General features: G+C 41.0%; 67 protein-coding genes (1 of these 67 running past the window's edge). 51 read left to right on the forward strand and 16 right to left on the reverse strand.

Features of this window, described 5'->3' with window-relative positions; all coding sequences use genetic code 11:
- On the reverse strand, positions 1-200 hold a 200-nt coding region (locus EZ456_RS25250), incomplete at its 3' end, for a hypothetical protein (protein ID WP_205945016.1).
- A gap of 315 nt (positions 201-515) precedes the next feature.
- On the opposite strand from EZ456_RS25250, the gene EZ456_RS03705 reads away from it, so the two are divergent.
- The 5 genes from EZ456_RS03705 (at position 516) to EZ456_RS03725 (ending at position 7,419) form a co-directional block, all read left to right on the forward strand.
- Positions 516-1,451, forward strand: coding sequence for an alpha/beta fold hydrolase (locus EZ456_RS03705; RefSeq protein ID WP_131527434.1), 936 nt, complete (start codon positions 516-518; stop codon positions 1,449-1,451).
- Positions 1,452-1,517: 66 nt separating this feature from the next.
- Complete coding sequence (locus tag EZ456_RS03710; RefSeq protein ID WP_131527436.1) at positions 1,518-2,690, forward strand: MFS transporter; 1,173 nt, start codon at positions 1,518-1,520, stop codon at positions 2,688-2,690.
- A gap of 356 nt (positions 2,691-3,046) precedes the next feature.
- Complete coding sequence (locus EZ456_RS03715) at positions 3,047-4,735, forward strand: sigma-54 interaction domain-containing protein (RefSeq protein WP_205945017.1); 1,689 nt, start codon at positions 3,047-3,049, stop codon at positions 4,733-4,735.
- A 346-nt stretch (positions 4,736-5,081) separates the two neighbouring features.
- Positions 5,082-5,183 carry a hypothetical protein gene (locus EZ456_RS25770; RefSeq protein ID WP_394343138.1) on the forward strand — a complete coding sequence of 34 codons (102 nt, stop codon included), beginning with the start codon at positions 5,082-5,084 and terminating at the stop codon, positions 5,181-5,183.
- Between the two features lie 37 nt (positions 5,184-5,220).
- Positions 5,221-7,419 carry a response regulator gene (locus tag EZ456_RS03725; protein WP_131527438.1) on the forward strand — a complete coding sequence of 733 codons (2,199 nt, stop codon included), beginning with the start codon at positions 5,221-5,223 and terminating at the stop codon, positions 7,417-7,419.
- Between the two features lie 93 nt (positions 7,420-7,512).
- On the opposite strand, the gene EZ456_RS03730 is transcribed toward EZ456_RS03725, so the two are convergent.
- The gene (locus EZ456_RS03730; protein ID WP_057933887.1) at positions 7,513-7,692 is read right to left on the reverse strand and encodes a hypothetical protein; all 180 of its coding nucleotides are present in this window, start codon (positions 7,690-7,692) and stop codon (positions 7,513-7,515) included.
- Between the two features lie 237 nt (positions 7,693-7,929).
- On the opposite strand from EZ456_RS03730, the gene EZ456_RS03735 reads away from it, so the two are divergent.
- The 10 genes from EZ456_RS03735 (at position 7,930) to EZ456_RS03780 (ending at position 23,082) form a co-directional block, all read left to right on the forward strand.
- Positions 7,930-8,262 (forward strand): phosphoribosylpyrophosphate synthetase, encoded by a 333-nt coding sequence (locus EZ456_RS03735; protein ID WP_225876456.1) that lies wholly within the window; start codon positions 7,930-7,932, stop codon positions 8,260-8,262.
- 10 nt (positions 8,263-8,272) lie between these two features.
- Positions 8,273-9,517: an NAD(P)/FAD-dependent oxidoreductase gene (locus EZ456_RS03740; protein ID WP_131527440.1), complete on the forward strand. Its 1,245-nt coding sequence runs from the start codon at positions 8,273-8,275 to the stop codon at positions 9,515-9,517.
- 2 nt (positions 9,518-9,519) lie between these two features.
- Positions 9,520-9,792 (forward strand): UBP-type zinc finger domain-containing protein, encoded by a 273-nt coding sequence (locus EZ456_RS03745; RefSeq protein ID WP_131527442.1) that lies wholly within the window; start codon positions 9,520-9,522, stop codon positions 9,790-9,792.
- A gap of 108 nt (positions 9,793-9,900) precedes the next feature.
- Positions 9,901-10,488: an RNA polymerase sigma factor gene (locus EZ456_RS03750; protein ID WP_131527444.1), complete on the forward strand. Its 588-nt coding sequence runs from the start codon at positions 9,901-9,903 to the stop codon at positions 10,486-10,488.
- A 67-nt stretch (positions 10,489-10,555) separates the two neighbouring features.
- The gene (locus tag EZ456_RS03755; RefSeq protein WP_394343136.1) at positions 10,556-11,518 is read left to right on the forward strand and encodes an ABC transporter ATP-binding protein; all 963 of its coding nucleotides are present in this window, start codon (positions 10,556-10,558) and stop codon (positions 11,516-11,518) included.
- A 1-nt stretch (position 11,519) separates the two neighbouring features.
- Complete coding sequence (locus EZ456_RS03760) at positions 11,520-13,772, forward strand: Gldg family protein (protein ID WP_131527446.1); 2,253 nt, start codon at positions 11,520-11,522, stop codon at positions 13,770-13,772.
- Between the two features lie 55 nt (positions 13,773-13,827).
- Entirely contained in the window at positions 13,828-14,958 is a 1,131-nt protein-coding gene (locus tag EZ456_RS03765; protein ID WP_131527448.1) for a FecR family protein, read from the forward strand.
- A gap of 116 nt (positions 14,959-15,074) precedes the next feature.
- The gene (locus EZ456_RS03770; protein WP_131527450.1) at positions 15,075-18,776 is read left to right on the forward strand and encodes a SusC/RagA family TonB-linked outer membrane protein; all 3,702 of its coding nucleotides are present in this window, start codon (positions 15,075-15,077) and stop codon (positions 18,774-18,776) included.
- A gap of 11 nt (positions 18,777-18,787) precedes the next feature.
- Entirely contained in the window at positions 18,788-20,185 is a 1,398-nt protein-coding gene (locus EZ456_RS03775; protein ID WP_131527452.1) for a RagB/SusD family nutrient uptake outer membrane protein, read from the forward strand.
- A 68-nt stretch (positions 20,186-20,253) separates the two neighbouring features.
- Positions 20,254-23,082, forward strand: coding sequence for a M16 family metallopeptidase (locus tag EZ456_RS03780; protein ID WP_131527454.1), 2,829 nt, complete (start codon positions 20,254-20,256; stop codon positions 23,080-23,082).
- A gap of 242 nt (positions 23,083-23,324) precedes the next feature.
- On the opposite strand, the gene EZ456_RS03785 is transcribed toward EZ456_RS03780, so the two are convergent.
- The 3 genes from EZ456_RS03785 to EZ456_RS03795 are packed head-to-tail and all read right to left on the reverse strand — an operon-like array spanning position 23,325 to position 26,530.
- Entirely contained in the window at positions 23,325-25,001 is a 1,677-nt protein-coding gene (locus tag EZ456_RS03785) for a protein-disulfide reductase DsbD family protein (RefSeq protein WP_131527456.1), read from the reverse strand.
- A 13-nt stretch (positions 25,002-25,014) separates the two neighbouring features.
- Complete coding sequence (locus EZ456_RS03790; protein ID WP_131527458.1) at positions 25,015-25,464, reverse strand: protein-disulfide reductase DsbD domain-containing protein; 450 nt, start codon at positions 25,462-25,464, stop codon at positions 25,015-25,017.
- Positions 25,465-25,483: 19 nt separating this feature from the next.
- Positions 25,484-26,530 (reverse strand): PLP-dependent cysteine synthase family protein, encoded by a 1,047-nt coding sequence (locus tag EZ456_RS03795; RefSeq protein WP_131527460.1) that lies wholly within the window; start codon positions 26,528-26,530, stop codon positions 25,484-25,486.
- A 199-nt stretch (positions 26,531-26,729) separates the two neighbouring features.
- On the opposite strand from EZ456_RS03795, the gene EZ456_RS03800 reads away from it, so the two are divergent.
- On the forward strand, positions 26,730-27,197 hold the full coding sequence (locus EZ456_RS03800) for an Lrp/AsnC family transcriptional regulator (protein ID WP_131527990.1): 468 nt from the start codon (positions 26,730-26,732) through the stop codon (positions 27,195-27,197).
- A 350-nt stretch (positions 27,198-27,547) separates the two neighbouring features.
- On the opposite strand, the gene EZ456_RS03805 is transcribed toward EZ456_RS03800, so the two are convergent.
- Positions 27,548-28,138, reverse strand: a complete 591-nt coding sequence (locus tag EZ456_RS03805) for an RNA polymerase sigma factor (RefSeq protein WP_131527462.1) — start codon at positions 28,136-28,138, stop codon at positions 27,548-27,550.
- Between the two features lie 146 nt (positions 28,139-28,284).
- Between EZ456_RS03805 and EZ456_RS03810 the strand changes: the two genes are divergently transcribed.
- From EZ456_RS03810 to EZ456_RS03825, 4 genes are all read left to right on the forward strand, one after another.
- On the forward strand, positions 28,285-29,445 hold the full coding sequence (locus EZ456_RS03810) for a FecR family protein (protein ID WP_165501230.1): 1,161 nt from the start codon (positions 28,285-28,287) through the stop codon (positions 29,443-29,445).
- Between the two features lie 438 nt (positions 29,446-29,883).
- Positions 29,884-33,093, forward strand: a complete 3,210-nt coding sequence (locus EZ456_RS03815) for a SusC/RagA family TonB-linked outer membrane protein (RefSeq protein ID WP_394343139.1) — start codon at positions 29,884-29,886, stop codon at positions 33,091-33,093.
- A 20-nt stretch (positions 33,094-33,113) separates the two neighbouring features.
- Positions 33,114-34,547: a RagB/SusD family nutrient uptake outer membrane protein gene (locus EZ456_RS03820; protein ID WP_165501232.1), complete on the forward strand. Its 1,434-nt coding sequence runs from the start codon at positions 33,114-33,116 to the stop codon at positions 34,545-34,547.
- 141 nt (positions 34,548-34,688) lie between these two features.
- Entirely contained in the window at positions 34,689-35,549 is an 861-nt protein-coding gene (locus EZ456_RS03825) for an ROK family protein (protein WP_131527470.1), read from the forward strand.
- 377 nt (positions 35,550-35,926) lie between these two features.
- On the opposite strand, the gene EZ456_RS03830 is transcribed toward EZ456_RS03825, so the two are convergent.
- From EZ456_RS03830 to EZ456_RS25025, 7 genes are all read right to left on the reverse strand, one after another.
- Positions 35,927-37,321: a serine/threonine protein kinase gene (locus tag EZ456_RS03830; RefSeq protein ID WP_131527472.1), complete on the reverse strand. Its 1,395-nt coding sequence runs from the start codon at positions 37,319-37,321 to the stop codon at positions 35,927-35,929.
- Positions 37,318-38,112, reverse strand: coding sequence for an FHA domain-containing protein (locus tag EZ456_RS03835; RefSeq protein ID WP_225876457.1), 795 nt, complete (start codon positions 38,110-38,112; stop codon positions 37,318-37,320). Before EZ456_RS03835 ends, EZ456_RS03830 begins: the two co-directional genes overlap by 4 nt.
- 159 nt (positions 38,113-38,271) lie before the next feature.
- Complete coding sequence (locus EZ456_RS03840; protein WP_131527474.1) at positions 38,272-42,354, reverse strand: FtsW/RodA/SpoVE family cell cycle protein; 4,083 nt, start codon at positions 42,352-42,354, stop codon at positions 38,272-38,274.
- Positions 42,341-43,786 (reverse strand): PP2C family protein-serine/threonine phosphatase, encoded by a 1,446-nt coding sequence (locus EZ456_RS03845; RefSeq protein ID WP_131527476.1) that lies wholly within the window; start codon positions 43,784-43,786, stop codon positions 42,341-42,343. Before EZ456_RS03845 ends, EZ456_RS03840 begins: the two co-directional genes overlap by 14 nt.
- 94 nt (positions 43,787-43,880) lie before the next feature.
- Complete coding sequence (locus EZ456_RS03850) at positions 43,881-44,834, reverse strand: hypothetical protein (protein ID WP_131527478.1); 954 nt, start codon at positions 44,832-44,834, stop codon at positions 43,881-43,883.
- Positions 44,835-44,878: 44 nt separating this feature from the next.
- Entirely contained in the window at positions 44,879-46,222 is a 1,344-nt protein-coding gene (locus EZ456_RS03855) for a serine/threonine protein kinase (RefSeq protein ID WP_131527480.1), read from the reverse strand.
- Between the two features lie 242 nt (positions 46,223-46,464).
- Positions 46,465-46,635, reverse strand: coding sequence for a hypothetical protein (locus tag EZ456_RS25025; protein ID WP_165501233.1), 171 nt, complete (start codon positions 46,633-46,635; stop codon positions 46,465-46,467).
- A gap of 126 nt (positions 46,636-46,761) precedes the next feature.
- Here EZ456_RS25025 and EZ456_RS03860 point away from each other — a divergent pair, with 126 nt between their 5' ends.
- Both EZ456_RS03860 and EZ456_RS03865 read left to right on the forward strand, forming a co-directional pair.
- Positions 46,762-47,004, forward strand: coding sequence for a DUF3253 domain-containing protein (locus tag EZ456_RS03860; RefSeq protein WP_131527482.1), 243 nt, complete (start codon positions 46,762-46,764; stop codon positions 47,002-47,004).
- 467 nt (positions 47,005-47,471) lie between these two features.
- The gene (locus EZ456_RS03865; protein WP_131527484.1) at positions 47,472-48,227 is read left to right on the forward strand and encodes a GH12 family glycosyl hydrolase domain-containing protein; all 756 of its coding nucleotides are present in this window, start codon (positions 47,472-47,474) and stop codon (positions 48,225-48,227) included.
- 30 nt (positions 48,228-48,257) lie between these two features.
- Here EZ456_RS03865 and EZ456_RS03870 read toward each other — a convergent pair whose 3' ends face one another.
- Positions 48,258-48,779 carry a CAP domain-containing protein gene (locus tag EZ456_RS03870; RefSeq protein ID WP_131527486.1) on the reverse strand — a complete coding sequence of 174 codons (522 nt, stop codon included), beginning with the start codon at positions 48,777-48,779 and terminating at the stop codon, positions 48,258-48,260.
- Positions 48,780-49,148: 369 nt separating this feature from the next.
- Between EZ456_RS03870 and EZ456_RS03875 the strand changes: the two genes are divergently transcribed.
- The 29 genes from EZ456_RS03875 to EZ456_RS04010 all read left to right on the forward strand — a co-directional run bounded on the left by EZ456_RS03875 (position 49,149) and on the right by EZ456_RS04010 (position 112,265).
- The gene (locus EZ456_RS03875) at positions 49,149-51,908 is read left to right on the forward strand and encodes an alpha-L-rhamnosidase (RefSeq protein WP_225876458.1); all 2,760 of its coding nucleotides are present in this window, start codon (positions 49,149-49,151) and stop codon (positions 51,906-51,908) included.
- Positions 51,909-52,263: 355 nt separating this feature from the next.
- Positions 52,264-56,391 (forward strand): hybrid sensor histidine kinase/response regulator transcription factor, encoded by a 4,128-nt coding sequence (locus EZ456_RS03880; RefSeq protein ID WP_131527488.1) that lies wholly within the window; start codon positions 52,264-52,266, stop codon positions 56,389-56,391.
- A gap of 177 nt (positions 56,392-56,568) precedes the next feature.
- The gene (locus tag EZ456_RS03885) at positions 56,569-59,409 is read left to right on the forward strand and encodes a TIM-barrel domain-containing protein (RefSeq protein ID WP_131527490.1); all 2,841 of its coding nucleotides are present in this window, start codon (positions 56,569-56,571) and stop codon (positions 59,407-59,409) included.
- A gap of 41 nt (positions 59,410-59,450) precedes the next feature.
- The gene (locus EZ456_RS03890) at positions 59,451-62,615 is read left to right on the forward strand and encodes a SusC/RagA family TonB-linked outer membrane protein (RefSeq protein WP_131527492.1); all 3,165 of its coding nucleotides are present in this window, start codon (positions 59,451-59,453) and stop codon (positions 62,613-62,615) included.
- Between the two features lie 17 nt (positions 62,616-62,632).
- Positions 62,633-64,216, forward strand: a complete 1,584-nt coding sequence (locus EZ456_RS03895; RefSeq protein WP_131527494.1) for a RagB/SusD family nutrient uptake outer membrane protein — start codon at positions 62,633-62,635, stop codon at positions 64,214-64,216.
- Positions 64,217-64,248: 32 nt separating this feature from the next.
- On the forward strand, positions 64,249-65,463 hold the full coding sequence (locus tag EZ456_RS03900; RefSeq protein ID WP_131527496.1) for a glycan-binding surface protein: 1,215 nt from the start codon (positions 64,249-64,251) through the stop codon (positions 65,461-65,463).
- A gap of 68 nt (positions 65,464-65,531) precedes the next feature.
- The gene (locus EZ456_RS03905) at positions 65,532-67,298 is read left to right on the forward strand and encodes an alpha-L-arabinofuranosidase (protein WP_131527498.1); all 1,767 of its coding nucleotides are present in this window, start codon (positions 65,532-65,534) and stop codon (positions 67,296-67,298) included.
- Positions 67,299-67,304: 6 nt separating this feature from the next.
- On the forward strand, positions 67,305-68,969 hold the full coding sequence (locus EZ456_RS03910) for an alpha-L-arabinofuranosidase (protein WP_131527500.1): 1,665 nt from the start codon (positions 67,305-67,307) through the stop codon (positions 68,967-68,969).
- Between the two features lie 16 nt (positions 68,970-68,985).
- On the forward strand, positions 68,986-71,835 hold the full coding sequence (gene galA / locus EZ456_RS03915; protein ID WP_131527502.1) for a beta-galactosidase GalA: 2,850 nt from the start codon (positions 68,986-68,988) through the stop codon (positions 71,833-71,835).
- A gap of 52 nt (positions 71,836-71,887) precedes the next feature.
- A complete protein-coding gene (locus EZ456_RS03920; RefSeq protein ID WP_131527504.1) occupies positions 71,888-74,641 on the forward strand; it encodes a glycoside hydrolase family 2 protein in 2,754 nt (917 codons plus the stop codon).
- A gap of 18 nt (positions 74,642-74,659) precedes the next feature.
- Positions 74,660-76,825: a glycoside hydrolase family 3 C-terminal domain-containing protein gene (locus EZ456_RS03925; protein WP_131527506.1), complete on the forward strand. Its 2,166-nt coding sequence runs from the start codon at positions 74,660-74,662 to the stop codon at positions 76,823-76,825.
- A gap of 18 nt (positions 76,826-76,843) precedes the next feature.
- The gene (locus EZ456_RS25030) at positions 76,844-77,002 is read left to right on the forward strand and encodes a hypothetical protein (protein ID WP_165501234.1); all 159 of its coding nucleotides are present in this window, start codon (positions 76,844-76,846) and stop codon (positions 77,000-77,002) included.
- Positions 77,003-77,338: 336 nt separating this feature from the next.
- On the forward strand, positions 77,339-77,923 hold the full coding sequence (locus EZ456_RS03930) for an RNA polymerase sigma factor (protein WP_131527508.1): 585 nt from the start codon (positions 77,339-77,341) through the stop codon (positions 77,921-77,923).
- A 201-nt stretch (positions 77,924-78,124) separates the two neighbouring features.
- Positions 78,125-79,132 carry a FecR family protein gene (locus tag EZ456_RS03935; RefSeq protein ID WP_131527510.1) on the forward strand — a complete coding sequence of 336 codons (1,008 nt, stop codon included), beginning with the start codon at positions 78,125-78,127 and terminating at the stop codon, positions 79,130-79,132.
- Between the two features lie 275 nt (positions 79,133-79,407).
- Positions 79,408-82,803, forward strand: coding sequence for a TonB-dependent receptor (locus EZ456_RS03940; protein WP_225876459.1), 3,396 nt, complete (start codon positions 79,408-79,410; stop codon positions 82,801-82,803).
- A gap of 11 nt (positions 82,804-82,814) precedes the next feature.
- Positions 82,815-84,707 (forward strand): RagB/SusD family nutrient uptake outer membrane protein, encoded by a 1,893-nt coding sequence (locus tag EZ456_RS03945; RefSeq protein ID WP_131527512.1) that lies wholly within the window; start codon positions 82,815-82,817, stop codon positions 84,705-84,707.
- A gap of 17 nt (positions 84,708-84,724) precedes the next feature.
- Positions 84,725-85,903 (forward strand): DUF5000 domain-containing lipoprotein, encoded by a 1,179-nt coding sequence (locus EZ456_RS03950; RefSeq protein ID WP_131527514.1) that lies wholly within the window; start codon positions 84,725-84,727, stop codon positions 85,901-85,903.
- Positions 85,904-85,945: 42 nt separating this feature from the next.
- A complete protein-coding gene (locus EZ456_RS03955; protein WP_131527516.1) occupies positions 85,946-87,157 on the forward strand; it encodes a DUF4998 domain-containing protein in 1,212 nt (403 codons plus the stop codon).
- Positions 87,158-87,214: 57 nt separating this feature from the next.
- Positions 87,215-89,704, forward strand: a complete 2,490-nt coding sequence (locus tag EZ456_RS03960; protein ID WP_131527518.1) for a glycosyl hydrolase — start codon at positions 87,215-87,217, stop codon at positions 89,702-89,704.
- A 29-nt stretch (positions 89,705-89,733) separates the two neighbouring features.
- Positions 89,734-91,878, forward strand: a complete 2,145-nt coding sequence (locus EZ456_RS03965; protein ID WP_131527520.1) for a glycoside hydrolase family 31 protein — start codon at positions 89,734-89,736, stop codon at positions 91,876-91,878.
- A gap of 214 nt (positions 91,879-92,092) precedes the next feature.
- Positions 92,093-95,179, forward strand: coding sequence for a SusC/RagA family TonB-linked outer membrane protein (locus tag EZ456_RS03970; RefSeq protein ID WP_165501235.1), 3,087 nt, complete (start codon positions 92,093-92,095; stop codon positions 95,177-95,179).
- Between the two features lie 29 nt (positions 95,180-95,208).
- On the forward strand, positions 95,209-96,915 hold the full coding sequence (locus tag EZ456_RS03975; RefSeq protein ID WP_205945019.1) for a RagB/SusD family nutrient uptake outer membrane protein: 1,707 nt from the start codon (positions 95,209-95,211) through the stop codon (positions 96,913-96,915).
- A gap of 82 nt (positions 96,916-96,997) precedes the next feature.
- Positions 96,998-99,457, forward strand: a complete 2,460-nt coding sequence (locus EZ456_RS03980) for a glycoside hydrolase family 95 protein (protein WP_131527526.1) — start codon at positions 96,998-97,000, stop codon at positions 99,455-99,457.
- 152 nt (positions 99,458-99,609) lie between these two features.
- On the forward strand, positions 99,610-101,298 hold the full coding sequence (locus EZ456_RS03985) for an alpha-L-fucosidase (protein ID WP_165501236.1): 1,689 nt from the start codon (positions 99,610-99,612) through the stop codon (positions 101,296-101,298).
- Between the two features lie 83 nt (positions 101,299-101,381).
- On the forward strand, positions 101,382-102,395 hold the full coding sequence (locus tag EZ456_RS03990) for a winged helix-turn-helix domain-containing protein (RefSeq protein WP_165501237.1): 1,014 nt from the start codon (positions 101,382-101,384) through the stop codon (positions 102,393-102,395).
- Between the two features lie 10 nt (positions 102,396-102,405).
- On the forward strand, positions 102,406-104,007 hold the full coding sequence (locus EZ456_RS03995) for a glycoside hydrolase family 43 protein (RefSeq protein WP_131527530.1): 1,602 nt from the start codon (positions 102,406-102,408) through the stop codon (positions 104,005-104,007).
- A 330-nt stretch (positions 104,008-104,337) separates the two neighbouring features.
- Positions 104,338-107,454 (forward strand): SusC/RagA family TonB-linked outer membrane protein, encoded by a 3,117-nt coding sequence (locus tag EZ456_RS04000; RefSeq protein WP_131527532.1) that lies wholly within the window; start codon positions 104,338-104,340, stop codon positions 107,452-107,454.
- 26 nt (positions 107,455-107,480) lie between these two features.
- Positions 107,481-108,953 carry a RagB/SusD family nutrient uptake outer membrane protein gene (locus tag EZ456_RS04005; RefSeq protein WP_131527534.1) on the forward strand — a complete coding sequence of 491 codons (1,473 nt, stop codon included), beginning with the start codon at positions 107,481-107,483 and terminating at the stop codon, positions 108,951-108,953.
- 60 nt (positions 108,954-109,013) lie between these two features.
- On the forward strand, positions 109,014-112,265 hold the full coding sequence (locus EZ456_RS04010) for a family 78 glycoside hydrolase catalytic domain (protein WP_131527536.1): 3,252 nt from the start codon (positions 109,014-109,016) through the stop codon (positions 112,263-112,265).
- A gap of 452 nt (positions 112,266-112,717) precedes the next feature.
- Here the strand turns inward: EZ456_RS04010 and EZ456_RS04015 are convergent, their stop codons facing one another.
- Positions 112,718-114,235, reverse strand: coding sequence for a glycoside hydrolase family 28 protein (locus tag EZ456_RS04015; protein WP_131527538.1), 1,518 nt, complete (start codon positions 114,233-114,235; stop codon positions 112,718-112,720).
- Between the two features lie 137 nt (positions 114,236-114,372).
- On the reverse strand, positions 114,373-115,343 hold the final stretch of the coding sequence (locus EZ456_RS04020) for a glycoside hydrolase family 3 C-terminal domain-containing protein (RefSeq protein ID WP_131527540.1). 1,615 nt of this gene lie beyond the right edge of the window; the window shows 971 of its 2,586 coding nt (coding positions 1,616-2,586); its start codon lies off the right edge, out of view — the gene reads right to left on this strand; its stop codon occupies positions 114,373-114,375.

Genomic DNA, 115,343 nt, shown 5'->3' on the forward strand with positions numbered 1-115,343 from the left:
AGAATATCATCATGTTCCAATCGCTTGTTCGATAGCATACGATAGAAGGCAGCTTTTAAGGAATGGGTTGGAGCTAACCGATTGATGACTGCTGTTCCCGAAGATAATAAATCTGACAAACAATTTTCTAATCTAACTGCAATACGACTATCTGATAAAAAACCTTTATAAACACCTGAATAACAATGATCTAACATCATTAAAGATACAAAAAATAAACCACAAATAATTGATAATCAGATCGTTATAATATGTTTTCTATAAATAAATGTGTGTAAAGATTAGCTCTTTCAGAGGGGTGTCCGTAGGACGGGGTGTTTTTTGTACTAGCTTTTCTTTAACCACTAACAACACTGTAGTATCATAAATTAACGAAATAAGGTTAGCTTAAAATATGTTTTTTTGTTTAACTATTTGTTAATCAATTTATTGTGTGTTGGCTTTTGTTTTGAAATATAAAAGATGATCACTTAAAGTAGTGGTATTAATCATTTTTAAAACACAAACAATTTATTATGAAGTACAATAAATTCATCGCAGGCACTTTGCTGATTTCAGCATTTGGTTTAAGCTCATGTAAAGAGCAGCCTAAAGAAAACAAGGAAGAAAAACAAACAAACACAACTACCGAAGGAAGAAAAGAATACTATGAGGTTGCACCAAATGTAAAGTTACATGTAACTGATTTGGGCAACGGCCCGGCAGTTGTGCTGATTCATGGTTATCCATTAAGCGATGCATCCTGGGAATACCAATACCATGCTTTAGTTAAGGCCGGTTACAGGGCGATTGGAATTACTTTAAGAGGTTTTGGTCAGTCTGATAAACCTTTCGGGAAGTATGATTATGATCAGTTTGCGGACGATATCAAAAGCGTTTTAGATCAAATGGATATTAAAGACGCTGTAATCAGCGGACATTCAATGGGTGGTGCAATTGTGTTACATTATGTAGCCAAATACAATGGCGCACATATTAAAAAACTTGGTTTGTTTTCGGCAGCTGCCCCACGTCATACTAAAACTGCCGATTATCCTTACCCATTATTCACAAAAGAGGATATCAGCGGTTGGGTTGCGCTTAACGATTCAGATCGCCCTGCGCTATTGGCCGCGGTAGGCTCTAAATTTGCGCTAACACCAAGCTCACTTTCTTCAGGTATCGGACAGTGGTTATATTCAATAGAACTTCAATCATCAGCTTATGCCATGGAGCAAGCCCTTATTTCCTTAAGAGATGAAGATTTAAGAGCCGACTTGGCAAAAATTAAAGTCCCAACTTTAATTATGCATGCAAAAGAAGATCACATTGTGGCCTATGCTTTGGCACAACAAATGAATAAAGGAATTGCAGGTTCTAAACTGGTAACATTTGATAAAAGCGGTCATGCCTCATTCCTTGAAGAAAAAGATAAGTTCAATGAAGAACTGATCAAATTCATAAAAGAATAATTAATCATTTGGTAGCCGTTATACTTTTTGCAAGGCTTGATGGCTACCATTTTTAACTTAAATATCATGTCAGAAAAACAAAGCCTCAGCACCACTCAAATACTTATTATGTCGGTAACGGCAGGAATATGTGTGGCCAACGTTTATTACAGTCAGCCCATTCTTGGCGCCATAGCAACATCATTAAATGTTGATGAAAAATCGGCAGGACTCATTTCAGTTTTATCTCAGGCGGGGTACGGTTTAGGCTTGTTTTTTTTAACGCCCCTGGGCGATAAAATGGACCGCAAGAAATTAATCCTTTGGCTACAGCTGGCACTGGTTGCCGCTTTGGTTGCAATGGCCTTATCTCCAAATCTAGCCATAATCTATTCTTCAAGTTTAGCTGTAGGTTTATTTGCTGTTTCGGCTCAGGTAATTTTACCTATGGCGGCAAGTCTGGTTTCCGAGAACAGGGGGAAAATAGTTGGTATCATTTTTACCGGTATTTTAGTTGGCGTTTTAGCGGCCAGGGTATTCAGTGGATTCATTACCGAATGGCTTAGCTGGCGTTATGTTTTCGGAATTTCTGCAATAATGGTCGCATTATCGGCGGTATTAATGCAAACCGATTTTCCATCCAGTAAAGATCGTTTTAATGGCAGTTATGCTCAATTGCTTCAATCAACTTTTACACAATTTAAACGATTCGGAACCTTGAGAAGAACAGCCTTAATAGGTGCGCTAACTTTTGGCACGCTGAGTTCATTTTGGATTGCCTTAACTTTTCACCTGAGTGGAACACCATTTAATTATCAAACCGATACGATAGGTTTATTTGGCCTTTTAGCTGTTGCCGGTGCTTTACTGGTTCCGCTTTTTGGAAAACTTTCTGATGCAGGCGGGAAACCAAAGCGTTCACTCGTCCTCACCCTATCTTTGGTTATCGCAAGCATTCTGATTTTAAAGATTTTCCCTTTTTCGGTTATTGCACTTTCAGTTGCCGTGGTATTGTTGGATATTGGCGTTCAGGCCACTCAGGTAACTAACATCGCTTTAATTTATAGCCTGGATGCGAAAGCCAATAGCCGGATTAACACGGTGTACATGACCTGTTATTTTATCGGAGGAGCCACAGGTGCTTTTGTTGGTTTAATTTGCTGGAAAATGGGTGGTTGGGAAATGGTTACCTGGCAAATGATTATTTTTGCAGTGCTTGCATTTTTGGTCGTTATTGCAGGGAAAGATAAGAAAATATGATATTAAAGTAGTGGCATCCGATCATTCTTTAAATTCACTCACTCACTCAATCATTCTCTCATTAAACCATTCAACCCCTACTTTATTTCGTTATCAAAATCGCCTTTTGGCGAAATATCGTGAGCTGTTTTTTGATGCAAAGTTGATATTACAACACTAGCGCCATATTCTTGCATTTGGCATGTTCTTTGAATTCGCGGGTTAGAACAATAGCAAAAATCAATCTCTATCGAATCAATCTTCAACCGCTCAGTAACGATTAATAATCATTTCAGCGTAGATCGTTTTCGCGGTTGCTGTAAAGTTCAATCACCCCAGTTCCCGGATAAATATTCGTGGACGATCAATTATAAAGAATGACAAAGCAGGAACCAGATTTTAGCTCCAATACTAATGTTGATCGCAATGATGTTAGCCCTCATGCTAATTTTTATTTCGAAACGCGGGCCGAAACATTGGCTGAACAAGAAAAGAATTTTACGCTAAAAGATCTGTTTCAAGGTGTTTTTACTAAGTTAAATCCTTTGTTTTCTATTGATTGTGCTGCATTAATTCTTTATAACGATGAAATGGATCACATTACAAGGGCCTATCTTACCGAAATCCTTTCAGGCCAAATATCCTGTGTCGAAACCATTTCCGATCCGGTGAGCCTTTCGCTTATTACCAAAGAAATTTCGGGTTTTGATTTTCCTGTGCTCAAATCGCGGCAAGATTGGATAGCTGATTTTGGTGAGAACCATTGCCTCACCAATCATCCTACAGAATATCATTTTCATTGTTATATCCCTTTAGAGAATAATGGTCGCATACTTGGTACTTTCGAACTTCATAATCACAACCATGAATTAAATGCAGAAGGTTTGACTTTTTGCTGTAACATTGCCGATTTTATTGCCGGACTGCTAGCTGTAATGGAGGAAAGAAATGTATATGAGCCTAATCTTGCAACGCCCATTAAGTCTGAAATTATAAACGAGCCCAAAATATCCGCGTTTGCTGATGAGAAAATTAAGCAGTTAGAACAGGAAATTGAAAAACTACGTGTACAGCTTGCAGAATACCTCATTTTTAAACCGGAAGAATCATCTGAAATTCTTACACACCCTGAAATTGTTGGCAGTAGTCCGGAAATGCAGGAGGTTTACAGACTGCTCAATCTGATTTCCTCCACAGAAACTACGGTTTTAATTTTGGGCGAAACAGGGACGGGTAAAGAACTGATCGCCAAAGCGGTTCACGACGGGTCTACCAGAAGCCAGAAAACAATGGTTAAGGTTAACTGTGCTGCTATTCCACCTAATTTAATCGAATCTGAACTTTTTGGACATGAAAAAGGGAGCTTTACAGGTGCCACCGAAAGACGGATCGGCAAGTTTGAACAAGCACATAAGGGTACAATCTTCCTGGATGAAATAGGTGAGTTACCGATCGATCTACAAGTAAGGTTACTCCGTGTTTTACAGGAAAAGGAAATAGAGCGTATTGGTGGCAAAACTACTATTCCAACTGATGTGCGCATTATCTCGGCTACAAATAGAAATCTTTTAGAAGAAGTGGAGGCTGGAAGGTTCAGACGTGATTTATTTTACAGGCTGAATGTTTTTCCTCTTTCATTGCCACCACTTCGAAATAGAAAATCAGATATCGCCGTGCTTGCAACTTTTTTCCTGGAAAAATTCGCCAGGAAGTCAAAAAGAACTTTAGAAGGATTTTCGAAAAAAGCACTTTCACAAATGATGGCCTATAGTTGGCCTGGGAATGTAAGGGAATTGGAGCACCTAATTGAAAGGCAGGTTGTGATGGCACAGGGACCTGTGATCAGGAACGTCGAAATTCCGGGTAGCCCTGAAAAATCTCTATCAACTCTTGCGCCTGTTAAAACCATTTTTGAGAACGAAAGAGACCACATTTTCGCTGTTTTAGCATTATGTAATGGGAAAATTTCTGGTCAGAATGGTGCAGCGAAATTATTGGGTGTTCCCGCTACAACGCTTAATTCGAAAATTAAAAGGCTCGGCCTGTCTAAAAAGCATATCTTTTAATTAAAGCGATATCAAAGCGTTTTCGGACGTAAATTTACGAAATGGCGTAATTAAATTTTATTGTTATAGATGCAACATGTTGTTTTTTAGTGTTTTGCATTTGGGTATCGTTCTTGATAATCTGAATGATCACATCGTAACCAATCAAATTTACTACAACCTCAATGATACCAAACGGGCAGAAAAGAACATGTATCATTGTTGATGACAATCCAATTACAAGGGAAAGCCTAATTATGCTTGTTCAGCAGATTGATGACCTGAAAGTGGTGAACGATTGTGAAAATACCCTTCCAAAAATAAATTTATCAGGATTTATCGATCGTATATCGTATCACTTCAGCATATCGATAACCTACAAGAGGGTGGAATGGTTATCCATGGGAATTTCCTGCCAATTGCCGTTAGTTATAGGAAAAACCTACATCGGATGATGAACATTATTTAATAAAACAAAGAGATATCCAACCGTCAAGATTTTATTTATGGAAAAAAATAAGTCCTTAATGCCCGATAGCAGTTTCAATTATCTCATTTTTTCCGCCTTTGTGATTGGAATGGGACTGCTTATTCTGGTTCAATATAGCTCCTCCACAAATATGAATACCTTAATTGAGGGAAATAAGGAGCTTTTGGATGAATTGCGAACCAGTAACCATTTAAGGGAGATTGATCGTGATATCCTTGGCGTAGAGAGTAGGATTCGGGCAGCAATTGCTACGGATGATACGACGCACCTAGAAGGTGTAGAAAGTAAAATACAGGCAGTAAGTTTGTACCTCGATTCATTGGATGATGGGAGTGAGGAGCCGGCAATTAAAAAATACCTGGAGCGATTGAACTTTCTTGCTCAGGAAAAGGTTAATACCAAACATCACCTGATGGATCTTTACCACCAGACGAGAAGAATGAACGATACAACCTCGATCGGAAATCCTCAGGCCCGGATTACCTCAGATGAGATTACAGGAACTACACATAAGATTTACAACAGCAGGCAACGGCGTATGCAGGCCCTTACCAGAAAAATCAATGATAGCGGACAAAAGGCAAAAGCCTATGGCAATGCGTTAATTGCACTTTTGCTTTTAAGCGGAGGATCGCTTTGCTGGTTCATTACCCGTCAGTTTAGAAACCGGACATTGCTGATCAATCAACTTGACGATTCAGAAAGAAAATCAAGAGCGGCATTAGGAATTAAAGAGAATTTTTTGGCTAATATGAGCCATGAAATCAGAACACCACTTAATTCTATTCTTGGCTTTACCACGCTTTTGCAAAAACAAAATGTCGATCGCCAATCACAGCATTATATTACCTCTATTGAGCAGGCGGGGGAGAATCTGTTAGTCATTATCAATGATATTTTAGATATTTCGAAAATAGAGGCGGGCATGATGCGGATCGTAAACAAACCTTTTAGTATCCGTGGCTTATTGCATTCGGTCGAGGTGCTTTTTTCAGAAAGAGTGCGCTCAAAAAATCTCAGCTATATTACCGAAATCGAAGATAATGTGCCAGACACTTTAATTGGAGATGCAACGCGCTTAACGCAGATTATGGTTAATCTTTTGGGGAATGCGCTTAAATTTAGTGAGAAAGGTTCGCTAAAAATCGGTCTCTCAATGGCCTCAGTTAGCAATAACTTGGTGAGGTTAAAATTTAGGGTTTCCGATCAGGGGATTGGGATTAAAGATGAACAACTGGAGCGGATTTTCGAACGGTTCAATCAGGCCGATGATTCCATTACCCGAAATTACGGGGGCACTGGTTTAGGATTATCTATTGTAAAAGATTTATTGGAGATTCAAAAAGGAACAATTCATGTGGAGAGCAAAGCTGGTGTGGGGACGACCTTTACCTTCGAGGTTCCTTATCTCATTTCTGATGATCAAACGGATGGTGAGGCGGTGGGTTACAAATTAATAGCGCCAAAACGGATCAATCGTTCTGTCCATATTCTCATTGTTGATGACAATATCATGAACCAGGATTTAATGGCGAATATTTTAGGTTACTGGGGCTTTTCATTCGCCATTGCCTCAAATGGAAAAGAGGCGATTAGACAAGTTAGAATAGGACATTTTGATTTGGTATTGATGGATATTCAAATGCCAGAGATGGATGGCTACTCTGCAACGGTCCAAATCCGTACAGAATTAAAATCTGATATTCCAATTATTGCCATGACTGCTCATGCCATGTCTGGTGAACGTGAAAAATGTATTACTTTGGGCATGAACGATTATATTTCTAAACCTGTAAACGAACAGGAACTCCTACAATTGATCGAGAAAGTAACTGTTGCAAATCCTGTGGTTGGGAATGTGCCCTCATCATTTGTTTACCTCGATTTGGATTACCTTAAAGATATGGGGAAGGGAAATATAGCTTATGAGAAGAAAGTTACAGCTCACTTCGTGAAACGTATTCCTAATGATATGTGTACGCTGCACATTGCTTTGAAAAGTGAAGATTATGGACAAATTAGACAAACAGCCCATAGCTTGAGGACAACACTAGCCATTATGGGTGTTTTACAAAGAGCGGTTCAGATCTTGGATCAATTGGAGTTTCCTCAAAATGATAAGCGGAATTTTGAACAATTGATTTCTGCTTTGGAAATGATCTGCAGCGGAGCAGTCAAAGAAGCAGAAAGCTATTTAAAGGGGCTGAAGGATTAACACGCCCAGGCTTATTCTTTTCGCTTATTAGAATGGAGATATCTTATGGACTAGCCGAAAGATATCTCCATTTTTCTTGGAATAACGATTTGCCTAAATATCCAGTTCAAAAGATGATCTGGAGGCTCTGTCTGCCTGGTCTAATAAATCAGCATCGTGTTCGGCAGCGCTTTCATCACTAATGATTGTACTTTGATTTAGTGCATCTTCTTCACTCGTTAATGCGTCTTCCTTGTCGTCAGAAAGTTCTTCTTTATTCGGGTCTATAATCATGGACTTTTTTATTTAAAGATAATCATTTAAATACGTTAATGGCTTCTTTTTTTGCACTAAATTTAACGATTCAATTTTTAGTTCAAGACAGATTTTTTATAAAGATTTCATCATGAATTTACTTTATATCGTTAATGATTTATCGTTGATTTGTGTTTAATCTTTTGTAAATCAGTGTTTTGTTGATTGGTTTGTTTTTTGTTGCCTTAATGTATCATCTTATAATCAAAAAATATAATGGCTAATGATAATTTAAAACACATCGGAGAAATGACTTCACTCTCTGAAGTGATTAATGCCCTTGTTAAGCAAGGTTATACTTTAGATTTCAATCTGAAAAGTAGCCAGTTGAGTGACGGAGAAAATCCGATACAAGAATTTCCAGAGCAATTTTTGATTGACAGACATTACCGTTTTGAAGGCGAATCCGATCCGGATGATGAAGCCATTGTTTACGCTATATCTTCCATTGATGGAAAAATTAAAGGAGTTTTTGTAAATGGTTATGCAACCTCATCCGAAAACTGTGGCGAAGAAATAATTAAAAAATTAAAAACCAGAACCGATTAAGGCACTAACTATGAATAAGCTGAAACTATATGGTAAACCAGATTCGCCCGAGATTTATCCGATAAGGGATTTTTTGAAAAGAAGTGTTGTCGATTTTGATTGGTTTGATATTACGCATGATGATTTACGTTGGGGCCAGGGCATTACCTCATTCAATAATCCTGATAAGCAACCTGTAATAGAATTCCCTGATGGCAAAGTGATCGTAAATCCAAGCTTAGAACAGATTGCCTGTAATCTGGGCTGGATTACCGAACCTAAATATGCAGAATATGATCTTTCTATTTATGGAGCTGGCCCTGCAGGATTAAGTGCTGCGGTTTATGCCGCATCAGAAGGACTGAAGACCATTCTGATTGAACGTGAGGCCATTGGCGGACAGGCTGGTACAAGTTCGCTGATCGAAAATTATCTGGGTTTTCCCGAAGGGATTTCGGGTGCAAACCTTGCTGAAAGAGCAAGGCAACAGGCTTTAAAATTTGGTGTCGAAATCTTGCTTTTGAAAGAGGGAATTAAAGGTACATTTTATGACAATAGAATACATGTTGATTTTGCAAGTGGCGAAAAGTTAGTTGCCAAAACAAATATCTGTGCAACAGGGGTAGAGTATGCCAGGTTAAACCTTCCTGATGAAACGCGTTTTTTTCATAAAGGTGTTTATTACGGTGCCGGCGCAAGCGAGGCATTTTTCTGTCAGGATAAAGACCTGTACATTGTTGGGGGAGGAAACTCTGCTGGACAGGCCGCAACCTATTTTTCTGGCTTTGCAAAACGCGTTTTCATGGTAATCAGGAAGGGGAATCTTGCTGATACCCTATCAGAATACCTGATCCGGAGGATAGCTACCATTAAGAATATTCATGTGTTGTACCATTCGCAGGTAACAGCATTAGAGGGCGACGATTATCTGCAAAGGATCAAGATTGTAAACAGCGAGGTTGCAACAGAAACCTGGCACGATACATCAAAATTATTTATCTGTATCGGCGGAAAACCAAATACGGAATGGGCTGCCGAAACTGCCATCTGTAGAGACTCGAACGGCTACCTTTATACGGGCAATGATTTGCTTAGTCTCGATCAATATAAAATGTGCTGGACGGCAGAGAGACCACCTTATCACTTAGAGACCAGTGTTCCAGGTTCATTTGCTGCCGGCGACGTGCGGTTCAATTCAGTAAAGAGAGTAGCCTCGGCTGTGGGCGAAGGAGCCATGGCCGTTACTCAAGTTCATCAGTACTTATCAAAGCTATAATTATGGACAGTAATCAAAGTTGTAGCCATATCGGAGCCATAAAAGAGCTAAAACTGGCAAAAGAAAAGGTATGCGAACTATGCATAAAACAAGGTACAGATTGGGTGCATCTCCGTACCTGCCAGACCTGTGGAGTTACTTTGTGCTGTGATTCGTCGCCAATGCAACACATGTCGCACCATTGTCGGAAAGAAAAACATCAGGTTATCATCTCATCCGAACCAGGTGAAAGATGGATGTATTGTTTTGTTGATGATGAAATAGCGGAATATTAAAAGCGTTTTGATGGAGTGGCCTAAACCAGTAGCGTTAAAAGAAGTTTGGCCTTTGTATGCCCATAATTTATTATTATTGTATTCTTAATCTGCGGCAACAAGTATTTTATGAATGATTATGGCAGCTATAGCGATGTTGATTTAACCGAACTACTCAGGGCAGGGGATCGGAACGCATTTGTCGAAATCTACAACCGCTATAAATTTATCCTTCACAACCATGCATGGAACAAGCTCCGGAGCAAGGAAGAAGCGCAGGATGTGATTCACGAGGTATTTTCAATGGTATGGGACAAAAGAGAGCACCTGCCGGTAAACAGAAATCTTTCAGGTTATCTTTATAGCTGCGTGCACAATCAATTCCTTAACATGGTTGTGCATAAAAAAGTAAAAGACAGGTATATATCCTCTATTGCTGAGTTTGCCGCGAGTGGAACAGTACAAACGGATCATTTAGTCCGCGAACGGATGCTCAAGGACATCATCGACCGGGAGATTGATGAACTGCCTCCGAGGATGAGGGAGGTTTTCTTGCTCAGTAGAAGACAGCACCTTAGCCATAGGGAAATTGCCGAGATGATGGGCATTACCGAGCAGACGGTGAAAAAGCAGATGGTATATGCACTTAAAATCCTTAAAAAGAAACTTGGAATAGTCCTGTTCCTGGTGATGTACCTATTTTACCCCAATCTGTAGTTTTTATATTTTTTTATACCTCTTTACCGATACTTGCTTGTCTTACCAATATCCCCAGAGAACGGGGATGTTAAAAGAAGAAAATTCCGGTAATTTGAAAAGAAGCATAGTAAGTATAGAAAATCTTTCCCACCGTTACAGTAAGGACTGGGCGATCAGGGATATTAGTTTTGAGATTCTGGAAGTTGGCGTTCTGGGGCTTTTGGGCTCCAACGGTGCCGGTAAGTCGACCACCATGAATATTCTCTGTGGGGTATTGAGCCAGACCGCCGGAAAGGTGACTATTGATGGTGCAGATCTCCGCCTTGAACCGGAACTGGCCAAACGGAAACTTGGATTCCTCCCGCAGAATGCACCCCTACACTTAGATCTGACTGTTGATGAGTACCTGATCTATTGCGCTTATCTCCGCGACATACCCAAAGGGAAAATTAGCTACGCGGTTGATCAGGCAAAGGAAAAGTGCGGCATTAGCCATTTTGGGAAGAGACTAATCAACAATCTCTCAGGCGGATACCGCCAGCGTGTAGGCATTGCCCAGGCAATAATACATCATCCCAAGCTGGTCGTTCTCGATGAGCCGACCAATGGGCTTGACCCCAATCAGATTTTAGAAGTCAGAAAATTAATAAAGGAAATCGCAGAAGAAAGATCCGTTATTTTTTCTACCCATATGCTTTCCGAAGTACAGGCTACCTGCAGGGATATTAAAATGATCGAAAACGGGCGGCTGGTTTTTGCAGATACCATGGAAGCTTTCAACAACTATATTCTTCCGGATTCAATGCTCATCACCATGAACAATCCCCCTGAAGTATCCAGTTTTCTTGAGATCGGGGGGATCACAGATGCCCAGGTGATAAGTGATAAAACCTTTAGGTTACGCTTCAGTGCATCCGATGCCATTTCTCAAAAGATCATTGAGATCAGCGTCGCCAGGGGCTGGGAACTTAGCGAGATAGCTCTTGAAAGAAGTTCGCTGGATGAAATTTTTGCTCAACTTTCCAACAGACCACAACCCCGAAGATAATATGACCAAGATATTCAAAATTGCAAAGCTCGAACTGAGCATACTTTTCTATTCGCCGGTTGCCTGGATTGCCATAGCCATATTCATGATCCAGAGCGGTATCGGTTTTTTTGGCCTTTTGGGCAGCTACCAGGAGGCCATATCAATGGGCATTCCCGTTGATAACCTGACCTTTTCACTTTTTACAGACCTGAACAGTTTATTCGATACGGTAATACAGAACCTTTATCTATATATTCCACTGATCACCATGGGACTGATGAGCAGGGAACTGCAGAGTGGCTCGATCAAGCTGCTGTTGAGTGCCCCGGTGAAGATACGCGAGATTATCCTGGGCAAGTACCTCTCAATGGTCGGTTATGCCCTTATCCTGATTCTCATTCTGGTCATATATGCTATTACCGGTGCCTCCATTATCAAGAACCCGGAAATAAAGCTCATCTGCTCAGGTTTGATAGGTATTTTCCTTTTAACCTGTACCTACGCTGCAATTGGTCTTTTCATGTCGAGTTTAACCCCTTATCAGGTGGTAGCGGCAATAAGTACGCTGGCTGTTTTCGCCGCACTGAAGTTTATCGGCTCGGTTGGACAGGGAATTGATTTTGTAAGAGACCTGACCTACTTTCTTTCCATTTCCGGCAGGGCAGATGATATGTTAAAGGGACTTATTACCACCAGGGATGTCTTATATTTTCTGATCATTATTTCCCTTTTTCTATCGCTCTGCATCATCAGGCTCAAAAACCAGCGGGAATCCAGCGCTTTATGGATTGGTTATTCCAGATATGCAGCCATTTTTATCTGTGCATTGATGCTGGGTTTTTTAAGTTCCAGGCCGGGGCTGATAGGTTATCTGGATATGACCAGGGCCAAGAGCCGTACCCTGACCAAAAACAGTCAAAAAATTGTACTGCAGATTGATGGCCCTCTTGAAATTACCACATACGTTAATCTTTTGGATCAGAACGTTTACTTCGGTCTACCACAGTCCAGAAATACCGATCTTGCACAATTTGAGAAATTCCAGCGTTTCCTGCCAGACCTGCAAATGAAATATGTTTATTATTATGATGTTGCTGATCTGAAGAACAACAAGAACATGTCCTATCAGGGAGATATTACGGGCCTCTCTACTCAACAGCTGGCTGAAAAGGTTGCCGACAATATGGGGCTGGACCTGGATTTGTTTATGCCGCCAAAAGAAATCAGAAAGATCATAGACCTTAGCGCTGAAAACAACAGCGTAGTACGTGTGCTTAAGTATAAGGGGCAGAGCAGTTTTCTTCGGTTTTATGATGGGGTAGATCAATTCCCTTCCGAGGCAGAGATAGCTGCTGCAATTAAAAGGTTGATTGTTAAGGTACCCAAGATTGCATTTGTTACCGGACATCATGAGCGAAGCATTGACAAGACGGGCGACCGGAATTATCAGATGATGAGCACCATGCGGCGCAATAGAAAAGCGCTGATTAACCAGGGATTTGATGTGGTTCAACTTGATCTTAGTAAAGAAAATATTCCAGATAATCTTGCTGCCCTGGTTATCGCTGACCCATCAATCCCTGTAGGGGATACTGAAAAAATGAAAATCAATCATTTCCTGGCTGGTGGAGGAAACATGCTCCTGACAACCGAGCCTGGACGTCAGTCTATTGTTAATCCCTTATTAAAGCCATTGGGTTTAGAGGTAATAGAGGGGATGCTGGTCCATCCTGGTAAAAATGATTCACCAGATCTTATAACTTCCGAAATCTGGAATGGAAAGAGTGAGCTCCCGCTTTCGGGCGTATCGGCTTTGCGTTACAAGGCAGTTTTACCATTTAAAGCTGAAGCAATGGCAATAAGCACCGCAGGTGGCTGGAACCGGACTACTCCGGTAGATCTTACTGCAGGTGGACTCATTTTCGATCCTTTGAAGAATGATCTCAAAGGGGCATTCCCGGTAATTATTTCACTCAATAGAAAAATAGGTGAAAAAGACCAACGGATAGTGGTTTCTGGTGATGCCGATTTTTTGAACAACATAGAGCTATCGCACCCAAGGGGAGATAATGAACGTTTCATAAAAATGCTCTTCAGCTGGTTCTCTTACGGTGATTTTCCCATAGATACTTCCAGGCAGCGTGCATTGGATAATAATATTCTCTTGGGAAGAAAGGATATTTCGGTACTGAGGACCATTCTTTTAGGCGCTGTTCCAGCACTGATTCTGATCATTGGCGCGGCGGTTCTGATCAGAAGAAAAAGAAATTAAAATTTATCTACCTCCAATATAGGCCTTATCTTGTCTTACTAAAAGAATAACAGCAATGAACGAGAAAGAAATAGCAGAAATGCTGGAACGATATAAAAATGGTGAGGCAACAGCGCAGGAAGAAGCGCTGCTGCTGAGCTGGTCGTTAACTTATCGTGAGGAAGGAAAAGAAGTGCTTTCAATGGAAGAACGGGAGCATGAAGTAGACCAGATCTGGAACAAACTGGATAAGGACATCTTCAGGACTAAGCGAATTAGGATCTGGCCAAGGATTGCAGCAGCTGCTGTACTGTTGATCAGTATATCCATCGGGCTCTATCTCTACACCAATAATAAATCCGGCATTCAGCTTTCTTCAAACGACATACAACCAGGCCAAAATTCTGCTACCCTGACGCTGTCAAACGGAAAAAAAATAAAACTCAATAGCGCTGCAAACGGACAGCTCATGGGAGATTCGGGGATATCCATCAGCAAAACTGCAGACGGGCAATTGGTTTATACGGTTACCGAAGCTGATGAGAGAAATGCCTCAAGCCAGCAGAATATGCTGGAAACCTATAAGGGGGAGCAGTATCAGGTAATTCTGCCGGATGGCAGCCATGTGTGGCTTAACGCTGCCTCAACACTTAAGTATCCATTGGTGTTTTCGGCAAAGGAAAGGCTTGTTGAACTCTCTGGAGAGGCTTATTTTGAGGTCGCCCATAATCCGGGCAAACCATTTAGGGTAAAGACAACAAGTCAGCAGGTAGAGGTTCTGGGTACCCATTTCAATATTAACGCTTACCCGGATGATCTCTTGTCGAGAACAACCCTGTTAAGTGGTAGCATACGGGTAAGCACACCATCTCTGGGCAGAAAAGAAAACGGTGAAATTGTCCTCAGCCCAGGGGAACAGACAGTTTTGGTGGGAAACAAGATCAGTGTCGTTCAGGCTGACCCGGAAGAGGCAATAGCCTGGAAGAACGGATATTTCATGTTTAAAAGCGAAAATATAAGATCGGTTATGAAAAAGGTTTCGCGCTGGTATGATGTAGAAATTGTTTACAAGGGAGAGGTGCCGGATGATAAGTTCGGTGGCGTTGTAAGCCGCTTTTCCAACGTTACCCAGGTGCTTAGAAAACTGGAACTGACCGAAAAGGTTCACTTTGAAATTGAAGGAAGGAGGATTATCGTTACGAAATAATACCCAAAATATTTGAACCTAAAAAAAGCCAGGAGTGCTTGCAACACCACTGGCCAATGATTGGTTCAAGAGCTTAAAAATTTACGATTCGTTCAACACCTAAACCAACCAAACAAATGTATAAAAATTATACTAAGGAAAATGCTATGCCCATGCGGCATAGCACTAAACTTCTGCTCATTATGCGATTCACCACCGTAATCTTAATAGCAACCATCATGCAGGTAAGCGCAGCCAGTTTTGCCCAGAAAGTAACTATTTCTGAAAGCAATGCCAGTCTGGTTAACGTACTTCAGCAGTTGCGCAAGCAGGCTGGCTACAACTTTGTCTATACCGACGGGCTGCTAAGCTCAGCCAATCCGGTAAGTGTTAAAGCAAAAGGCATGGAATTAAAAGACGTGCTTGATCTCATCTTCAAGGACCAACCGCTTACCTATACCATTGATGAAAAAACAATTGTCATCAAGAAACAGGAAAAATCCATATTAGATAAAATTACAGATTATTTTAACCTGATCGATGTAAGGGGACAGGTACTCAATGAAAAGGGGCTGCCGTTGTTGGGCGCTTATGTAAGGTTAGAGGGAACTTCAAAAAAGACGCTTTCGGATATCGACGGTATGTTCATCTTTAGAGACGTAGCAGAGAAAGGCCGGTTGATCATCTCCTATGTTGGATATAAGACAGATACCATAGTGCTGAGCGGAAAGTCCAGCTATCTCATCAAGCTCGATCCACAGGCATTGGCCATGGAGGACGTGCAGATTGTATCTACCGGTTATCAGCAATTGCCGAAAGAGCGTGCTACAGGTTCATTCGAGGTAATCTCGAAGGAGCAGCTTCAGCACAGTACCGATCCAAACCTGATCAGAAGATTAGAAGGAATAACCACATCGATAGATTTCAGGAATGATCTGCGGCCTACCATTTCAAGCAATATCAATGCACAGCGTTCGCCTTTGGCCAATCTAACGATCAGAGGAAAAAATACGCTCAATGAATCCAGCAATGCCGATGCCAATGGGAATTTCAGCGGTCAGGTTCTTGTGGTTATTGACGGGATTGCCAGCCCATATTCCATAGATAAGGTCAATCCGAACGATGTGGAAAGTATCACTGTTTTAAAAGATGCTGCATCAGCATCCATCTGGGGTTCAAGGGCCGCCAATGGGGTCATCGTGGTGAATACAAAAAAAGGGGCATACAATAGACCCGCCAGGGTTTCTTTCAACAGCAATGTCAATATTTCAGAAAAAGTCGATCTCTTCTATAATAAAACGATGAGTGTTTCCGATTTGATAGATGCACAGAAATTACAGTTCATTACCAATAACCGCCCACTTCCACCGGTGAGCATCACCGGACTTTATGGTCAGGAACCGGTATCTCCGGTAGCGGAGATCATGGATGCCTACTTAAACCAGGGAACATTGACCCGGGCCCAGGCCGATGCTCAGATCGATGCACTCCGTGGAAACGACATCCGTAGAGACTACACCAACTATTTCCTCAGGAATAGTGTTACCCAGAGCTATTCACTGGCAGTGGACGGTGGCAGCGAAAAATTCAATTATAGATTGTCTGGGGGCTATGATAACTCCATCAACAATACCAGGAATTCTGGCTTCAACAGATTAGCGATCGGTTATAACGCTTCCTTCAAGCCGATCAAAAATCTCGAAATACAGGGAAACATCAGCTACAACATTCAGAAGAACAGTGAACAGGCTGCAGAAAATAGGATAACAGGTGCAACAGATGCCAGCTTTCAGCCCTATACCCGATTGGCAGATGACAATGGCAATCCCCTGCAGATTACCAAAATGTACCGTCCGGGGTTTGTAGACCTGTTCGAAAGTACCTATCCAACCCAGTTTTTAAGTTATCGGTATTTTCCGCTCAATGATATCCATGAAGGATATAATGATGTAAAAAGCCAGAACCTCAACCTGAACTTCAATGCCCGGTACACCATTTTTTCTGGTCTATCTGCGCAGGTAATCTACAACTATAACACAGGAAGGAACGAGGATAATAGCCTTTACCGTGAGCATTCTTTCTACATGCGCAACATGCTCAACTATTTCACCACGTCGAATTCTTCGGTAAACCCCATGACAGGCGATCAGGTTGCTCCATTTGTAAATCAATTGCCGCTTGGTGGTCAATATACCACCGCACTAACCAAATCAAGCAACCAGACCATGCGCGGTCAGTTGAATTATGATAAAACTTTTGGTGAAAAGCACCAGCTTTCGGCCATTGCAGGGGTTGATGTTTCTCAGGTCTACAGCATCGTTAAAAATGATGGTTATTACGGTTATAATGAAAATACGCTGAGATCGGTAAACCAGCTGGATTATAAAACAATGATCCCGATTGCTTTTTCAGAGGATTTTAGCGGTTACAACGGTAATTATATCCGAAATCTCTCAACCGGATTTATAGATAACAGGGTGAGGACGTTCAGTTATTATACCAATGCGGCCTATACCTACAACAGAAAATATACACTTTCAGGGAGTTTCAGGAAAGATATTTCAAGTGAGTTCGGCCAGGGGACCAACCAGTCTGGTGCCCCATATTATTCGGTAGGCGGGGCCTGGAATATCAGCAGCGAATCCTTTTACCATTCATCACTATTTCCAACTTTGACATTTAGAACAACATTCGGATACAACGGTAACGTAAATCCATCGGTTCTGGCCAGGCCATTGATTACCTATTCTGATTTTAACGGAGATAATAATCTTCCTTATGCATATACCGGCCTTTCTACCGGTATTTCTAACAATCAGCTGAGGCCCGAAAAAACCGGAATCTTCAATATCGGACTTGACTTTACCTTAAGAGGGAACCGCCTGTCGGGAAGTGTACAGTATTACAACAAAAAAACAACCGATTTGCTTACCGACGGTCCGCTTGACCCAAGCACAGGTTATACCCACATTATTTATAATACAGGGAACCTCCGTGGCCAGGGCTGGGACCTGACCCTTAATTCCCTAAATATCACTTCGGATAAATTCAAATGGAACACCAACTTTCTCTTCAGCTACAATAAGGTTAAGGTAACCAAACTCTATGCGGGCGAGGCAGGGACGGCAGGGCAGGTAGTGTCCAATAGTTCGGGAACCTTTAATGAGGGATACGATCTCTCGCGTGTTTTTGGATATGACTGGGCAGGGCTTGATCCGGCAACAGGAGATCCAAGGGGATTTGTCAACGGACAGCCTGTTGCTGTTTCCAACTCTACCGATGGAACGGTAAATTATAATGCCATCCAAAATCAATCTATTAGCTCGCTGAAATATTTTGGTTCAGGCGTTCCGGTATTCTATGGTTCACTTAGGAACACCTTTAGCTACGGAAGTTTTTCACTTTCTGCAAATATCCTTTATAAACTGGGGTATTATTTCCGCAGACCAAAAAATAATGTAGTCAATTATTCTGATCTCTACAGTCGCACTTCTGTTATTCAAGGGATTGAGTATGAAAACAGATGGCAAAAGCCGGGTGATGAGCTCAGTACCAATGTGCCTTCAGCTGTGATCACCGCTACGAACCTGAACCGGGATAATTTCTATTATTACTCCAGCATTAATGTGCTCAAAGGAGATCACATCCGTTTGCAGGAAATTAACCTTTCTTATTCTATAAAGGTAAAGCCAAATATGTTTATCAAAAATCCGAGGGTTTATGCCAATATAAATAACCTTGGCGTGATCTGGCGCGCCAACGATCTGGGGATTGATCCCGATGTATTCGACTATCCAATTTCAAGGAGCTACAGCCTTGGTTTCTCAGCTAACTTTTAATCCGGACGACCATGAAATCAATTAAAAATATAACCCTTTTACTCTTTGTGAGCTTAGTATGCCTATCCTGCAAAAAGTTTATAGATATTAAAAAGAACAGCGATCAGTCATTTTTGGAAACGGCAAAAGATTGCCAGTTATTACTGGATAATTATGAACTTTTCAATACCGGATATCCTATTGACGGGGAAATTTCGGCAGACGATTATTACCTGGATAATGCCAGGTACAGTTCCGATCCGATAACGCTGGAAGACAGGGCCATTTATACCTGGCAAGCTACAGCCATCAGGAATTCAGCTGATCTCTGGAAAGGACCATATAACAAAATTTACCATGCCAACCTGATCATGGAAACGGTAAATAAACTTAATGGACAGGAAGCGGCAGTAGTATTGTCAAACCTCAGGGGAAGTGCGCTGTTTTTTAGGGCCTATTCACTTTGGAACCTGGCACAGCTTTACGCATCGCCCTATGGATCGACTTCCGGGCAGGAGCAAGGGCTACCCATCAGGCTCATGTCAGATATCAATGATATCCAGGCAAGAGCGAGTGTAGGGGATACCTATGCCCGGATTGTTCAAGACCTGAAAGAAGCCGCAGTATTGCTGAATACGACCTCAACCATTTCATCGAGGCCCAATAAGGCCGCTGCATACGCTATGCTGGCCCGGGTTTACCTCTCAATGGGCGATTATCCAAATGCGTTGACAAGCTCATCTTCCGCGCTGGCGCTCAAAAGTAATCTGATTGATTTTAATACCTTAAACCCGGTAAGTTTTGCGCCATTCGTCCGTTTCAATACCGAGGTCATTTTTCACAGCACGGTATTCAGTCAGAATGCAGTATTAGCGGTTGGTTATGGAGATGAAGATCAGGCTATTATCGACCCTTCAGTAATCAGCTCATTTGAAAACAATGACTTGAGGAAAAGAATTCTTTTCAAAGAAAATACCGATGTATCGGTACCAAGTGGCACTTACCGCTTTACCGGCAATCATGAATCTGCCGTAGGCTCATCAAAGCTGTTCAATGGATTGGCGGTAGATGAACTTTATCTCACCAGGGCAGAGTGTTATGCCAGGGCAGGAAACACAGCCAGTGCAATGGCGGATCTTAATTCACTTTTGGCCACCCGGTGGGAAACAGGAACCTATGTAAATAAAACAGCATCAACAGCATCGGATGCATTGGCGATTGTTCTTGCAGAACGTCGTAAGGGCCTTATCATGAGGGGAACCCGTTGGATGGATCTGCGTAGGCTTAATCTGGAAACCAGGTTTGCAAAAACACTATCCAGAACGGTAAATGGTAAGACTTACACGCTGCCTGCCAACGATTCCCGTTATACTATCCTTATTCCTCAGGAAGCGATTACCAATTCTAGTCTGCCACAGAACAGGCGGTAACAGATACTCTTTTTAATAAACCCAATAGTATTACCAGATTAACATCTGGTAATACTTTAGCTATTGTTATGTTCAGAATTTCAGAAAATAAAATCTTAAGACCGCTCTTTTTGACCCTTATCCATGCCGCTTTCGGACTTTCCCTGTTTGCCCAACAAAAAGGACAGCATCAGGAAAAGCCCCTGCCATTGGATCCAAATGTGCGTACAGGTACCCTGCCGAACGGATTTACATACTTTATCAGGCATAACGAAACGCCAAAGAACCGTGCGGTGCTAAACCTTGTAGTAAAAGCGGGTTCTATCCTGGAGGAAGATGATCAGCGTGGTCTTGCCCATTTTATGGAGCATATGAGCTTCAATGGTACCAAAAACTTCCCCAAAAATGAACTGGTCAACTACCTGCAGAAAAACGGAGTGAGGTTTGGCGCAGACATCAATGCATATACCGGTTTTGATGAAACTGTTTACCAGCTTCCGATCCCGGCAGATGAGGAAATCCTTAACAACGGTATCAGGATACTGCGGGATTGGGCAGATGCGGCTACCCTGGATATCGGTGCGATTAATAAGGAACGCGGTGTTATACTGGAAGAAAAACGCCTTCAGACCGGTGTAGAAAACAGGATGCAAGGGCGTTATTCCCCATCGCTGTTTAACCATTCCCGCTATGCGTTCCGGGAGCCCATAGGAACTGATAGTATCCTGAGGTCATTTCCAAGGGAAGCACTGGAGCGGTTTTACAAAGATTGGTATAGACCAGATCTCCAGGCAGTGGTATTGGTAGGAGACTTTGATGTGGATAAAATTGAGAAACTCGTTAAGAACAGTTTCAACGGCCTCAAGAATCCATTGCTAAAGAAACAACGGATCCAGTATCATGTTGGCCTAACCGGCAAGAACCAGTTTTTGGCTTTGACAGATCCTGAAATGTCTTCTACCGTGGCACAGATCATCATCAAACATAAAGCAGAAGCATTGAGCACAGCCAGCCAATATAAAAACGCTATTGTCCGCAGGCTCTTCAATGGGATGCTGGCCAAGCGGTTCAGGGACCTTTCCAGAGGCGGAAACCAGGATTTTCTTCAGGCTGGTGCCAGCATAGGAAAGCTTTTGGCCGACGTGGATAATTTTAGTTTCAGCGTCGTGGCAAGGCCAGGTCAGCTTGATAAGGGCGTCTCAGCCGCCTGGAAAGAAGTTAGCTATCTAAAGCGATCCGGCTTCAAACAACAGGAGCTGGATATGGAGAAGGAAATCTATTCTAATGCTATGGAAAATGCCATTAAGGAGAAAAACAATATCTCTTCGGACAGTTATGCAAAGGAATATATCGCATACTTTTTAAACCATGACCTTGCACCGGGTATCGAGACCGAATACGCGTTTGTTAAAAAATTCCTGGCAGAGATAAACCTTAAAGATTTAAACCAGCTTATAGTAGATTATATCCGAAACGACAATACAGACATCATCATACTGGCACCCGAAAATACAGTTCTCCCCAATCAGGAGAAATTCAGGTCCTGGATGGATTTAAAACCGGACAAATCTTCTGTATCTGAGAACATTGCCCCATTTACACCTAAAGACCTGCTGGGTAAAGATCCTGTTGCGGGAAAGTCCATCTCCTCAACGGTAGACCAGGAAAGCGGAACAACAACTATCATTTTGAGTAACGGGATCAGGGTTATTCTTAAACCGACAGGCTTTAAAAAGGATGAGATCCTTTTCTCGGGTTTTTCAGCTGGGGGTACATCACTATATCCAGAGAAGGACTATCAATCTGCAAAGCATGCGGCTGCGGTCGTATCCTCATCAGGTGCGGGGAATTATGGGATTATGGAAATGGACAGTTTTATGGCCAATAGGCAGATGGCTGTTAGGCCATTTATCAGTGAGCTTAGCCAGGGAATCTCGGGTGGAAGTACAAAAGGAAATATAGAACAGGCCCTGAGGCTCGCTTATGCCTATATCACCGAACCTAGGGTAGATACCATGGTTTTTAAAAATCTGATCGATAAAGGCAGATTGTCCATTGAAGGTAGAAGTAAGGCTGCCGAGGCAGTATTCCAGGATTCAATAAATACCATACTCGGCGGACAAAGTTTTAGAAGGACCGCACCGAGCCTGGCGAAGCTTAATCAGATTAGTATGCAGCGCTGCCTTGAAATTTTCAGGGAAAGATTCTCAAACAATGCAGGCATGGTCTTTACTTTCGTAGGAAGCTTTGAAATTGACAGTATTAAGCCTTTGATAGAAAAATATATCGGCTCACTTCCTGTTACGAGCAATAAAAACCGTTTCAGGGATAATGGGATAAAGCTGTCGGAAAATGCCGTTAAGCTTACGCTAAGAAAGGGTATGGAGCAAAAGGCCAAAGTTGAGCTGGTGTTTTCAGGTAATTTCGATTACACTCCGGAGAACAGGATCAAGATGGATGCAATCAGGGGAATTCTACAGATCAGGATGATCGAAAGACTTAGGGAGCAGGAGAGCGGTGTGTATAGTCCATCTGTAAATTTGAGCCTTGATAAAAATCCTACCTCTACCTTTAAACTATCGATTGTTTTTGATTGTGATCCCAAACAGTATGCAAAATTGATCGCTTCAGCACTTGATGAGGTAAGAAAACTGAAGGACCAGGGGCCCGAAGAGGTGAATGTCCAAAAATACATTGCTGAAAGTATCCGGTCGCGGGAAACTTCAGTAAGCTCCAATCAGTGGTGGCTGGGCTACATAGCTGGGCAGCTGGAAGATTCTGAGTCCCTAAGCCAATATTCAACTTATGGAGATGGCCTCAAAAAGCTGACTGTAAAGTCAATTAAGGAAGCTGCAGCAGCTTATCTGGATGAAAATAGGTTAATTGAAGCAGTTTTATTGCCTGAGGAAAGAAAATAGAATATCTACCAGGGGTGCTATTTTAACGATAATTTGATCAGCTCCACTATTTCTGTGATGATGTGGAGATCTTTAGGATTTGAAGTTTGCAGTGGGCTGTTCAATCAGATAGGATAACATGGATGAACTGCAGTCTATGGATTTACCCTTTGCTGAGTTGAATCCTAGCTCTTACAGACGAAAGGGCATACCATCCGGTAATGCCCTTTCCCATCTATAACTAATTAAATGCTACAGGACTTCTACAAACCTGCAGTTTCTTTTTTCTCGTTTCCATAAGTGCTTAAGCCACTTATCAAGAATTCTTTATAATTGGCTACTTCGTAATCTGCACCCTGTGGTTGTGCCAGTAGCGCTTCTGTTTTAGGATCGAGCAGTACATAAAAAGGTTGTGAGTTAGACTGGAATTTCCTGGCCTGCAGATCACTCCATTTTTTACCGATGGTATTGAGTTTCCTTCCTTCAGGCGTAATCACTACATCTGCGGGGGCCAGTTCCGATTTATCATCCACATATAACTGGATCAGTACATAATCATTGCTGATCATTTTATATACATCTTTGTCGGGCCAAACATTCGCTTCCATTTTTCTGCAGTTTACACAGGCGTGGCCGGTAAAATCAATCAAAACAGGTTTGTTTAATTTTTTTGCTGCGGCCAAGCCCTCGTTATAATCGAAATAGGCGTTTAGCTTCAGCGGCGCGTGGAATTTATCGGCATATTTATGCGGACCATCGTTTGTTGATGTTTGTTTCCCTGCCAATAGCCCGGCGGTATACAGATCGAAATCTTGTGTTTCCTGTGGTGGAAGAAAAGCCGATACACTACGTAAAGGTGCTCCCCACATACCAGGGATGAGATAAATGGTAAAGGCCAATACTATTGTGGCCAGAAAAAGCCTCGGTACCGAGATAAAGGCCAACGGACTATCATGCGCAAACTTCAGTTTGCCCAAAAGATAAATGCCCATCATTCCGAAAATTACGATCCAAAGGCTTAAGAATATTTCCCTGTCAAACCATTCCCAGTGATAGGCGAGGTCTACATTGCTTAAAAATTTTAGTGCAAAGGCGAGCTCCAGAAAGCCCAGCACTACTTTTACGCTGTTTAACCAACCGCCAGATTTTGGCAATTTGTTCATGGCTGATGGAAATAGTGCAAATAGGGCAAAAGGAATGGCTAATGCCAAAGAGAAGCCAAACATACCTATGGCTGGGCCCAACAAAGCGCCAGTAGTAGCCGCTTGTACCAATAAGGTGCCAATAATGGGGCCAGTGCAAGAGAAAGATACCAAGGCCAATGTTCCGGCCATGAAAAATAATCCTGTAATGCCTCCCTTATCCGAATTGGCGTCCATTTTATTTACCCACGAAGAGGGAAGGGTGATTTCGAATGCTCCTAAAAATGAAGCAGCAAAAACAAACAGTAATAAAAAGAAAAAGAAATTGAATATGCCATTTGTAGATAGGCTGTTCAGTGCATCGGCACCAAAAATTATCGTTACCAAAAGGCCAAGCACCACATAAATGAGAATGATGAAAAAGCCATAGAGTGCCGCACGCCGAAAGGCCCTTCCTTTTTCTGAACCTTTAGTAAAAAAACTTACCGTTAAGGGCAGCATGGGGAAGATGCAGGGCATTAATAAGGCCGCTAAACCACCCACAAAGCCTGCAATAAAAATTCCCCATAAGGTTTTGCGTTCTTCTTTTGGTTGGGCAGTGGTTTTTTGAACAGCTGTAGGGCTACTAACCGTTATTTTTGAAGCAGAATCGACCGGTTTAACCGTGCTGTCAGCCGTTTCTGGTTTAATCTCTGTAAAAGTTAAGTCGTCGGTATTGGTGCTGTCCTGTGCATATCCATTTAAGGATATTGCACAGCAAAACAGCACCTCGAGACAGATTTTCTTTAAGGATATCATATACTCTTTACGCTTATTTTACAGGAATACTAAAATCTACCTGTTCTGGCGGCAAACATTGTTTATCATCACATACCATAAACTCTACGCTACCTTTAACGGCTGCGGTTTTGCCTTTCAGCTTTATTTTTTGCTGAAACACTACCGATTTTTCAAAGTAGCTTACATCCATTTTAAAGGTAGATTCGTACTTGGTAACCGCTTTTGGTTCGGTTGTACGCCCAACTAAGCTATAAGTACCAGATGATGGAAAGGTAAAGGTTGTTTTAACCGGACCACCATCTTTAACAAATTGCGAGTACAAGTGCCAGCCTTGATCTACAGTGGCTTTGATAAATACAGTAGCAGTTGTTGCACTTGTTTTTTTTGCAGCGTAACTCCAGGTTACCGGTTTTAAAATTTGGCTATATGCGCTAAGGTTAATCAGGCATATGGCACAGAATAAAAAGGTGATTTTTTTCATGTTGTGGTTTATTTGTTGATTAATATAATCTGCTAAAGGCCTGGTAGTCCAGAAAATCTACTTCAGGGCTAATGTATCCGGCTTTAATGGGTTCTACTTTCATCAAATCGGTACTTAAATATTTTTTGTTGCTATCAGAAAAGATGGTAACTACACAGCTTTCTGTGCCCATTTTTTGCTGCTGTTTTATGGCACCGATTACATTTGCACCAGATGATATGCCTACCGCTAAACCCAATTTTTCGGCCAGTTTTTGCGCCATCAGTATAGCATCACCATCGTGTACCTGCAATACTTTATCCAGCTCATTCAGTTTGACAATTTCGGGGATAAATTCATCAGAAATGCCCTGAATTCTATGACTGCCTACTTTATAACCTGTAGTTAAGGTTGGCGATTCTGCAGGCTCTAATGGGTGTATCTTAACGCCCGAATTTTGCTTTCTTAAGAAATTACCTACACCCATAATGGTTCCTCCTGTACCTACTCCGGCAACAAAAGCATCAGGTGAAAGGTTCTTTAGGCGTAGTTGCTCCCAGATTTCTTTGCCTGTGGTATGTTCATGTGCTTCTGGATTGGCAATATTCTCGAACTGCTTAGGCAGGAAAATATTTGTATCACTTGCTGCCATCTGTTCTGCAAGTTTAATGCTGCCGATAAAACCGCCTTCTTCTTTGCTCACCAGGATAATCTCTGCACCTAAACTTTTAATAATGTCCATACGCTCTTTACTCAACCAGTTTGGCATAATGATGGTAACCGGATGCCCTAGTGCCTTACCTATGGCAGCAAATGCAATCCCGGTGTTGCCGCTGGTAGCTTCAACAATCCGGTCCCCAGCTTTAATTTTACCTTCGGCATATGCTTTTTTCAGGGTGTAAAGCGCCATCCTGTCTTTAATGCTGCCAGTTAAGTTGTAATGCTCGCATTTAACATAAATTTTGCCTACGCTTCCCTGGTAGGCGTAGGTGAGCTCAAGCATTGGGGTATTACCAACCAGAAGCGATAAATGTTCAAATTTTCCCTCCATGGCAGAAGTCATTTTATTTGCTGTTAATGTGGTCATGGCTGTTGATTAAATCGAATAGCAATGGCTATTTTGATTGATTTTTATTTCGGTAAAATTCAGTATTATAATTTTTTATGTCAATACATGTTGTTTTTTACAGAAAATTTCTGCTTTTTTGATCATTATTTAATATTTATTTCAGTTTAAGCTGATTTTTTCAATATCCATTATATTTTTTTTCAATTTGTTAATGTCTATGACACACGGAGATTTAGATCAGGTTGATGTAGAAATATTAAAATTGCTGCAGCATGATGCCTCTTTAACCCATAAAGAAGTATCATTGAAGTTGCATAAATCTATTGCCACCATCCACGAACGCATAAGAAGATTAAAGGAGCAAGGCTACATTAAAAGAATTGTGGCCATTCTCGACCGGAAGAAAATCAACAGAAACCTGATCGCCTTTTCACATGTACTGTTGAAGGAGCATACGGCTAAAACCCTGATTGAATTTGAAACTGAAGTTTCTAAGTTTAGCGAGGTAATGGAATGTTTGCAGATGACCGGCGCACACGATTTCATTCTCCGCATCGCTACAAAAGATATGGATGACTACCACGAATTTCTGCGGAATAAACTTGCTACATTGCCAAATATTACCACTGTTCAAAGCTACTTTGTACTCTCTGAACCTAAAAGCGAAACCGCGTACCCTTTGTAGATTGTGTTCATTGTAGCCGGCTTGTAACTTGGCAGATTTTTGATATCAATTACAAATCAGATCGAAACCTGACTGGCTCAAATCCGCTGCGTGTTTTAGGTGGTTTTAATAAGCCATTGTTTGAAGTGGTAGAGGAATGGAAGGAACGAAAGCAAAATTCTCCAACGTTAACGTTTAAATATTTTGCAAAATGAGTTAAAGTATTCCTAGAGTGAAATTCATTTCCGTAAATTACCATTGCAACATAATGTCACCAGCGATTTTTTCCATTGATAAGATGAATGCATAGCAGTTGTCTGTTGTTTTTGGACCCAATATCCGTCTGTTAAGCCCCTTGTTTTTTTATTATTTTACATGAAAATCAGTAGAATTCCTGAATATTTTAAGCTCTGTCTTAGATGTTTCAGTGCTGCGGTAAGCTGGTTCTCAACAGTCCGTTTCGAAATATTGAGTTTTAGTGATATTTCAGAAATGCTCAGGTTTTGCTTCCTGCTCAATAAATAGATTTCCTGACACCTTTTCGGAAGTTCAATGAGCCTGGCCGTGATCATGGAATCAAATTCTTCCTCATTAATCTTTTCATCCCCTCCGTTGCCTGTTAAAAGGTTTCCTGTTATAAGGGATTGTTCAACCTTTCCCAAATCTTCAACGTAGTTGAAAAGTACGGCATTGATCTGCCGTTTTTTTCTGATCGAACGGTAATTGGCGCTAGTGAGCACGTAGTTTTGAAATGAAACGATATTTAATTTTTTTCTATTGGTCCAAATATTCAGGAAAATATCGTGGGTGATCTCAAGTGCATATTCTTCATCTTTAACATACCTGTAGCAGACGGCATATACTTTGGTCCAGTGGCGTTCAAAAAGCGAGTTGAACGCTTTCTCGTCATCTAGAAGTATAAGCTGTAAAAGTTCAGGATCGGAATAGTCGCTCGTTGGCATATGTTTGTTTGTAATAAAGCTATGATTTATTAATGGAAATTAAAAATTCAGGTATTTTGCATTTTTTTTTACTTTTTTATGTGTGTGCTGGTCAAAATCGGTGTCTATATATTAAAGGACCAAATTTAAACCCTATTCGCCAGGTAATGACAGAAGATCAATATCTTTCCCTTTGTGAGAAATATCTAAGAGGAGCATGTACGCCCCAAGAAGAAGCTATACTTTTGGCCTATCAGGAGGCACAGGGTCTGTCAGACCTTTCAATGACCCTGGCGGATGAGGAACGTTTGGGTAAACTGCTTCAGGCAAGGATCCAGGATAGTATCAGAAAACAATCACCGGCAAAAGGCTTTTTGAGTATCAGACGCTTGAACTGGCAGGTTGCAGCTGCATTGGTAGCATCGCTTTTGCTGGTTATCTATTTGGGAACAGACCTTTTTAAGAGACAAAAGTTTGAAACGGGCACAGTGCTTGTTAAAAAGAAGGAAATTGGCAATAGAGACATATCACCAGGTTCTGCAAATGCGGTACTGACTTTATCCAACGGAGAAAGCATCAAACTTGATGGCTCCACAAACGGGATAATCAGCAGGCATGGAAATACCGCTATTTCTAAATCAGGTAATGGGTTGGTTGTATCTGCTAATGGCATGAACCAAGAAAACGACGCCTTGAACAAGATTTCGATACCACGGGGTGGAAAATATGATATTACGCTTCCTGATGGTACCAGGGTGTGGTTGAACTCTTCTTCTTCATTAAGTTTTCCAACAGTATTTTCAGGTGGAGAGCGTAAGGTTATTCTTACCGGTGAAGCTTATTTTGAAGTGGCTAAGAACAAAAAAATGCCCTTTAAGGTTGATGTGGCCGGCAAACAGGAAGTAGAAGTGCTAGGTACGCATTTCAATATTACCGCTTTTACCGGAGATGGGGATATTATGACCACCTTACTGGAGGGGGCCGTAAAAATCAATTATAAAAAGTCTGCTACCCTGCTCAAGCCTGGCCAGATGGCAATCAATAACCTACAGAACAATATAAAGGTAATGCCTGCAGACCTTGAAGAGGTAATGGCGTGGAAAAATGATATGTTCATATTCAACAATGAAAATATCGGCTCTATCATGAAAAAAATATCAAGGTGGTATGATGTAGATGTTGAGTATAAGGGAGACATGTCGGATATCAATTTCGACGGTAACTACTCACGCGCCAAAGGTCTTAAAAGCCTGCTGAAAAATATCGAATTAACAGATAAGGTATCTTTTGTAATCAAAGAAAGGAGGATCACAGTTATAGCTAAATAAATACCTGAAAGAATCCAAAAACCGGAAGTGCTTGAGACCACTCCCGGAATTGATTAGTGTCAAACTAATTAAGGATCACAACAACTGTTTAACCAACAACTATTTAATCCTAACCAAATGTATAAAATTTTTACTGCACTTCAGTGCGGGGATATATCTTGCTATACGCAAAAAATCCTTCGAGTTATGAGACTTACAGTCATTTTAATAATGGTCGCCTTTTTACAGGTCAGTGCCGGGAGCTTTGCCCAGCAGGTAAGCATAAATGTAAAGGATACCCCTTTAAGGGAAGTCCTAAATCAACTAACTAAACAAACAGGCTATAACTTTATCTGCGATGCAAATGTCATCAGCGGTGCTGCCCCTGTTACCGTCAGATTTAAGAATACGGCACTCCAGAAAGTTCTGGAAGCCTGTTTTCCCAGCCAGACTGTCGAAATGGTATTTGGCGATAATTCAACCATCGTGATCAAAAAAAGGGCCCAGCTCGTGAAACCCTTACCACAGATTATTGTGGTTATAGGTAAGATAACAGACAACAAGGGAGTTGGTTTACCCGGGGTAAGCGTTTTGGTAAAAGGAACCAAGATTGGTGTGGTATCAGATAATACTGGAGCCTATAGCATCAAGGTGCCCGATAACAATTCAGTACTGGTATTTTCTTTTATTGGCCTGGTTAGTCAGGAAGTGCCAGTAGGTGATAAAACGGTTATCAATGTAACCATGGTCGATACACCGCAGTCACTTGGTGATGTGGTCGTGGTGGGATATGGCTCGCAGTCACGCACAACAGTTACCTCTTCTATTACCAAAGTAGAAGGAAAAAATATAGGTAACCAGCCGGTAAGTACGCCTGGAGAGGCATTGGCAGGATTAGCTGCTGGTGTGCAGGTGCAATCCGATCAGGGTGGCAAACCAGGTGCAGCCCCCACCATCAGGATACGTGGAGTAAGCTCGCTAAGCTCATCTAATGATCCTTTATACGTAGTTGATGGCTATCCACTGGAAACTGCTGCAAATTTTAATCTGATCAATCCCAGCGACATAGAATCGGTTGAAGTATTAAAAGATGCTGCTTCTGCTGCTATTTATGGATCAAGGGCAGCAAATGGAGTTGTTATTGTTACAACCAAAAGAGGTAAGGCAGGAAAAACGGTATTTTCGGTTTCGGCCTATTCTGGTATACAGGAAGTAAACAAGTATATTGATGTTTTAAGTAAAGATCAATATGTACAACAGGTAAAAGCCTTAAGCCGGATTAAAAATTTACAGTATCCGGCTATTTTGGATGGCGATATTTCAGCACTTCCTGATGTAGACTGGCAAAAAGAAATTTTCAGAACTGCGCCAATCAACAACTTCGAATTTAATGCATCAGGCGGTAGCGAAAAAGTTCGCTTTAGTGCATCAGCAGGTGTTTTTAAGCAAAAAGGTGTTTTAATTGGTACTGAATATACCAGGTACAATACGCGTTTAAATCTGGATGCAGACATTGTGAAAAATGTGAAATTTGGATTTTCAGTTTCCCCGTCATTTTCAGAACAGTACAGGCAGCCATCATCGGGCCAGGCGAGTGGTGCCGGAGCAAATCCGAACGATTTTATTATTGGTGTACCAGGATTACTTGCCGATTTAAACTTGCCAAGTCCGCTTAACCAGGCTTTAACTTTTCAGCCTATCGTGCCAGTATATAGAGCGAATGGCGATTTTGCACAACCTTACGACAGAGAATTAAACTATAATCTTTCCCCAACTGCTGTATTCTCGGCATCCAACTTTTATAATCCTGTGGGGATACTTAGCCAGTCTATTAACCGATCGAGAGCTTTCAGAACTTTAAGTAACGCATTTTTAGAATATACACCAATAGCAGGTTTAAAACTGAAAACCTACATTGGCGCAACTTTAGAGAATGAGCAGGTTCATGGTTATATTCCAGGTACTATGGCTTACAGTTCAGCACCTACAGCATCAGGAGCAAGCCCTCAGTTGGCTGGTATTTTTGCTTCAGATAATGTGCGCAATAGTTTCGATTGGGTTTGGGAAAATACAGCTACTTATGATAAGCAAATTGGCAAGCACCATTTTAATGTGCTTGGGCTATTCTCAGCTCAGAAATACGAATCGCAAATTAATTACACTGCAGGTTTGCCAGGTACGTTTATCACTACATCAGTTCAAAGCCCGTTGGCCTCGCCAAATACCGTAGGTACCGAGCGTTTTGATGCCAATACCTTTGTTTCCTATGCAGGTAGGTTTATCTACGATTACAATAAGAAATACTTGTTCACCGCCGCTGTACGTCAGGATGGTTCATCGCGTTTTGGTTCAAATAATAAATTTGCCGTTTTCCCATCTTTCTCATTGGGTTGGAGGCTTGCTGAAGAACCATTTCTAAAAGAAGCATTATTAAAAATTGGTATCAATGAGTTTAAATTAAGAGGTGGTTACGGCCGTACAGGAAATGCCAATATTGGCAGTTTTACTTATGTTAATCAGATTAATTTAAATACAAATTATGCATCAGGCAATACCAGACTTTTTGGTACACAGCAAGCAGGCTTTGCTAATCCCGATTTAACCTGGGAGAAGAACGACCAAACCAGTCTTGGAACTGACATTGGCCTGTTGCAAAATAAAATCGTTTTAACTTTCGATTATTTTATCCGTAACTCTAACGGAATGCTGCTTAATAAAGCTTTGCCCTTAGCCATTGGTTATACATCGTCATTGCAATCGAGTGTTTACAACTCAACTTACCAGGCTAACTTAGGTAAACTTCAAAATAAAGGTTTTGAGTTTACGGCCAATACCAACTTTAAACTTGGAGCCGTAACCTGGAATGCAAATGCCAATTTCTCGACTTACAAAACCAAAGTGTTGGATTTAGGAGGTCCGAGTGCATTACCAGCAGTTAGGGCAATTAACGGATGGAATAATGTATACCAGGTAAAAGTTGGCGATCCATTAGGTTATATGTATGGATATGAGATTATAGGTGTATTTAGAAATGCCAGCGATCTGGCCAATAATGCAAAAGCTACCTCAGGTAATAATATTGGAGATCCAATTATCAAAGATCAGAATGGAGATGGGAAGGTTGATGCTAACGATGTGACTAAATTAGGGCATGGATTACCGGACTTTACGTATGGGTTGACCAATAGTTTTCAGTATAAAAACTTCGACCTGAGTATTTTAGTTCAGGGTGTGCAAGGGGTGAATATTATTAATGGTAACAACAGGCAAACCATTACGGGTAATCACAACCAGAACTCATTGGCTAAATATTTTAATAATTATTATGATCCTGCATTTCCTGATAGGGACGTGCTTTATGCCAGTCCTATAGCTACAGGAGCATTGCCAGGGCCTGCATTGACCAATTTAGCTGTCGAAAACGGTTCATACTTACGTGTTAGAAACATTACCTTGGGTTACAGGCTTAGTGATAATTTACTGCGCAAACTATCTATCCAGTCTGCAAGGTTATATGTAACTGCTCAAAACCCATTTCTGATAACTAAATATTCTGGTTACAATCCCGAGGCGAACATTATGGGGGGAGATCCTACAACACCTGGAGTAGATCAAGGTACATACCCTACTGCACGCACTTTTATTTTAGGTATCAATTTTGGCTTTTAACCGCATTAATAAAAATGATCATGAAAATTAATAAAATCATCATATGCTGTATATCCTTGCTTACTTTAAGCATGGTTATTACTTCCTGCAAAAAGTCTTTTGTAGAATTAACACCAAAGGGAATTGTTCCTGTAAATACTTTTTATGCTACAGAGATAGATATAAAATCGGCGCTTACCGGTGCATATAGCAGTTTGCGTCCTATTTATAATGAGCAATATGGCTTTGGCGAACTCCCTTCAGATAATGCCCAAACTTATGGCGAAAGTGAAGTGCTTTACGGTGAGCAGGATAAGCTAACCTGGACTGCCAATTCGACCAATTTACAGAACGCATGGGCCAGATTTTACGCAACCATTGCTTATGCCAATATTGTGCTTGACCACGTTGCTACACCACCAATGACCACTGCTAACCGTAATGGCTACATTGGGCAGGCAAAGTTTCTTCGTGCTTTAATGTATTTTAATTTAGTTAGGATGTTCGGCGGGGTTCCGTTGGTATTAAATGAGATTACCTCAGAGCAACAGGCTTATTCATACAACAGGGTAAGTGCTGCTGCGGTTTATGCCCAGATAGAAAAAGACCTGGCTGAGGCCGCTGCCGTATTACCTGCAAGCTATACGGGGGCTGATATTGGCCGTGCAACGAGTATTGCAGCTAATGGCCTGCTTGGTAAAGTTTATATGTTTCAAAATAAATTTACCGAAGCCGAAACCATTTTAGCAACCGTGGTTGCAACTGCAGGTACATTATTGCCTTACGATCAGATTTTCGGATTGGGAAAAGATAACAACAGAGATATTCTTTTCTCTGTTCAATATCTTGGCGGCGGTTTTGGTGAGGGAAATACTTTTGCAAGAAGCTTTGTGCCGCAACCATCGGGCACAACAATTACTGCTGTAACCGGTAACAGTAACAACAGCGGGACAAAAGATTTATATGATACTTTTGAAGCGGGAGATAACCGTTTAAATACCGCAATTGGCATATATAGCGCCGGAACTTTGGTGTATTATTACGCCAAGAAATTTGTATATCAAAGTGTTGGTGCCAATAGCGAGGGTGATAACGACTGGCCGGTTTTGCGTTATAGTGATATTGTTTTATTGTATGCCGAAGCCTTAAACGAAAATGGTAAAACCCCTCAGGCACTTACGCAACTAAACTTGGTCCGTACACGCTCTAATCTAACTGCTAAATCTGGACTATCACAGGCTGATGCAAGAACAGCTATCCAGCATGAAAGAAGGGTAGAGCTTTGCTTTGAAGGGGAGAGATGGTTCGATTTGATCAGATGGGGGATAATGGTCAATGTAATGCAGGCCCATAAAACCAATTATGTATCGGCAAACGGCTTAATTGGAAATGTAGTGCCAACATTAGCATTATATCCTATACCCACCAGAGAAATTCAGCTCAACCCAAAATTAACCCAGAATCCGGGATATTAAATTTATGCCTTCCCAAGAGCGCTGTCCCTTGGGAAGGCATGCCTTTGTCCTGCTTGCCAGGGCATGGTTCACTATGGTTATTTAAAGAACCGATAAATAACAGGAAGTGAAAAAAGGTTTCTTTACTTAAACAGATTCAATATGAAAAATATAGTGATGGGTGTTGATATAGGTGGATCCCATATTACTGCCCTTTTGATTGATATAGACAAAAAAGAAGAAATTCAGGGTAGCTGGTCACGTGAAAACCTGGATTCAAATGCTTCTGCAGATAGGATAATCGATGCATGGGCAGCCACAATAGAGAAATCGATCAGAAGCTACCAGTTGTTTCCTGCCAGGATCAATATTGCCATGCCCGGACCGATGGACTATCAGAAAGGCATATGCAAAATTAAAGGGCAGGGAAAGTATGAAGCACTTTATGGCCTGAATATTAAGAATATGCTTGCCATCCGGCTCGGCCTGTCATCATCAGATATCAATTTTGTAAATGATGCTGCCAGTTTTCTGAAGGGAGAACTTTTTAAAGGAAGTTTGAATAATGTTAGCCAGGCCATTGGTCTAACCCTGGGCACCGGGCTTGGAACAGCACATACAGAAAACGGATGTGTAAAAGATACAGACCTTTGGAAAATGCCCTTTTTAAAAGGAGTCGCTGAAGATTATATTTCAACCCGATGGTTTATTAAGCGATTCCATGAAATGACCGGGATTAAGGTGATGGATGTGAAAGACCTGGTGGATAATCATAAGGGATCTCCGTATTTTAATGCTGTTTTTCTGGAATTCAGCGTTAATCTGGCTAAGTTCCTCTATAAGTTCATCAGGATAAAAATGCCGCTCGCTGTAGTAATTGGTGGTAATATTGCAAATGCCGAAGAATTCTTTCTGGAAAATACCAGGCGTTTCTTAGCCAGCAAAATGGGATATAGTTTTCCGGTAGAAAAATCTTTATTAGGTGAAAAAGCCACATTATTAGGGGCTGGGGCAAGCATATAATATTTAGATCGGGGTTAGAGGCTCTGGGTGAGGAAGATGCCTTAACCTCAAACTATGTCAGGTGAAAAGCCAATTCCGCTATAGTTGAAACCTTTATTGTTGAATATGAACACCATCACTTGTATAAGATAACCAAAGGCCTTTTTAACCCAATAACCTAAGTTCGATTAATAATATGCCTTTAAGGTGTATTTTATGAGTATTGTTTACTAGTGACGTCACCCTGATCCGATAGCTATCGGATCACCATGACGATCGCGTTGGTCTATAAAGAGCTAAAAAACAATTATTTTGGCTCAAGTATAATCGAACTCAGGTTAATAGCACTAAAGTAAGTTTATTCTAAAAGAACCTTCAGGTCTGCTGTAGCGTCACTTTTAAAATATCCCAAAAAACTTCTTCTTTTTCTTTTGCTTACCGTTCTGTTTTCTGGCTTTTTCGGCAGCTTTTATTTGTTGAGCCGATTGCATTTTTGCTATTCGGATGCTGTCTTCCCTAGCTGTTAGCAGCCCTTGTTTGTATTGTTGATTGGCGATTTCGAACGGTGATTTGTAAGGCGTTGTTGGCAAGGTCGCTACAACATTATTCCTGGGCGTAGCTAAATTGTAAACTAGAAAGGCGATAACCAACACGCAGGCCGCAACGCAGCCCAAAAAAGCCGTTTTTGAAGCATGAATGTAATTTTCCTGGTAGTACCCACCGGTCGATTTATTGTATTTTATTCCGGCCTTTAGGGCCAGGGGTTTCAATGTTGCCAATTCTTTTTCAAGCTTTTCGTTCTTTTCCTTTGTCTCATTATATAATGCAGCATATTGTAGGTCTTCGTTCGGTAAGGTATTTTCCGTAAGCCTAAAGTCTTGTGGTGCAGATAATATTCCAACTGTAACTGCCTGATGCAATTCCATTCCATTGGCATATCGTTCAAGGGGATTTTTTTGTAGGCACCGCCCAATCAACTCGAGTAACCAATGTGGTACCTGCATTTCCTTATCCAATACATCGGCCTGAAATGTATTTTCCAGATTGCTTTTACGAAGTAACATGGCATCTGGAATTTCCTTTTCAAGATGCCCGATCATTACCGTATTGCGGGCGGTATCGCCACCTCCTTCGAGTGGGAATGGGACCTGTCCGGCCAAGAGTTCGTATAAGATGATGCCATAACTATAAATATCTGTTTGTAACAGCATTTTTCCTTCATGCTGTTCTGGTGCCATAAATTCTATTGCTCCAGCATGGCGTATGCTTGTCCTGCGCTGCTCTTCACTCATAATGGCAAGACCAAAATCCAATAGCACATAATTGGCAGTCTGCACATTATACTTCACATTATTGCTTTTAACATCGCCATGTTTAACATCAACCTGATGGCAGTGTGCAAGTGCAGCAGCCAATTGTTCCGCTACTTTTAACGTTTCTTTAACCGTGAAAACTTTTTGATGCGGAGGCAACAGCAGTTCGCCAAGCTCCGGGCCTTCAATGTATTCCATTTCTATATAAGGGAACGATCCGCTATCGGTAATCCCTGAGCTCAATATCTTCACCACATTCGGGCTGGAATGGGTATTTACCTGCTGTAGTTTGTTAACCTCATTCAGAAAGTTCCGGTAGTTTTTGTCGCTTTCATCTTCCACGTAGATCGGTGTAGGAATGAGTTTGATTGCAGAATAAACCGGCCCCATGCGCATCCCTTTGTAAACAGAACCCTGCCCGCCAGTTTTTAATGCACCAAGATTTTGTAGCCCTTCGGCAATAGTAAAAATCTTACTCATGGTTTTGGCTGAAAACTAAACTCCAATACGACCGATTCACCTAAAATAATCTGATCTCCCTCCTCTAATTCCTGTCCAATCTGTGTGGCATGGAGTTTTACTGTCTGTTCGGTGAGCGCAGAACGCAGCTTGACTTTATTGCGTGGAGGTATACCACCTTCATCTGCGAAGATTACGAATTTGGCGAGGTTTTTATCCCATTCAATGTGAGCGTGCTGTCTGCTGATGTATTTATTCCGTTCATCATCACTTTCCGAAGGAAATGCAATGTGGTTGGTGCGGAAATAACCTTCGTCAGACTGTGCCTTTTCATCTCTGCCGATATTGTATTTTCCACCCTCAGAACTTATTTCGTAGTTTGGTTGCAAAGTCTTACCGCTAAGTGCTTTCAGGTAGGCTTTAGCCTGCTGCTTTACAAAATGGGTTTTGGTTTTGACGAAAAGTGCTACCGGCAGCTTCTGCATTTTTACTGCGTCGTCCGGAAAAGCTTCTTCAAAAGAAAGTGTAAGCGCCCAGCTTGCGGGTAAATCCAGGGAATAGTCATCGCTTATGCGTTGTATCTCATTTTTTAGTTGATCAGGATCCTCGGTAAATATGGCAGCTTCATATACATGACGCTCTGCAGAGGTACAGTTGATATAAATACCCAAACCTTTGATATTTGCTCCTTCACCGCCCTCCGCTTTTTGTAACTCCTGCTTCACAAATTGTAGTAATGCGTGTCTGATTCCCTTCACATCATCAGGATGTTCCCCACTTCCGCTTTTGAATAAGTCGAATATCATTTTCATCTGTATATATTGTTGGTACTTTGCTACTGTGTTATCTTGATTATTGAACTCACCATCTCCAGTCTGTTCTCCATTACAGTAAAGTTATAAAATTTATGATTTCACTATTTGAGTTAAAATTAAAATGTTTCATCTGTTCAATTAAGGTCTGGTAAATGGTTATTTGTTATCAGTTTTAGCTGATGGAACAATGCTTTTGGTATAGCCGCCCTCTTTTAAGAGTGGGATTACGTGTTTGCCAGCCAATCGTACTGCGTCTGATGACCCTTTGGTAGCCTCAATGCGTATACAGACTACAATATGGCCATTACCCTTTGCAGTTGGTGCAAAAAATACATACCAGCCATCATTAATTTGCTGTTTCTTCCAGATCCGCTCTGGCGTTCCTGTTTTGCCAGCAACCGCCAGGCCAAGCGTTTCCGCCTTTGGCCCGCTCTGTTTGATCATGTACTCCTGCATCAGCCTGGCATACTCCGGATTGTTTACCAATTTCGTACCAGTTTTTATCCCCTGCGGTTGATCGCTTACTTTAAGTACAAACCTGTTTGCAATCATATTTCCATTGTTTGCAATTCCGGCAGCCATTCTTGCCACTGCCGCTGGAGTTGCAATGAGTGCTCCCTGGCCCCAAGACATGCCTGAAATTCCCTTGGCCCTCGTCTTTCGGATGTTGCCAGGATCATATTTTGGTTTGGTATTGAATTCGGTCTTGCGCCAAAGCTGTTTCCATTTTTCTTCCTGTGCGCCGTTTTCGCTGGGTTTATTGTAATAGTACCCTCCGGCTCCGTGTAAGAACATGCCTGTTTTTAGGTACAGCTCGCCCATATTTTCCTGCAGCTGTTCTTGGTTTGCAAGTTTGATGAAATAGACGTTGTTAGATTTTACCACCGCCCGTTCCAGATCGATCCATCCCGTTTCATCTGGTTCGATGCCTTTGGTACGGATACGCTCCCAAGATGCCACCTGGTATTTTTTATCGGCAGCGGCCATGCCCAGTTTATTAAACGATGCCATGGCAGTGATCAGCTTAGCGGTTGAGCCTGGCTGGGTAAAATTGGTAAAGCCAAGGTCAGTGGTGGTGACCCACCCAGAAAGCTGATTCTGTTCTGCATTAGTCATGGTCAACCGTTCCCAATCATGGATGGGCGGTAGGGGATATACAGCAGAAGTAAGTACATCGCCAGTGCTTGCTTCCATGATGACTACAGAAACGCGGTTATCCGATAGTGAAGTGTCCTGGGCAATCGATTTTTGTATCTTGGTCTGCAGGCCGGCATCCATTGTTAACTGTAAATCGCGGTTCTTATTTTTAAAATCTTCCACCTCTTTACTGCTGATACCGGCAAGGAGTAATGGAGAAAGTGCGGCGTAATCTTTTTTCACGACCGTCATTTCCTTAACACCCCGTGCCAGGAAACGGTTTTCGCTATATCTGTTTGCAAGTACTGTAAAGCTCTTTACAGGGAGTTTAAAGCCGCGAAGTTCGGCTGCGTGTTCATAATCTGCAAAATAACCATTCACACTTCCGTTAAATATGCCAGAATTTGCATCTCCGGTCCAAAAAAACAGTTGTTCTTCGAAAGGGTAATATCGGTCTAATCGTTGGTGTACGGCAGAATCGAGATTGTAATTGGGGATACCTGCACCAATGAGTTTGAAGTGTTGTGCCCGCACACTATCAACGTTGCTGGTTGCCATTAGAATTCCCTTGCGGTCATGTATGGTGCCGGCTTTTAACCGGCTCATCAATATTGCAATGCGTGGATTGTAACTGAACATCCTCGCACCGCTACGGTCGGCTACCAAGGCTGGCTGCACAACCCATTTCCGGTTATTCAGCACGTAGCCTGCTACATTAGCGCCCAATAGTATGATGCCCAAACAGGCAGCAATCAAAGCTGGTACCAGGTTTTTGTCCTGCTGTTTGGCGAGGTATTGCATCTGTATTTCCGTACCTCGCACAGCAGATGCCGACATTAAAAATCCGGCAGCTAAAAAATTGAGTACAAGTGATGATCCCCCATAACTTTGAAAGGGTAGGGATACCCCAGATAGCGGTAAAGCTCCGGTAGAACCACCCGCAATGAGCAGAAACTGCACAAAGGTAGATACGCCGATTCCTGCACTTAAATAAAAGAGAAACGGTGAGCCTGTTCGCCTGCCGATAATAATTGAGCGGTGCAGGTACAATAGGAACAGCAGGAAGATGCACAACATTCCCGTTAATCCAAATTCTTCACCTATCGAAGGCAAGATCATATCGGTATGTGCTTCAGGAATGGTTTTGGCAAAGCCTTCTCCTACACCCTGGCCTGTTGCGCCACCTGTAGACATGGCCCATAAACCATTGGCCACCTGGTCGCCGCCGTAAACTTCATTGTTCCAGGCATCCTGCCAGATGGCTTTCCGATCCCCCAGGCGTTGTACTGGTCCAGGGAAGACGCGATCCAGATATGGAATTTGATCGATCGTTAAAAAGGCCGACATAATCAACAGCACCATGATAGCCGACTCACTAAGTTGCCTGCGTTGGAAAAACATCAGCGAACCCACCAAAAGCAATGTGATCCCTGTGGATATCCATATGTTTTCAAAAATCCATGACACCACTACATATAAAACTATGGCGCCTGCCATGAACATGAAATCGCCCCGGGAGAAGGAGAATAAGATAATAAAGGTGAAACAAACCACCATCGCCGGGCCAAGATCTCCCAATACCAGAAATAACATGAGGGTCAATAATATTGCCAATAAGGCAAAAGAGAAAAATGACCATCTTTTGTTCCAGCTCATATATTCACTGATCAGTTTCTCATTTACGGCAAAAAATCCTGCAAGAAAAAAAATGATCAGATACTTCACCACTTCACTGGGCTGAAATCCGAACAAATTTACCTTTACACCACTTCCTTCTGGCCCGGTTCCGAACAGGATTGTGAGTGCCAGTAATCCAATGGCGGTTAAGGCCCAGGGCCACCCGTTTGCAGCTGATCGGATGTTTTTAAATAAAAGCAGGCGATAAACCCATGTATCGGTATTGAAACGACGTAATTTAATGCATAGCATCAACAAGATACCCCCAAAACCCATTAGTAAGTATAGGAGTGAATCTTTAGCTAAAAAACGGTCGCGTAGCGGATCCTGCAAACTCAGCAGCATCAGGAAAGAAATGCCCGTAAGCAGCATCACTACTGGCAATATGACCTGATCGGCAGTGCTGAATTTCCATGACAGGAGGAAGTGAACAAGAAAAAATCCACCAATCAGGCTTCCACAGATGATGAGAAACCACTTATTGAATTCTTCGGGTGTTCTAATGATCAGTGATTTTTCTTTTTTGAGGATATTGAAATCCCTGGTAGAAAAAAGCTTTATAGTATGGGGGCGCTGCTCAAAAGTGAAAACGGTGTTATCGTTAAGGTTTTGTACCCCCTTTGAAGCGCCGAACTGAAAACCGGGCTTTAAAGGCAATATCTTAAATGCCTGGTTGTCGGGCAACTTTGCAAAAGTGAATTCCCCATTCGAACCGGTACGGGCATAGGCGGTAAGCTGGAGCAATTTCCGTTTACCAGCGGTATCCAAAGTAAAAACTTTCGTAACGCCGTTTGCTTTTTCAGTTATATTTTTGAAGGTTTCTGTTGGCTCGTCGTTGTAGATACTGTCTTGGGGCAAAATCATTTCCAAACGGATCAATACACCTGGGACTGCCTTTTCGTTTTCTACAATCTTTCCACTGATATCATGCTCACCCAGGCCGAGGCTTATTTCGGACGGATAGGGCCGAGGACTATTCTGCTCCTGGGCGAATCTGAGCGAATCATCACCCGTATAGCCAAGCAATGCCCGGGATGCCAATACCCTTGCTTTAAATGACTTACCTCCTTTTTCAAAGGCCTCATCTGCAAGTAAAAAGTACCTGCGTTTATTAACTTCGCCGATGTTGTCGATTTGTTGGGCATTTGGCGTTGCATCTGCAATGGTTTTTTCAATGAGATCAATGTCCCGCTGATCTTCAAAATAGTAACCTTTTTTAAGTAGGTTCCTGATATTTTCGGCAGGTTTTCCAGCATTCAGGTTCACCATGGTGCCAGCTTTTAAGCGCGGCACAACTTCTGCAAATCTAGGCTGAATGATCGAATATAATTGGTAGAAGAATAGTGCAAGAACGGTTCCAATTGCTAATATGAAGATTCGTTCATGAGCCCGGCTCACTTTAACGGCACCTTTATTCTGCTCCATTTTTTAAATCTCTGGTTTTAGGGGTGGTACTTTTTAATGGAGTAAGTTTCATCAGTTCGGTATTTACCAGTTGCTTGTCAGGGAAGTGGATGCTGTTTTTTATGGGAAGTAAACAATTGGTGAAAGTGACATTTTTAAGTAATAATGCCTGGTTTGAAATTGCAATCGCAGTAGCGAAGCCTTTAAATTGCAGGCTGTCTAACTTCATAAGCCTGGATTGAGATAGCATAGTTATAGCTGCACCTTTGTATCCGCTATCCGCTTGCAGCACAATGCCGTTTGCAAAAATATATAGGGTATCTTTTCGCAGGCGTAAAGTATCGCTGATTAAGACCGGACTTTTAAAAATAGAGTCGGATAGGACTAAGGTGTCCCCTACGGCATGATCAAATGCATCTTGTAGTAACTGCTCCTGGCTATTTCTAACGGTTTGTTTTGGTGATGAAATCATGGCTGAACTAGGGTCTGCTACGTGTTGGTTTTGCAGGTACATAAATACGGTAGTGCCAAGAAGGATAAGGCATAAAATAACCAACGCCGTAAACCAATAATTTCTTTTGGCCGGTGTACTGGCTGCTGGTTCTTGATTTTCAGCTGGCTGTATGGCTTCATTTTTTTTTGCTCCTGCAGGTACTTGCGTTTGTTGCGTAAAGCCTGGTCTGGTGGGTTTTACCTGTTGAGGTTCTTTATTGTTCTGCAGCAGCACAACGGTAATGTTATCACGGCCCCCGTTTTCGTTGGCAAGGGCGATGAGATTGCCTGCTTTTTTCGCGAGTGTATCCCCTTGGAGAAGCAGACTGGTGATGTCATGCTTGTTGACCATATCGGTCAGCCCATCACTACATAATACCAGCATGTCGCCCGGTAGGAAAGGAGATTGACCGGTTTCAATATAGCTGTCATCGGTAGCAATCTGATCACTAAAACCGATTGCCTTATTGATTTCATTGCGTTTTGGATGCTGCATGGCGGCGGCCTCATCCAGTCTTCCCGAATCTTCCAGAAAGCCTACAAATGAATGGTCTTTAGAGATTTTGATCAATGATCCGTCCCGTAACAGGTATAATCGGGTATCGCCCACGTGGGCATAATAAAATTGATTGTGCTCAATATCCGCAAGTACCATTGTGGCCACGCAGGCCATTTCAGAAAGGTTTGTTTCTGTTTGCTTTTTGGCAACGATGACTTCATTTGTATTTTTGAATGCGCTGATCATCTGCGATATCGGATCGGCTGGACGGTCTGAGAATTGCATCGAAATCTGTTCCCTTGCGATAGCTGCCGCTACTTCACCGCCATGATAGCCACCCACGCCATCTATCACGGCTGCCAAAATCAACTGATCGTTGTTGAGGGACTTCGTAATAAAGCTGTCCTCGTTGTTGTCTCTGGATTTGCCGGTGTCTGTGAGGCCAAAAAAGTGTTTATCCATTTTTATTACGGGAATTTTTAATGTCTTTAAAATGAACGATCATCAGCGCAACGGCCAATGATAACAATAGAATTGATAGCAGCTGCGACATAGTTTAGGATTTGAACAGATTTATGCCGATTATACCGTTGAGCAGCATCCTGGAGTTCAGCGGCAAAGAAACCCACTGCGGTGAATTAATTTCGCTGCGCTGTACCAAAACCTCATTCAAGGTAGTAAGTTCGCCAAAAGAAGCTAAATAGAAATTCCCGTCTGCTTTGTTATAGCGGATGTGCAGATGTGGTGAGTTGGTCCATTCTGAGGCGATCTTGAAAATATTGGAATCTTCGCGTTCATCCTCGTTTCCCGAAACAATAGTATCTTCTGTTTTAATCAGGAACTCGATTTTTTTGCCCGAAAACTGCTTGTCGGGTATAATGGCTTCCAACCGGGCGATAACGGCCTGGTTCGAGGATGGAACAGTATTATTATCAACATATTCCAATTGAGCATCGTAGGGGATTTCCATATAACCTTCACTGTAATAAGTGAAACCCTTCAAAATATCGTTGTTGATATCGAATGTCTGCGCAATACCGGTTTGACGGGGAATAAATGTTACACGAAGGTTTTCTGATTTTTGATTGTTGCCCGGTAGCAGTTTTCCGATAAAACCCTTGTCGCCCCTTGCGTAATCTGGATGCGATACCAGTCGGAATACCCATTTCGAGCCTGATGGTTCTACTGTTTTGCCCGCTTGCCGGTATTCTCTTAAAATCTCGTAGAATTTTTTGACTGTTTCCTGTACGATCAAGCCAAAAATCCCCTGCTTATTATCTACAAATGCCCGATAATCTTCAGCGTTAAAGGTGATAATGAATTCATGATAAAAAACGATGCGATCGGCAAATGATAATTCCCTGATAGACTCCTTAAATTTATCAATGATAAAGCTATAAATGGTTTCCGGTGTAAGTTGCGGTGCTTTCTGGTCACTGCTCTTATTTTCATCAGTTAGAAACCAATCCTGAATACCGATACGCTGCCAGAAATTTGATTTTGTTTCCATAAGTTACGGTGCCTATGTGGCGGTTAAGGGAATTGTTTTTATAATTAAAACTCTATAGGGCTCGCCGAAGTATCGAGCTTAAGGTCTTCTGTGCTATCGGCCGCTTTATCTCTCGCTTTTTTGATCTCTGCATTGATTGCGCTATCCACCATCCGCTTTGTTGCTGCTGCTTCAGCCAGCCTGCGCTGATTCGCTAATCTCTTTCTGTCAAGCATGGGTGTATCAACAGCGGTGGGTATCGAATCAATGGGCTGTAAAACTTCTTGTGCCTGTGGTTTGCTGCCAAATTGGGAATAACCCAGAAAAGCCATCAATCCGATAATTGATATGATCAAAAAGGCGAATGCAAAATGAGGCAACAATATACCTTTTTTATCTGGGCTCTGTTCTACATTTTCTAGCGCTAATACCTGTTTACGGAGAGCTTCGTTCTCAGTTTTGAGCAGATCCATAGCGGCATTGTCTATCGGTAATTTTATGCCTGATAAGCTTCCACTAACCACTGCTTCATGCAAGGCCATTCCATCGCTGTATCTGCGCATGGGATCTTTCTGCAGGCATTTATCGATAAGCTTTAAAAGCCAATCGGGAACCTGCATTTCCCTGGTTTTCTGTTCATCAGTCCAGCTCGCGGGTAAGTTTGTTTTGCGCAGGTCAACTACGTTTGGTACTTCGTTTTCCATGTGACCGATCATTACCAAATTACGTCCGGTATCGCTATTTCCAGGCAGGGGAAAGGGGACTTCACCTCCAAGTAATTCGTATAAGATTATGCCATAACTATAAACATCGGTTTGCAAGAGCATTTTGCCTTCATTTTGTTCAGGCGCCATAAACTCCACTGCACCCGCATGACGGATGCTGCTTCTCCGCTGCTCCTCACTCATTATGGCCAGTCCAAAATCGAGTAGTACATAGTTGGCTGTGTGCACATTATATTTAACGTTATTGCTCTTAACATCACCATGTTTTACACCAAGTTTATGACAGTGTTCAAGGGCGGCAGCGAGGTGTCGTGCCACTTTTATGAGTTCGTTTAGCGTGAATATCTTTTGATGCGGGGGCTGAAGCAGCTCACAAAGGTCAGGTCCTTCTATGTATTCCATCTCTATAAATGGGAAGGATCCGCTTTCTGTTATGCCGAAACTGAGCATTTTTACAACATTCGGACTGGGATTTTCATTTACCTTTAGCAGCTTTGATACCTCGTTTTCAAAATTACGGTAATTTTTATCGTCACGGTCCTCGGTGTGGATTGGAGTAGGAATTAATTTTACTGCGGAGTAAATTGCACCCATTCGCTTTCCCTTATATACCGATCCCTGTCCGCCCGTTCGCAGTGCTCCTAAATTCTCCAGCCCTTCTGTGATTGTAAATACTTTGCTCATAGTTCTCCTTAATAACAATTATAGGGATTTTTTATTGCCAAATAATAAATTAAATGTGGTTAAGGCTTACGCAAAGTTGAGCATGTCATCCTAAATTAGTTATCTGGCAGAGTGGGTGATCATGTTGAGCAGACCATTGGCAGCGATCCTAACAGCATTGCTGCAAACTAATCTGACCTTTAATAATCCGCCCTATGTAAGTGTTCAAAATCAAGACTTTGTTAAGATTTCGATTTTCTTAACTAATGCTTATTTCTTTGGCCTGGAGCAAAAGGTTTGGCAGATTTAGCGCCAGTTCCTTTTTTTGCTTGTCCGGGAGGAACTTTTCCACTATTTCCGGCAGTCCTCGAAGTATAACATGAGCTGGTTAAAAGGATAATTGATATTGCGAAAATAAAGTAGCTATGTTTCATATTTTATTCACGGAGCCATTATTGTGCCAATAATGAATATTACCTGAAATGAAATTTTTCAAAGTATAGTCGCAACAAATATTAACACATTTCCAAGCAATTATTGTGTTTGTTTGTTATTACAAGATGGAACACACAGTCATATCGGAAACTATTTTGTCTATCGCCACCCACCGTGGGACAGAGAAAAGTACCTGCCCATCCGAAATTGCTCGAATACTATTCCCTGGTGACTGGAGAAAGCATATGAAAGATGTTCTTGATGTTGCTATTGATTTGCATAATCAAGGTAAAATAGTGATAACTCAAAAAGGAACCCCAATTGATGTGAATATTATAAAAGGACCTGTACGCATAAAGGTTAGCTAAACTTTATTTAATGTCTGAAGATTAGATATGTTTCATCCCTTTTTTCGTCATTATATTTAAAGGAGATACTTTTTGTGTAAAATAAAAATGAGACAAACAGCGAAAAACTGATTTGTGGATAGAAAAAAGAAGGTGCCAAGCAGTTTATCGGAAAGGTGTAGCTGAATCAGGCCCCTTTTCCAGAAAAGAAATGCATAGACCAATAGATGGGTGAAAAAGATTAGCAGCAGCGAACTTCTTAGCCCAAACTCAAAATACATTATTCATGTTTACTTTATGAGTTAATATACGTGTAATGTTATTAAAGTTTTAATTTGATCTGGACAGTATATCAATTTCCTTTGCGTAATCTGTTTTGATTTTATTTAACAATTGATTACCTAATTGTAAACAAAGTGTACCTACGCTGGTGTCATTTTGTAAATACATTTGGATAGAAAAAATTACTAGCCAAATTCTAACCGATTATGAGAAAAATTTTAACAAGTCTTGCAGTATCCATGCTATTGTTTACTGCCTGCAAGAAAGAACAACCTAATTCAATAAATGAGCCGGGACAGGTAAAAGCTGATTGGACTTCAGATAATAGTACATCCAATTACACCAGCAAAGTTTACACGCCGTACACTGTGTTTAATAATGTATGGGGATCTAACCCGGGTTATCAGAGTATATGGGCGAACAATGGAAATACTTGGGGGATTTGGTCTAACCACCCCAATACCTCGGGTATAAAGTCTTATCCCAATTCTGAACGCAAAGTGCAGCGCGTGTTAAGCAGTCTGAATAGCCTTACCTCTCATTATGATGTCACAGTGCCTGCTGACGGATCGTGGGGTGCTGACTATGATGTTTGGACGAACAATGATAAATATGAGATTATGCTTTGGATGAACTACAGAGGTAATGTTGGTCCGATAGCCAGTTCATATCCAGGCGGAGTGGCGCAAGTAAACGTATATAACAAAACTGTTGGTGGACATACGTGGAATGTATATAAAGGCCCTATTAGTTCGAGTGGTAAACAGGTGTTTTCTTTCCTGCGTACCAGTAATTCTACCTCGGGCGATGTTAACATCAAAGATATTATGAATTACCTTAAAAATGATCTGAACTGGATCGGGAACGAAACGATAGACCGTGTACAGTTCGGTTTCGAGGTAACTAGTACAGCCGGTGGAAGAGACCACAGAGTGAACAGTTATACTGTATCCTTTAATTAATTAAATAAACTGATTTTTTAAACAGGCGCACTAATTTTTTCTACCTAAGTCCATTACCCAGTAGGTGCCAGCTTTGCCGGCACCTACTTCATTGTAGGCGGTATCCATCATGGCTTTGCAGTGGCTTTCGCTCGCTATCCACGCTGCCATTACCGTATCTGCGCTGGTAAAATTTTTGGCAATAACCTCTCCAACATCTGTTCCTGTATATCCCTGCGCTCTTGAACGCTGTATTGCAGGAATACCTTCTGGTGTAATGTGACTAAAATAGTTTCGGCTCTGCATATCTTCCGCATGTAGTACGGCGGTTTTTTCAAGTGCGGTATTCCAGGTTACCCTTGGAGCCGGAGGCATGATATCAATGCCACAGGTACAGCCTTTTTCTCTTAACTGATTTAATCTGACTAAAAGTTCGGTTCTAAGGTCAATTTTGACATCTTCTTTAGCTTCTTTTTTGCAAGAAAAAATAGTAATGGTTAGCACTAGTATATATGTATTGCTTAACCAAGTTCTGGCTATGTTCCTGTTTTTAAAGATGTAGCAGTTACTCATTTCTTTGTCTAAGATACAACAGATCTCTATTAAGTAGTAAAAAATGCAGCGATTTTAGTAATTGGTCTAATTCCTACGTTTTCAATGGACAAAAGTTAGGTAATCGTTTGCCTTTTCAATGTTTTCAAGGTGTAGTTTTACGCTATCGAAATGTTATTTACCGATCTTAATTAACTGATCACTCAGCAATGATCAAAATGTGTATTTGAATTATCAGATCATATATTTTGTGGTGCTTTTTAATTACTAAATTTATCACCGAACGGACAGCTAAATGTTCGTTAACTAACCAAACTGAAACTCAGACGGCTGGAAATAACTTAATTTCCCTAACTTGGGAAGATAAAGACACTATCCGCATTTTGTATCATGAGACAAATTTCTGCTTTTATTGCCAACATTAAAAAAATGCTGATTACGTTAGGATTAACCTGTTTACTTACCCAGCTTTATGCTCAGGTAAAGGTAACAGGATTGAAATGTGAATACCGGGAAAATCCGCTCGGTATCGAAACACTCAATCCACGCCTGAGCTGGCAGTTGCGTTCGCAGCAGCAAAATGTAATGCAAACGGCCTACCGTGTTTTGGTTGCAGATAATATCGAATTGCTTGCGAAAAATATTGGCAATATATGGGACAGTAAAAAAATGATTTCTGATGCTTCTATCCAGGTTAAATATGATGGTGCCAAATTACAACCAACCAAGGTTTATTATTGGAAGGTGATGGTTTGGGATAACCACAAAAATACCTCATCATGGTCTTTGCCGGCTAATTGGCAAATGAGTGTGTTAGGCAATTGGAAGGGCGCCAACTGGATCGCTTATGAACGCCTGGCTGATGCGCAACGTTTTCTTCCTGCACAGGGAGATAATAACCTGGTAAAGAACAAAGTTCTTCCTATACTAAGAAGGGAATTTACTGTTAAAAAAGCAATAAAAAGAGCTACAGTTTATGTTGCTGGCCTTGGTCATTTTGAACTTAGTTTAAATGGCAATAAGGTTGGTGATCACTTTCTGGATGCCGGATGGGTAGAATACGAAAAACACGCACTATATGTGACTTTTGATATTACCAAAGCTTTAAAACAGGGTACGAATGCATTTGGAATGATGTTAGGAAACGGTTTCTACTATGTTCCCAGCGAACGTTATCATAAGCTGACCTTGGCTTATGGCTACCCAAAAATGATTTTGCGCACGGTGCTCGAATTTACTGATGGCTCAACAGAGAATATCATTAGCGATAACTCATGGAAGGCTGCCCCGGGTCCGGTAACCTATTCGAGTATTTATGGTGGAGAAGATTACAATGCTTTGCTTGAACAGGCTGGTTGGAAAATGCCCGGTTTTAATGATGTATCCTGGAAGCATGCGCTAGTGGTTGATGGACCGGAACAACTCACTTCACAAACGGCAACGGCACTTAAGATTTTTGATACTTTCGCACCAAAAAAGATCAGTCAACCTAAAAAGGGTATATGGGTATATGATTTAGGGCAAAATGCTTCAGGTATCCCAAAATTGGTTGTGAAGGGAAAAGCTGGAGATAGTGTGATCATGAAACCTGCCGAATTATTGGCCAGTGATGGAACCATCACTACCCAGCCAATTGGTACCCCTGTTTTCTTTAAGTATACCCTTAAAGGTATTGGATCAGAAAGCTGGCAACCTCAATTTATGTATTACGGTTTCCGGTACATACAGATTGAGGGCGCAGTGCCCGAGGGAGAGCCAAATCCAGATCATCTGCCAGTGGTAACTGGGGTCTTTGGTCTTCACACCCGAAACTCGGCCGCAACAATTGGTTCTTTTTCATGCTCAAATGAACTTTTTAATAAAACATATAAATTAATAGATTGGGCCATCAGAAGTAATACCTCAAGTGTATTTACCGATTGCCCGCATCGCGAAAAGTTGGGCTGGTTGGAAGAAGCACATCTGGTAGGACCTTCTATCCGTTATAATTATGATATTGCAAGTCTTTGCCGAAAGGTGGTTAGGGATATGATAAACGCGCAAACTCCCGAAGGCCTGGTAACCAGTACAGCTCCGGAATATGCAAGGTTTGGTGGTCCTTTCCGCGATTCGCCAGAATGGGGAAGCAATTCGATCATTATGCCCTGGTATATGTACGAGTGGTATGGAGATAAAGATGTACTGGAAGAAGCTTATCCCATGATGAAGCGGTATTTAGCTTATCTGGAAACCAAAGCGAAGAAACACATCCTTTCTCACGGATTGGGCGATTGGTATGATATTGGGCCTAAAGAACCCGGCCCTTCGCAGCTTACCCCCAATGGTGTAACGGCCACCGCTACCTATTACTACGATTTAACACTAATGACGAAGATTGCCCTATTATTGGGTAAACCGATAGAGGCCGATGCTTATAAAGAATTGGCTGTTAAAGTTAAACAAGCCTATAATGCTGCGTTTTTTAAAGATAAAACCAAACAGTATGCAAGCGGAAGTCAAACAGCAAATGCAATATCGGTTTACATGGGGCTGGTAGAACCTGAAAATAAAACTGCGGTTGTGGAAAATATAGTAAAGGAGCTGAAGAGTAGAAAAAATACCTTAACCGCTGGCGATATTGGTTACCGTTACCTGCTCCGTGTGCTTGATGATGCTGGCCGCTCGGATGTAATTTATGATATGAACAACCGTTCTGACGTTCCTGGTTATGGTTATCAGTTGGCCAAGGGAGCCACTGCACTTACCGAATCATGGCAGGGGGCAGAAAATGCATCTAACAATCACTTTATGCTCGGACACTTGATGGAATGGTTTTATAGTGGTCTTGCCGGAATCCGCCCGGCAGCACATTCAGTGGGTTTTCGTCAGATCGATATCCGGCCAGAAGTGGTAGGTGACGTAAATGCCGCAAAGGCCGAGTATGTATCACCATATGGACTAATCAAAAGTGAGTGGAAGCATGTTAACGGAACATTTGAGTTAAGGACTTTGATACCAGCGAATGCCAGTGCTGCCATTTATCTGCCCGCAATGGCCAATTCGCAGATTACCCAAAATGGAAAAACCATCGCTTCTAATGATTTGAAAGAGGGTAGAAAGTTAATTCAGGTAGGTTCTGGTGAATATGTATTTACCGTTAAAAATAACTAAACTGTTAGAGTTTAATTACCGTGTAATATTAGTAATAAATTTGTCATTCTGAGCGCTGCGAAGAATCTGTTACCTAGTAGCACTATTTCTTTAATGAACACACAAATAGGAAACTGTTGCAATTTAATGGTTTGTGTTTCATCGGTTATAGATTCTGCATTGCATCCGATAGCTATCGGATCAGAATGACACTTAAGGGGATATAGTGCATTTTAGCGGCTTGAGTTTCATCGGTCGTAGATTCTTCATTGCCTTCAGAATAGGAGAAAGTTAGAATTAACAAACCTCTTTATGGGTTTGCGTGGTTTTATTGTTACATTGCATACACCTTACCCAAACCAAGTATTTTTTTGTAATGCGCTTTAAAATCATCCTGATCTTATTGTTTATTTGTGGATTTGCTTATGCACAGCAGACGCAATTGCAATTTTCGAGACTTGATCTATCCAACGGACTTTCCAACAATCAGGTAAACGCCATTTACAAAGATACACAAGGCTATATGTGGTTCGGTACCATGGCTGGCCTAAACCGTTATGATGGTTATCAGTTTAAGGTTTTTAAACACAATGCCAGAAATTCAAAATCGTTAAGCGATGACTTTATAAATGGCATAAGTGAACTGCCTGAGGCGAAACTCCTGATCGATACCCGGGCAGGCTTAAATATTTTTGATCTGGAAAAACAGCAGTTTACCCACGATATTGCAGCTCACTTTAAAAAACTTGGTATATCAAGCACAAAAATAACCGGCACTAAAAAAGATAAACTTGGTAATTTTTGGTTCAATGCAGGTGCTGAGGGCGTATTTGTATATCATGCTCTTAAAAAAACAACAATTCATTTAAAATGTTCAGATCTTGATCCAAATGCGCTGGGTTCAGCACCCGTTACCCATATTCAAAGCGATTCTAATGGCGATATGTATGTTTTACATACCGATAAATCTTTCGAACGTTTAAATATTAATACCATAAAGATTAAAGCACGGTATTACAGCTTTAAGTTAAAAGATAAAGCTGCTTTTAAACCCATGCGCTTTTTTATCGACAATAACGGGGCGGTTTTTATCTGGAGTTTCAATGATCAGGAAGGATTAACCTACTACCGCCCAGAAATTAATGCGGTTAAGTACCTGAGCCAAAAAGCAGGTGGTCTAAATAATAACCTGGTAACTGGGGTAATCCAGGATGAAAATGGTACGATTTGGATCAGTACCGACCACGGCGGAATCAATATTTTAAATAAAGAAACCCTTAAGATAAGTTATGTGCAAAACAGGGAGGATGATCCGAAAACCTTAAGCCAGAATAGTATTGTAAGTCTTTATAAGGATAATGAAGGGATTATCTGGGTGGGGACTTTTAAAAAAGGAATCTCTTACTATCATAAAAACATTATAAAATTTCCGCTTTTCAAACATTTGGCGTCTGATAGCCGGAGTTTGCCCTATGATGATGTAAACCGATTTGTGGAGGATGACAAGGGTAATATATGGATCGGTACCAACGGACAGGGGCTGATTTATTACAACCGAAAAACACAAACTTATAAAAGCTACAGGCATCAGGCCGATAATCCAAACAGCATCAGTAACGATATTGTGGTAAGCTTATTTATAGATGATAACAAAAAACTATGGATAGGGACTTATTTCGGTGGTTTGGATTGTTTTGATGGACAGAATTTTAAAAATTATCGCCACAATCCAGGTAATTCTAATAGTATTGGTGATGATCGGATATGGGATATTATTGAAGGAGATGATCGAAAACTATGGATCGGCACTTTAGGGGCAGGTGTTGATGTGCTCGATCGTTCAAATGGTGTTTTTTCGCATTATAAGGCCTATTCGTCTGCAAATAGTGTGGGTTCTAACTTTATTACTGCGCTATTAAAAGATAAATATGGCAATGCTTATATCGGTACTTCATCCGGCTTAGATTTTTGGGAGAAAAAAACGGGTAAATTCAAGCATTTTAATGCAGAGCCACACCTCAAAAACTCACTCAGCAATGGCAATGTGTACGATATTTTGGCCGATAGTTATGGTTATATCTGGGTAACCACCAGAGATGGATTGAACCGCTATAATCCAAAAAACAACCAGTTTGAGGTTTTTAGGGTTGATAACGGCCTCTCTGATAACAATACACTGAATATAGTTGAAGATAAAAATAAGAATCTTTGGGTAAGTACTACGGGAGGCTTAACCTTTATCAAAGTGAAAAAGACGGCTAAGGGTCTGTCTTATACTTTTAGAAATTACGATCAGCAGGATGGCCTGCAGGGTAGAGAGTTTAATGTTAACTCGGCCTATATCACCAAAAATGGCGAGCTGATATTTGGAGGTGCTAATGGCTTTAATCTCTTTAAGCCTGAAGACATCAGAACTGACCATACCCAACCTGAAATTGCCCTTTCTGATCTGCAGATTGCCAACAAGAGTGTTGCTGTTGATGAAGAAATGGATGGCGAGGTTATCTTGGAAAAAACCTTAAACAGTACGCCAAATCTAGCTTTAAACCACAAGCACAATGTAATTTCTATCGAATTTACTGCATTAAACTACTTTAATCCCGATAAAATCAAGTACCGGTATATGCTCGAGGGTTTTGATAAAACCTGGCAGGAGCCTTCGGGCAATTTAAGGCGGGCAACCTATACCAATCTCGATCCTGGATCTTATGTTTTCAGGGTTTCTTCTACCAATTCGGCCGGCGATTGGGTTCCGAACGAGAAAAGAATTTCCATCAAGATACTGCCGCCATTTTGGAAAACACCTTTAGCCTATTTGCTTTATCTGGCATTTGCTGGTGGAATACTTTTCCTGATCAGGCACCGCGGTATCCAAAAGTTAAAAAGGAAATTTGCATTGGAGCAAGAACGTCACGAGGCAAAACGCATGCACGATCTGGATTTAATGAAAATCAAGTTTTTTACCAATGTAAGTCATGAGTTTCGTACCCCGCTGTCGCTGATCATCACCCCAATGGAAAAACTGATCAAACAAACTGCCGATGAAGGGAAAAAACAGCAGATGCAGATGATCCACAGAAATGGACGACGCTTGTTGAACATGGTTAACCAGCTGCTGGATTTTAGAAGAATGGAAGTGCAGCAGTTAAAACTGGATTATAAACTCGGCGATGTTGTCGATTTCATCAGGGACTTAACTTATTCATTTACCGATATAGCAGAAAAGAAAAATATTAAATTCCATTTTGAATCAGAGCTTGCCAGTTTGATTACCGCTTTTGATTATGATAAAATAGAAAGGATACTATTCAACCTGCTTTCCAATGCGTTTAAATTTACACCAGAAAGTGGAGCCGTTACTGTTTTATTAAGCTCAACGATAAATACATCTAATCAAACCTGTCTTTTAATAAATGTCAGCGATAATGGGATTGGGATCGAGGAAGATAAGCTGAACCGGATATTCGACCGCTTTTTTCAGAGCGATATCCCAGGTTCACTTGTTAATCAGGGCAGCGGGATAGGTTTGTCCATTACCAAAGAATTTGTGCGGATGCATGGTGGAGAGGTTTGGGCCAAAAGTAAAGTGGGGGTAGGATCTACCTTTACCGTCAAAATCCCTTTTGATGAGGCAGATGTAACCATAGTAGAAAACAGCAAGCTCAGTTTTACAGTTAAGCCGCCGCTAAGAGACATAACTGAAGAAAGCAATCCTGTTGACGTTTCTGGATTAAATAAAAAGCCTGTGCTCCTGCTGGTCGAAGATAATGATGATTTTAGGTTCTATTTAAAAGATAATTTGAACGAATTTTATCAAATTTACGAAGCTGCTAACGGCAAAGAAGGGTGGCAAAAGGTTTTGTCGGTTCATCCCGATCTGGTGGTGAGCGATATCAGTATGCCCGAAATGAATGGTATCGATCTTTGTAAAAAAATTAAAGGGGATGCCCGTACAGCAGATACACCTGTAATTTTGCTGACTGCCCTAACTGGAGAAGAGGTACAGCTTTCTGGCCTGGAAACCGGAGCCAATGATTATGTGATGAAACCTTTTAATTTTGAAATTTTGCTGTTCAAAATCAAAAACCAGCTCAAACAATTGGCATCTTCAAAGATAAAATATAAAAAGCAGGTTGATATTAATCCTAAAGTAGATGAAATAGAATCTGTTGATGAAAAATTTATGCGGCAACTTTCGGCGCTGATTGAAACCAATGTTTCCAATGCCGATTACTCTGTAGATCAGCTCAGCCAGGAAATGAACATGAGCAGGGTAAGTCTTTATAAAAAAGTGTTGCTGTTAACCGGAAAATCTCCGGTAGAATATATCCGTTTTTACCGCCTCAAAAAAGCGACCCAGCTTTTAGAAAAATCGCAGTTAACCATTTCCGAAATTGCTTACGAGGTTGGTTTCAACAACCCAAAATATTTTACCAAGTATTTTAAACAGGAGTTTAACATGTTACCATCGGTATATATCGCCCAAAAATCGATTAAAAAGTAAGTTCTTTGTTTTGGTAAAATGCTGTTTTATAGGGTGTTTTATGTCGGGTTAACATTTGCATACCTATTCTTAAACATTTGCATACCACGCTTATTTCGATAGCCCTTTACCTTTAGCTTATTAAAAAAACCAAATATTCCAGGTAGCCGGTTAACAACCAAATGCCAAATAAGCTTTATGAGAAAACATTCCTTCCTAAATACAGTAGTATTTTTATTCACCTTTCCGGTATGCTGTTTTGCGCAGACTGTTCATTATCAAAAAACAGATAATGGAATCATTGTACATCCGAGCATTAATGATATGGCTATCGGTAAACAGGTAAAAATAGAAGTAATCACCGATCAGATTATCCATGCAGTAATTACACCAACCGATAAATTTTCACTCGAACCCAGTTTAATGGTTATTCCGGTAAAATCGAAACCTGAGTGGACGGTTACTGAAAATGCAGACGGAATTATACTTAAAACTAAATCATTATTGGTAAAGGTAGATATTCATTCAGGTCAGATTCGATACCAGGAATTAAACGGAAAAAATATACTCGAAGAAAAAGTACAAAGCGGAAGATCGTTCAAAGCCGTTTCTAACGATGGAGAAGCAGGCTATCAGATTACGCAGGTTTTTAATTCTCCAAATGATGAGGCACTATATGGCTTAGGACAACATCAGGACGATATGATGAATTATAAGGGCAAACAGGTTTTGCTTCTTCAAAACAATACCGATGTAGCGATTCCTTTTTTACTGAGCAGTAAAAAATATGGTATCCTTTGGGATAATTACTCCATCACCAAAGTGGGCGATGTGCGGGATTATCAACCAATATCAAGTCTGCGCCTGTTTTCTAAAGAAGGCGATCAGGGCTGGTTGACAGCTACCTATAGTGATCAGAAAAAAAATGCAGCAACAATTATAAGAGCCGAATCGGATATTGATTATTCTTTTTTAAGTGACATGAAAAAATTTCCAGACAGCTTTAAAATGGCTAATGGAAAGGTGAGCTGGGAAGGCAAAATCTCTTCGGGATATGGTGGCTTGCAACATTTCCATGTTAAATATGCCGGTTATATTAAAATCTGGATTGATGGAGAAATGCTTGTGGATAAGTGGAGACAGGCTTGGAACCCAGGCACGGCTGTTGTGGAAACAGAAATGCAAAAAGATAAAAAATACGACATTAAAATAGAATGGATTCCTGATGGTGCAGAATCTTACCTGGCGATAAAATGTTTAACACCGATCCCAGAAGGCGAAAAAGATCAATATGCTTTTTCTTCAGAGGTAGGCGACGAGATCAACTATTACTTTGTATCGGGGGGAAACGCCGATGAGGTGATTGGTGGTTACAGGACGCTTACAGGTAAAGCGGTGCTGATGCCAAAGTGGGCCATGGGTTTTTGGCAGAGCAGAGAAAGGTACAAAACCCAGGATGAGCTTTTGGGCGTGGTGAAAGAATTTAGAGACCGTAAAATCCCGATCGATAATATTGTGCTCGATTGGCAGTACTGGAGACCTGATAGCTGGGGAACGCATGAGTTTGATAAAAGCCGTTTCCCGGATGCCGATGCGATGATCAAAACCCTGCACGATACTTATAACACTCGTTTGATGATTTCGGTATGGCCCAAATTTTACACCGGCAATGCAAATTACGATCTGATGAACAAAAACGGATTTTTGTATAAACGCAATATTGCCGATGGAAGAAAAGATTGGCTGGGCTATCCATCTACTTTTTACGATGCCTTTAATCCCGAGGCCCGTGGTCTGTTCTGGGATCTGATGAACAAAACGCTTTACAAAAAAGGAATCGATGCCTGGTGGATGGATGCTACCGAACCGGATATACATTCCAACCTACCTATTGAAGAAAGAAAACAGCTGATGACGCCAACATTTTTAGGCTCTGCCGCTAAATATTTCAATGCTTTTCCACTTCAGAATTCGAAAGGTGTTTATGAAGGACAGCGGAAAGCAAATGCGAACGATAGGGTATTTATTTTGACCCGATCTGCTTACGGCGGTCTGCAACGTTATGCGGCAGCTACCTGGAGCGGTGACATTGCCTCACGCTGGGAAGATATGAAATCGCAGATTTCTGCAGGGATCAATTTTTCATTGTCTGGTCTTCCTTACTGGACCATGGACATCGGTGGTTTCTCGGTAGAACGCAGATATGAAAAACCGAATGCAGCAGATCTGGCTGAATGGAGAGAACTCAATGCCCGATGGTACCAGTTTGGTGCATTTGTTCCATTATTTAGGGGACATGGCCAATTTCCGTTGCGTGAGGTATACAATATTGCTCCAGCAGATCATCTTGCCTACAGAAGCATCTTATTTTACAACAAGCTGCGCTACCGCTTAATGCCTTATATCTATGCTTTAGCTGGAAATACCTACCAAAACGATTACACCATTATGCGTGGTCTGATCATGGATTATGGAACAGACGAACAGGTTAAAAATATTGCCGATCAGTATATGTTCGGTCCTTCACTGCTGATCAATCCTGTGTATAAATATGGGGCTACCACTAGAAAGGTGTATTTGCCAAAACTAAATGGCTGGTATGATTTATATACTGGCGCTTATGTTAAGGGGGGGCAAACTATCAACGCTAAAGCACCTTACGGCCAGATGCCGGTTTATGTAAAAGAAGGTGCAATTATCCCTTATGGACCTGAAATTCAATATACAGCCGAAAAACCTGCCGATCCAATTACACTTTATGTGTACGCAGGAAAAGATGCAGAATTTAATCTTTACGAAGATGAAGGTTTAAACTACAACTACGAAAAAGGTGCTTTTTCCACCATCAATTTTACTTACAGCGAGAGTGCCAAAACGTTAACCATCGCCGACCGTAAGGGGACATTTAAGGGAATGGTTGAAAACAGGACATTCAACATCATACTCATCACGCCTAAAAAGGCAAAAACATTAAATTTTAATCAAACACCGGATAAGACCATACGCTATACAGGCAAACAAACAATAACCAAATTTTAACTAACCAGATTTATGAGACAATTATTTACAAAACTAAAAAGATGAAGAGGACATTAAACAAAACAGGAATTGTGTTGCTGATGTTTCTTTTCACACTTATTCACATCAGTTCGGCTGTTTTTGGGCAGGCGGTTCAAAAAACAGTGCGTGGTAAAGTAACCAGCAGCGACAATATTAAAGATGCTATTCCAGGGGTAAGCATCTCTTTAAAAGGAAAAAAAACACAATTGGCCATTACCGATGGGACAGGTAATTTTGTGGTAAAAGTAGCCACAGGCGATGTACTGGTATTTAGTTACATCGGGGCAGAAGCGAAAGAAGTAACCGTAGGCAGTCAGGATGTGATTAACGTGAGCCTGGTTACCTCAATCAATAAACTTGACGAAGTTGTAGTGGTAGGTTACGGAACAGCATTACGTAAAGACCTCACCGGTTCGGTATCATCCATACGGGCAGATGATATCGCAAAATCGGCAGCAACAACCTTTGACCAGGCTTTGCAGGGGCGTGTAGCCGGAGTGGTAATCAATACCAATTCTGGTCAGCCTGGTGGTGGTATTTCGGTACAGATCAGGGGAGTTTCTACTTTAGGTGGAAACCAGGAACCTTTGTATGTAGTGGATGGGGTTTTTTACGGTGGTGATGTTAATGGAGCCATTTACACAGGTGGTAGCCCAGGCACCAATCCGCTGGCAACCATTTCACCCTCCGATATAGAAAGTATCGATATTTTAAAAGATGCTTCCGCAACGGCTATCTACGGTAGTCAGGCCAGTAATGGTGTGGTAATTGTAACCACAAAAAAGGGAAAATCAGGTCCTCCTAAAGTGAGTATAGATGCCTCTTACGGGATACAGCAGCTGCCAAAATATTTACCAGTGATGGAACTTCCGGAATATGCCGCCTTTAGAAATGTGAGGGATGTGCTGAACGGCGCAGTGCCTAATCCATTATTTGCAGATCCATCTGTGCTAGGACCTGGCACAAACTGGCAAAAAGCCATTTTCGGAACAGCACCCGTAGAAAATTATAACCTATCGGTAAATGGGGGAGATGGAAGAACAACTTACATCCTCAATGCAGGTTACCTTTCGCAGGATGGGATTGCGGTAAAATCTGATTTTAAAAGATACAATGTTAGGCTGAATGTAGAAACCAAAGCAACTACCTGGTTAAAACTTTCTGCCAATATCTCTGGAAACCGCATTAACGAAAACATCAACAACCAAGATGGTAATTTAGTGCAATTGGCCATCAGACAGTCACCTGATATTGCCGTTGTAAATCCTGATGGTTCTTATGGTGGGCCTTCAAGTCCGCTTTTTACCTTAACCAATCCATTTGCGTTAACCGAAATCAACACCAATACCAGGACGCGGAGTGAAGTTTATGGAAGTGCTTTTGCTGATATTACCTTTCTGAAAGATTTTGTATTGAGGAACGAGATTGCCGTAAACTATAATTTTGGACAGATCGAACAGTTTGAGCCAGCATATCAGTTTGGTCAGTTCCCTAAAACCAATAGTTTTGGCCGTAGGGGGACCACAGCTTATAATAACAATACCTTTCGTACCTACTTAACTTACAACCACACTTTTGCTTCAAAATATAAGCTTAACGGTACATTGGGTCACGAATCGCGTTTAAACACCAGCAGTTTTGTTGATGCTACTGCAACGGGCTATTTTCAGACCACAAATTCGGAACTGAACCTGGGCGATCCAGCAAAAGCGACTTCAACCAGTGGCAAGAGTCAACAGGCCATCGATTCTTATTATGGCAGGTTCAATTTTACCTATAATGATAAATATACCTTAACCTCTACGGTAAGGTATGATGGGTCATCAAAATTTTCGCCAGATAACAGGTGGAACTTTACCTATGCCGTAGCTTTAGCCTATCGTTTAAAGCAGGAAAATTTCCTAAAATCGGTTGATTTTATCAGTGATCTTAAGCTCCGTGTAGGTTATGGACTGGTAAACAACCAGAACATTGCCGATTATGTTTACGGAACCTCTTACCGCACTACGCAAACGGCTTTAGGCCTTGGTGTACTGTTGGATAATGTACCTAATCCAGATGCCAAATGGGAAACCACCAAATCATCAAACGTAGGTATTGATGCCAGTTTCTTTAAAGATAGATTGCAGTTTACTGTTGATGCCTATTATAAAAATACCGATAACCTCTTAAATAGCTTATCGTTACCGCTTTATTCGGGTACTACACCTCAGGATCAGTTTACGGTTGCAAAACTAAACGCACCCACTAAAAATATTGGCTCTATCGTAAACAAAGGGATCGAATTCAGTGTGAATGCTACAAATATTAAAACCAAAAATTTTAGCTGGACAACCAACATTACCTTATCTAGGAATTTAAATAAGGTAACCAGTTTAATTACCGAAAATACCAATCTGCCACAATATCTGGGCACCGACATCGTTCAGCAGGTTGCCGTAGGCAGGTCAATCGGTGAGTTTTATGGCTACATCGCCGATGGCGTATTTAAAGATGGCGCCGATTTAACTAACAGTGCAAACCAGGGTACCATTGGTGTAAACGGAGTTTGGGTTGGCGATATTAAGTTCAGGGATATAAATGGAGATAAAGTAATCGACAGTAAAGACTTGACTTATCTGGGCTCGCCATTGCCGAAATTTCAATATGGTTTCACCAATACTTTTAAATACAAAGCATTTGATCTGACGGTGTTTTTCAATGGAAACTATGGCAACAAAATCTTTAACCAGTTAAAACGTACAAACGAAGATCTTCAGAGTGGTTTTGGATTGTTGCAATCGGTTAACGATTATGCCCGTATCGGTTTAAAAGACCCTAGCGGAAGTGCTACAGACATTAATAATGTGTATATCACCAATCCAAATACTACTGTTCCACGGATTTCAACTTCAACATTGAATGGCAACAACAGGGTTTCTTCGAGGTATATCGAAAACGGATCTTACCTACGACTTAAAAATTTGGTGCTGGGTTACAGTGTGCCGTTTAAAATCGTTCAAAAGGTAAAACTTGGTTATTTGAGGGTATATGGCAATGTGACCAATCTGTTTACCATTACGGATTATACGGGTTACGATCCGGAAGTAGGCTCCAGGTTCCAGAATGCGCAATCGGCAGGGGTAGATAATGGAAGATATCCATCATCACGTACCTACACCTTTGGTATTTATGCAGGTTTTTAACATTAATATTTATAAAGATGAAAAATAAAATATATTTCACAATAGCCCTGCTAACTGGCTTAACATCATTTTTAGGGTGTAAAAAAAGCTTTTTAGACAGAACGCCACAGGATAAGGTAACGCTAGAAAGCTTTTTTAAATCAGAAAGCGATCTGCGCCTGGCTACTGGTGCCCTTTACGGAACACCCTGGTTTGATTTTAACGACAAATCGATCCTGGTTTTAGGCGATGCAATGGCCGGAAACCTGTCGCGCACCAACTTTGTTTCTTACTCTACCTTTGCAGTAAACAGTTCAGACGCAAGGATTAACGAAGCCTGGCGTTCATTATATAAAATTATAGCCTATTGCAACCTGAATATTATTTACATCACCCAAAATACTGATCCATCAGTTAGTGCAATAGCTAAAAATAATGCCATTGGCGAACTCCGTTTTTTAAGGGGAACATCCTATTTCTATCTGGTGCAGTATTTTGGCGAAGTACCCATCATTACCGACAACCGTACGCTTGCAGAACAGCCGCAGGTTAACAAACACCTGGTTAAGGATGTTTACCGCTTTATTATTGAAGACCTGAAATTTGCATCACAAAACCTGCGTACTGTTATTGATAAAGGAAGGGTAAACAAATGGTCGGCCGAAGGTATGCTGGCTAAAATTTACCTCACCCGCTCGGGCCTGAAAGATAATGGAACCGGTACAGGTACCGGACAGCGTGATGTGGCCTTGTTGGACAGCGCAAAGAAATATGCAGGCGATGTTTGTAATAACAGTGGTTTAAAACTGCTTCCCAGTTATGCCGATCTCTTTAAAATCGAAAACAACAATAACGAAGAAAGTTTATTTGCACTACAATTTATTGCCAGTCCGAATAGCTATGGCCTGGGCAACAGTACCCAGGGCTATTATGCAGCAGAAGGTAAATTAACCAATGCAGGCGACGGATATGGCGCTGCCAACACCCCAAGTATCGACATTTACAATAAATACGATGTAAAAGACCTACGCCGTAAAGCCACCTTCATGCAGAATGGTGATTTCTATCCGGAACTGCTAAAAAAGGATGGTGGTTATAGGGTTACCGATGAAAGGCCACACGTGAAAAAATACGTGGTGGGTACCAATGAAGATAACCCCGGACAGGTATATTCGCTTTCTACCAGTTCTGCAGCATATATGCTTAGGTTGGCTGATGTATACCTGATCTATGTAGAAGCCATATTGGGCAATTCGCCTACTACTAGCGATGCAGATGCTTTAAAATATTATAATCTGGTGCGTGCCAGGGCAGGTTTAGATCTCAAAACCTTACCTGTTTCTAAGGCTGATGTTTTGGTGGATAGACAGTTAGAACTGGCTATTGAAGGGCAATACTGGTTCGATCTGCTTCGAGAACATGATATTAACCCGGCGCAAACCATTTCTAAAATTGGTGCACAGAACCGTGGCCGCTTAACCTTCAATTCAGCTACGAATGTAAGGGTAAACGAAGATCAGTTTTCCACACCAACTGATGCATCTTTCAAGTTGCCTTATCCACTGGCCGATCTTACCACCAATCCATTGTTAAGTCAGCCTGCAGTACCTTATTATAAATAACAGCTATAAGTTTAATTTTAAATTAAATCAGAATGAAAAAGCTTATAAAAAGCAGATCTGGAATCATTTTTATCTTAATGATGATGGTACTTGCCATGCAGACTGCATGTAAAAAAAGTGACAACGAAAAACCACCTGTAATTACCAAAATAAGGGCAATTACAGCTGCTCCTAACGATTCGACCTTGACCAAAGTAGGCTCAGGACAGAATATTGTAATCCAGGGCGAAAATTTAAAAACAGTTTCGGCTGTATATTTTAGCGGCTTTGCGGCAACTTTTAACTCCGCACTGGTTGGAGATGATAATTTTGTGGTCACCGTTCCTTCTATTTTATTTTCCAATATCCCTAAGGGGCAGGAAAATACGATCCGCTTGGTGACCAAATATGGTGAAACAACCTTTACTTTTCCAGTTTCGCCACCACCACCGGTGGTCAACAGTGTAAGTAACGAGTATACCCCTCAGGGTCAAACCATCACTTTGTATGGTCAGTATCTTTATCTGATCAAGAGCATTACCTTTCCGGGTGGGGCAGATGGTACCGATGTGGTTTCTAAACCTGATGGAACGTCGTGTACCGTAACAATTCCCTCATCAGCCACTTCAGGCGATATTATCGTGAAAACACAGGGCGGAACCAGCAGCTACAGTTCTTACAACGATAAGGTAACAGGCATGTTATGCGATTTTGATAATGTAAATACCTATTCATTTGGTAGTTCTAGGATAAACGATCAGACACTATATCCTGGTGCACAAGGATACTATGGCAGAATGTTCACAGGACCGATTTCTGGTTTTAGTTATAATCAATCAGATAATAGGTCAATTAATCTAACTGCCGTACAATGGATACCCCAGGCAAACCTACAAGATCCTTTATCAAGCTATGCGCTTAAGTTCGAGATTTTTGTAAAAGAACCTTGGGGCGGCGGTACGATAATGATCAGAAGAGATGAAAATTCTTGGGTATATCTCGCACGCTACGAACCTTGGAAGGCTGAAGCAACTAGGGTATTCAAATCCGATAAGTGGTATACGGTAACGATATCTTTGACCCAATTTAAAAAGAAAACCAATAATGGTGAAGGTACGGGCGATTCTGCATTATCTTTAACTGATCTGGTGAACGCTACAGGAAAACGACCGATGACATTCATGTACATCAACGATACAGCGACACCGGTAACCACCAAGTTTGATGTGGGGATCGATAATATCCGTATTGTAAAATTGAAAAAATAGTTTTCCCGTTGGTACTGGATAAATATATCCGGTACCAATTTTTTACCCCATCTTCTTGACCTAATAAAATGAAAACTTCTTTAAACCATACGTATAAAGTTATCGGTGTTTGCTTGCTGTTGGGCAGTTTAGCCATTGCTTCCTGTAAAAAGAGTCGCAATGAACCGATTCAGGAAACACCTGTAATAACGCCACCCAATACAGGCACCATTATTCCGCCAAAAGAGGTAACTACCGCAACAACCGTTGGTTTTTTTCTGGACAATTGGGAAGGTAAAACCTTTGTTGCGCCATCCTTTGTTGATGCCGCCAAACCAACCGGAGCTGCTGCTATAACCATTAGTGCTGATTACAGCGAAACAGTGGGTAAAGTTTCCAAATATCTTTTCGGCAACAATAGCAACCCCTACATCGGCCAATTGGGTAACGAGGCTACTTTGATCAACCATGTAAAAAACCTTTCGCCAAATATTATCCGTTTCCCTGGTGGCAATATATCCAGCGTTTTTTTCTTTAATGCCAATACCGGGCAAAAACCTGATGATGCACCCGCTACCTTGTACAATACTTCTGGTGCTCCGGTTAATGCAGGTTACTGGTATGGTAAAAACACCGCCAGCTGGACGTTTTCTGTAGACAGTTATTATAGCTTTTTACAGCAGACGAATAGCACAGGTATAATCACTGTTAATTACAGCTATGCCCGCTACGGAACCAGTGCACATCCTGATCAGGTGGCTGCTCATTTGGCTGCCGATTGGGTGCGTTTTGATAAAGGAAAAACCAAGTACTGGGAAATTGGGAATGAAGATGCCGGACCATGGCAGGCCGGATATAAAATTAACACCGCTACCAATAAAGATGGACAGCCAGAGATTATCAATGGTGCTTTATATGGAAAACATTTTAAAGTTTTTGCAGATTCTATGCGCAAGGCAGCGGCAGAAATTGGTGCTACCATTAAAATTGGTGGTCAGTTGATCCAGTACGATGCCTCCGTAGGCAATAGCAATGTGGTAGATAAGGCCTGGAATAGCGGATTTCTATCTGCTGCAGGCAATACCGCCGATTTTTATATCGTGCATACTTATTACACCCCTTATGCCCAAAATTCTTCAGCCACGGTGATTTTAAATACAGCGGTAACAGAATCAAAAATGATCATGGATTACATGAAAAAAAACACCCAGGAAAACGGTGTTGCTTTAAAACCGATCGCCATGACCGAGTGGAATATTTTCGCCGAAGGATCTAAACAGCAGGTATCGCACATTGCTGGCATGCACGCATCGATGGTATTGGGCGAACTGATCAAAAATAATTATGGTATGGCCAGTCGGTGGGATTTAGCTAATGGTTATGCCGGAGGTAATGATCATGGCATGTTCAGTTTGGGCGATGAAGGAAACGGAACCACCAAATGGACCCCGAGACCTGCGTTTTACCATATGTACTATTTTCAGAAAATTTTTGGTGATAGAATGGTCAGTTCTAATGTTTCCGGATCAACCGATGTGGTGAGTTATGCCTCAGGTTATGCTTCTGGTGCAGCCGGGATAGTGGTGGTGAACAAAGGAACAGTAAGCCAGGTGGCTGCTATCAATATCGCAAATTTCGCACCTGGTGCACGGTATTATTACTACACCCTAACTGGAGGAGATGACAACGGTGAATTTTCCCAAAAGGTATTTATAAACGATAATGGCCCAACAGGCGTTTCCGGAGGACCTGCCAATTATCAAACCTTAACGGCAAAATCGGCATTGGTTGATGGAGGAATAAAAGTTTCTTTACCGGCACGATCTGTTGTTTTTATAGCAGTGGGTAAAAAATAATAATTCATGTTACAAAAAGTACTCTTTTTCCTGCTATTGTTCTCTTCGTTCTTTACACTGCCCGATCATGTGTTTGCACAAAACCCTCAATCGTTTTTTTTACAGGAAACTCAACGTAAAAAGGCAGATAAACCGGCCTATATTAAACATTCAATCCCCTTAAAACCTGCTTCAGTTGATATAAATATTAACTATAAAGCTGAAGCAGGAAGGGTTTCCAATTACCTGTACGGAAATAATTCAAATCCATACATGAGCAAGATTGTCGATCAGTCTGTGCTGATGGACCATATTAAAGCACTATCCCCCAACATCATCCGCTTTCCGGGAGGCAACCTCAGCAATGTTTATTTTTGGAACGCATCGAAAGAAAACAGGCCAAAAGATGTACCAGAGATTATTTTATATGGAGATCAGCGGAAGCAAAAGCCTGAGCGCTTGTGGTATGGGATAACAGATAATCCATCGTCGTTATCCCTTTCTAACTATTATCAATTAATAAAGGAAACCAATAGTACGGGTATCATCTGCGTTAATTATAGTTACGCAAGGTATGGTATTGGCAATCGCCCGGTGCAAAACGCAGCGCACCTGGCAGCCGATTGGGTGCGTTTTGATAAGGGGAAAACCAGATTCTGGGAAATTGGCAATGAAAATTACGGTACATGGCAGGCAGGCTATAAAATAGATACTGCAAAAAATAAAGATCATCAACCAGAACTGATTTCGGGCAAATTGTATGGCGAACATTTAAAGATATTTGTTGATTCGATGAAGGCTGCTGCAAAAGAAATTAATAGCGAAATTTTTATCGGTGCGGTAGTTATCGAAACAGCCAAAGAAAAATCGTGGGAAGGTGGCATTACTAAAAACTGGAATGATGGCTTACTTAAAGCCGCTGGTTATGCTATAGATTATTATGTGCTGCACAGCTATTATACGCCTTATGAACAAAATTCTTCGCCAGAAGTTATTCTGAATACAGCAAAAACAGAAACCCATAAAATGGCTGCATATATGAAAGAACTGGCCAAAATTTATCAGCTTCCAGAAAGACCTTTAGCGCTTACCGAATGGAATATTTTCGCAACAGGTTCCAAACAGTCTTGTTCTTTTATTAATGGTATACATGCCGCTATTGTTTTGGGCGAACTGGCTAATTTAAAGTTTGGTATGGCCAGCCGCTGGGACCTGGCAAATGGATATTCCCGTGGTAATGATCATGGTATGTTCAACAAAGGCGACGAACCTGGTGTTCCACTCTGGAATCCCAGACCGGTATTTTACTACATGTATTACTTTCAGCGGTTTTTTGGCGATCAACTCCTCACAACCAAGGTAAGTGATAACAAAGATATACTGGCTTATGCCGCCAAGTTTAAAAATGGAGAATTGGGAGCTGTCATTGTAAATAAAGGCAGTGTACCACAGGTTATCGATCTAGATGTCACCGGATTTAAGACCTCTAAAAAATATTACCTCTACAGTTTAACGGGTGGAGATGATAATGGTGCTTTCTCTCAAAAAGTTTTGGTTAATGGCCAAACCACAAAATTTGCAGCCGGTGGACCTGAAGACCCTAAAAAGATAAAAGCATTATCTGCAACCGTTACCGGAAAGATAAAATTCGAATCTCAACCCTTTTCAGTTCAATACTTATTAATAGAATAAACACAAACACACACAAATGAAATTATATAAAATATGCGCCTTACTGCTACTGCTAAAACTGGTTCAGCCAGTCCTATCATTCGCTCAAAAGCATAACGCGTTAAAACGCGAACATCTATTAATTGATACCGGATGGCGCTTTGCACTAGGTCATCCGTATGATGTTAAAAAGGATTTTTACAACGGAACGGGTTATTTTTCTTACCTGGCCAAAACAGGTTATGGAGATGGTGCAGCAGATCCCAGCTTTGACGACCGTACCTGGAGAAAACTCAATCTACCCCACGATTGGGCTGTAGAACAGGGATTTGATCCAAAAGCAAGTTTAAGCCATGGTTTTAAAGCGATCGGTCGTAATTTTCCAGATGCCAGCGTGGGTTGGTACCGTAAATCTTTTTTTATCCCTGCTAAAGATCTGGGCAGGAAGATCAGCATTGCTTTTGATGGGGTATTTAGAAATTCAATCGTTTGGGTAAACGGCCACTACCTGGGTACCGAACCTAGCGGTTACCATGGTTTCGAATACGATATTACCGATTACTTAAATTACGGTGGCGAAAATGTAATCGCCGTACGGGCAGATGTAACCATCGAAGAAGGATGGTTTTATGAAGGGGCGGGCATTTATCGCCATGTGTGGCTAAATAAAACTGATCCTTTACATGTTGTACCCAACGGTACTTTTGTGCGCAGTACCGTAAACAATAATCAAGCAACTGTTACCGCCAGCGTTACCTTAAAAAATGATGCCCTCGAGAACCAAAAGTTTAATATTAAACAAAGCATAATCGATGCCGAAGGCAAGGTAGTAGCCTCTGGCGAACTTCAAAACCTTGAACTAAATGTATTGACCGAAAAAGAATTTACTTTAACCATTCCGGTTCTTAAGCCACGATTATGGGATCTGGAAAATCCATATCTGTATCAATTGTTAACCACTATTAGCAAAAATGGGGATGTAATAGATGAATACAAAACCACTTTTGGGGTCAGAACGATCAGGTTCGATGCCGATAAAGGGTTCTTTTTAAATGGAAAACGGATAGAGGTTAAAGGCACAAATAACCATCAGGACCACGCCGGAGTAGGTGTTGCCTTGCCAGATGCACTGCAGTATTTCAGGATCAGCAAATTAAAAGAAATGGGCAGCAATGCCTACCGTTGCTCACACAATCCACCAACGCCAGAGTTATTGGATGCCTGCGATAAACTGGGCATGCTGGTAATTGACGAAAACCGGTTGATGGGCATTACCGATCAGAACCTGGCTTACCTTAAAAAACTGATTATCCGCGACCGTAACCACCCCAGTATCATCAGTTGGTCTATCGGTAACGAAGAATGGAATATAGAAGGCAACATTACCGGTGCACGGATTGCCAAAACCATGCAGGCCTTTGCCAAAACCATTGATACTACGCGGGCAATTACCGCTGCGGTGAGTGGGGGCATAGGAAATGGAATTTCGACCACTATTGATCTTTTAGGTTACAACTACGTGGCAACGAAAAACACAGATGAACAGCATAAAAAGTACCCTGCACAGTTTAGCTGGGGTACTGAAGAAGGCTCTACCGTGGCAAGCAGGGGTTTGTATGTTACCGATATGGATCAACATGAAATTGCGGCTTATGATACCAGACAAAACGAGAACTTTCTGAGCCTGGAAGATGGTTGGAAACATTATGCCTCACGCCCTTACCTGGCTGGCATGTTTATCTGGACAGGCTTCGATTACCGCGGAGAGCCAACACCATTTGGATGGCCATCAGTACTTTCTTATTTCGGCATGGTTGATTTATGTGGCTTTCCAAAAGATAATGCCTTGTATTTAAAATCATGGTGGGGTAATCAGCCTACTTTACACCTCTTACCACACTGGAACTGGAAAGGAAAAGAAGGTAAACCAATTGATGTTAAGGCATACAGCAACTGTGATGAAGTAGAACTCTTTCTCAATAAAAAAAGTCTGGGCAAAAAGCGCATGGAACCTAACGGCCATCTAAGCTGGACGGTAAACTATGCACCTGGCACTTTAGAGGCTGTTGGATTTAAGAATGGGAAGAAAATATTAACAGATGTGGTAAAAACCACTTCAGATCCGGTTCAGGTGGCCATTACACAAGAAACCATTCCAGTAGGAAAACCAAATATTGCCATCCTCACGGTTGATGTTCGTGATGCTTCAGGAAAAATGGTGCCTACAGCAGTAAACGATTTAAATTTCGAAATCAGTGGTCCTGGAAAAATTATAGGTGTGGGTAATGGCAATCCCACTTCTTTAGAGCCCGATCAGTTTATAGAGCAGGTTAGTGTCATCCGCGTAAACAACCTTAAAGAAAAAGCAATTTCAGCTATTGATGATCTAACAGAACTAACTACAGCAACAACAGATTGGGATTACGCTTTCAAGCAGGAAAGAACTCAGGAATTTGGTAAAAAAGTAAAAGCATTGATCTATCGTGGAGATTTCGATTTAGCGGATTGGAGCGAACAGACCAAAATCACATTTTTTTATAAAAGCCTGGGCAAAGAACAGTCCATTTACATCAACGGCAAAAAAATCGGTGGTCAACTGCCGGCCGATAAAAAAGGAAATGTTTTTGTGCTCAACCGATCTGTGTTAAAAACCGGAAAAAACAGTATTGCCATATTGGCTACACCGATTTTGAAAGTACAGAGCTGGGATAATATCAATACCGATCCTGGTGCAATTCAAGTATTAAAACCAGCAGCAGGCTGGAAAAGAAAACTATTTAGTGGTTTGGCTCAGGTGATTGTACAATCAACAGGAGGTAAAGGAGAAGTGAGCTTAACAGCTTCATCTAATGGTTTAAAGCCAGCCACAATAAAGGTTAAATTATAAATTGATAAGCCGCAAAATTTCATTCTGCCACAGGAATAGATCAAAGAAAAACATGATAAAAAAACTCTTTTTGATAGTTGCTATTACTTTTCTTACACAAAGTATCCATGCACAGGAAACACAGTACCAATATTTATCGGGAAAAGATAAGGACCATACCGTCGCCTGGGATTTCTTCATAAATACAGGGATGAAAAGTGGGCATTGGGATAAAATACAGGTGCCATCCAACTGGGAACAACAAGGTTTCGGTACCTATAACTATTATAAAGATACCCAAAACCCTGAAGAAACCGGCCAATATAAATACAAATTTAAGGTTGCTAAAAGCAATGCCGGTAAAGAGATTTTTATCGTTTTTGAAGCCGCAATGACAGAGGCAGAAGTAAAAATTAACGGAAAATCAGCCGGGCCAATCCATCAGGGCGGGTTTTATACTTTTCAATACAACATAACAACATTATTAAATTTTGAAGGCGAAAACCTGCTCGAAGTAAAGGTAAGTAAGCAGTCAGCCGATAAATCGGTAAATAATGCAGAGCGGAAAGCAGATTTCTGGCTTTTTGGAGGGATTTTTAGACCGGTGTACCTTAAAATTTTACCAAAAGCACATGTAGACAGAATTGCAATCGATGCAAAAGCAAATGGAACGTTTAACCTCGATGCTTACACCGCAAATGCACCTGTAGGTTCAGTTTTAAAAGCCCAGGTGCAAAAACTAAGCGGCGAAAAGATTGGACTGGACATATCTTCGAGGATTACAGATTTAGATAAAGCAACAACAATAAAAGGTCAGTTTAAAGATATAAACCTTTGGAATCCGGAATCTCCAAATTTATACCAGGTGATTGTTTCTTTAAGCGATGCCAATGGTAAACTAATCCACCGCATAAAACAAAAATTTGGTTTCCGGACGGCAGAACTTCGTCCACAGGATGGTTTTTATGTCAACAATAAAAAAGTAATATTTAAAGGGGTTAACAGGCACAGCGAATGGCCTGAATCGGGCAGGACTTTAAGCAAAGCGCTTAACATTGAAGATGTAAAACTGATTAAGGAGATGAATATGAACGCCGTTCGTATGTCCCATTATCCACCAGATCCCAGCTTTTTAGATGCCTGCGATTCTTTAGGGTTATTCGTGATAAATGAATTAACGGGCTGGCAGGCGAAATACGATACCGAAGTAGGCACAAAACTCGTAAAAGAACTTGTGGTTCGTGATGTTAACCACCCCTCAATTGTAATGTGGGCAAATGGAAACGAAGGCGGCTTTAACTTTGATTTAGATCACCTATATGCAAAATACGATAACCAGAGCCGTTTGGTTATCCACCCGTGGGAGCGGTTTAATGGTACCGATACCAAGCATTATCCAGATTACAATTATGTGGTAAACACAACTTTATATGGTACGGATGTGTTTTTCCCAACCGAATTTATGCATGGGCTGCATGATGGCGGGCATGGTGCCGGTTTAGATGATTTTTGGTCGATGATGATGAAACACCCTTATGCGGCAGGTGGTTTTTTATGGTCTTTTGCCGATGAAGGTGTAACCCGTTTAGATCGGAATGGCGAAATGGATATCCAGGGCAATGCAGCACCCGATGGCATTTTAGGTCCGCACCGCGAAAAGGAAGGCAGTTTTTACACCATAAAAGAAATCTGGTCGCCCGTTCAAATTACGCTAAAAGATTTACCTGTTAATTTTGATGGCAAAATAGCGGTAGAAAACCAGTATGCTTTCACAAACCTAAACCAATGCAGTTTTGAATGGCGTTTGGCAAAATTACCTGCTGCGGGAACAAACAACATGGCTAAAGTTAGCGCATCAGGCCAACTAAAAGGCATCGGTTTACTGCCCGGTGAAAAAAGCTTTTTGACTATCCCGCTTCCTGCAAACTGGACAAGTAACGATGTTTTATACCTAACCGCGTTTGACCCTTATAAAAAAGAACTTTTTACCTGGAGTTGGCCGGTTAAAATGCCGGTTGCCCCTGTAGCTACCGGTACCGCTGCAAAATCAAAAATAGAGTTTATGGAAACCAATAAAGCATTAACCTTAAAAGTTGATGGTATCATTTACCTTTTCGATAAAAAAACAGGTTACATCCAAAGCGTTACGAATAGCAAATCTGAGATTTCGCTTTCAGGTGGGCCGGCTTTGGCAGGCGTTAAATGCGAGTTGAAGGATTTTAAGCATTACACATCCGGCGAAGATTACATCCTGGAACCAGTATATAACAGCGAAGCTAAATTCAAGGTGAAATGGATTTTCTCATCGGGCAAGCAGGTAAAGCTCGATTATGAATATGCTACCCAGGGTGAGGTAGATTTTATGGGCATTACCTTCAATTACCCTGAAGCAAATATTACCGGTATGGCATGGGAAGGAAATGGTCCTTACCGGGTTTGGAAAAACAGGTTGAAGGGTACAAGTTTTGGGGTATGGGATACTGGTTTTAATAATACCATAACCGGCGAAAGCTGGAAATACCCCGAGTTTAAAGGCTATTACGCTAATATTTACTGGGTAACGATAAAAAATAAACAAGCTCCTTTTACGGTTTACACCTCGAAAAAGAATACGTTTTTTCAAATGTTAAAACCGCAGAAAGCCGCCGGGGCGACTAATAATAATACCACACCGGCATTTCCTGATGGCGATTTAGGGTTCTTAGATGCCATAAGTCCTATCGGAACTAAATTTCAATCTGCAGATAAACTTGGTCCGCAAAGTCAGAAAAATATGCAACTGAATTATAGCTGGAACAAGGGCAGCCTTTGGTTCGATTTTAAATAAACAGTACAAAATAAATACATGAATAAGAAAATAACAGGCTTCGTTGGGAGTGCTTTAATGTTCTCGGTACTAACCGTGACTGCACAAAATTTGTTTAATCCGGCAACTGAAGCAAAAATAAACGCATTAATTAAAAAAATGACGCTCGAAGAAAAAGTAGGTATGCTGCATGCAAATTCTTCTTTTACCTCGGCAGGCGTAAAACGTTTAGGGATTCCCGAAATGGTTACTTCCGATGGGCCTCATGGTGTTCGTCTGGAGCATGGCAGAGGCTGGACACCCTTAAAAAATGTGAATGATGCCGGAACGTATTTACCAACCGGAAATACCCTTGCTGCAACATGGAATCCCAAATTAGGATACGATTTTGGTGCGGTTTTAGGCAGTGAAGCTAAATTTAGAGGAAAAGATGTAATCCTCGGACCTGGTATTAACATTATCCGTTCGCCTTTAAACGGCCGGAATTTCGAGTACCAGAGCGAAGACCCTTACCTGGTTGCGCAAATGGCGGTGGGTTATATCAAAGGGGTACAGGATCAGGGTGTTTCAGCATCGTTAAAACACTTTGCAGCCAATAACGAAGAAGTTGATAGGGGAACAGTAAACGTAGAAATGAGTGAACGGGCCCTGCGTGAAATTTACTTGCCTGGTTTTGAGGCAGCGGTTAAAAAAGGACAGGTAAATACCGTAATGGGTGCTTATAATAAATTTAGGGGGCAATACGCAACTGAAAACAAATACCTGATCAACGATATCCTTAAAGGTGAATGGGGATTTAAAGGTTTGGTGATGAGCGATTGGGGAGCGGTACACAATACCATGGAAGCACTCGAAAACGGAACCGATTTAGAGATGGGTTCCGACCTGGGCACACCTCCTTTAAAATACAGTCAGTTTTTTCTTGGTGATACGGTAATTACGCTGGTAAAAAACGGTAAAGTTCCTGTGGCTTTAATCGATGATAAAGTGCGACGCATTTTGAGGGTGATGTTTAAAACCAATATGATTGGTGCAAAACGTACCGCAGGTGCATATAATACCAAAGCGCATCAACAAACGGCTTTAAAGGTCGCCGAAGAAGGAATTGTATTGCTGAAAAATGAGGATAATGTACTTCCATTAGCCAAAGGAAAAATTAAGAGTATAGCCATTATTGGTCAAAATGCCGATCGGGAAAATGCCATGGGCGGCGGAAGCTCGCAAGTTAAGGCCAAATATGAAATCACCCCTTTACAAGGCATTAAAAATTTATTGGGTAGTAGCGTAAATGTACAATATGCGCAGGGATATAAAATTGCACGCAAGCAACAGGCCGATTCGGCTTTGATTAATGAAGCAGTTAAAATTGCCGCTAATGCAGACGCAGCCATAATTTTTTGCGGATGGACGCATGGCTACGATTACACCAAATGGGATGATAATGCTTATGATGCCGAAGGTGTAGATAAGCCAGATATGGACATGCCTTTCGGCCAAAACGAATTGATAAAAGTAGTTTTAAAGGCGAATCCCAAAACAATCATTGTGCTAATGGGCGGTGGCCCGATAGATATGCGCGAATGGGTAGGTAAGAGTAAAGCCATTATTGAAGGTTGGTACCCAGGCATGGAAGGTGGTACAGCCCTGGCCAAAGTTATTTTTGGTGAAGTAAATCCTTCAGGCAAACTCCCGATGACTTTTCCTAAAAAACTGCAGGATTCTCCAGCACATAAACTTGGCGAGTTTCCAGGTGTAAATGGCGTTGTACATTACAAAGAAGATATTTTTGTAGGTTACCGTTATTTCGATACCTATAAAGTTGAACCACAGTTTGCGTTTGGTCATGGCTTATCTTACACCACTTTTAACTATGAAAATGCAGCTATCCAAAGAACAGGTGAGAAGCAGGTTACGGCCTCCGTTACCCTTAAAAACACAGGTAAAAGAGATGGTGCCGAAGTGGTACAGTTTTATGTAGAACCCATCAATCCAAGTGTGCCCAGGCCACGTAAAGAATTGAAAGGATTTGAAAAAGTTTTCTTAAAGGCAGGTGAAACCAAAACGATAAAGGTTATACTGAATAAAGATGCCTTTTCTTATTACGACGACAAAAAGAAAACCTGGGTTGCCGATAATGGCGAATATCTGATTGCAATTGGTAACTCATCAAAAGATATCCAGGTAAGCAGAACACTTTTATTATAATTTTTTATCCTGCTGAAAATGAAAAAGTACCTGTCGGTTTTTTGCTTTTTTGTATCGCAGCTACTTACCTCAAGGCGATTAGCAAAAGGTTTTGACGAGGAAGGCCTGTACGGAATAATATATGATGAAACCACAGTACAATATGTACTGAACATGATGGAATTGGTGATCAGGTAACACTTTATTTAATCAAAACTAATAGCTGCAATTGTGGGGCAGACCGCTGATCTGCCCCTGCATAAAATGATAACAAAAATCATAATATGTATCTTAATGATCAAAATGTACATTTTTAAATCGCTATATCAGCGCTAGATTTATCGTTCTACACTAATGCTTATTAGTTGATAACCAAATAGAACGTTTATGAATATCCTTATGTCTGTTTATCTTTTAAGAAAGAGCCAATCTTTTTTTAATGGTAAATGCTCCAAAGTATCTGATTTGTCAGCCCATTCCATTGTAAGTTCTATCACTAACAGCATCCGGTAGGTAACTTCAATTGTATGGGATATGAAATTTGGAAAAGAAATTGATAGCGAAACCTTAATCCGGGTAAGGGAAGGAGATGAGACTGCTTTTCGGATGGTTTATGATACCTATAGTGCACGGTTGTACAACTTTGCATACCGTTTTGTTAAAAATAAGGAACTGAGCGAAGAAATTGTACAGGAAACGCTCCTTAATCTATGGACAAGCAGACATAGGCTCGATGAGAGATATAACATGGGTTCTTATTTGATTACCATTACCAAAAGACTCTCCTTGAATATAATAAGGAATCAATATACCTCAAACATAGCCTTGGATAAAATTGGATCATACAGGATCTGCAACAGCAATGAAACAGAAAATGAGGTAATCTATAATGATCTGTCTAATTATGCAGAGCGGATGGTAACCAAACTGCCTGATAAGCAACAAGAAGCTTTTCGGATGAGCCGTTTTCAGGGATTGTCGCATCTGCAGATCGCCCAGGAAATGCAGGTCTCAGAAAATACAATCAAAAACCATATTACTGCTGCATTAAAAACATTAAGGCTGCGTTTTAAAGGTGCCGATGTTTTTCTGTTTTTGCTTTACTTTCTTTTAAAATAAAAAAAACTAACCAAAATATGGCCTTATCAGGCTTAATCGGGCAATGCCATCAATCAATGGCTTCCGCTGAAAATAAATTTTGATAAGCACTAGTACCTGCCGGCCTCTGGCGTGTATTACTTATATAAACTAACCAAATTAAAACGCCATTAAAGCAGTCAGGCTCCCGAAGTTCCAGCTGGTTTAATCAATAATGACAACGTGGAGGAAGAATACATCTATAACCTTTTAAAAAAGTTTGTAACCAACAGTCTCAGTGATGCTGAATTTTTGGTGTTTAAAGAAATTATTGGTAATCCAGCGTACGCACCTGTAATTGATCGGTTAATGGATAACGAATGGGAAACCCTTCAATCAGGAATTGATTTTTCTAAGTTGCAGTCTGAAATCCTTTATCAAAAAATTACTGCAGATCAGCGTTATAAACCTTCAAATAAGGATAAACCGACATATTTCAATACAATAACAACGAAACTACTATGGGCAGCATGTTTGTGTATAACACTCACATCGGTTATATGGATGGTAAGCTATTACCAGAAACCTGTATCTGCAGCATATATACTTTATAAAGCGCCATTGGGCCAGCGCATTTCCAGATCTCTTCCTGATGGATCGAAAGTATGGCTAAATGCAGGGAGTACGGTACGCATCAATAAAAATTTTAGTAGAAAAATAAGAGAAGTTTACTTGCAGGGAGAGGCCTTTTTCGATGTCGTACACGAAGAGGATAGACCCTTTCTAATCCATACTGGTGAAATAACCACACAGGTATTGGGCACTGCATTTAATGTTAGCGCTTATCCTCAAAAAGAAATCAGTATAGTGGTGTCAAGGGGCCTTGTTGGAGTTAAAGATGAGCACCGTTTGTTGGGCTTGGTAAAGCCAGATCAACAGCTAAAATACGATCGAAGAACCAAAACTTCAAGCTCAGTTCATATTGATGCCCGGTTATATACGTCATGGATACACAATGAGCTCCAGCTAAATAATGTAAGTATGGAAGAGGCCGCTGAAACACTATCCAGATGGTATAATGTTAAGATCCTTTTTAAGGATGAAACGCTAAAAAATAGCATGTTCACCGCTTCATTTCCGAATGATGCTCCACTTAAGCAAGTACTGAACATTATCAGCAAAATTAACAGATTCGATTATAAGCTTTCAGCAGATACCTTATCTATTTACAGATCTGGAGCTGCAAAATAAACTAACCAAACTAAACAAAAAAATGATGAGAAATATCCACACAAAACCAAAATAGGCCGCAGTAAAAAGCCACCATGATTGCGTCATGATGGCCCTAAATTTAGCATCTGAAGCTTCGTAACCGTCAGATGGAGAATCTTAAAAAACAGTTAAGCTTATTTAAAATCAAAAGTAAATATATGATAATTTTTACTAAAGGGACCTTTATACCCATTAGCGTACCTAAAAAATATGTTTTATACCTTATGAGATGCACTACTTTGACCACTGTTGTTATGTTAGTCTGCGCAAGCATGATCATGGCCAAACCGATCAGCGCTCAGGGTATTAATGAAGTGCAGGTTAGGGTTGCCCAGCTTAATGGCAACTTGGCCCTTGCAATAAAAACGGTAGAGGCACAAACAAAATTCCGTTTTGCCTATAAAACTGAAGAGACAGACCATTATCAGATCAGTTTAAAAGCCGGATCGAGGTCTTTAGCTAAAACGCTCGATCTGCTGCTGGTTAATACAAACCTAAAATACACAGTCGAAGGAGATTATATCCTGATCTCAGCAAAAGAAAATGTGGTTAAACCCTTCAAAAAAGCATCAGAAGATATTACCGTAACTGGTGTGGTAAAAGATAAAGGAGGTGTGCTCCCAGGTGTTACGGTTTATCTTAAAAGCGATCCTAAGCGTGGCGTACAAACCGATGGGAATGGTCGTTATACCATCAAAGTGCCAGCCAATGGTACCCTGGTGTTTAGTATGATAGGCTTCGAAGCCAGGGAAGCCCAGATCAATGGAGAAGGTACAATTAATATAGAACTTAGCTCAACCGATAACAAACTTGATGAAGTAACAGTTGTGGCCTTCGGTACACAGAAGAAATCAAGTTTGATCAGTTCCATCACCACAATAAGTCCTAAAGAGCTTAAAGTGCCCTCAAGCAACCTTACAACAGCATTAGCAGGAAGGTTGGCCGGGGTTATTGCTTATCAGCGTACGGGAGAGCCCGGACAGGATAATGCGGCCTTTTTTATACGTGGCGTTACTACTTTCGGTTATAAAAAAGACCCCTTAATCATGATCGATGGTATAGAGGTGAGTGCTACTGATCTGGCTAGGTTACAACCTGATGATATTTCTAGTTTTTCGATCATGAAGGATGCCACAGCCACCTCACTTTATGGCGCCAGGGGAGCCAATGGTGTAATATTAGTCACGACCAAATCGGGTAAAGAAGGGCCAGCGCGTATATCTGTCCGTTTCGAGAATTCTATATCTTCCAATACCAAAAAGGTAAATCTGGCAGATCCCATCACCTATATGCAGCTCGGTAACGAAGCCGTACTTACGCGGAATCCTTTAGGAATTCTCCCGTATTCCCAAAACAAGATCGATAATACCATTGCGGGCTTAAATCCAAATGTATATCCGGCAAATAACTGGATGGATCAGTTGATTAAAGATAGAACCAATAACCAGAGGTTAAATTTTAATGCCAATGGAGGAGGAACTGTTGCGAAATATTATATCGCAGGTACGCTGAACCAGGATAACGGCATTTTACAAGTCGATCAGAGAAATAATTACAACAGTAACATAGATCTCAAATCCTATCAGCTGCGCTCCAATGTGAATATCAATATGACAAAAACCAGTGAGGTAATTGTAAGGCTATCTGGCAGTTTCGACGACTATACAGGTCCAATTGACGGTGGTAGCGGCGTATATTCGAAGATATTGAGATCTAATCCTGTATTGTTTCCGGCTTATTATCCATCAGAACTCATGCCCAAAACCAACCATATTCTGTTCGGTAACGAGCGTATTAATGGCACCAATTACATTAATCCCTATGCAGATATGATCAAGGGGTATAAAAACTACTCAAGATCCACTTTGAATGCCCAGTTTGAGTTTAAGCAGGATTTTAAGTTTATTACCCCGGGGCTGAGTGCTAGAGGAATGTTTAATACCTCCAGATATTCCTTTTTTGATATTTTAAGGAACTATAACCCATACTACTATAGCGCCTCTGGTTACAACAGACTCACAGATACTTACGGGCTAACCAGTTTGAACGAAACTTCTGCAACTGAGTATCTTAATTATAGTGAAGGCGTTAAAGATATCAACAGCTCGACCTACATGGAGGCGGCTGTTAACTATAATAAAACAATTGCCAAAAAACATGAGCTGGCCGGGTTATTGGTTTACCAAAGAAGGAACCAGATCTATGCCAATCAGGGTTCACTCCAAAAATCGCTTCCTTACCGCAACCAGGGTGTATCCGGAAGATTTACCTATGGCTACGATAACCGTTATCTCGCAGAGCTGAGTTTTGGCTATAATGGTTCTGAAAGGTTTTATAAAACAGAGCGTTATGGGCTTTTCCCTGCTGCAGGGATTGGATGGTTTGTATCTAACGAAAAGTTCTGGAAACCATTTGAAAAAGTAGTCAGTAAACTGAAACTGAAAGGAACATATGGTATTGTAGGTAATGATGCCATAGGCAGCGCTGAGGATCGCTTCTTTTATCTTTCAGAGGTAAACATCAATGACCCTAACAAGGGATTTAACTTTGGTGAAAACTTTAATGTCTTTAGAAACGGCGTTACCGTAACCCGTTATGACAACCGTGACATTACCTGGGAAACCGCACGTAAGCTAAACCTTGGTTTTGAGCTGGGACTATTTAACAATTTAGAAATCCAGGCCGATTATTTCACCGAGAACCGAAACAATATTTTAATGGACCGTGCTTCCATTCCATCTACTATGGGGCTCTCCGCAACACCACGTGCAAATGTTGGCAAGGCCAAGGCTAGTGGGGTTGATATCTCTGCAGATTACAATAAAACTTTTAGCAGTGGTTATTGGTTGCAGCTCCGTGGTAATTTTACCTATGCGCATAGCGAGTTTACCGCTTATGAAGAACCTCAGTATAATGAGGTTTATAAAACCAGGGTAGGCAAATCGCTTAACCAGAGGTTTGGTCTCATTGCCGAACGCTTATTTGTAGATCAGGCAGAGGTGAATAACGCTCCTGTACAAACCTATGGTGATTATGGCGCAGGCGACATTAAATTCCGTGATGTAAATGGTGATGGCCGAATTACCGACCTTGATCAGGTAGCCCTGGGAAATCCCGAAGTACCAGAAATTATTTATGGAATGGGCTTTTCTACTGGGTATAAAGGTTTTGATATCTCTGCCTTTTTACAGGGATCTGCACGGTCTTCTTTCTGGATCGATGCCCAGGCAACTGCGCCATTTGTAAACTATTACACTTTAGATGAAATTCAGGGCCGTTCGCCGATAACCGGTGTGCCGCAAAATGCGCTTCTACAGGCCTATGCCGATAGCCATTGGTCGGAAGATAATAAAGACCTGTATGCCCTTTGGCCAAGATTAAGTAGCACAGTTAACCAGAACAATGCCCAAACCAGTAGCTGGTTTATGCGCAATGGTGCTTTTTTGAGGTTGAAATCTGTAGAAATCGGTTATTCACTTCCCAAAAAAATGAATACCAGACTGCATCTGGCGAGTGCAAGGTTTTATCTAAGCGGAACTAATCTGGCCACTTTGAGCGGATTTAAACTTTGGGATATCGAAATGGGCGGTAATGGCTTAGGTTATCCGATCCAAAGGGTATTTAATGTGGGCATACAAGTTGGCTTATAATTTATAACAGGATGAAAAATTTAAAAATATACTATATCTTAATTTTTTGCGCCATGATAATGGGATGCAAAAAAGATTATCTGGATGTTGTTCCCGATAATGTAGCCACGATAGAAAATTCATTTACCAGTAGAAATGAAGCAGAAAAATACCTTTATACCTGTTACTCGTATCTTCCTCAGGAAAGCGATATTAACAGTAATCCTGCATTTTTAGCAGGCGACGAATTTTGGACTTATTGGCCAATCACTTCTGGGAATCCGCTTCCGGCCAATCCCCAGCAGATTGCAAGGGGCAATCAGAATGTAAGTAATCCCTATTTAAATTTTTGGGATGGAGCCGTTGGAGGTAAACCACTTTGGAGGGCCATTAGAGATTGTAACATATTTTTAGAGAATGTGGCTAAAGTACCCGATCTGGATCCTTCTTTAAAAGATAGATGGATAGCTGAAGTACAATTTTTAAAGGCATATTATCACTTTTATTTATTAAGGGCTTACGGGCCAATACCGATAGTAGATAAAAACCTACCCATATCAGCTTCAATCGAAGAAGTGAAAGTAAAGCGGCAGCCTGTTGATAAGGTTGTTAACTTCATCGTAGCCCTGCTCGATTCTGCTGCTATCAATCTACCAGCAACCATCCAAAACCGGGCATCAGAACTCGGTAGGATTACCAAACCTGCGGCGCTTGCTATAAAGGCCCGCACTTTAGTAACAGCTGCCAGTCCATTGTTTAACGGAAATTCTGACTTCGCACAACTACAAAACAGCGATGGTACGCCGCTCTTTAATGCGGTAAAAGATGTAGAAAAATGGAAAAGGGCAGCAATAGCATGTAAAGAAGCAATAACAGCATCAGAAAGTGCCGGCATTTTGTTATATGAATTTAATGAACTCGTGAATGTTTCAGCACGTACAAAACTGGAAATGAATATCCGTAATAGTGTTGCAGATCAATGGAGTAACGAGCTAATATGGGGTTTTTCTAACGGAGCCGGTTCATTTATTCAAGGTTGGGCAATGCCTAAGCTCGATCCGAACAAACTGGCCAACGATTCATTTAAAGGAGAACTGGCACCTACCATGCGTATGGCCGAACTGTTTTACAGCGATAAAGGTGTGCCTATTGCCGAAGATAAAACCTGGGATTATCTTAACCGGAACAATCTCCGTACAGCTACCGCTACAGATCAGGATTACCTACAGAACGGATATACTACTGTTGGCCTTCATTTTAACCGTGAAGCCCGTTTTTACGCCAACCTGGGGTTTGATGGTTCGGTATGGTATATGCAGAATGGAACCTGGAAAGTACAGGCAAAGTCTGGTCAGGCACAATCGAGAAAAGGGGCAAATGGCTATTCTACAACTGGTTACTTTGCTAAAAAATTGGTGAATTGGAAATTTGTAATTCTCCCGGATTTTGGCTTTACCCAACAGGTATATGCCTGGCCGATGATCCGTTTGGCTGATGTTTACCTGATGTATGCTGAGGCCTTAAACGAGGCAGACGGACCATCTCCAGAAGCTTATAGTTATATCAACAAAGTGAGAAAAAGAGCAGGGTTGGCTACCGTAGAAGAGTCATGGGCCAACTATTCAACCAATCCAACCAAATATTTATCAAAAGAGGGTTTGAGGGATATTATCCAACAGGAAACCGCTATCGAATTTGCTTTTGAAGGCCATAACTTCTGGGACCTCCGTAGGTGGAAGAAAGCTTCTGAAGTACTCAATAATCAGGTTTATGGTTGGGATATCGATCAGGCAGATGCTCAGAATTATTACCGGAGAAAACCGCTTTTCAGTCAAAAATTTGTAGCGCCAAGAGATTATTTCTGGCCAATAAGTGAAGGAAGCTTAATTGTAAACCGAAACCTTGTTCAAAATACAGGTTGGTAATCTTAAAAAACTAAAATATGAAAACTTTCAAAATATTTTTCCATGTTGGCTTACTCGCCATGTTTTTATTAAGCTGTAAAGAGGATTCGCTTTTACCAGTTGAAAATGATCAAAATAGCCCTGAAGCAGTGAGTAATATAAAGGTAGAAAGCCGACCGGGAACCATAAAGCTTACTTATACCTTGCCAAATGATCCTGATCTGCTCTATGTACAGGCAGAGTATACCAATAAATATGGACAGCTAATTAAAAATAAGGCGTCTTATTTTTCTGATTCATTGGTGGTTACTGGTTTTGCAGATTCTGCAGTACATCAGATGAATGTATATGCAGTTGACCGTAGCGAGAATAAATCCACCCCGGTTACCGTATCGGTAAGGGCGATGTCTCCTCCAATTTTTGGGGTAAAAACCAGTCTGGTACTTCAGGAAGATTTTGGGGGTATAAATGTTACTTATTCAAATCCGAATGAAGCCGATATAGCCGTAGTGGTCTCATATAAAGATTCTTTGGGCTTTTTTGTGCCTAATGAAACGATTTATACCAAACTTAAACAGGGAACTTTTACCTCAAGGGGGCTTCCGCCCAAATCAATAATTTTTGGTGTTTATATCCGCGACCGCTGGAATAACCGCTCAGATACAGTTTTTAAGACACTTACACCAATATTTGAACGCGAACTGGATAAATCAAAGTTTAAAACTGTAACCTTCCCAACCGATATTGGTGGTTATGGGAATGGCCTGGTGGTTTCGAACATGTGGGATAAAGTGATATCGCCTGATTATGGTATGTGGCACTCCAGGGGAGATGCAGGTATGCCGATGCATGTGAGTTTTGATCTCGGAGTTGTAGCTAAGCTTAGCCGATTTGTGTTGTGGCAAAGAAATGGCAATTATATATTCAATCATGGTAACCCTAAGCGATACGAGGTCTGGGGATCCGATAATCCCCCTGCCGACGGCAGTTACACCAACTGGGTGCTGTTAAAATCTTGTGCTTCCATAAAACCTTCTGGGCAGGCTGCAGGCGTAAACAGTGCTGACGATGTCGCCGCTGCCGCCCGTGGTGAGGAATGGAACGTTCCTTTGAATGCGCCAAAGGTAAGGTACATCAGGGTAAAAATACTCGAAAATTGGATAGGCGGCCTTCAGGCGCATATTGCTGAAATGAGTTTTTACGGAAACGACAATTAGGTTTAGTTAAAATCCCGGTTTTAGCCGGATAATTCAATTGAAATGAGACTAGAAATAAAAAATATACAACTGTTTATTTTATTTGCCTGCTGCCTGATCATATCAGCTTGTACTAAGATGGATGCCTACAAAGATTTTGGTGCAGGAAAGGAAGTGCTGTATACAGGAAGGCCAGATTCAGTTATCGCTTTTTCAGGCAACAGCCGTGTAAAAATATCCTGGTTACGTGCTTCTGACCCAAAAGTGGTTAAAACCCGTATTTTTTGGAATAACCGAAAAGATTCGGTAGAAGTGCCACTTCCTGCTGTAGCTGCTAAAAGATTAAACACGATCGTCAATCTGACAGAAGGCAACTATAACTTCGAACTTTTTAATTATGATGCATCAGGCAACCGTTCTGTAGTAAGCAGATGCGCCGGTTCGTCGTATGGTGATGTTTTTCAAAGATCTTTGTTTGGCCGTACCCTGGATAACTTCTATGCAAAACAATTTAACCTGCCCAATAATGCAGCACTAAGCTGGGCCAGTTCTGATGCAAAATCGGTAGGGGTAGAAGTGGTTTATAAAAATACTGTCGGTGTGAACAGGAGGGTAACCAGTTCTGCAAAATCTTCTGTTACGTACTTACCTGATTATGACCTGAGCAGCCCGGTAACTTACCGGACCATGTTTTTACCCGATTCTGCAGCAATCGATACGTTTTTTACAGCTGCGGTTGTAAAATCACCTGGCGTACTTCTTCCCGGGCAGATCCACCTTAAAAATTCGGGATATCCATTTAAAGCAGCTAAAACGGTAGGTAGGTGGGGTACTCTCGCCGATTGGATGGCAAATGATGCTGTTAAGAACCATGATGGACCTGTTGGAGGGCTTGATAATTTAAACACCAGCACCGAGAACTATCTGTCGTACGAATTTTGGGGAACGCCGGCAATTGTAAATGGTAAAGTTTATCAGACAGGAACTTTAGCCCCAGGTGCTTACCGTTTGGTGGTAACGATTTCCAACATCAACAATAACCTTGAAGATTCTTATTTGAGTATAACAAAAGGCACTGAGCTTCCAGATGTTGAGAATATAAATAGTTCACTGGTAAAGCTAAAACTCACCAATAACCAGATGAACAACAAGGATTTTACCCTGTCGTTCACCCTAACACAACAAGAAACAATAACCTTAGGCTTGGTTTGTACTATGAAAACCGTAAACGAAAGTAGTCTGAGGATAAGGAAATTCATGTTTTTTAAAGATTAACCAGAAACTGACTTAGCCTCTCTTAAATAGTTATCGATTCCATTTAATAAACACACAATGAACAAACTCTTTTACAATGTTATTTTTCTATCGTTCAACTTGTTTTTTCTGGGCGGAAATAGCTTTGCACAAATCAAGGCAGAAGCCGATCCAGAAAAGGTTTTTCTAAATCCACCTGAAAGTGCTAAACCAGGTGTATTGTGGATGTGGATGGGCGCTAACTTAAGCAAAGCTGGTATTACCAAAGATTTAGAGGCACTTAAAAAAGAAGGCTTTAACCGTACAACCATGTTCAGTTTAGCCGATGTGACTACACCCTGGGCAGGTGAAATTGGGAAAAGCCCCACACCAGAAATCGTTTCATGGACTGAACCCTGGTGGGCACTGGTACGTCACGCTGCCCAGGAATCAAAACGGCTAGGAATGGATTTCGGAATGTTTAACGGTCCCTCATATGAATCGAGCGGTGGGCCCTGGATTACTCCGGCACTTTCCATGCAGGAAATCTGTTGGAGAGAGGTGAAAATAACCGGGGATAAACATATCAGTATCAATATTGCTAAGCCAAAAGTAAATCCACAGGGTAAATCGCCCTTTCCAATGTATAACCCTGAAACTGGTTTGGTAGAAAAGCCAGATATCGCAGCAAGAAACACTTATTATGAAGATATCGCCTTATTGGCGTTACCTGCAAATGGTGTTGTTCCTAAAGATAAAGTAATCAATTTAACGGATAAAATGAATGAAAACGGACATTTGGAATGGGATGCTCCCGCGGGAGAGTGGACAATTTACAGGTTCGGACACACTACCAGTGGCACACTCATGCAGCCTGCACAATGGAAAGCTACAGGTTTGGAATGCGATAAAATGAGTGAGGAGGCAGTTGCCTTTCATTTAGATCACGTAGTTGAGGAGATTAAAAAACATATTGGTGATTATATTGGCACTAGTTTTACCCATGTTCATTTTGATAGCTACGAAGCCGGAGAACCAAACTGGACCCCGAAAATGAGGGCAGAGTTTTCTTCGAGAAGAGGATACGACCTGCTCCCATACCTGGCTTCATTTGCAAAACGGACCATTGGAAGCAAACAGGATTCCTTAAAATTCAGGGAAGATTTTAGTGCTACAATTAAAGATTTATACCGTGATGTATATTTTGCCACCATAGCCAAAAAGCTAAAAGAAGCTAACCTAACCTTTCTGGCAGAGCCTTATGGAGGGCCATGGAGACAGGATGATGTAATGCCTTTTGTTGGAAAAGTAATGACCGAATTCTGGACACACAAAGGTAAATATTCCCCTTATGAATTAGACCCAACGGTAGCCGCCTTAAGAAAATCAGGGCAGAATATTATCGAAGCCGAAGCTTTTACCGGAGACCCGACCGATAGTAAATGGGATGAAACACCAGCCTGGTTAAAATCGATGGGCGACGCCTCGTTTTGTGCAGGCGTAAACCGCATGATTTTACACCGTTTTGTACAACAGCCCTGGGATGATCAATACAAACCAGGTGCAACCATGGGGCAATGGGGAACACATTTCGACCGTACCCAAACCTGGTGGAAACCCGGCCAAGCCATGGTTGAATATTGGAAACGCTGCCAGGCATTGTTGCAGTGGGGCGGCATCAATAATGCAGAAGGAGATTTTGCGATAACTGATAAAACAGGAAATGCAGACATAAAACACATTCACAGGACGTTAGCCGATGTGGATGTTTATTTCGTAGCCAATGTAAACCGTGCAAAAGGAAACGCGAAATGTAGTTTTAAAGTATCGGGTAAACAACCAGAATTATGGGATGCAGTGACAGGTAACAGGAAAGACCTGCAGGAATTCCAGCAGGCGAACGGAATGATTACCATTCCGCTGAATTTTGATGATTCGCAAAGTTGGTTTGTGGTATTCAGAAAGCCGCTTGCTGAAAAAAAAGGAGAAGTTAATTTTCCAGTTGCAAAACAACTGTCCATTCTTGATGGATCGTGGTCGGTTAAATTTGATGCGGTATGGGGCGGGCCTAAAAATCCGGTAAAGTTCGAAAGTTTACAGGACTGGACAAAAAATGAAAATAAAGGAATAAAATATTATAGTGGAACAGCCTTGTACACTAAAGTTTTTGAAATGCCTAAACAGGCAGAAAACAATAACGATTTGCTTTTAGACCTTGGTACCGTTAAACACATTGCCAGCGTAAAAATTAATAATGTAGACCTTGGTGTAGTTTGGACCGCGCCATGGAGCGTTAAGATCCCGGCGAAATTATTAAAAGCCAAAAACAACAAGTTAGAGATCGAGGTGACCAATGTTTGGGCCAATCGTTTAATCGGCGATGAACAGGAACCGGCCGATATGGAATGGCTTCCGGGGCATATGAACAGCGGTTCATATTTAAAGGAATTTCCGGACTGGTTTTTAAACAAAACCGCCCGTCCCTCAAAAGGCAGGTATACTTTTACCACCTGGAATTATTTTTCCAAAGATAGTGCATTGATTTCTTCAGGTTTAATTGGTCCTGTGCGGATCATGACTACAAAATAAAAAGAAAGCATTTTAATAGAATAACTTAAATGAAGTTTGCAAAATACATAGTACTGGCATGCGCGCTCCTTTTTACCTTCAATCTCCATGCCCAGCAAATCGACTGGGCGGAGGTTGAACCTGGGATCTGGAAAGCTGTTATTGGCAGACCAGAAAAGTACGACCTTTTAAGCGCATCGGGTGTAGGCCCATATCATGCAGGACTGATGAAACTGAAACCTGCTGATTTTCCACTTTCAAAAAACGAAATAAGTGCAAAGGTTATCGACGGTAAAACTTATTTGAGATTTCCTTTAGACCGTTCTGAGCAGTTATTTGGTTTCGGACTTAATTTCAAAACGGTAAATCAGCGTGGCCGGATTTTAGATCTTCATGTTGATCATTACAATGGAACTGATAACGGGCGCACCCATTCGCCAACTCCCTTTTATGTATCTTCAAAAGGTTATGGTGTATTCATCAACAGTGCAAGGTACCTTCGTGTTTACGCAGGTGCAGCGGTATTCCGAGATAGCAAAAATCCACCTCTGGTTCAGGACCGAAATACTGATCCCAACTGGAATCCGCATCCATACTCCGATGCTGTAGAGATATTGGTTCCGGCAGCAGGTGTTGAAATTTATATGATCGGTGGCCCAACAGCGATGAATGCCGTTCAGCGTTTTAATCTGTTTAATGGAGGAGGTTGCCTGCCACCCCGTTGGGGGCTGGGGTTTACCCAACGCCTGGAACGGCTGACAGATGCCGAGGGGGTGGCCGCCGAAGCGAAAGCTTTTGAAGATAAGGGTTATCCGCTTGATTTTATTGGTCTTGAGCCCGGATGGCAAAGTAAATCTTATCCTAATACTTTTGAATGGGATGCCAAACGTTTTCCCGAACCGGAGAAAATGGTAAAAGAGATGTTGAAAAAAAATATCAGGCTCAATTTATGGATCAATCCATATGTTTCTCCCGATGCACCTTTTTATAAAAAAATACTTCCTTATACTGCATCACATACGGTTTGGGCAGGCTTAGTACCAGATCTGAAAACCGATAGCGCCAGAAAACTTTTATTCGGAGCCTTGGAAAAAAACAAAGTTGATATAGGCATTAGTGGTTATAAAATAGATGAAGTGGATGGTGGTGATAGCTACCTTTGGCCAGATGTGGCAACTTTCCCATCCCGTATCCCGGCTGAGCAGATGCGCCAAACCTATGGACTGCTGATGCAACGCTACAGCACCGAGCTTTATCAGAAAAGAAATTTGAGAACCTATGGTTTGGTACGTGCCTCGAATGCTGGTGGGGTATCTTTCCCCTATGTAATTTACAACGATTATTACAACCACCAGGATTTTATCACAGCGCTAATTAACAGTGGTTTCGCTGGTGTGTTGTGGACACCCGAAGTAAGGGCATCTAATTTAGCTGAAGAATGGGTGCGACGCTTTCAATCAAACGTATTCTCGCCAATGGCCATGATCAATGCATGGTCTAGCGGTACAAAACCATGGACTTTCCCTGAAGTTGCGCCCATTATTAAACAGTTTGCCTTACTGCGCATGCAAATGATGCCGTACTGGTATAGTGAGTTTGCCAGATACCATTTTGAAGGTATCCCACCATTTAGAGCTATGAATTTAGAACCTGGTTTTCAGGATATCGGTGTGGTAAAAGAAACCAAAAACTTAAACCTCGAAGAAAATCCTTATGCAAAGGCCATTACCAGAGAAATTAAGGATCAATATATGGCTGGCGAAAATTTACTGGTTGCTCCGATGTTTACCGGACAAAAAAGTAGAACTGTGATTTTACCCGCTGGAAAATGGTTCGATTTCTACACCGGAAAATATGTTGGTGGGGGCGAGGTGATTAACATCACCCCAGGGTTAGATCAGATTCCTGTTTATGTAAAAGATGGTGGAATTATCCCAATGGGTAAGCCACTATTGCATGCCCCAAAAGCCGGTGAAAAAGTTGATCTGGAAATCAGGTATTATGGAACAAAGCCAGGGGAATATAAATTATATGATGATGACGGAGAAACTTTTAATTACGAAAAAGGGGACTATAGTTTCAGGACCATAAAAGTGTTTAAAATAAAAGGAAAATTGTCGGCAAGTATCAGTAAAGCTGAGAAAAATAAGCCTAATTCTGTTGGTGAAATAACTTATAAAATGATGACGCTATAATTTCCAAAAAGTGCATTTTACTTACTGGTAAGGTGCTTTTTTATATTTAAATACTACTTAAACGTTTACGTAAAAACCTTAAATAAATGTTATTATAACGTTTATTTATTCTGAAATTTAGATTGTTAACTAAGCGTTAATTTTAATGCTGCAACGCTGGGGTTCCGCCAGTTTGCAGTCAAAGGTTATCGCCACTAAATCTAACCAAATTATTATGATGAGTAAATCAAAACTTTATTATTTGCATAGCTGTAAAATTACAGGTATTGTACTATTGCAAATGCTGCTTTTGTTCGGTTACGCTTTCGCCCAAACCAGTGTTAGGGGGACCGTAACTGATGTTAAGGGAGGTGCTCTCCCGGGGGTGTCTGTTAAGATAAAAGGAACCCAATCGGCAACCTCTACAGATGGAAATGGTAAATATTCCATATCTGTACAACCATCGTCGGTTCTGGTATTTTCATTTATCGGTTCAGAACCCAAAGAAGTAACGGTTGGTAACCAAACCACCATAAATGTAACTCTTGAAGAAAGCCAAAATTCGCTTACTGATGTAGTGGTTATTGGTTATGGTACCAAGAAAAAGATCGATTTGACTGGTGCCGTAAATTCCATACAATCTGAAGAAATTACCAGAGCAAGAGCTACGAATGCTCAGGAGGCTATTCAGGGGCGATTACCAGGTGTTGATATTAAACGTAGCTCTGGTAAACCAGGTGCTGATTTTAGTATCGAAATCAGGGGTGCAAACTCCATCACCGGTAACACGCAGCCATTGTATGTTATCGATGGAATTCCAGTTGGGCAAAATGGCAGTGCAACTAATCCGATAAACGACATCAATCCATCAGATATTGAACGTATTGATGTATTAAAAGATGTTTCATCAACAGCTATTTATGGTTCCAGAGGATCAAACGGAGTGATTTTGGTTACCACCAAACGTGGTTCAAAAGGGACTACAAAAATAACTTACGATGCTTTCCTGGGTATTGTAAATCCTTACAATCTGCCTCCGGTAATGGATGGACCAACCTTTGTAAACTATGTTCGTGATTATTTTTATGAATTACCAAGAGCTTCTGCCATCAGAAATAATCTACCCATTCCAACAACACCTATTGCAGATAATACCATATTCTCTGCAACTGAATTAAGTAACATTGCCAATGGCACTTATACCGATTGGATTGATTTAATTAAAAGAAATGGTATTTCTTCCAACCAAAATTTATCAATTAATGGTGGTGACAATAAAACCAACTACTTCATTGCTGCGGGCTATCAGCTTTATCAGGGTACAATGAAATCAGAAAGCACCAAAAAATACACATTAAAAGCTGGTTTGGATAAAACCTTAAATCAAACCTTTAAAGCAGGAGCATCCATTTACGCTACCTTCGCAGATATACGCCCGGGAAGTTCTGAAGCCTTTAGAAGTGCCTACCGCCTCCGCCCAACAGGTAGTGCATACAACGCAGATGGAACGGAACGTTTTTTTGCTTACGAAACAGAAGCACAAATCACCAATCCATTGTTCGATTTTAGAAATGAGATCAGACAACAACAATATCTGCATGTTTTACCCAATGTTTATGCAGAAGCAAATATTATCAAAGGATTAAAAATACGTACTTCTTTTAGTCCGGATATCACCATACAAAAACAAGGTCAGTTTAATGATACCTTTTCCAAATCGAGATTGGGTACGCTGCCAAACAGTGCGTCAACAGCAGCCAATCAATGGGTTAATTATACTTGGGATAACTTACTGGTTTATAACAATCAAATTGGAAAGCATAAGTTTGATGTAACCATTGGTAACTCTTTTGAATACCATCAACAGGATTTTACATCCAATTCTGCAACAGGGCTTCCTTTTAATTCTTTATGGTACAACCTGCAGTCGGCGACAACAATAAATGGAATTGCCCCGGTAATTACAGTAGGTAGTGGCTATAATCAACAGAATATTACTTCTGTTTATGGAAGAGCAAATTATACTTACGATGATAAGTATCTTTTTACCGCCACTATGCGTGCAGATGGGAATTCAATATTCGCACCCGGACGTAAATGGGGTTATTTTCCATCAGGTGCATTTGCCTGGATAGCCAGTAAAGAAAGCTTTTTAAGCAATGTAAAAGCGATAGATTTATTGAAGTTTAGATTCAGTTACGGAAAATCTGGAAATGCTGCATTAAGTACTTTCATACAGCCCTATTTTACACAATCACAACTCAATCAAACAGTATACGATTTTAATGGAAATGGTGCCAATGGATTTTCGCCTGCCTTTGGAAATCAAAGCTTAACATGGGAGAAAACCGATGAATACAATTTAGGTTTGGATTTGCAAATGTTAAAGAACAGAATTGGGTTACAATTGGATTTGTACCGTAAAACAACAGATGGTACACTTTTAAATCAACAGATTCCGCTCGCTAATGGTTATCCAAATACTCGAGCTAATCTGGGCGTTATCCGTAACCAGGGTATTGAAGTTGGTATCAATACGGTAAATGTTCGCTCTGATAAATTTACCTGGAATACAAGCTTTAACTTTGCCATTAACAGTAATAAAATTCTTGAATTATACGGCGATGGTAAAAATGATATAGGAAATGGGTTTTTCATCGGAGAGAAATCCAGGGTAGTTTATCGTTATAAAGTTATCGGAGTATGGCAAAATGAAGAACTTGCTGCGGCTAAAGGATATGGTAGAATCCCAGGACAATATAAAATTGAAGATTTTAGTGGGCCAAATGGTGTTCCTGATGGTAAAATTGATCCAAGCGACAGACAAATTATCGGCAGTGATATGCCTAAATGGTTTGGTGGTTTAACCAGCACGATGAACTACGCTAATTTTGATTTTAGCATTACGCTGTACACCCGTCAGGGAACTTTCGAAAATAGTGTTTTTCTGGAACAAGCCATGAACGGTGATCAAACCCGGGCGCGTTTCGGAGCTTTCGACAGAGATTATTGGACACCAACTAATCCAAGTAACACTTGGGCAAACACAGCTATCGAAATCGATGGCGAGGCCAGAACTGTTGCTCAATTTCAGAACAGTTCGTATACAAAAATCAGCAATATGACATTGGGCTATACTTTGCCAAAAAAAATGTTGAATAAAGCTGGCATACAAGGGTTTAGGGTGTATGCTAATGCCTTTAATCCTTTCGTTTTTACAAAATTTATTGGCTGGGATCCCGAAAATCCAAGTGGAAACTCTTTCCTCAACCAGGATTTTAGAACGCGAACTTTTATGTTCGGTTTAACATTAACATTATAAACAGCTGTCATAATTTAATTCTAGATATGATGAAAAATATAAGCACAAAATACATACTGATTGGTGCATCGGCATTAATACTAAGTATAACAGGCTGTAAAAAATTTACGGATGAATACAATCCTGCAAACCGCACAGCCGAGGGCTACTACGATAAATTTTCGGGATTTGAAGATTTATCCAAATCAAATTATGCCACACTAAGAGGTATAGTTAACTTTCCTACTTTTTTTAATTTAGGTACAGATACCTACAGCACAGCAAATATTAATGATAATAATGGGGAAAACCTGTATAATATCAATCTTAATTCGCAAAATGGAAGTGCGGGTTCACTGTACGGTCAACTTTATTCGGCAATTAATATTGCAAATAATACTATATACTGGGCAACACAGGTAACAGATGGTAATGCCGCAACAGTTAATACTAGAGTGGCAGAGGCCAAAGCCTTAAGGGCCTTTTACTATTACTATTTAGCAGAAACTTTTGGAGATGTGCCATTGGTTATTACACGTACAACTGCTCCTACCTTAGCATACACCAGAACACCAGAAAAAGATATTTATGATCAGGTAATAAAGGATTTAAATGAGGCCATAGCTGTATTGCCAGCTACAACGCCAGATTTTGGTCGTGCTACTAAAGGCTTTGCTCAACACTTGCTTGCGAAGGTTTATTTAACAAGAGGTTATAAGTCGTACGGAGGTGGTAATGCCGATTTTACACAGGCTGCTGCACTTGCTGAAGCTGTAATCGGTTCTGGAACTTATGCATTAAAAACTAAGTTTTCTGATCTATTCGATCCAACAGTTCCTAATTATCAAAGTAACAATGAGGTGATTTTTTCTGTTCAATACAGTACAAATGTTTTATTTAATGGTGGTGGCAATACCTTGCAACAATGGTTTCTTTGGGATGTGCAAAACGCTGCTCTGTTAGGAAGAAGTGTATTTTATGGTAAAACCAATAATGCAATAGCGCCTGTTCCTTACTTTTTTAGTTTGTTTAATAAAAATAGCGATAGCCGCTATCAGGCTACTGTTTACGATGCTGTGCTTGCACAGGTAGCTGGATCTTTTAATGGTAAAACTTATGCAGTTGGCGATACTTTAATCTATTATCCGATTGTGCCATTCACAGCAGCACAAAAAGCATTAAGAAAATATATCGTTATCAATCCGGATGAATACAGAACATCTCCATTTCTTAACGGTGTGCGAAACTATCCACAATTTAAAAAATTCCGCGATCCTTTTGTAAGTGGCTATGTAGATAATGGCGGTGCAAGAGATACCTATGTGTTCAGGTTGGCAGAAACCTATTTGCTTGCAGCAGAGGCTTATGTAAAACTCAATAACCAAGCTAAAGCTTTAACTTACATGAACGTTTTAAGAACACGAGCAGCTAAAACAGGAACCAATCCAGTAACCGGAGTTTTATATGCAACAGAAATGCAATATGCTGGTACTGTAACTTTAGATGCCATACTGGAAGAGCGAGCCAGAGAGTTGGTTGGCGAAGAATTTAGATGGTATGAATTAAAAAGAATGTATGAAAGCGTTGGCAACTTATCGACCAACAAACTACTTACGCGGCCTATATTGTATAATGATGAGCTAAAGGCAGCAGAAGCAGGTAGAACAATTTTAGATGCGAAATTTTTATTGAGGCCAATTCCTCAAAGGGAAATAGATTTAAATAGAGGATCGTTTCCGCAAAATCCTGGATATTAATTATTTTAACATAAACTTTGGCCTTGTGTTAAAGTTTATGTTTTTTCCTTTGCGTTGTATTTTAACTTTAATATTCCATTTTATGTACAAATTTTGTTTGCTCAGCCTAGTTCTAATCGTTTTAAATTTTAATCAATTATTTGCCCAAAAACAACAACTTTGGTACAATAAGCCTGCAAAACAATGGACAGAAGCATTACCTGTCGGCAACGGAAGATTGGGGGCAATGGTTTTTGGTGGAGTAAAAGAAGAACTGCTTCAACTTAACGAGGCAACCTTATGGTCGGGCGGTCCGGTAAAAGAAAATGTAAATCCAAATGCTTACAGCCATTTGGCTCAAGTTCGAGAGGCGTTATTTAAAGAAGATTATGAATCGGCCAGAAAACTCACACAAAAGATGCAGGGTGTGTATTCTGAAAGTTTTTTACCGCTGGGTGATTTAAAAATCAAACAAAAGTTTGAAAACGAGCAGGTATCAGCTTACAAGCGTGATCTGGATATTCAACGCGCCATCGCAACAACAAGTTTTACAGTTAATGGGGTCAGTTATAAGCGGGAAGTTTTTTCAAGTGCGCCAGATCAGGTTATCGTGATGAAAATTTCTGCAAGCAAACCCAAAATGCTTAACCTTTGTATTAGTACTAGTTCGCAGATTATATTTACTAAAAGTGTGCTACCTGGTCATGTTTTGTCGCTAGGCGGAAGAGCACCAATACATGCAGATCCAGTTTATGTTAAAAATACCAAAGATCCAATTCGCTATGGAACCGGGAAAGATTGTGCCGGAATGCCCTACGAGCTATTGGCAAAAGCAATTAGCAATGATGGAAAAATTGTACTGGATACAGCTGGAATTACCGTAAGCAATGCGACAGAAGTATTAATTTATCTTTCTGCTGCAACAGGTTTTAATGGTTTTAACAACTGCCCAAATTTAGATGCCCAAAAATTAGCTAAAGATAAATTAAATTTAGCCAGCACAAAAACTTGGGATGCGTTATTGATCGCACATTTAAAAGACTTTCAAAAATACTTTAACCGGGTATCGTTTAAATTAAATGCTGACGAAAAATCTAAAACAAATATGCCTACTGATGAAAGGTTAGAGGCTTACACCAAAGGCGAATCCGATTCGGAGCTGGAAGCTTTGTATTTTCAGTATGGCCGCTATTTATTAATCAGCAGTTCGAGAGTTGTGGGCGTACCCGCAAATTTACAAGGTATCTGGAACAAAGAAATGCGACCGCCTTGGAGTTCTAATTATACCACAAACATTAATGTGCAAATGAATTACTGGATGGCAGAAAATTGTAATTTGTCAGAAATGCACACCCCGCTTTTTGGGTTAATTAAAAACCTTTCGGTAACAGGGAGCGAAGTTTCATCTTCATTTTATAAAACCAGGGGTTGGGTTACGCACCACAATAGCGATATATGGGCATTGGCAAACCCAGTAGGCGATTTAGGCTCTGGCGATCCAAAATGGGCAAACTGGCCTATGGGTGGCGATTGGTTAACCCGTCATTTATGGGAACATTACCAATATACACAAGACAAAGCTTTTCTGGCCAGCACAGCCTATCCATTAATGAAAGGTGCGGCAGAGTTTACCCTCGATTGGCTTGTTCCCGATAAAGAAGGATATTTAGTGACTGCGCCGTCTTTCTCTCCAGAAAATGATTTTATTTATGGAAATAAAAAGGTTGGACAAGTATCAGTAGCAACTACAATGGATATGGGAATCATCAGAGATCTTTTTGATAATCTGATTGACGCAAGTAAAATTTTAAACATCGATAAAGCCTTCCGAGATACTTTAATCGCGAAGAAAGCCAAACTGTTGCCTTACCAAATTGGTAGCAAAGGGCAGCTGCAAGAATGGAATAAAGACTATGAATCTCCAGATCCGCATCACAGACACGTTTCTCATTTATTTGCCTTATATCCTGCGAATCAAATTTCACCGCTAACTACACCAAAATTTGCTGAAGCAGCAAAAAAGACTTTAGAATTGCGTGGAGATGATGGTACAGGATGGAGCTTGGCCTGGAAAGTAAACATGTGGGCCAGACTTTTAGACGGCGATCATGCTTATAAACTTTACCGAAACCTATTTAGAATTACTCGGGAAAATGGAACCAATTATGGTGGCGGCGGTGGCATCTATCCGAACATGTTCGATGCTCATCCACCATTTCAAATCGATGGAAATTTCGGTGGGACATCGGGCGTAGCCGAAATGCTAATGCAGAGCCAGGATGGATACATCCACTTATTACCAGCCTTGCCAAAAGTATGGAAAGAAGGAAAAATAACCGGACTCATGAGCAGAGGTGCATTTACCGTGGATATAAAATGGGTAGCTGGTAAGCTTAAAACCGCTACAGTAACCCCAAAAAAAGCTGGTCTCTGTAAAATTTTATCAGCCCAAAAATTGAAAATAAATGCAATGGTAAATGCTAAAAATATAAAAACAATGAATGGTTATATGCTTGAATTTAAAGCAACAGCAGGTCGGGTATATACGCTCTCTGCAATGTAGGTAACCATAATTTTTTTTGAAGAAATTTAATTTAACAATATAAAAATTCAGTATGGTTAAGGAAACATTTTGTACCAGGTATTCCACCAGATGAAATTGATAGGTGAAAAATCTACATTAATTCTAATAGCTTATAAATTAAAAATACACAAATGAAAAAAATAGCATTTACTTTAATGGCATTGTTTTTTTTGATGCAGACTTACGCACAAAATACAGCACCTAAATTGGTTGATGAAAAGAAAATGGAGTGGTGGAAAGAAGCAAAATTTGGAATGTTTATCCATTGGGGCCTTTACGCCGTGCCTGCAGGTGTATATCAGGATAAACCAGTTAAGGGTATTGGGGAATGGATCATGAACACAGCTAAAATCCCTGTAGCAGAATACCAGAAATATGCACCACAATTTAATCCAGATCAATATGATCCTGAAGCCTGGGTTAAAATGGCGAAAGATGCAGGAATGAAATATATCATCATTACTTCAAAACACCATGATGGTTTTGCCATGTTCGATTCGAAAGTTACCAAATGGGATATTATGGATTCATCACCATATAAAAAAGATATTCTTAAGCCGCTGGTAGAAGCATGTAGAAAAGCCGGCATAAAAATCGGGTTTTATTATTCGCAGGCCCAGGATTGGACACATCCCGGAGGTGCTGTAAGCGGTGGTGCCTGGGATGAGGCGCAAAAAGGCAATTTCGATACTTATCTAGACAAGGTGTCTATCTCACAGGTGAAAGAAATTTTGTCTAATTACGGAGAACCCGATATTTTGTGGTGGGATACACCGCAAAATATGACACCTGAACGTGCAGCTAAATTTGAAGCCATTATTAAATACCATCCGAATCTGATCACCAACAATAGGTTAGGTGGAGGTTACAACGGAGATACCGAAACACCGGAGCAATTTGTTCCGTCAACTGGTTTTCCGGGGCGCAATTGGGAAGCCTGTATGACTATTAACGATACATGGGGCTTTAAATCAACCGATCACGATTGGAAAAGCACCAAAACCCTGATTCGCAACTTAACCGATATTGTAAGTAAGGGTGGTAACTTTCTGCTGAACGTTGGGCCCGATGCTCGCGGACAAATCCCCTCAGCCAGCATAGAACGTTTGGCCGAGATGGGTAAATGGATCAAGGTAAATCAGGAAGCTATTTACGGTACAACCGCAAGCCCTTTTCCTTATCTATCCTGGGGCAGGGCAACGCGTAAGCAGCAAAAACTTTACCTCCATGTTTTCGACAATCCGAAAGATGGTAAGCTAAAAGTTCCTATGTTAAACAAAGTAAAGAAAGCTTATCTCTTAAGTGATGTTGCAAAAGAATTAAAAACCAAAAGGTCGGGTAAAAATTTAGAGATTATGTTGCCAGGGCAGTTGCCTGATACCATTAATACGGTTGTAGTGCTCGAATTTATTGGAGAACCCGATGTTGCGCCATCGCCCGTTAAAGGTAAAAATATAACAGCATCATCAGAACAGCCAGGTGCGAATGCAAAAAATCTTTTGGATGCCAACAGGTTAACCAAATGGGAAGCGGCTAAGGGGCAGAAAGACGCCATTTTAGAAATAGACCTGGCTAGAAATTTTAACATATCAACCTTAATAATTGATGAACCATGGCATCCATGGGAAGATAAAAAACAGGAAATTACGCTGGAATACAAAAAAGGTGAGGCCTGGTTACCGGTAGTGAAAACCACAACCGGAGGGATTGGATTTACTAAGAATTTTGAACCAGTTACTGCCCGTTACTTCAGGCTTAACCTGCACAACGGACAAACACAACCAACTCTTTTAGAGTGGCAGTTGTACGGGCCTGAATAATGGAACCCACGAAATGGATTTGATATAAGCCACAGAAATTACGGTCGTTTTTGGAACAGGCCCAAATAATAATGAAAATTGACATGATAGATTATAGAATTACGATTAAAGACGAAGATAAGGTTACCAAGGTACGGCAGATCGTAAACCGGATGACCCATGATATAGACAAAGGGATTTTAAAAATAAATACCCAGGTAGCCTCTATCAACGAGTTTAGCAAGTCTCATCACGTTGCAAGGGAAACTGTAGAGAAGGCCTATAAAATTCTACATAAAAATGGATATCTGGTTTCTGTCCCGGGAAAGGGGAATTTTGTCGGGAAAGGTCAAACTCAGGCGATAAAAATATTGATGATCCTAAATAAAATGAGCCCTTATAAAAAAGAAGTTTATGAATCCTTTATTGAAGAACTCGGAGATAAGGCACATGTTCATCTGGAAATACATCACTACAATCCCAAAATCTTCCGTGATATCATTCATGATAACCATGGTAAATATCATTATTATGCAATTATGCCTCATTTTTATTCGGGAACAGACGAGCAGGAATACATAGAGATATTAAAGGATATTTCGCCGAATGAGCTGGTGATTCTGGATAAGAGAATCAATCTTGATGGCAGATTTATCTCTGTCTTTCAGGATTTTGAAATGGATATTTTCGAGGCTATGGACAAGAATGCAGAACTGTTCTCAAAATACTCGGTTATAACAGTTGTTTTTCCTGAAAATGACCACCATCCCTTAGAGATCACCTCGGGGGTTAAAAAATTCTGTGAACTTTACAGAAAGCGTTTCGATATTATATCCGATGTTAATAAAATGGAACTATTGGCAGGACAGTGTTTTATTACGCTGACCGAAATAGATCTTGCTAGGCTGATTAAAAAATTAAGAGCAACCAATTTAAGTGCTGGCCACGATATTGGTATCGTTTCTTTTAATGAAACTGTTTTTAAAGAGTTATTGGAAATAACTGTGGTTTCTACCGATTTCTCGGCTATGGGGCGGACTGCTGCAAAGATGATTGTCGGCAAAAAGTTTAAACAGGTTCGCAATTCTTTTAATTTTATTAAGCGCGCGTCGCTTTGATTTTTTAATTATGGAACAGCTATTTAAGGGCATATTTTTTTGTGTCATCTTTGGCCTCTCATCACAATATGTACAGGCTCAAGAACATAATCAAAATGTGAAATGGGGGTACTGGGAAAAATGGGGCGACCAGGGAGATGGAACTTATAACAATCCATTACTTCCGGCCGATTACAGTGATATCGACTGTATCCGTGTGGGGGATGATTATTATGCAATATCTTCTACTTTTCAGTATTCTCCCGGCATGGTTATCCTCCACTCTAAGGATCTGGTAAATTGGACAATTGCCGGACATGCTGTAAATGATGTATCGAAGATCTCCCCTAAATTGAATTGGGACAGGATGGATAGTTACGGGAAAGGGATCTGGGCCGGATCAATCAGGTACCATGCCGGCAAATTCTTTATTTATTTTGGAACGCCTGACGAGGGATACTTCATGACCTCCTCGAAAAATATCAAGGGACCTTGGTCACCATTGGTTAACGTATTGGCCGAAAAAGGTTGGGATGATTGCTGTCCTTTTTGGGATGACGATGGTCAGGCTTATCTGGTGGGAAGTAATTTCGCCGATAACTATAAAATCCACTTATTTAAGCTGAGCCAGAACGGCGAAAAAATTGTTGAAGGGTCAGATAAGGTGATCTATCAGTCCAAAGGTAGTGAGGCCAATAAACTCTATAAAATTAATGGTCTATACTATCATTTTTTTAGTGAAGTAAAAGCAGGTGGACGGGTCGTAATGATCAGGAAGGGCAGCACAATATCAGGTCCTTACGGTCCTGCTAAACAGATCGGGCATGCGCAGAAAAATTTTCACGAACCTAATCAGGGCGGAATCGTAAATGCCGTTAATGGTAAATGGTATTTTCTCACGCATCATGGCTCTTCCGGAGACTGGTCGGGACGTAATATGAGCCTGTTGCCCGTTAATTGGGTAAATGGTTGGCCAATATTGGGTAAGGTAGGGACAGATACTATTGGAAACATGGTTTGGGCCGGCAAAAAACCGGTGGCAGGCAGAAAAACCTTTCCACAATCCAGTGATGATTTTAACCAGGCTGAAATTCAGCCGCAGTGGGAATGGAACTATCAGCCCAGGACCGAAAAATTCTCTCTGAAAGCACGCAAAGGGTGGCTAAGGCTTTGGGCATTTAAGCCTTTAGAAAAGGATAATCTGCTAAAAGCCGGAAATACCTTAACACAACGTACCATGCGGACAACACAAAGCGAGGCAATTGTGAAATTAGATCTTAAAGGGGTAACAGATGGGCAAAAATGTGGTATAACCCACTTTGGTGCTCCTGAATATTCTTCATTTGGAGTTGCCAAAAAAAACAGCGAGTTGATTGTTGTACTAAACCTGAAAAATAAGGTTGTTTATGGTCCCAAAATTTTGGACAAAATTTTATGGCTAAAATCAACATGGGGGTCTGACGGCCGAAGTCAATATTATTATAGTACCAATGGTACAGATTTTATTGCCTTTGGCGACCAGTACCAACTGGAATGGGGCAGCTATCGCGGCGACCGTATCGGTATTTTTAACTATAATAATGATGAAGCATCGGGATATGTAGATGTTGATTATTTCAGATATACATACTGATTTAAACAGCCTGTGATCTTGGTATTGCTTGTTACAAGAGAATTCGCTTTGTAGTAGGTTTCAACTAAATTTTGCTCTTCTGATTTTTGGAAATCCTGCGGAGCTTGGCGGTCCATTACAAAGTGGAATTCCCCATACAAAGTATCTTTTGCGATACGCGGCTCCAGTTGTAATTTTTTATTGAATTAGGCTGTAGATGGTCAGTATTTGCTTAAAAAAATCAATTTGGATATGGTAATGCTCAAATTATGCATTTTTTTAGCGTGCTTCCGACATTAATTTTGATTAAAAAAACTAATCAATCATTAGTCGCTAACCAGATAACAGATTATGAGAATTTCTACATCAATCTACCTTAAAACAAAAGGTAGGCCCCATTATTTGATTGCGCTTTTTGCTTTGGCAATCAGCCTGTTTATTTCCCAGCCATTATGGGCGCAAACACCGGCCTTTACCGTTTCTGGTAAGATCAGTTCTACCATGGGCGAGACACTTCCAGGTGTAAGTGTGAGCGTTAAGGGTGGCCAAAATGTAACCACATCAGATGCAAATGGCAGTTATAAAATTACGCTTTCAAGCCAAACGGCAACACTGGTTTTTTCTTATGTAGGTTTTAAGTCCCTTGAAGTGCCCGTTAGTAATAGAACAAGCATTAATGTTCAGTTGGTAGAGGACAGCAAAGCCCTGGATGATGTTGTGGTGGTAGCCTATGGCAGTACCACACAGAGAAGTTCTACCGGTGCATTGCAGACGGTGAACGCAAAAGAGCTTCAGGATATCCCTGCAGCTCAGATCACACAAAAGCTTCAAGGAAAACTTGCAGGCGTACAGATCAATCAGGCATCGGGTAAACCAGGCCAGGGGCTACAGGTACGTATCCGGGGCGGTGCATCTATTTCAACAGGGGCCGGGCCTTTATATGTTGTTGATGGTTTCCCTATCGCTGGCGATATCAGTAACATTAATCCAGATGAGATCGAAAATATCACAGTTTTAAAAGATGCGGCCTCAACTTCGTTATACGGTTCGAGGGCGGCTTTTGGCGTAGTTGTTGTAACGACCAAAGCTGCCAAATCTGGCCAGACCAATATTTCGGCAAGTGTTTATACAGGCACTCAGCAAGTACCACAGAAAGGCCGGCCTGATATGATGAATGGTACAGAATGGGCGCAGTTTAAAAAAGAATATTACGAGGATTTAGGGCAACCAGTACCTGTTCCGCTTCAAAATCCGACGCAATATGGAGAAGGTTATGATTGGTACGACGCCATGTTACGTTCTGCGCCTTTAACAAACTACAGCATTTCATTAAATACCAATAAAGAAAACTTCAGCAGCTCGATTGTTGCCGGCTATTTTAAGCAGGATGGGGTACTTTTAAATTCAGGTTACGAACGTTTTTCAGTTCGCCTCAACTCGCTCTTTAAAGTGAACGATCAGATTAAAGTAGGTTTCAATCTTGCACCTACACACACCGTAAATAATTCACCATCAACCGATGGGATGTTTTTTGGTGGCGGCGGTTTAATTAACAATGCGCTTTTAACACCGCCTGTTCTTAATTATCAAAATCCTGACGGTTCTTATCCGGTCACCGTTACCACAGCTGGTATTACGGCTTTTCCTACACCTAATTGGGTAAGGTCTATTCAGGATATTACCAATAAAAGCAAAGACAACAGAATACTGTCCAACGGTTACGTAGAATACGAGCCGATCAGCAAGTTGGTGCTAAAATCCAGTATCAATGTAGATTTTGCACAGTCACTGTTCCATTCTTTTCAGCCTTCTACAGCTTCGCGGGCTTTCGCTTCAACGCCAAGTCCACTTTCTGCAGGATTATTTGATTCAAACTATCAATACCAGTCCTGGCTGTCGGAAAATACAGTTAATTACTCAAAACAGATCAATGATCACGGATTTGATGTTTTGGCAGGTTTTACCAAGCAAAAATACCGTAGTGATTACAGTACCATCAGTGGATCTAATTATCCCGATGATAGGATCGAAACCATAGCTGGGGCCCTGATCAAAAATAATTCTACCTCCGATATACAGGAGTGGAGCCTTACTTCATTTCTGGCACGCTTGAACTACAACTATAAAGGCAAATACCTTTTCGCTGCAAGTATCCGCCGTGACGGTTCTTCACGGTTCGGATCGGCAAATAAATGGGGGAATTTCCCTTCGGTATCTGCGGGATGGGTTTTAAGCCAGGAATCATTTTTACGCGATTTGAAACTGGTATCATTCTTTAAAATCCGTGGAAGTTATGGGGTTACTGGAAATAACAATATTGGCAATTATACACAGTATGCTACAGTATCGAGTGGCGTAAACAGTCCGTTCGGTTCTACAACGGCAAGTGGTGTAGCGGTAACCAATTTAGGGAACGACGTGTTGGGATGGGAAACAACTAAACAGTTAGACCTTGGGATTGATCTTTCCATATTAAATAACCGTATCAACTTTACTTATGATTATTATAGCAAAAAAACCTCCGACCTGTTGTTCTCTCTGGCCGTACCGCGCGAATCCGGCTTCTCCTCATTCACAGGGAATGTTGGTGAAATAAAATTCTGGGGACACGAGTTTGCCATTAACTCCAATAACCTGGTCGGTAAATTTAAATGGAACACCAATTTTAATATTGCTTTCAGCGACAATAAAGTACTGGCGCTGTCTTCGCTGAGCGACCGTTTGTATACCGGAAATGGCACAGCGAGATCAATCACCCAAGTTGGACAAAGGATAGGACAGTTCTGGGGACTAATCCAGGATGGGGTATATAAGGATCAGGCAGATTTTAACAGTTCTCCAAAAAGCGTCAATTCACAGGTGGGTACTATTAAGTTTCGCGATCTTAACGGCGATGGCGTAATCAAATATGGTGATGAGGAAGGCGACAGAACAGTGATCGGCAATCCGTTCCCAAAATTTGTTTTCGGACTGACAAACAGTTTTACTTATAAAAACTTTGACTTCACCGTGGTTGCAAGTGGATCGTACGGCAATGATATTGCAAGAATGATGGATGAGGGAACAACAAACCTTGACGGTGTGTTCAACGTACTTAAAGAAGTGAAAGACCGATGGCGCTCGCCACAAAATCCAGGTGCTGGTAAATACGGAAAAACAACCGCATCAACAGGAGATGACCGTGCCCAGTTCCATACCCGCTTTGTTCAGGATGGAAGTTATCTGACCATCAAGAACATTACCCTGGGTTACAGCCTTCCCGTAGAGAAGTTAAAAGTATTAAAGAGTGTACGCTTTTACGCGAGTATACAGCAGGCCTTTGTTTTTACTAATTACGATGGTATAAACCCGGAAATTGGTACCGATCTTAATGGAAATGCACCAAATTCGCTGTCGCAGGGTCTTGATTTTTCTGCCTACCCGGTTCCAAGGACATTCACTTTCGGGTTAAATGTAAATTTTAAATAATCAAATTACTATTAAATCTGACGATCATGAACAAGAATATATTCTGGGCTATTATCCTGATGGTTTCATTGGGAGCCTGCAAAAAGGGGTTTTTGGAAATTCCTGCAAAAACCGCATTAAGTACCCCCGTTTTCTTTAAAACAGAAAGCGATTTTCAACAGGCCATCAACGGTGCTTATGCTCCCCTTCGTGGTCTTTACGGAGGGCAGAACGGCGCATGGGCAATGGGAGAGCAGCGGTCTGACAACACAACCTATAAATATAATCCTAACGATAGGGGGAGCATTCAGTCCGAATATATTAAAGACTTTACCGATGATGCGAATAACCCGGTTTCGGCAAATAAATATTTTACCGATTATTCTATAATTGCAAGGGTAAACCAGGTTCTTGAACCGATTGATGGGATCGATTTTGGTGCTGCCTCAAAGAACAATATCAAAGGACAGGCCTACTTTTTAAGGGCATTTGCCTACTTCGACCTGGTTCAGTATTTCGGACAGGTGCCTTTGCACCTTAAACCTGCCAAAACGCTTGATGAGACTTCACTTCCTTTGAGTAGTGTTGAGAATGTGTATGCACAGATTATTGCAGATGCTAAACAGGCGGCTACTTTGTTGCCCAACAAGGCTAGCCAGGAGGCAGGACGGGCTACATCGGGTGCTGCAAAAACACTGCTTGGCAACGTTTATATGGTTTTAAAAAGATGGGCTGACGCTGAAGCAATACTCAAAGAGGTTACGGGTTATTCATTGGTGTCTGATTACAATAATGTTTTTAATCCTTCACAAAAAAACAATAGCGAATCGGTTTTCGAAATACAGTATAAAGAAGGAAATGAAGGGCTTTCCAGCAATTTCTTTTACACTTTTCTTATTCAACCTATTTCAGCGGCAGAAATAACAGCAATAACCGGGATACAAGAAGTTCCAAGAACCATACAGGGATTTAATCTTCCAACACCAGATATTATTGCCGCCTACGAGGCAAATGATAAGCGGAAGGATGCATCGATCGGTTACCTTACAGCAGGTGGGGTTAGTTATCCGTACATCAAAAAATATAGTCACCCACATGCGGTTACCAATAATACAAACGATAACTGGCCGGTATACCGCTACGCGGAAGTACTTTTGTTTTTGGCCGAAGCAGTAAATGAACAGAATAGGCCAGGTGATGCTTTAACCTATTTAAACATGGTCAGGGCAAATCCAAGGACGGGATTAACAGCTAGTTTAGCATCAGGACAAACCGCCGTTAGGGATGCGATACAGAATGAAAGAAGAGTGGAACTAGCTTTTGAAAACAAAAGATGGCCTGATCTGGTAAGAACAGGGAAGGCTGATGAGGTGATGAAGGCCTTTGGTATCCGGTTCAAGGCAAATCCACTGAATTACTACTTCCCGGCTGGTATTACACCATCGCCAGCATCGTATACCAATATCAGGTTGTTATTTCCGATCCCAGCATCTGAAGTTGCGTTAAATCCTTATTTTTAACTTATTTTAAAGGAAACATTAGCTAAGTGGTGTTTCCTTTAATTGTATTATCCCAATATTATGTTTCAATCCAAAAGATATTTTACCGTTTTTCTGTTGTTGCTGACCAATTCTTTTTGCTTTGCTTTTTCAGCACTAAAGCCAACAGATCTAAAGTGCGAACTATTCTATAATCCGCTAGGAGTAGATGTAGTTCACCCAGGCCTGAGCTATATCCTAACAGCTACAAATAGTCAAAGGGGATTAAAACAACTTGCTTATCAGATACTCGTTTCAGATGCAGAGCAGTTATTGAAGAACGATAAAGGTAATGCGTGGAATTCGGGTAAGATAGCATCTAGTCAGATGGCCTATATCAGTTATATGGGCCAGCCGTTAAAATCAGGTAAAAAATATTGGTGGAAAGTACGTGTATGGGATAATAAAGGAACAATTTCTGAATGGAGCGATGCCGCAACATTTACAATGGGACTATTGTCAGATAAAGATTGGGTTGCCAATTGGATCAGTGGAGCAGGAGCGGAAAAATTTTCGCTTAGCCCATTTGGGTATAGGGCCAAAAGTGCAGAAACGCAAAATGCAACCAAGTGGGTTCAGATCGATCTGAAAAAAAAATCACCTATTTCTTCCATCCGCATCACACCCATGTTTTTTGAAGACCGTGCAGGTTATGGTTTTCCTTTTAACTTTAAAGTAGAAATATCGGATGACGAAAGTTTTACAGAGGCCACTATGGTTGCTGATTATACTACCCTAAATTTCAATAATCCGGGGTGGAAACCAGTATCGTTCAATGTTAAAAATGCCACAGGAAGATTTGTAAGAATAACCGCAAATAAATTGTGGGGATGGAAAGGAAACTTTCAGTTTGCACTCAGGCAGATTGAAGTGTTATCAAACGGAAAAAATATCGCCTCCGAAAGGCTGGTACAATCACTTGATAGCAATGAAGCCAATGGATGGGACAAACAGAATTTAACTGATGAACCATTAGATAGGTCGGTTTTGCCCAATTATTCGTCTATGGCATTGAGAAAAGACTTTTCAATAAACAAGGGTTTAGTCCGTGCCGTAATTTTCATTAGCGGCATGTCTGAATTTGAACTTTCGGTTAATGGCAAAAAAGTTGGTGAAGATTTACTAACGCCGGGATGGACAGATTATAAAAAGACGATCTTATACAGTACTTACGACATTACGGATAAACTTAAATCTGGAAGCAATGCCATTGGGATTATTTTAGGGAATGGCATGTATAATATCCAACCGGATTCTATTCGCTATGTTAAATTCCTAAATTCTTACGGGCCCTTAAAAGCAATTGCACAGATCCGCTTAGAATACGCTGATGGTATAGTAAAAACAATTGGTACCGATAAAACATGGCAGGTTGCGCCTGGGCCAATTACCTATTCGAATATGTTTGGAGGCGAAGATTATAATGCCAACCTGGAACCTATCGGCTGGAATACGGCTGCATTCGAAACGAATAAGGATTGGAAAATGGCTGTAGTTTCTGCTGGCCCGGGAGGAAAATTAAAGGGACTATCTTTTGCTGCTCCTGCGGTAAAAGTTATTGAAACCAAATCGTCGGTTAAGGTTACTAAAATTAAAGATAACTTGTTTATTTACGATTTTGGGCAGAATGCTGCTATGATGCCAAAACTTGCTATTAGTGGAGAAAAAGGATCATTTGTTCGGATGATTCCGTCAGAATTATTGGGTGCAGATGGCCTAATCGACCGTAAATCAGCTACACAGGATGGTGCCAGGCCGGCATGGTGGCAATATACGCTTGCAGGAATAGGAGTAGAGCGCTGGCAACCTAAATTCTTTTATCAGGGCGCAAGATACGTTCAGGTAGAGCTTTTTGCAGCCAAATCTGGTGGGCAGTTGCCGAGGGTGGAGGCTTTGGAGGATTTGATTGTACACTCTTCATCCACGCCTGTGGGTAAATTTTCTACCTCAAACACACTTTTTAACCAAATTTACGAGTTGGTTCGGTGGGCACAGCGAAGTAATATGCAGAGCCTGATGACCGACTGCCCGCACCGCGAAAAGATGGGCTGGTTAGAAGAAAACCAGTTGAATGGTCCCTCGCTGAGGTACAACTTCGATATGTCTCCACTGTTCCGCAAAACGATGAGCGATATGGCAGATGCACAGCTGGCAAACGGATTTGTTCCGAATATCGCCCCGGAATATTTTATTGCCGGTTCTCCCGACCTCACTAACGGTTTTCGCAACTCTACAGAATGGGGAAGCTCGTTTATTATAGTTCCATGGCAGCAATATTTGTTTTCGGGCGATATTTCCCTGCTTGAAAGATACTATGAACGGATGAAGAAATATGTGGCCTTTTTATCCTCATCGGCTCAAAACAACATTATTGTTACTGGTCTTGGCGATTGGTATGATATCGGTCCGAAGCCTGCCTGGGGATCACAGCTCACTCCAGTATCCTTTACCGGAACTGCAATATATTATTACGATAATCTTATCATGTACAACATTGCCAAACAACTTGGTAAACAGTCAGATGCAGATATGTACCATAGATCCAGTGAACAGATCCGCAAATCATTTAACGATAAATTTTTTAATCCTACATCAGGATTGTATGCAACCGGTTCGAACACAACCAGTGCCTTACCATTATTCCTCAATATTGTTGAGCCCCAGAACAGACCTAAGCTGTTGAGTGCATTGGTAGATAGTATCAGGAAAAATAACAATAGTTTTAACTCTGGAGAAGTGGGATACCGCTTTTTACTGAGGGCACTGGCCGATGGCGGGCATTCAGATGTGGTGTTTGATATGAACAACCAGTCTGATAAACCGGGTTATGGCTACCAGATTAAAAAAGGGGCAACCAGTTTGACTGAAAAATGGGATGCCGGTGTTGGTGATTTTGGCTCTCAGAACCATTTCATGTCCGGACAGATCAATGAATGGTTTTTTAATGACCTGGTTGGTATCAGTCCTGATGAATCCGGTCCTGGTTTCCGAAAAATTATCATCAAGCCGTCAGTATTGCCAGACCTTAACTGGGTAAAAGGATCTTTCAAATCGATAAGCGGCGATATTACCTGTAGTTGGAAGAGAACAGATAATGGCCTTGAAATGGATGTTTCGATTCCGGTAAATACCTCGGCTACAATTTATATACCATCCGGCAAGACCAGCCTAGTGAAAGAAGGAGGGGTGCCTCTTGACAAAGCCGATGGTTTAAGTTTTTTAAGAGCTGAACCTGATAAATTAGTGTATAATGCCGAAGCAGGTAATTATCACTTCGTGATTAAGAAGAACTAGTAATTGGAACAATCAGCTGCAAATTTGTTGATAACGGGATATTTTGTTTCGTCTACCTATGAAACACGGTAATTAAATGAATGGTGGCAGCTTAACCTCTTAAATGACGATAAGCTGTTGCCATGATTTGACGCTGAACAATATAGCTGCTATTAGTGGGCGCTTGATGTGTAATGTGATTACTTTCCATATTCAAAGTCGTTTTTATCTTATCAACGGGTAAGCTTCAGAAATATCATCGATTACCAATCCGTTTGTTCTGGTATTCCCTGCAAATTGTGGAGATTTCCACCCACCACATTATAAAAAAAAAATCCTTTTTCACTAGTCTTATTAATCCTCACTCTGGGATAATGAATTTTCCCAGAAGTGGATGGCTCATGCTTAAACGCCATCAAAACCATAATCTTTAATTACAACTCTGAATTGCCTTAGGTGGCTATCAGATCATATTATGGGAGCTCTTTTACAGCGTCTTTAGTGTTAAATGGCAATTTGAGATTTTTGATCGAAACCTTTTCTGTTTTTTTTAGGATGATCTGGTGAGGGTTTTCTCCTTTTTCGATCTGTAACCCATCAATGTTGATCGAACTTACATCATCGAAAACCAAAGCATGCCTAAAATCGGATGTTTTGTATCCCAGTTTAATGTTCTTAAAAGATATGCCTTTGGCATGTCGAACATAAAATCCCCAGGCCGGCAGTTCGCCAAACATACTAAATTCAGGATACCCGGCTTCATTTTCCACTACGCTGTCCAGTTTATCCAGCGGGATATGGGCAACTTTTTCGGATGCGCCACCACCATATGTAATCTCAATATCTTCGAGGATTACGTTTTCAACGAAATGATTGGGAATACCTGTAATTGATGCTGGAAGTAAATTGTGCGGAGGTACTTTAGGAAGTGGTCCTTCTAATGGATAACCAGCGTCAGGTTTGGCATTTGGAATATCGGCTTTTAACTTGGCAATACGGATGTTTTTGATACTACTGTACTCACTGGTTTTGTTTCTATGTCCTAAACGGATAAAAATGGCATTTCCTGTGTATTTTGCAGTAACACCTTCGATATCTACGCCATCTATAAAACCACCATCAACGGCCTCTAGGGCAATTGCAGAGCGGTAAGTATTGTACACGGTGATATTGCGTACCTTGATGTTTTTAAAGCCGCCGTAAGAACCTGTACCCAGTTTAAAACCGCTGGCACTCGAGCGGATAATGCAATTGGCTACAAATATATTTTCGCAGATGCCCGGACTTCCTTCAGATTTTAAGCAGATGCCATCATCGGCAGCATCAATATTGCAATTGGTAATGCGCACGTTTTTACTGTTTACGATATCGATACCATCATTATTCCAATAGACTGTACTTTCTACTGTAACGCTATCGATATAAAGCCTGTTACAGTTGACAAAATCCTGAACCCAACCTGCACTGTTTTTCATGGTTACGTTTTTAATTGAAACATCCTCGCAGTTGGAAAAGGCAATCAGCCTGGGTCTGTTGCTTTCTGATGGGCGTTTAACCACCCAGGTTTCATCGGTTAATATGCCTTGATGCAAGAGTAGCAACAGGTTCTTTACTACTTCGGCACCACGGCCATTAATGGTTCCTTTGCCGGTAATTGCGATATTATGTTGTGCTTTTGCATAAATAAGGGCGCTTACACGCTGTTTCCCGTAGTCTAAACGGTTTACGGTTCCTAATAGTTCTGCGTCATCCGACAGGTAAAGTTCTACATTTGATTTAAGTTGAATAGGCCCGGTAACAAATTGCCCGGATGGGATAATTACACGGCCACCTGCTTTTGAGGCAGCATCAATAGTCTTTTGGATAGCTTTGCTGTTAGAAAATTGCAGACCTGATTTTGCGCCAAAATCGACAATGTTGAATGATTTGCTTTGAGCGCTAGCTTTAGAGAAAAACAACGATAAAATAAAAAGGTACGGAAGGATTTTCATGGTGATGCTGGAAATATATTTGTGTATTGATTTGCTTTTTGTATTAAGCTACGGTATTTTCTGTGGATTTGGATAATTGTAATTACCCGATTACCAAGTGTGTTAACCAAACATCGTTTTTCTTTCATGACCTGCTTTTACTGAGCCAAGCTGATCAGGGAATGCAAACGGATGTCTTTTGAGGAAGAACCAATATTGATCATAACCGTTCCTTTTTCTGGTAACCAGCTTTTTTGCTCAACCGACCAAAATGAGATATCTTCTTCATTAATTAAAAAATCAACTTTTACAGTTTTACCTCTGGCCACAAACACTTTTTTAAAGCTTTTCAACTGCTTAAGCGGTACAGGATGTTTTGAGTTAGGATAGCTTAAATAAAGCTGTACTACTTCTTCACCGTCCATTTTGCCTGTGTTTTCGATCTCAATATGAACCGATAGCTTTTTCTTCATGCCAGCCGATATTTTCTTCACCATTAAATTGCCATATTTGAATGTGGTATAACTAAGTCCATAACCAAACTCATAAAGCGGTTTTCCTGGATAATACATATAGGTTCTGCCTTCGCTTATTTCGTACCTGTCCATAGCCGGTACCTTTTCCAGACTTTCGTAATAGGTAAGTGGCAATTTTCCGGAAGGGTTATATTTTCCGAAAAGTACAGATGCAATGGCATTGCCTGCCTGTTCTCCTCCAAAGTACATATTTACAATGCCCGGGATCTTTTCTTTTATCCATCCGATGGTATGTTGGCTACCCGTTACCATTACCACAATCACATTTGGGTTTGCCTCATAAACAGCTTTTAACATCGCCATTTGATCTCCTGGAAGATCAAGGCTTTCTTTGTCGTGACCCTCACGTTCATTATATAGTCCGGTACCGATTACAGCAACCACCACATCACTTTTTTTTGCCGCTTCAACCTGTGCGGTGTATACACGTTCTTTTGAAAAAGGTGTGTGCCACCAAAAACGGCATACTGCATCGTTTCCGGTATCGTAATATTCAATTTTTACCGGATATTTTTTGCCAGCTTCTAGCTTTACCCTAAAACTATCAAGTATTTCACCCCTATCTTTCCAGCTGTCAATAACAATTTTACCAT

The sequence above is a fragment of the Pedobacter psychrodurus genome, from assembly GCF_004331735.1.
In the GTDB taxonomy this organism is placed as follows: Bacteria; Bacteroidota; Bacteroidia; order Sphingobacteriales; family Sphingobacteriaceae; genus Pedobacter; species Pedobacter psychrodurus.

Excerpts from the sequence above, each read along its gene's own strand:
- EZ456_RS03715 (WP_205945017.1), top strand. The coding sequence starts at position 3,047 with ATGACAAAGCAGGAACCAGATTTTAGCTCCAATACTAATGTTGATCGC.
- EZ456_RS03980 (WP_131527526.1), top strand. The coding sequence starts at position 96,998 with ATGTACAAATTTTGTTTGCTCAGCCTAGTTCTAATCGTTTTAAATTTT.
- EZ456_RS03795 (WP_131527460.1), bottom strand. The coding sequence starts at position 26,530 with ATGACCACATTAACAGCAAATAAAATGACTTCTGCCATGGAGGGAAAA.
- EZ456_RS03750 (WP_131527444.1), top strand. The coding sequence starts at position 9,901 with ATGAATGATTATGGCAGCTATAGCGATGTTGATTTAACCGAACTACTC.
- EZ456_RS03725 (WP_131527438.1), top strand. The coding sequence starts at position 5,221 with ATGGAAAAAAATAAGTCCTTAATGCCCGATAGCAGTTTCAATTATCTC.
- EZ456_RS03960 (WP_131527518.1), top strand. The coding sequence starts at position 87,215 with ATGAACAAACTCTTTTACAATGTTATTTTTCTATCGTTCAACTTGTTT.
- EZ456_RS03805 (WP_131527462.1), bottom strand. The coding sequence starts at position 28,138 with ATGCCAACGAGCGACTATTCCGATCCTGAACTTTTACAGCTTATACTT.
- EZ456_RS03705 (WP_131527434.1), top strand. The coding sequence starts at position 516 with ATGAAGTACAATAAATTCATCGCAGGCACTTTGCTGATTTCAGCATTT.
- EZ456_RS03870 (WP_131527486.1), bottom strand. The coding sequence starts at position 48,779 with ATGAGTAACTGCTACATCTTTAAAAACAGGAACATAGCCAGAACTTGG.
- EZ456_RS03940 (WP_225876459.1), top strand. The coding sequence starts at position 79,408 with ATGTTAGTCTGCGCAAGCATGATCATGGCCAAACCGATCAGCGCTCAG.
- EZ456_RS03820 (WP_165501232.1), top strand. The coding sequence starts at position 33,114 with ATGAAAATTAATAAAATCATCATATGCTGTATATCCTTGCTTACTTTA.
- EZ456_RS03965 (WP_131527520.1), top strand. The coding sequence starts at position 89,734 with ATGAAGTTTGCAAAATACATAGTACTGGCATGCGCGCTCCTTTTTACC.
- EZ456_RS03895 (WP_131527494.1), top strand. The coding sequence starts at position 62,633 with ATGAAAAATAAAATATATTTCACAATAGCCCTGCTAACTGGCTTAACA.
- EZ456_RS03770 (WP_131527450.1), top strand. The coding sequence starts at position 15,075 with ATGTATAAAAATTATACTAAGGAAAATGCTATGCCCATGCGGCATAGC.
- EZ456_RS03735 (WP_225876456.1), top strand. The coding sequence starts at position 7,930 with ATGGCTAATGATAATTTAAAACACATCGGAGAAATGACTTCACTCTCT.
- EZ456_RS03710 (WP_131527436.1), top strand. The coding sequence starts at position 1,518 with ATGTCAGAAAAACAAAGCCTCAGCACCACTCAAATACTTATTATGTCG.
- EZ456_RS03765 (WP_131527448.1), top strand. The coding sequence starts at position 13,828 with ATGAACGAGAAAGAAATAGCAGAAATGCTGGAACGATATAAAAATGGT.
- EZ456_RS03815 (WP_394343139.1), top strand. The coding sequence starts at position 29,884 with ATGGTATTTGGCGATAATTCAACCATCGTGATCAAAAAAAGGGCCCAG.
- EZ456_RS03785 (WP_131527456.1), bottom strand. The coding sequence starts at position 25,001 with ATGATATCCTTAAAGAAAATCTGTCTCGAGGTGCTGTTTTGCTGTGCA.
- EZ456_RS03810 (WP_165501230.1), top strand. The coding sequence starts at position 28,285 with ATGACAGAAGATCAATATCTTTCCCTTTGTGAGAAATATCTAAGAGGA.
- EZ456_RS03730 (WP_057933887.1), bottom strand. The coding sequence starts at position 7,692 with ATGATTATAGACCCGAATAAAGAAGAACTTTCTGACGACAAGGAAGAC.
- EZ456_RS03985 (WP_165501236.1), top strand. The coding sequence starts at position 99,610 with ATGAAAAAAATAGCATTTACTTTAATGGCATTGTTTTTTTTGATGCAG.
- EZ456_RS03955 (WP_131527516.1), top strand. The coding sequence starts at position 85,946 with ATGAGACTAGAAATAAAAAATATACAACTGTTTATTTTATTTGCCTGC.
- EZ456_RS03875 (WP_225876458.1), top strand. The coding sequence starts at position 49,149 with ATGAGACAAATTTCTGCTTTTATTGCCAACATTAAAAAAATGCTGATT.
- EZ456_RS03990 (WP_165501237.1), top strand. The coding sequence starts at position 101,382 with ATGATAGATTATAGAATTACGATTAAAGACGAAGATAAGGTTACCAAG.
- EZ456_RS03835 (WP_225876457.1), bottom strand. The coding sequence starts at position 38,112 with ATGAAAATGATATTCGACTTATTCAAAAGCGGAAGTGGGGAACATCCT.
- EZ456_RS03755 (WP_394343136.1), top strand. The coding sequence starts at position 10,556 with ATGTTAAAAGAAGAAAATTCCGGTAATTTGAAAAGAAGCATAGTAAGT.
- EZ456_RS04005 (WP_131527534.1), top strand. The coding sequence starts at position 107,481 with ATGAACAAGAATATATTCTGGGCTATTATCCTGATGGTTTCATTGGGA.
- EZ456_RS03745 (WP_131527442.1), top strand. The coding sequence starts at position 9,520 with ATGGACAGTAATCAAAGTTGTAGCCATATCGGAGCCATAAAAGAGCTA.
- EZ456_RS03920 (WP_131527504.1), top strand. The coding sequence starts at position 71,888 with ATGATAAAAAAACTCTTTTTGATAGTTGCTATTACTTTTCTTACACAA.
- EZ456_RS03830 (WP_131527472.1), bottom strand. The coding sequence starts at position 37,321 with ATGAGTAAGATTTTTACTATTGCCGAAGGGCTACAAAATCTTGGTGCA.
- EZ456_RS03995 (WP_131527530.1), top strand. The coding sequence starts at position 102,406 with ATGGAACAGCTATTTAAGGGCATATTTTTTTGTGTCATCTTTGGCCTC.
- EZ456_RS03910 (WP_131527500.1), top strand. The coding sequence starts at position 67,305 with ATGTTACAAAAAGTACTCTTTTTCCTGCTATTGTTCTCTTCGTTCTTT.
- EZ456_RS04010 (WP_131527536.1), top strand. The coding sequence starts at position 109,014 with ATGTTTCAATCCAAAAGATATTTTACCGTTTTTCTGTTGTTGCTGACC.
- EZ456_RS03840 (WP_131527474.1), bottom strand. The coding sequence starts at position 42,354 with ATGGAGCAGAATAAAGGTGCCGTTAAAGTGAGCCGGGCTCATGAACGA.
- EZ456_RS03825 (WP_131527470.1), top strand. The coding sequence starts at position 34,689 with ATGAAAAATATAGTGATGGGTGTTGATATAGGTGGATCCCATATTACT.
- EZ456_RS03760 (WP_131527446.1), top strand. The coding sequence starts at position 11,520 with ATGACCAAGATATTCAAAATTGCAAAGCTCGAACTGAGCATACTTTTC.
- EZ456_RS25025 (WP_165501233.1), bottom strand. The coding sequence starts at position 46,635 with ATGAAACATAGCTACTTTATTTTCGCAATATCAATTATCCTTTTAACC.
- EZ456_RS03970 (WP_165501235.1), top strand. The coding sequence starts at position 92,093 with ATGATGAGTAAATCAAAACTTTATTATTTGCATAGCTGTAAAATTACA.
- EZ456_RS03845 (WP_131527476.1), bottom strand. The coding sequence starts at position 43,786 with ATGGATAAACACTTTTTTGGCCTCACAGACACCGGCAAATCCAGAGAC.
- EZ456_RS03780 (WP_131527454.1), top strand. The coding sequence starts at position 20,254 with ATGTTCAGAATTTCAGAAAATAAAATCTTAAGACCGCTCTTTTTGACC.
- EZ456_RS03775 (WP_131527452.1), top strand. The coding sequence starts at position 18,788 with ATGAAATCAATTAAAAATATAACCCTTTTACTCTTTGTGAGCTTAGTA.
- EZ456_RS03900 (WP_131527496.1), top strand. The coding sequence starts at position 64,249 with ATGAAAAAGCTTATAAAAAGCAGATCTGGAATCATTTTTATCTTAATG.
- EZ456_RS03800 (WP_131527990.1), top strand. The coding sequence starts at position 26,730 with ATGACACACGGAGATTTAGATCAGGTTGATGTAGAAATATTAAAATTG.
- EZ456_RS25030 (WP_165501234.1), top strand. The coding sequence starts at position 76,844 with ATGAAAAAGTACCTGTCGGTTTTTTGCTTTTTTGTATCGCAGCTACTT.
- EZ456_RS03855 (WP_131527480.1), bottom strand. The coding sequence starts at position 46,222 with ATGAGCAAAGTATTTACAATCACAGAAGGGCTGGAGAATTTAGGAGCA.
- EZ456_RS03740 (WP_131527440.1), top strand. The coding sequence starts at position 8,273 with ATGAATAAGCTGAAACTATATGGTAAACCAGATTCGCCCGAGATTTAT.
- EZ456_RS04000 (WP_131527532.1), top strand. The coding sequence starts at position 104,338 with ATGAGAATTTCTACATCAATCTACCTTAAAACAAAAGGTAGGCCCCAT.
- EZ456_RS03930 (WP_131527508.1), top strand. The coding sequence starts at position 77,339 with ATGAAATTTGGAAAAGAAATTGATAGCGAAACCTTAATCCGGGTAAGG.
- EZ456_RS03975 (WP_205945019.1), top strand. The coding sequence starts at position 95,209 with ATGAAAAATATAAGCACAAAATACATACTGATTGGTGCATCGGCATTA.
- EZ456_RS03865 (WP_131527484.1), top strand. The coding sequence starts at position 47,472 with ATGAGAAAAATTTTAACAAGTCTTGCAGTATCCATGCTATTGTTTACT.
- EZ456_RS03790 (WP_131527458.1), bottom strand. The coding sequence starts at position 25,464 with ATGAAAAAAATCACCTTTTTATTCTGTGCCATATGCCTGATTAACCTT.
- EZ456_RS03850 (WP_131527478.1), bottom strand. The coding sequence starts at position 44,834 with ATGGAAACAAAATCAAATTTCTGGCAGCGTATCGGTATTCAGGATTGG.
- EZ456_RS03925 (WP_131527506.1), top strand. The coding sequence starts at position 74,660 with ATGAATAAGAAAATAACAGGCTTCGTTGGGAGTGCTTTAATGTTCTCG.
- EZ456_RS03945 (WP_131527512.1), top strand. The coding sequence starts at position 82,815 with ATGAAAAATTTAAAAATATACTATATCTTAATTTTTTGCGCCATGATA.
- EZ456_RS03860 (WP_131527482.1), top strand. The coding sequence starts at position 46,762 with ATGGAACACACAGTCATATCGGAAACTATTTTGTCTATCGCCACCCAC.
- EZ456_RS03885 (WP_131527490.1), top strand. The coding sequence starts at position 56,569 with ATGAGAAAACATTCCTTCCTAAATACAGTAGTATTTTTATTCACCTTT.
- EZ456_RS04015 (WP_131527538.1), bottom strand. The coding sequence starts at position 114,235 with ATGAAAATCCTTCCGTACCTTTTTATTTTATCGTTGTTTTTCTCTAAA.
- EZ456_RS03950 (WP_131527514.1), top strand. The coding sequence starts at position 84,725 with ATGAAAACTTTCAAAATATTTTTCCATGTTGGCTTACTCGCCATGTTT.
- EZ456_RS03880 (WP_131527488.1), top strand. The coding sequence starts at position 52,264 with ATGCGCTTTAAAATCATCCTGATCTTATTGTTTATTTGTGGATTTGCT.
- EZ456_RS03890 (WP_131527492.1), top strand. The coding sequence starts at position 59,451 with ATGAAGAGGACATTAAACAAAACAGGAATTGTGTTGCTGATGTTTCTT.
- EZ456_RS03905 (WP_131527498.1), top strand. The coding sequence starts at position 65,532 with ATGAAAACTTCTTTAAACCATACGTATAAAGTTATCGGTGTTTGCTTG.
- galA (WP_131527502.1), top strand. The coding sequence starts at position 68,986 with ATGAAATTATATAAAATATGCGCCTTACTGCTACTGCTAAAACTGGTT.